Below are 113,424 nucleotides of genomic sequence, written 5' to 3' on the forward strand. Positions count from 1 at the left end.
TGACTGCCGAGTCGCTGGACGTGTTCTTCCGCTACTTCATGCAGATCGACGCCGACTGGCTGCTCGCTCGTCTCGCCGAGGGCGCCCGCCCGAACCGCGACGCGCTGACCGCGGAGTGGCAGCGCTCGAGGAGTTGACGGCGTCGGACGGCGCGGGCTGAGTCCCGAGCCCCGGCGAGAGGTCGAAAAGGCACCTCCCGGGCATCCGGCAGGTGCCTTTCTGACTTCTCGGCGCCCTGCAACCTCATCGGCCGGCTCAGACGGCTCCCGCGCCTGCCAGGGCGATCACGTCGGCCCACGACCAGCCGACATCGACGTCATCGACGGGGTCGCCCGCCAGCCGGCTGAGCACCCATCCGGCGGGCACGAGGTGTAGCCCGAGCGACCGGGTTCCCTCAGCTTCGCTGCCCGCCCACACCAGGGCCACACCCAGCGAATCCGAGTACGCCCAGCAGTCGGCGCGGGTGGCACCGGCATCGCGAAGCGCGGCTCGGTACGAGCCGATGCTGTCGTCGCTGTCGGCCGACAGGTCCATCTCGCTCCACGGCCCGGCACGGTGCAGAGCGGCGCCCTGGACGTGCGAGGCGAAAGAGGTGATCTGGGCCGGCTCGGCGTAGGGGTTGTAGCCGTGGTCTGCAGCACCCCACCACGCCAGAGGGATGATCCTGGCCTGCCCGCGAACCAGCACGGGAACGTTCGTCGCCAGCCACCCGTCGCCTGCTGCGTCTGTCGCACCGGGCGGAACGGCCTGGGAGCGTACGATCAGGTCGCGTGCATCCGCAGGCAGAAGGGCGCCCTGCTCAAGAGCGCTGGTGCCGAATGCCCTGGCATCGCGGGCGTTCACAGGTCGAGACTCCGCCAGCTACCGGGCCAACGCGATTGGTCGAGCACACCGTCGCCGTTGTTCCAGCCGGTCGCGTCATGCGGGATGTCGATCACGGCTTCGGGGATGCCGCTGGGCAGGTACCCGCCGGGAATCCACTTGTCGGCGTCGGTCCCGCCCTCATTGCCGCTGGGCATGCTCAGACCCGAGAGCTCATCGGGGCCGAAGTCGCGCAACTGCACGTCGCCGCCGTCGAAGAAGTTGCTCGGCAGGCCGAGCGCGTGGGCCAGATCCTGCGGGCTGTTCACCTGGTCCATCAGCTCATTGAGCTTGTCGGTGGGGAAGACGTAGGCGGTGTTGGTGGCGTTGCCCGGCACCTGGTTGTTGCCGGGGCCCCAGTCGAGCAGGCTGTCGGTCTTGTAGATGCGGGTCGCGCCGCCCGTGAACTGGTCGAGATGCGTGGCGATGTAGTCCTCGTCGAGGTACTCCGACGGATCGGGCCGGTTGCCCTTCCCGGCGCCGACGATCTCGTTGGGCGTCGGCCCGTCCTTCTTCCACCCGTTCTGCAGCCCGTCGGGCACGACGTCCTTGTCGTCGAGGTCGGTGATCTCGACGCCGTTGCGCTTGGAGTTCGCGCCGTGCTTGCGGAACATCTCGGCGAGCTGCTTGACATGGATGGGAGTGTCGTCGAGTGCCCTCAGCAGAGGCTCGACGGCGTTCTTCAGCGGGTGTCCCATGGTCAGCCTCCCGTGATGTTCAGGCTCGACAGGTCGGCCATGAGCTGTGCTGTCAGTGTCTCGACGTCGGACGCGTGCTGCTCCATCTCGCCCTCGGCCTGCTCGAGCGCCTGCAGGTCGGCGTAGAACTCGTCGGGGTCGCCGGCGACGGCTTCGACGATGGGCGACTCGAGGGCGGCGGCGATGACCTGAGGCAGCTGCTCGGCGAGCGGTTCGATCGCCATGGGCAGGAGCTGGTTCATCAGCTGCTCGACGGCGATGTCGACCGCCGCGTTGAGCAGCTTCTTCTTGATCAGCAGCATCGGACCCGCACCCAGAGCGGTGACGGGGTTGGTGAGCATTCCGACCAGGGTGATCATCGTGGTGGTCACGTCGGCGATCACCTTGATCTTGAGGCCGAAGACCACGTCGGCGGCGATGTCGATGCCGCCGGGCACCGGGTGCAGCAGGTCGAGCAGCTTCTCGAGGTTCTGCGAGCGGTTGGTGTTCCAGGCGCTCACGTAGGCGGGGCCGGCCTGCCCGCGCATGGCCGCGACCATGTCGCCGTTGACCTTGCGATCCATCTGCTGGATCTTGCTCTCGAGGTCACCGCGGAAGTTCGAGATCATCACCCCGGCACGACGAAGTTCGTCTTCATCGATGTCGGGCCAGTCGAAGCCCAGTTTCTCCATCACCCAGATCAGTTCATCCGGCAGCATCATCCCCACGGCACAACCTCCACGCTCCAGGCTATTGGGTCGGGCGACATCCTCTCGATGGGGAGAACAACCCATGCCGTCGAAATGGCCCGAGTGCCGCTTGCTGGGCCCGGGGCCCCGCAGGCTGAGCCCCGAGCGCCGGCGAGAGGTCAAAAAGGCACCTCCCGCGCATCCGGCAGGTGCCTTTCCGACCTCTCGGCGGGCTTACTGCACCGACCACCCGCCGTCGGAGGCGAGGACGGCGCCGTTGATGTTGACGGCGTCGTCGCTCAGCAGGAAGGTGATCGATGCGGCGAGGTGCTCTGCCGTTGCGACGGTGGGGATCGCCTGCTGGAAGGGCCCGAGGCGACCCGAGCCGTACTCCGACATGTTCGGCGGCATCGGGATGCCGGTGGCGACGCCGCCCGGGGCGACGGAGTTGACCCGGATGCCCTTGGGGCCGTAGATGAACGCGGCCGACTTCGTGACGCCGATGACGCCGTGCTTGCTGGCGGTGTAGGCGTTGCCGGATGCGTTGCCGCGCAGGCCCGCCTCGCTCGAGACGTTGAGGATGGCGCCGCGCCCTGCGGCCTCCATGATCGGCAGCACCGCTCGCATGAGCTTGAACGGCGCGGTGAGGTTGATGGCGATGACGCGATCCCAGACGGCGTCGGTGGTCTCGCCTGCGGGCGAGAAGTCGTCGTTGATGCCGGCGACGTTGGCGAGGGCGTCGATGCAGTCACCGGCGGCGGCGATGACGGCGTCGATGGATGCCTGCTGGGTCAGGTCTCCGGCGACGGTGACGACATCGTGGCCGGCGAGGTCGGTCGTGAGGGCGTCGAGCTTGTCGGCCGAGATGTCGGCGGCGACGACGCGGCCGCCCTCGCGGGCGATGCGGGATGCCGTGGCGCGACCGATTCCGGATGCTGCGCCCGTGACGATCACGGTCTTGCCTGCGAAGCGGCCGGGGGTGATGCTCTCTGTCCAGCCGGCGCTCTCGTCGTCAGCGGGAATCTCGCCGCCGTTCACTGCGCGGACGAGGTCGTCGACGACGGACTGCGGCATCGCGCCCTGGCTCATGACGATGAGCTGCTGCAGCGGCAGGCCGAGCACGGGGGTGAGCTGCGCGGCGTCGGCACCCGATTGCGCGAGCAGGCCCCGGATGAGGTCGCCGCCGATCGGATCGTTCAGCCACTCGCCAATGGTGGAGTGTGCGGTCAGGGCCATGGTCTCTCCTTGCTCGTGCGTGCTGTTCGAGTTTCGCAACGCTGCGTCTACTAATGGTATCCCTTCGGTACGCTTCTCGGGTGGCCAGACCCCGAAGTGAACATGCCCGCCAGGCGGTGCTGGCGTCTATGCGTGCTGCTCTGTCGGGTTCCGGGTACGCCGCGGTGACGATCGAGGGGCTCGCTCTCGAGGCGGGCGTCGCCAAGCAGACGATCTACCGGTGGTGGCCGTCGAAGGCGGCGATCCTCGGCGAGGCGCTGCTCGAAGGATCGCTGCCCGCCGTCGAACTTCCCGTGACCGACGACCTCCGTGCCGACCTGCGCTCGGTGCTCTCATCGCACGGAGACGAGGCCGTCGCACTGGCGCGCGCCCTCATCGCCGTCACGGCGACCGACCCCGAGCTGGGCCAGAAGCTGAACGCGCGCCTGGCGGCCCCGCTGCGGGAGTGGACTGCGGCGAGGTTGGCCGCGGCCGTGCAGGCGGGCGAGGTGCGAGCCGACGTCGATGCCGCCGTCGTGGCGGATCAGCTGATCGCCCTTGGGTCGTACGCGGCTCTCGTCGGTGGACCGATGGAGGCCCAGCGGGTGGATGCCGTGGTCGACGTCATCGTCCGGGGGATCGGACGCGGCGACTCGACGCTCTGAGCATTCAGCCCGACCGGCTGAGCACGACGTCGGCTGGCGTCTGCAGCATCCGCCACCCCTCATCGCGCGCGGCGGGAGTCGAGAGCACGTCTGCGTCGGACAGGACGTCGAGGTCGACGCCGGTCATCGCGGCGATGTCGGCGACCGGCACCTGGAACGTGCGGAACGCGCCGAGCGGCGGCGCGGCGAGCAGCCCGTCGCGGGTGTCGACGAGCTCACGCTGGTCGAGCACGAAACCGGCCGTGTCCAGGCCGCTCCGGCCGACCCAGGCGGCGATCTTCCAGAACCGCAGCGGGATCCGGATGCCGCGGTACGGCGGGTCATCGTCACCGAGCACCGGCGCCGTGAAGACCGAGATGCGCTGATCGGTCGTCTCGGCATAGCCGAGCACGTGGTCCTCAAGGCCCAGCCACAGCTCCTTCGACTGATTGAACCCGGCCGCCTGCGGGGCGGAGTTGGGGTAGAAGAAGGTGGCCGTCATCGCATCCGCCGCGTTCTCGCCCCAGCCGGGATCGCGGCGCCGCACGAGGTGCCCACGGTCGAGGTCGTTGCGGGCGTACACCTCAGGGCCGGTCTGGGCGCTCTCCGGTACGCGCGGATCCAGCCGCCAGTCACCCGATCGCGGCAGGTCGCGCAGCAGCGCGCCGTCGATGTTCACGGCGGTCACGGTGGCGAGCCGGCGCTCGGCAGCGAGCAGCACCGAGAAGTGCGGGTAGGTCAGCTCGTGCGCCTCGAGGGCGGATGCCGGAAGCGGCACCCTCACCGTGAGGAAGTCGGGATCGTATCCGTCGGCCATGGGGCCATGATGACGCATGCGTCGGACACCGTGCAGGTGCCGGCGGACGCATCCGTCGCCGGGTCTCGCGACGGGCGGGAAGACCTGGTTGTCGCACCACGCAACCGCTCTGAAGTGGCTCTGTTGCGGGCCCCCGAGCGGGAGTACGATCCGGCGGTGTGAGGAGTGTTCGTCTGGGGCTCCTCACATCATCTCGATCGTCAGCGTGCGCCCCGCGGGACGCGGATCGGAGACAGCCATGTCTGTCCACTTTGCAGACCTCGTCCGCGAGTCGAGCCGCGAACTCAGCCTTCGCGAGCTGCTCGAGCAGCCGGTCACCGAGCTGATAGGCGTGAGCTCCGCGGCAGCATCCGCCCTGTCATCTCTGACGATCGAGTCGATCTTCGATCTCGGCACCTCGTCGGTGTTCGCCCGCGCCTCGGCCGCGCTCGCGGCGGCCGACTCCGACGTGCAGCTCGTGCCGCAGGACATCCTCGGCACGTCGGGAGCCGGCGTGCCGCCCGAGGATGTGCCTGGCCTGCCTATCGGACGGATGCACGGGGTGTCGCAGGCCGTCGCGTCGGCCCTCACCGCCGCGCTGTCGGTCAGCAGCATCCGCGAACTCGCGCTGTGGCCGCCGCGCCGTGTCGCGCACGAAATGGTCGGGGTCGCGCTCGGCACCGACCTCGGCGACACCGAAGAGCGAGCCGCCGAAGACCTTCGGCCGGCCTTCGGGGAGTACCCGACCGAGCGCGTCTACTACGACACGCTCTTCATGCTCGGAACGGATGCCGGGCAGGCGCAGCAGCCGCTCTCCGCGCCGCTCTCGCTCGCGAAGCTCGCCGGCGGCGCGCTCGCCTTCGGGGCGCCGGCGATCGGGGCGATCGCGACGTACGCGCAGTCGTGGTTCGCGCAGGGGCTCACTCTCGGGCACATGGTGCACTCGCTCGCGCTCGCTCCAGGAGAGGCGACCAGGCTCGCGGTCATCGACTGGACGCGCAAGACCACGACGACGGCGAGCGAGTCGGTCGACGAGGGCGAGCGCCTCACGAACGCGACCAACCATGTGCGGGCGATCAGCGAAGTGCAGAACGCGGTGGCCGAAGAGATGCAGGAGGGCGGCTCGATCGCCACCGGATGGTCGACGTCATCGAGCAAATCGAAAGGCTTCGCGGCCAGCTACGGCGGAGGCATCGCGGGCATGGCCGGCTCGATCGGCGGCGCGCTCGGCTTCGGAGGCGGCGGCTCGTACACGAGCCAGTCATCCGAGACGCAGTCTGAGGCGACGAGCGCATCGTGGTCGGTGGGGTCGCGCTCGGTCCTCGCCGAGATGAACCAGCGGGTGAACGACCGCACCGAGCAATTCGCGACCTCGGTGCGCAACCGCAGGGCGACCGCCGTGCGAGAGGTCTCGCAGTCGGAGCACGAGCAGGTCAGCACCCGGATCGTCGCGAACTACAACCACATGCATGCGCTCACCGTGCAGTACTACGAGGTCGTGCAGATCTACCGCGTCACCGTGCAGCTGAACAGGTTCGACCGCGCGCTGTTCCTGCCGTTCGAGCTGCTCGACTTCAGCACGGCATCCGGTGCTGATCTCGTCGCGCGCTTCCGGGGAGAACTGCTCTCGGGCGCGCTCACACCGCGCGCGGCCGATCTGCTGATCGACGACCGCGGACGCATCGAGGTGCACAGCGCCGTGCGGGTGCCGAGGCCGATCACGGTGGCCGACGTCGCGGTGGCTCCGGTGTCTGTGGGAGCCAGGGTGGCGATGCGCAGACCGGGCGGCGAGACTCCGCTTCCCGAGGAACCACCGGAAGATCCGCCCGAGGTGCCGCCGGTCGGTGACCCGGTCCGGCCGCCGCGCACGGTGACCCGGTTCACGGTCGTGCGCCCAGGGCCGATCGCGGAGGTCGTCCCCGGTGACGCGCGCATCACCTCGATCGCGTTCGACGATGTCGTCGTCGATCGCGTTCGGCTCGACCAGCCGGGGGTGGCGGCCGAGGCGAGCACCTTCCTGGTGGCCGCGGGCACCGGGCAGGTGGACTTCCCGCAGGGCATCGCCGCGCGAGGCATCGACGCGATCCACGTGGCCCGCGATTCGGCCGCTGCGGCTGAGGGGTCGATGGTCATCCGGTACGAGTCCGAGGGCCAGCAGTCGTTCGCCGTCGTGCCGATCGCCGTGCTCGCGACCAGCGCCATGCAGAAGGTCTGCTTCCTGCACGGGGATGCTGTGGGGCGCCGCGCCGAGCTGCTCGCCCATCTGCAGGCGAACCGCAGCCACTACACCCGCGTTGTGCTGGGGCGTCTGGATGCAGCATCCCTCGCCCTGCTGCTCGCCGATGTGTCGTGGCAGGGGAAGCCGCTCGCCGATCAGGTCGAGCCGAATCCGATCGCGGTGTCGGGCAACTACCTGGTGCTGCGCGCACCGGCCGAAGACGGCGACGCCAGCGGACTCGCGCAGTTCGCGACGTGGGGTGAGCTGCTGCGCGACCGCAGGATCGACTTCGGCACCCAGTCGACCCGGCTCGTGCCCATCCCCACCGCGGGCGTCTTCGCCGAGGCGGTGCTGGGCCGTTCGAACTCTGCCGAGAAGCTGGACATCACCCGGTTCTGGAACTGGCAGGATTCGCCGATTCCGCTGCAGCCGCCCGAGATCTCCCCGGTCGCGACCGGGTCGCGCGGAACGACCGACGACCTGAAGCCCGGGCAGCTGGGCGCACCGGTGCTGGGCATCTCGGCACCGACGGTGCTGCCCGAGCCGGCCGGGCTCTCGGCGGCGCTGAGCGCACTGGCGAACGGAAGTATGTTCCGCGACATGGCCGGCCTCGTCGGCACGCAGGACGTCGCGAAGGATGCATCCGCCGGCACCCTCAACGCCGCCACCGAGGCGGGGCGCATCGCGAGCACGAACTTCCAGACCGCCACCACTCAGGCCACCGAGATGGGCAAGGCCGCCGCGAACATGTTCACGGCGATCAAGTCGGGTGAGGCCGCCAAGGGACGCGAGGCGGGCATCTCGGGCGACGGCGCCCGGATCAACCACGGCCGCGACATGGACGAGCGCGGGGTGACGGCGGGTGGCTCTGGTGTCTCGCCGGGCGCAGGTGGTTCGCTGCTCGACGCGGTCGGCGGGTCCTCCGCCGACCCCTCCGCTGAGACAGGGACGTTCGACACGGCATCCGGCGGCTCGGGCGGAACCGATTTCATGCCGGGGCCGACGGGCTTCCCCCGCGAGCTCGGATTCGCCGATGACGCCTCGTCGGTCTCGCCCGACCGGCTGGGCGCTGCCGCCCGCCAATTGGGTGTGCCGATGATACTGGCCGACTTCACGACTCGCGGATCGAGCACGTCGATCCGCTCGTCGAAGACCCTGCTGCTGAAGACCCTGCGGACAGACGCTCTGAACGCCGGGATCGCGCTGCGTGGCGTGACTCTGCGTGACCTGGCGACGCATCCGAACGGCAAGGCCTATGCGGCCGTGGAGTTCGGCGCGTGGACCGACGACGCGAAGAACATCTACGTGAATCTTTCGGCTCTGCAGAAGATGATCGCCGATGCGGTGGCGAACGGCGTGCTGCTCGCCGATGCCGAGGACTTCGTGCGAGGCGTGGGAGTGCTCACGCTGCGGCACGAGGTGCAGCACACCGTGCAGTTCACGACGCTCGCGTCGCGGGCGCCGACGTTCGCCGAGATGATCACGGCCGAGGCGTCCGCGTACAAGGGCGATGTCACCTGGCTGGGCACGCCGGCCAGCAAGAATCTGCTGACGAACACGTATGGCTGGGATGCCGCGACGCTCGCCGACGCGACCACCTCGAGCGCCACGCGTCAGGCCGTATTCGATGCGTTTGCGGCCGACGCCTCGTTGAACGACGAAGCGAAGCGTCGCGATGCGCTCAAGGCCGGTGCGAACGGAGAGGCCTTCCTGCCCGACGAGATCCTGGTGGGAGGCAAGAAGAAGAAGGACTACGTGGCGCGGCAGATGTACCGCTGAGCCGCGGGCTTCGTCCCTCGGGTGGCGCGGCCGGCGTCAGTAGACACGCGTAGATCCGTGTCGGTCGTCGTGCGCGTGGATGATTGACTGCCCTCATGCATTCCGACACCGAAGTCGATACCGCTGCGGCGCCGAGACCAGCCTGGATCTCTCTGGTCGTCGGCGTCGTGGCATCCGTCGTTCTGCTCTTCCCGTCGTGGGTGGGAGGCGGCCGGCTGCCGCTGCAGAACCTGTGGCACGAGCAGACGATGCCGGAGGACATGCCGTTCTCGCTGCTGCCGCTGAGTCAGTATTACGCGCTGAGCATCTTCGTGATGCTGCTGCTCGGCGGTGTGGTCGCCGGTCTTGTGGTGCGGACGCTGAGGGCGCGCGCCTGGCCGGCGGCGCTCGGCGTGCTGCTCGTGCACCTGATCGTGACCGTGCAGAGCTTCGCGGTGCTGGCGAACGGTCTGGGCATCGCCGACGGCTCGGCCGGTCCGCGCGAGATGCTCTATTTCGGAGGGATGCTCGGGGGCGTGCTGATCGGGACGCTGCTGGCGCAGGTCGGATGCTGGATGGCATCGCGCCCTGCCGTGCCGCTGCCCGCGCTCGCCGTCGCGCTCGCCGCGGTGCCGGTGCGCAGCTGGATCGGCTTTGTGATCGCGTCGTTCAACCCCATCACCGGTTACCCGCAGGAGGTCGGCATGGTGCTGCGGTGGGTGCCCGCGGTGATCGTCGCGGCTGCGTTGATCTGGTGCGGTGTGCGTCCGCTGTCGCGGCTGGTCGTGTGGGTAATGGGGCTGCTGACGCTGTGGGTGCTGCCCGCGGTGTTCACGGCTCTGAGCTACGCGCTCGGGATGCGGGTGCTCGACGGTGACGTGGGGGAGATGGCGCAGGCAGCGGCGCAGGTGTTCCCGATGGCGCTCGGGGTGGAGGTGCTGCCGGTGGTGGTCGCGGCGGTGGGTGCGGGGGTCGGGACCGTGGTCAGAGCCGCGAGTGCGCGCCGAGTAGCTGCGTTCTCAGCTGAAGACCGGGCAGACGCCGTTCGTTAGCACGCGCACCCCGTCGGCTGGGCTTGGGCGACTTCGTATTGCTGCGCACCGGAGCTCACCGTGAATGCCGATGATGTCGACGACCTCAGGGCCCTGGCGTCACCGGCGTGAGAGGAGAGACGTGACCTTCAGACGGCCGCTATGAATCCACACATCTGAGTATTCGATCGGTCGACCATCGACGAGATACGTGACCTGCTGCATGTACTGAACAGGTTGACCGGGAGAGATCCGGAGTGCAGCGGCGATCTCGTCATCTGCTGCTTCCGCGCTGAACGTCCGTCGAGCAGTCCCGATCTTGAGTCCGTATCGGCCTTCGAGGGTGCCGAATAAGCTCTCCTCCGCAAAATCCGTGTCGATGATGCCGGGCGTGAGATCCAACCGAACGTAGTTCGTGAGCATCGTGACCGGCTCGCCGGCAGTTGACCGCAACCGTGACAGTCGGAGCACCTCGCCCCCGACTGGCACATCTAGAAGCGCGGCGACCGGACGCGGCGGGCCGATCGCCTCTTTGGCTCGGACTTCGGTGTCAAAGACCACACCCTGATTCGCGAAGTCCTCCGACAGCGTGCTGAGTCGCTGCGCGATAGACGGTTCGAAGGTCATGGAGGTGACGAATGTCCCGCGTCCGCGGACCTGACGCAGAAGGCCTTCCTCGATCAGCGTGGTGAGTGCACGCCTGAGCGTGCCGCGGCTGACGCCCAGTTCGGCGGCGAGGTCCGGCTCGCTCTTGAGACGGTAATGGGCGGGCCAGTCTCCGGTCGCGATGCGGTTGCGGATGTGCTCGGAGATCTGAGCGTGTATAGCTATGGGCGCGTCGCGGTCGATCGCGTGCTGGTCACTCATATGTCTTGTCCCCCCTCCTATCGTCCCTCACCGACACGGGTTGATGTGCGACCTGACGCCACACACCAACTCGTGTCGACCGGTCAGTAGCTGACCGTGGAATCGTCTCCTGTGTCGTTGATGATCTCGATACCGGCGCTGGTTCCCAAGAGCACCGCTCCGGCTTTCAGCAGCGAGACCGCCTGAGGGTAGGTCTTGATCGAACCCGATGCTTTGACCTGAACGCCAGCGTGGGCGCGGTCGACGAGGTATCGGATGCTATCCGGGTTGGCGGTTTCGATGGCGCCGCTGGACGCGTTCTTCAGATACGCCGCGCCCGCCTCCTGCGCGAGGTCCACGGCCGCTTCCTTCTCTGCGTCGGTCAGCCGTGGCAGCTCGAGCATGACCTTCACAGGGAGGCCGCTCGCGCGGACCACTCCGGCGATGTCTTCCCGGAACTCGTCGTACATGCCGCTCTTCAGCCATCCGACCTGCACGCCGATGTCGAGTTGCGTGGCGCCCAGGCGCGCGATCTCCGCGGCCTCCGCTGCCTTGCCTGCACTGGTCATCACGCCCACGGTGGGGAAGTCCAGCGCGGATGCGATTCCGATGCCGGTGCCCTTCAGCTCGCCGGCGACCAGCGGCACCCACGATGCGGGCACCATGGCGGCGTTGAATCCGTATTCGACGGTTTCACGGATGTGGGCGAGCATCTCATCACGGGTGGTGCCGAGCTCGATCAGCGTGTGCTGGATGAAGGGGGCCAGCTCGGCCGGCTTCAGTGTGGTCGGATCAATGGTGATATCGGTCACTGGGGTTCTCTTTCTATGAGGTGGTCGGTGAGCGTCGCGCTCAGAGCTTGTCGGCGTAGTAGTCGGGAGCAACGACGCCGTCCCCGCCGAACCACTTGGGGACGTCGACGCCGCAGAACAAGCCGATGTTGCCCCAAGGCTCAAAAGCGCCGGTGCGGACGATGACTTTCGCCTGCTTCGCGAGGGCTCCGAGCACGTCGGCGTGAGTGCGAGTGCTGAACTCGGCGTCCGGGAACCGCTGGATCAGCCACTCGTCCAAGCGCGGGTTGTTGCTCGTGACGTCTTCCGCGCGCACCACTCCTTCAATAACGACCTCGTCTGCGATGAGCCCGATGACGGTGCGCAGATCGGGAAGGTTCTCGGCGACCGCGAGGTCCACGCGCTGAGCGTCTCGCGGGATCGGGAACCCCGCGTCCACGACGAGTATCAGGTCAGTGTGACCGAGGGTGGCAAGCGCTCCGCTGAGCTGAGCGTTCAGGATGCCGTGGCGCTTCATAGTCTTTTCTCCTTCGGGTGGCGGATCTGGTCAGGCTGCGGAGCCGGCGCCCGTCGCAGCGGTCATGATGGACTCCTCCGTGGCGTCGACGGACTGCACGACGTCGACGACGCGCCCTTCGGCCATCACGACGATGCGGTCGGTGACGGTGAGCAATTCGGGGAGATCGGAGGAGGAGCAGAGGATCGCGACACCGCGGTCAGCTAGCGCGAACAGCTGCTCGTAGATCTCGGCTTTCGCGCCCACGTCGACTCCGCGGGTCGGCTCGTCGAGAATCAGCACACCCGGATCGATGGCGATCCACCGAGCGAGCATCGCCTTCTGCTGGTTGCCGCCGGAGAGGTTCGTGATGGGCTGACTCATGGTCGCGGTCTTCACGCGAAGAGCATCCGCGAGCGAGCGGGCGTTCTTCTCGAACGCCCGCCGACGTACCAGGCCAATTCTCGTGAGTGCTTTGACTCCGAGCACGCCGATGTTCTCCGCGACGCTCATGGTGGTCAGCAGCCCTTGCGCGCGTCGCTCGCCGGGCACGAAGCCCAGTCGGCGGTCAACGCTGGCGATCGGATTTCGCTGCTCGTACGATTCGCCGAGCAGTTCGACGGCACCGCCGCCGCTCTTGTCGCCGCCGAAGATGTTGTGCAGCATCTCGACGCGGCCGCTGTCGGGAAGTCCTGCCACCCCGACGATCTCGCCTGGGTGGACTTCGAGGTCCACTCCCGAATGGCGCTTTCCAGAGAGGCCGCGGACCACGAGCGCAGGGCTTGTGGAGAGCGGCTCTGCACTCGCCGTTCCCCGCTGCTCGGCGCGAGAAGCGAACTGCCCGAGCTCACGACCGACCATCGCCGCGACTGCCTGGTCAGGCGTGACATCGTCGCGGCGCCAGGACGCTACGTGACGCCCATCGCGCAGAACTTCGATGCGGTCTGCGAGGTGGAATACTTCCGGCATCCGGTGCGAGACGTAGACCATCGTCGTCCCGCCCTCCCTGAGGGTGTTCATCAGCGTGAACAGCCGATCTGATTCCGCGGGTGTGAGCATGGCGGTGGGTTCGTCGAGGATGAGAACACGGCAGTCCCGCGCGATGGACCGTGCGACGACAACAAGCTGCTGGGTGGCGAGATCGAGCTCGCGCACCGCCATGTTCGGGTCGATGTGCAAGTCGAGCTCGGCCAGCAGATCCACCGCGCGTGACAGCATGTGACGCCGTGACGGGAACATCCTGTTGCCGGGCTCAATGCCCGCGAGGATGTTCTCGGCGACAGAGCGGTCGGGCAGAAGTGAGAGTTCCTGCGGCACGATTGCGATCCCGTGCTGGGAGAGCATGGCGGTGGGTTCGAAGGAGGTGACGGCCTCTCCGAAGACAGTGACGCTTCCTCCACTCGGCGGCTGCAGGCCGGCGAGAATCTTCAGGAGCGTGGATTTGCCCGCACCGTTCTCTCCGAGCAGCGCAGTCACCTCGCCCGCGGTGATGTCGAAGCTCACGTCCTGTAGAGCACTGACCGGACCGAAGTTGCGGCTGAGGTGCTCGATGCGGACGGCGAGCGGAGGAAGCGTGCTCATCAGCCTTCCACCGTTGCTTCGTCGAGGTTGTCCGAGGTGATGAACTGCGCGCCGGTGTCGACGCCGGCGATCTCAGTGCCCTCAGCGAGGAAGTCGTGGAGCACCTTCACAGCCTGGTAGCCCTGCTCCTCGGGGTTCTGACTGATGGTGAAGGAAACCACGCCGTTGCGAACGAAATCGGCGGTCTGCGGGAGTAGGTCGAATCCGACCATCGCGATCTTTCCGGTGTTGCCGGTCTGCTGAACCCACGTTGCGGCGGCCGTCGTGCTGCAGCAGTCGAGCCCGGCGATGGCGACTACGTCGGACTGGCCGGACATCGTCGACTCGACGGTGTTGTATGCGGCGTTCGGCTCGTTGCCGACGTTCACGGGGCCGACGATCTCGAGACCGGAGCCTTCGAGGCCCTTCTCGAAACCACCGAACCGGTCGTTCGACCATCCCGCGCCGGTGTCAAGGGAGAAGACGACCACCTTGCCCGTCGCGCCTTCCCCGAGCACGGAGCGCAGTTCTGTCGCCTCGGCCTCCCCTGAACCCGCGAGATCCTGCCCGACGAAGCCCATCTGCTTCGAATCCGGGTTGTCGGTGTTGAAGGAGATGATAGGAATACCCGCGTCATAGGCCTGGGCGATGACGGGCTTGAGCGCGTCACTGGACGAGCTCGACACGGCCAGTGCGTCGACGGATTGCTGTTGGATGAGCGTCTGCAGCTCAGAAACCTGCCGAGCCGCGTCGCCTCCGGTCGGGCCGATGAGCTGCACGTCGGCACCGAACTCCTCGCCGGCACGCTCCATACCTGCCGAGATGGGTGTCGCAAACGCCAGCGAGGGGTCGTGGTAGCTGAGCTTGATGCGCAGCGGCTCGCCCTCGTCGACGCGCTTCTGGATGTAGTCGGCGAGCTGGAACCCGCCGCCCTTGGCCGGTTCGGAGTCGCCGGTGGTGATGGCGCCGCAGCCGCTGAGAGCGAGCGCGGCGGAAGCAACGAGCGCGCCAGTGGCGATGAGTCGCTTCGCGATGAGTGAGATGGACATCGATACTCCTTCGTGTGTGTCCGTGAGTGCATGTGTCGAGTGGCGCTGAGGGGCGCCAAGGTCCGCGTGGTCCACGCGAAGATTCAGGCCTTGGTCTTGCGACGTCTCTGCCAGGTGTCGGCGGCGACGGCGGCGACGATGACAAGACCGGTGACGACGGTCTGCCAGAACGAAGAGATCCCGTTGATGTTGAGGATGTTCTGCAGCAGACCGATGAAGGTCACGCCGATGACGGTGCCCCACATCGTGCCTGAGCCGCCGAACAGTGCCGCACCGCCGATGATCACGGCGGAGATCACGGTCAGCTCCAGCCCGGTGCCGGTGACACCCTGCACATAGGACAGGAATGACAGTCCGAGGACACCGGAGATCCCTGCGGTCAGTCCCGACAGAACGAACGCCGTGAGTTTGACGCTCTTCACGTTGATGCCGACCAGTCGTGCCGCCTCCTGATTGCCGCCGACCGCATAGGTGTTGAAGCCGAGGCGCGAACGCGACAGCAGGATGATGCCGATGGCGGCGATGACCGCGAAGATGATCAGCTGCATCGGCACGACGCCGAAAAGCCGTCCCTGCCCGATGAGCGTGAACTCCGCTACGCCGGGCTGATTGCTGGAGAGCGAGATGGGGGCGCCATCTGAGATCAGCAGGGTGAGACCGCGGAAGACACTGAGGCTTCCGAGCGTGACGATGAAACTCGGAACTCCGAGAAGAACGACGGCGAGTCCGTTGAGCAGGCCAGCGACCACCGCCACGGCGAGCCCGATGAAGATGGCGAGGGGCCAGGCGATCCCGGCGGTGATAGCCATTCCCGTCGTGATCGCGGACAACGCATAGATGGACCCCACCGAGAGATCGATCTCGCCGTTGATGATCACGAAGGTGGCGCCGATGGCCATGATGCCGATCTGCGAGATCTGCTGACCGACTGACAGCAGGTTTCCACTCTGAGCGAAGTTCGGCTGCAGTACAGCGCCGAGGATGAAGAGCAGCACGAGTGCGGCGAAGACCCCAGCTTCGCGGGCGTGAAGAAGCTTGCGCGGATTGAACTGGGCGGACCTCGTTGCGACGACGGTGGCACTCATGAACGGGTTCCAATCGTGATGCTCGGGAGCTGGGCGCGGGTAGGAAGGGCCGGAATCACGCCGGCGATGGAGACGGCGTGCGCCCCGGCGTGCGCCGCGAAGCGGGCCGCCGAAGACAGGTCAGATCCTTCCGAGAGCGCAACGGCAAGCGCCGCTGTGAACGAATCGCCGGCTCCGGTGGTGTCCACGACGTGCTCGACGGGAAGGGGCTCGATCTCTTCGATGCCGTCCGCGCTGCACAGCAGCGCGCCTTGACCGCCGCGGGTGAGGATCACTGCGCCGCCGGTGCGATGGCGCAGCAGTGTGGCGAGCTCAGCATCACTCAGGGCGTGATCCGGGCTGAGGCCGAGCAAGATAGGTGCCTCACTCTGGTTGGGTGTGATGACGTCGATCTGCGACCAGACCTCATCAGGCAGCGCCCTGGCCGGTGCGGGGTTGAGGAGGGTGCGGGTTCCGTGGGTGCGGCCCAACCGGAGCGCTTCAACGACCGCCTCTTCCGGGATCTCCATCGACACCACCAGCACGTCTGCCGCTGCGATGTTCTCGGCGAACGCTTGTACGTCCTGGGCCCCGAGCTCGTCCGACGCACCCGGCGCGATGCTGATGCGATTCTCGCCATCGGGCTCGACGAGAATGAAGCCGACCATGGTTGGCCGCTCCCCGATGATCACGTGTGATGCGTCGACCCGTTCCTGCATCCACAGTCTGCGGGCAGCTGCCCCGAACGCGTCGTCGCCGACCGCTGTGAGCAGAGAAACGTCGGCGCCGAGCCGGGCGGCGCCGATCGCTTGGTTCGAGCCCTTGCCACCGGGGCCTTCGGCGTACTCCCCGCCAGTAAGTGTTTCGCCGGGGCCGGGGGCCTTCGGTACGCGCATTGTGAGGCCGGCGCCGTAGCTGCCGACGACTGCGATCTTCATCGCTGTCGACTCCCTTGTCTATGAACAACCCTGTACATGACGACACTACGACGATGGCTTGGGGTTTGTCAACGCTGCCGGGTCAGGGGCTGACGAGACAGGCCCGGGACTCTCGAGCGCTGGGTCGCTGGAAACATGCCTGCGCCCCGACCTCGCGGATAGGCCGGGGCGCAGCGTGTACGTGTGGATCAGAGAACGGGGCGCGCTCCTCGGAGCAAGCGGCACAGATCCTCGTCGCACACATACACGTACGTCCCGAGCATTCCCCGCGTGAGCAGCACGCCGTAGATGTTCCGGATGAACACGAGCAGGTCGTCATCGCCGAACGCATCCTTCAGATGCCCGGTGTTCTCCTTGCCCTTCTTGTCGCGGTACGCCTCGCGATCAGCGACGATCACCCCAGACGGAGAGAGACGCAGGTCGGGCCCGATGATCACGCCGGCGTAGTTCAGGTCGTACCCCTGCACGGTATGGATCGAGCCGACTTCGTCCAGCGACCCGGGTGCGTTGATCCAGTCCCTATCGGTGCTGTTCCAGCGCATCCGCTCGCCGTCGATCTCGATGTCGAACGCCGACGGATCGCGGCGCGACACCCAGTCCCATGCGTACCCGGCGACGAGGCGTGACAGCCCGACTTCGCGGTCGCGAGCTCGTATCTCGCGACGCATCTCACCGAGATCGTCGAAGAAGCGCAGGTCGTAGTCGCCAAGATCGGGGCGCTCGGGATGCTCGCCACGAAGAAGCGCACGGATGTATTCGACGTAGTCCGCACCGGCGCGCACCCGCATCTGAGTGGTCAGCCGGAAGTGGCGGTGCGAGTCCTTGGCATTGCGAAGCTCCTGCTCAAGAGTCGCCGGTGCGAGGTCGTGCGGACGAACGCTCTGCGCCCCATCGACGAGCAGCAACTGGTGGCGGCTGCGCTCCTTGATCCAGTCGAGCTGGGTGCGCGTCGGATCGTCCCAGCCGAACAGCTGCTTGTTGATCTCGCGGAACTTCTTGTTCTGCATACCCGACGCCTGATTCGCACGCTGATTCAGCCGGTGGGTTTCATCGACCAGGATCAGGTCGAACATGGCATCCGACTCTCCGATCTGAAACGGCGTGAGAACCATCGCCGAATCGAGCTTCGGCGTCTTCTTGAACACCTGCCGTACCGACTGGCGCAGCGACTGCTGCGGAATCACGAGCGCCATCTTCAGATCGCGCAGCAGCTCTCGATTCTCGGGAGTGAAGAACTCCGCGAACATCGAGTCGGGTTGGATGTCATCGTGGTCCTGGTAGTCGCGGATATCGGCGAGCAGCTTCATGAGGAAGATCGCGATGATCGTCTTGCCGGTGCCGGGGTCGCCTTGCACGACGAGTGTTGACCGGACACCCTGATGCTGCAGATCGGCCAGCAGGCCTTCGACGATGTCTTCGATCGCAATGGCCTGGTCGTCGGTGAGCGCCTTGAACGGCGAGAGCTTGAACAGGTCGCTGTTCTCGATTTGCGGAATGCTGCGGCTGAACAGCCCTTCGGCGCGCAGGGCCTCGAAGACGTCGCGGAACGACTCGCGGTAGATCTCGCGGTCGTAGTAGCGCGCATCGCTGAGTCCGTCGTTGCCGTTCAGGATGCTGTACTGACCGTCACCATGGAACCAGCGGATCAGATGCGATTCGAGGTCGAGGCAAACGGACTTGTTGAAGCGCTCGCCTATGACGACGCGGATCGAATCGAGGCCTTCGTCCTTCTTGGAGCTGGCGAGGTGCTGCCGCATCCGAGATGCCGCATTCACCGTTTCGCCGACGTACAGCTTCTTGCTTCGCCCGGAGCTGTCGAGCACGTACACCACAGGCCAGTCGGTGTGCTGCGTATCGCTGCGTCCCCACGCGTCGACGTGCTGCCGATCGAAGAGCAGACGCTCGATGCTGAACTCGGTCACGGATGCAGATCCGTGTACTTGGTGATGCGGCCCTTCGACAGTTCGACCGGGTACTTCGCGCGCGTCTTCTCCAGCTTGCTCATCACGATCTCATCGATGTCGACCCCGAGCCGCGCCGCCATCTGGAAGCAGTAGGTGAGCACGTCAGCGAGCTCTTCTTCTACGCGCGCCTGATCGGGCGTCTGGCCCCACTGGAATAGCTCGAGCAGCTCAGCCGCTTCGATCGAGATCGACTTCGCAAGATTCTCGGGGGAGTGGAACTGATCCCAATCGCGCTCGATGGCGAAGTCGCGGAGGGCCTGCAGCGTTGCGGGGGACGGCATGGGGAGAACGTAGCAGGCGAGTGCTCACGCAGAGGCGAACTGCTCGGACACGGCGGTGGTGTAGGTAGATTGAGCCGCATGACCCGTCCGGCAGTTGAGCAGCAGGCGATCCGAGAAGATGTTTTCCGATGGCTCGATGAGCGACGTGCAGCCGGCGCGTACGAATTCAGCCGCGCGGAGCTGATTGGCTACACGTACCAGGGAGAGCGCATCCCACTGCTTGATACGGGCCGTGGTATCCGAAATCCAGCGGACTTCGACTCAACCCTGACCATCATGACGAGCTCGAAAAGGACCGAGTACTCCGACGGGATCAGCGCCGAGGGGCTCGTGCGCTACTCGTATCAATCGCGCGACGGCGGCGACAATCGAAAGCTCCGCAACGCGTACGAGAACGCAGACCCGCTGGTCTACTTCCTCGGCGTCCGCGCCGGGTTCTTCGTTGCCTTCTACCCGGCTTACGTCGTGCACGATGATCCGGTTCGGCGCGAGGTTCATGTCGCGCTTGACGAGTCACTGAGGTTCTTCGATGACCCAATGCACTTGAACGAGATGGAGCGTCGATATGCGCAGCGTCTGGTGAAGGCGCGCCTACACCAGCCCATGTTTCGTGCGCGAGTGCTGCGCGCGTATGCAACCGCCTGCGCGATCTGCGAGTTGAGGCATGCTGAGCTACTCGACGCGGCACACATCGTCCCCGACGCGAGTAGCCACGGCGTCGCGGAAGTCACGAACGGTCTCGCCCTGTGCAAGCTTCACCACGCTTCGTACGATCGAAATCTCCTCGGCATCACACCGGAGTATGAGGTCCGAATCGATCGAGCATTGCTCGAAGAAATAGACGGCCCGATGCTCCGGCACGGCCTGCAAGACATGCATGGTAGAGCGCTGACGCTCCCGCAGAAGAAGGCGGACTGGCCTTCGCGTGACCGACTCGCTGAGAAATACGCCCAGTTCGCCGCATAGTCAGCGCGACGCTTGGGACTGTGAAATCACCTTGCGCACAGCAGGAACGTCTGCTGGCGCCCAGTTGAGCTCCATAAGCCTGCTAATCTCCACCCACTGCAGTGCGGCGTGTTCTGACGGCCTTGGGCGGCCCTGCTCGACGACCGCGTAGTAGGTTGAAAGGCGAACAGCCCCGAACGGGTAAGCATGAGTCGTCGTGACGATGTGATCACCGATCGTGATGCCGCAGCCGAGCTCTTCGAGAATCTCACGTTCGAGCGCCGAGCGGTGGGTTTCATTGGTTTCGACCTTGCCGCCGGGGAACTCCCACATTCCCTCGAGTGCCCTACCGTGCCCGCGCCGTGCGGCCAGCACAGTTGAGTCTCGCGCGATGACGGCGCCGACGACGTCGATGAGCCCGCTCGCGTGGTGCGGTGACCGTGCGTTCACGACACCTCCCTCAGGTTGCGCCTTAGGAAGACAGGCTATCCACCCGGCCACTCAGCTCTCTACGGTGCGAAGTCATCTACCCGGGTTGGCTCCGATAGGACCGCCTCCGCTATGGTCAAAATCAGACTCTCTGAGGGGAGGGTCGCCATCACTCAGTCAATGGAGATCGGAGCGACTGATGGAGTTCGCGGAGCGCCTGGAATTACTCGCCGTCAAAATTCGAAATCAGGCCACAGCAATCGGCACCGAGGAAGCGACGAAAAACGCGTTCGTGATGCCGTTCATCTCAACGATTCTGGGTTACGACGTCTTCGATCCGCTGGAGGTGGTGCCCGAGTTCACCGCTGACGTCGGAACAAAAAAGGGCGAAAAGATCGACTACGCCATCATGCGAGAAGGCGAGGTTCAGATTCTCATCGAATGCAAGCCGTCGATGGGCTCCTTGAAGATTGAACACGCTTCGCAACTGTTCCGATACTTCTCGGTCACTAACGCACGGATCGCTGTGCTCACGAACGGCGTCGTGTGGCACTTTTATACCGACCTCGACGCCCCCAACCGGATGGATGCTAAGCCCTTTCTTGTGTTGGACCTGCTTGACATCGACGAGACGTTGATCGCGGAGATTCAGAAGCTCAGCAAGGACAGCTTCGACCTCGACTCGATCATTAGCGCCGCCGAGGAGCTGAAGTACATCGGGGCGCTGAAGCGTGAGATCGCTGCGCAGTTCCGAGAGCCCACAGACGAGTGGATCAAGTTCTTCACTTCTCGCGTGTACGACGGTGCGTTTACCCAGCGTGTGCGCCAGCAGTTCACGGGGCTCGTGGGTAAGGCTGCGCAACAATTCCTCACTGAGCGTGTGAACGACCGGCTCAAGGCCGCACTTGGAGTAGGCGGGGGCAGCCAGGTGATAACTGCTCCGTCGCCGTCGAGTGCGGAGGTGGCCGAAGCGGACCTCGATCGTGACACCGAAATTGAGACCACGCTGGAGGAACTGGAGGGGTACCAGATTGTGAAGGCGATCGCATGCGGTGAGGTCAAGCCACAGCGGGTGACGCAGCGGGATGCCAAGAGTTACTTCGCCGTGCTGTTGGACGACAACAACCGCAAGCCGATCGCGCGCCTCCACTTCAACGGTAAGCAGAAATACCTCGGGTTGCTCGACGAAGACAAGACCGAGACGAGGCACCCGATTGGGGATCTCGATGAGATCTACGTCCATGCGGAGTCAATTCGACAAGCGGTGCGTCGCTACGCATGAGTGGCTGTCTGGGAGTCGCAAGCTGAGAGCTGCATCAGCGTCGGGCGAGCGCCGCATGGCTCAGTTAGCAGGCGCGACCGGCTCATCACATTCTGTCCGAGTGATGTGAATCCACCTGACTTGGTCCTGCCTGTGGGTAATCGCCCCTCGGCTCGAAGCCACTCGTCGAAAGTAGGCGCCCAGGTCCCGTAGGCGTTCCGATCTCGCGCTTCGCGCCAACGCCGGAGTGCCTTGATCGCTACGTCGAGGTAGTCTCTGGCGTTCTCGGACCAGATCGGGTCAAACTCGGCGGGCTCCATCTCTTCCCGGATACGCACAAGGACCGGGACGGCAACTCCACCGAGGGCTTCGCCGCAGGCCTCCTGAATGCTTCGCCTGAGGTGCAGCATCCGGGGAGGAAGGACGGGTGTCGCGGCGTTGAGTGAGTCGTACATGGCGTTGAGGACGTTATGCCACTCGCGGCCGGTCCATCTCGGATCGCTGGTGTGTAACGCACCGCGTAGTGATTGCGCGGCAATGATCGCCGCGTCCGCCAGCGCATGTCGCCTGGCGCGCCGAGCCTCGGCCTCGGCGTAACGGTGCCCGATACGACCGCTGACATAAGCGCCCGACGCGGCAGCGATCACGGTTGCGATTGCGGTAACCAGCACTGGCATATCGACCATCAGAGAACCCTGCCTCAGTCGCAGGCGATGCCGTTGCCGTCTCGATCAAGGTCGTAGATGTCAGACCCCACAACGCGTGCGCTGCCCGAGAGGTACTTGGGCCCGTCGCCGCTGCCGCCCGCACAGTCGACGTCACTGGCGACGGGAACGCAGGCGCCGGAGTAGTTCGGATCGCAGCCGTTTCCGCCTGTCTGCACGAGGGGCACCGGCTTGGCGACCGGCTGCGGCTTGAGGGTTCCGCGCGTGGTGACCTCGGTCACCGGTGCCACCGCCACAGATTCGCGGACCACTTCACGAGAGATTTCTGTGCCTCCGACGTAGGTGACGCTGTACGTCGTCCGCAAGGTGCCCTCAACACCCGGCGTCGTGACTGTGGTCGTGCCCTCGGCGATCGCCGGGTCGTCGGCGACAGCCCGCTCGAACGGGATCGGTGTGTCGACGTTGACCTCTTCGAAGGTCGTCGGGGTCGGTGTCGGAGACGGCGTGCGCTTCTCGGCCTGAGGCGCGGTGCTCGGTGCGGCGCTATCCGCCTGCAGCAGCGCGGAAGGGGCGTCGTTCGTGGTCGCGGGAGTAGCGCCTGCGGCACCGCCCACTAGAAGAAGCAGTGCGGCGCCGAGTGCACCGAGGCCCGACTTTCGTGAACGCATGCCCGCTATAGGCGTCGCTCCCTTGATCAGAGTGAAGATGCCGAGCGCGACCGCCACCAATACGGCGATGGCAAGCACAGGTGTCCCTGCGCGGCCGAGAAGGCCACCAACAATGAGAAATCCAACGATGATCGCAAGAACCAGCCACACGCGGTTCCGCTTTCTCGTTCTTGCTACAGCGTTTCGAGTGCGAGCCATGGGTCACCTCAGACCATGAGTTGCGGCACGTAGACCAGTAAAGGGCACCGCAAGAGTGAGCAGAAACCGGGGGAATGCTTACGCAGCCGAGCGGATCGGATGAACCAAGCCATAGCGGTGAACTCGCGATTCGCCCAGCGGAATACAAAATCCCGCTGTCGCCGCATCGACGTTCTTCCGCCGCCCCCACATCGGGCGGCTCACTGAGAGACCCTGAGTCTCGGCTCCCCAAATGGTGCCGCCGACAGGAGACCCCGATCCCTGACCGGAGTCCCCTGCCGCGAGCATCCGCCTGCCAGCGAATGCGTCAGCACTTACGGCTTGACGAACACCTCGTCGGCGAACATGCCGGGCGTCACGCGCAGCAGCACGGTCTCACCGTCGGGCACGAGGAAGGCCTCGGAGCCGGTGGCGGAGGCGCCCTTGTACATCTCGTCGAGGCCGAAGCCGTCGTCGAGGATGACGAGGTTGTCGTACGAGTTCATGACGTTCCCGGCGCTGGTGACGGCGGCGATCTGCGCCTCAGCTGCCATGCCCTTCTCAGCGCCGTTGTAGGTGACGGTGTAGTTCACGACCTCGTAGTGCGACCCGGCGGGGGCGGCGTCGTTGAAGCCGTTCTTCGCCACGATCGGGTTGCCGTCGACGGTGTACGAGTTGACAACGACGGTCCAGTCCTCGTTGCTGACGGCCGACTTCAGCGGGTACGGGTTCTCGCGGGTGCCCTCGGTGGCAGCATCCGCCGGCTCGTCGGCGTCAGCGGCCGGCTCGGCGTCTTCCTCGACAGGCTGCGAGACGGTGGTGTCGCCGCCGCCGACAGCCTCGTCGACCGCCCCAGCGATGAGGGCGAAGAACACGACGAAGCCGACGATGGTGCCGATGATCGACACGATGAGGCCGACGACGCCCATCCACTTGCGCTCACCCTTGAGGAAGAGCGACACGATGCTGAGCACGAAGGCGATCGGCAGGAGGATCCAGCCGACGATCAGTGCGCCGGGGATGCACGCGAAGATGAAGCCGACGATGGCGACGATCATCGCGATCAGGGCAACGACGTTCTTCTTGCCGGGTACGGCGGCGGGCTGACCGACAGCCTCCGTGTAGGCCGGAGGAGGAGTGGTCGCATACGGCGCAGGCGTGACAGGAGCTGCGCCATCGGGCGCGGTGGGCGGCATCGGAGGCTGGTCAGGTGCGGGGGGAGGAGGAATCGACATGGATGTCTCTTTTCGGGGAGGGTGCGCAGCACCGGATTGCCCAACGGCGACTTGCCGTCGGAGCGCTCTGCATGCACGCCGAGTAACGCCCAGAAAAGACGGGCGTGAGACTCGGAACCCGGGGGAGTTCCTGTCGTCCGTGCGGAGCAACTGATCCAGATACTAGCGCTCGGGTGCGACATCAGAAGTCGCGGAATGGCAACGATCTACCCGGGTGGGGCTGACTTACGCGAACCCCCCGCTCAACCGCCCATGGAACGCCCCGCTCGCCGCGTTCATCCCGACGATCTCGACCGACTTCCCGTACGCGGCGTACTTCGTCTCGATGGCATCCAGCGCAGCGACGGTCGACGCATCCCACACGTGCGACTTCGACAGGTCGATCACGACCCGAGCGGGGTCCGCCGAGTAGGAGAACAGCGTGGTCAGGTCGTTGCTCGACGCGAAGAACAGCTCGCCCTCCACGACGTACCGGGCGACACCGTCCGACTCCGACCGCGTGACGCGCACGACGTGTGCGACCCGCCGCACGAACAGCACCGACGCGACCAGAACGCCGCCGACCACGCCGACGGCGAGGTTGTGGGTGAGCAGCACGAGCACGACGGTCGAGACCATCACGAAGGTCTCGCTCTTCGGCATCCGCTTCAGGGTCGACGGACGAACGCTGTGCCAGTCGAAGGCTCCGATCGCGACCATGACCATCACCGCGACGAGCGCCGCCATCGGGATCGTCGCGACGAAGTCCCCGAACACGACGACGAGCAGAAAGAGGAAGATACCGGCGCAGAAGGTCGAGATGCGGGTGCGCGCGCCCGACTCCTTCACGTTGATCATGGTCTGCCCGATGACCGCGCATCCGCCCATGCCGCCGAACGCTCCTGACAGGATGTTCGCCACGCCCTGCGCCCACGCCTCGCGGGTCTTCCGCGAATGTGTGTCGGTGATCTCGTCGACGAGCTTGGCGGTCAGCAGCGATTCGAGCAGGCCCACCACGGCCACGGCGAGCGCGAACGGCGCGATGATCGTGAACGTCTCCCACGTGAGCGGCACGTCGGGCACGAACAGCGACGGCAGGCTGCGCGGCAGCTCACCCTGATCGCCCACGGTCGGCACGCCGATCGTGAACGCCAGCACGACACCGGTCACGATCACGACCGACACGAGCGGCGCCGGCACGACCTTCGTCAGCCTCGGCATCACGATCATGACGACGATTCCCAGCGCGACCAGCGGATACACCATCCACGGCACGCCGATCAGCTGCGGAAACTGCGAGCTGAACACGAAGATCGCCAGCGCGTTCACGAACCCGACCATCACGCTGCGGGGGATGAAGCGCATCAGCTTCGCCACCCCCAGCACTCCGAGGACCACCTGGAACACGCCGGCGAGGATCACCGTCGCGATGAAGTAGTCGATGCCGTACGTCGGCGCGACGGGCGCGATCACCAGCGCTACTGCACCGGTGGCCGCGGTGACCATCGCCGGCCGGCCGCCGAGGAAGGCGATCGACACCGCCATGATGAACGACGAGAACAGCCCCACCTTCGGGTCGACTCCGGCGATCACCGAGAACGCGATCGCCTCGGGGATCAGCGCGAGTCCGACCACGAGACCGGCGAGCACCTCGCGGGTCAGCATCCGGGGGCTCTTCAGCGCCGTCAGCACAGAGGGGTTGGCCCGATAGCGGGCACGGTCGTCGCCGGTCATGACAGACATGGATGCTCCAGGGGAAGGTTCCTCAGAAATGAGGCAGACGTTCCAGGGTAGAGCGGTGGAGCGGATGCCGCACCCCGCGGCGACGTTCAGGCCAGGCTCATTACAAATCCCGACGAACTAGGCTTGTCCCAAGGTCGAAGCTGACCCAGAACGACCGCCGAAGGGGACGATCAGTCATGGCGCACACCGTCGAATCCGCTGAACTCCGGGACATCATCGAGACACTCGACCCCGAGGTGAGGCCAGCCGTCGAGAGCCTCGTCTCCCGGCTTGATGCGGTCGATCTCGCCGAGCGCGAGCCGCGCGATGTCGTCGGCGCGGCCGTGGCGATGCGATCCCTGGCATCCCGGAAGCAGCGGGGCGAGACGCACGTCTCGGTCTTCACTCCCACGCTGAGCGAGCACGGCTGGACCTCCCGCCGCACGATCGTCGACATCTGCACCGACGACGCACCCTTCCTCGTCGACTCGATCACCGCCGCGATCGCAAGCCAGGGCCTCGCCGTGCACCTTCTTCTCCACCCGCTGGTCGCGGTGCGCCGCGGCGACGACGGAGAGCTTCTCGAGACGGATGCCCACGGCGGAGACCTCGAGTCCTGGATGCACCTCGAGGTCGACCGCGTCCCGACCGACGAGGGCCGCGACGCGCTCAGGCAGAGGCTCGAAGGGGTGCTCGGCGACGTGCACGCCGCGGTCAACGACTGGACGGCCATGCGCCGCGCCTGCCTCGACCTCGTCACCGACCTGCGCACCGAGCCGCCCGCCACGGCCGACCCTGCCCACATCGGCCCCGCGATCGACTTCTTCAGCTGGCTCGCCGACGACAACTTCACCTTCCTCGGCTACCGCGAATACCTGCTCGAGACCCAGAACGGTGAAGACGTGCTGGTGCCCGTGGCAGGGTCGGGTCTGGGCATCCTGCGCAAACCCACCACGGCTGTCGCCCACCTGCGCCCCGAGGCGCAGCGCACCGCCCGCGAACCGCGTCTGCTCACGATCACCAAGGCCAACTCGCGCGCCACCGTGCACCGCGACGTCTACCTCGACTACGTCGGCGCGCGCATGTTCGACGACGCCGGCAACGTGATCGGCGAGCGCCGCTTCCTCGGCCTGTTCACCTCCGGCGCCTACGCGGCCTCGGTCACGACCCTGCCGATCGCCGCCGACAAGGTGCGCGCCGTGCTCAAGGCATCCGGATTCTCGCCGATGTCGCATTCGGGCAAAGACCTGCTGCAGATCCTCGAGCAGTACCCCCGCGACGAGCTCTTCCAGGACTCGGTCGAGCACCTGCTGAAGATCGTCACCGAGGTCACCCGCCTGAACGAGCGCCGTCGCGCCCGCACCTTCCTGCGGCGCGACGAGTTCGGCCGCTTCGTCTCGGCCCTCGTCTACCTGCCGAAAGACCGGTACAACACTCCCGTTCGGCTGCGGATCGAGGCCGTGCTGCGCGAGGTCTTCGGCGCCGAGCACGTCGACCACGCCACGCGCGTCGTCGACTCGCCGCTCGCCCAGCTGCATTTCATCGTGCGCGTGCCCCGCGGCACATCGCTGCCCGACGTCGACGAAGACGAGGTGCAGGCCAAGCTCGCCGATGCCGTTCGGGGGTGGGACGAAGGGCTGGTGGATGCCCTGCACCACGCCCACGGCGATGACGAAGCCGCGCGCCTGCTGGCCGACTACGGCCAGTCGTTCCCCGCCGTCTACAAAGAGACGGTCACGCCCGAAGAGGCTGTCGACGACGTCGAGCTGCTCGAGAAGCTGCGCGACCAGGAGTTCGCGGTGCGGCTCAACGTGCCCGAGAAGGACATCCCCGGCAAGCGCGTGCTCACCCTCGTCTCGCACCGCGAGTACCCGCTGACCCGCGTGCTTCCGGTGCTCACCGACCTCGGCGTCGACGTCGTCGATGAGCGCCCGTACAGCGTCACGATGCCCGACGGCACCACCTGCCACGTCAGCGACTTCGGCCTCACCGCCGAGGGCATCGACCGCTGGACCGACCCCGCCTGGGGCGCCCTTTTCGAAGACGCCTTCACCGCCGCGTGGACCGGCGCCGCCGAGAGCGACCGGCTCAACACCCTCGTGCTGCAGGGTGACCTCGACTGGCGCCGCATCGTCATCCTTCGTGCCATCGCCATGTACCTGCGCCAGAGTGGGTCGGCGTTCTCGGTCGAGTACATCGAGAACGCGCTCGTCGCGAACCCCGCGATCGCCACCTCCCTCGTGCGCCTGTTCGAGCTGCGCTTCGACCCCGCTGTCGAGGGCGATCGCGACGCGCAGGCCGAGACGGTCGAGGCCGAGCTGCTCGAGGCGCTCGACCAGGTCGCGAGCCTCGACGACGACCGCATCCTGCGCTCGATCGCCGGCGTCATCACCGCGACGTGGCGCACGAACTTCTACCAGACGGCATCCGACGGCTCTCCCAAGCCGTGGGTGTCGATGAAGCTCGACTGCGCCCGCGTTCCCGGCCTTCCCAAGCCCCTGCCGATGGCCGAGATCTGGGTGTACTCGCCCGAGGTCGAGGGTGTGCACCTGCGCTTCGGCAAGGTCGCCCGAGGCGGCCTGCGCTGGAGCGACCGCCGCGAGGACTTCCGCACCGAGGTGCTGGGTCTGGTCAAGGCGCAGATGGTGAAGAACGCCGTGATCGTGCCGACCGGATCGAAGGGCGGGTTCTACGCCAAGCGCCTGCCGTCGCCGGCCGACCGCGGCGCGTGGCTCGAAGCGGGCAAGGCGGCGTACCGCACCTTCATCCGTGGCCTGCTCGACATCACCGACAACCGCGTCGGCGCCGACATCGTGCCTCCGGCCGACGTCGTCCGGCACGACGGCGACGACCCCTACCTCGTCGTCGCCGCCGACAAGGGCACCGCCTCGTTCTCAGACATCGCCAACGGCATCTCAGAGGAGTACGGATTCTGGCTGGCGGATGCCTTCGCCTCGGGCGGCTCGGCAGGTTACGACCACAAGGGCATGGGCATCACCGCCCGCGGCGCGTGGGAGTCGGTCAAGCGGCACTTCCGCGAGATGGGCGTCGACACCCAGAACGAGGACTTCACGGTCGTCGGCATCGGCGACATGTCCGGTGACGTGTTCGGCAACGGGATGCTGCGGTCGCGGCACATCCGTCTCGTCGCGGCGTTCGATCACCGTCACGTCTTCATCGACCCGAACCCGGATGCCGAGGCGACGTTCGTCGAGCGCGAGCGCCTCTTCGCCCTGCCCGGCTCGTCGTGGGACGACTTCGACCGCAGCATCATGTCGCCCGGCGGCGGCGTGTTCCCGCTGTCGATGAAGTCGATCCCGATCACGCCCGAGATCGCCCAGGCCTTCGGCCTTGACCCCTCGGTGCAGAAGCTCACCCCTCTCGAGCTGAAGAAGGCCATGCTGCTCGCGCCCGTCGACCTGCTCTGGAACGGCGCCATCGGCACCTACATCAAGGCGAGCGATGAGACGGATGCCGAGGTCGGCGACCGCGGCAACGACGCCGTCCGCGTCAACGGCCGCGACCTGCGCCTGAAGGTCGTCGGCGAGGGCGGCAACCTCGGCGTGACGCAACGAGGACGCATCGAGGCGGCGCAGTCGGGCATCCGGATCAACACCGACGCGATCGACAACTCCGCCGGCGTCGGCACCAGCGACCGCGAGGTCAACATCAAGATCCTGCTGGGCATCCTCGAGCGCGACGGGCGGCTCGACCGCGAGGCGCGCAATGAGCTGCTGCAGTCGATGACCGACGAGGTCGCGGTGCAGGTGCTGCGCGACAACTACGAGCAGAACGTGCTGCTCGGCAACTCGCGGGCGAACGCGGTGGTCATGCTGCCGGTGCACGAGCGGCTGATGGAGTGGCTCGAAGAGCGCGACGAGCTCGACCGCGAACTCGAGTTCCTGCCCAGCCGCGCCGAGGTGGCCGAGCGCATCGCCGACCAGCAGGGCCTCACCCGCCCCGAGTTCTCGGTGCTGGTCGCCTACGCGAAGCTGGCGCTGAAGACCGACCTCGCGGCGACAGGACTGGCCGCCGACCCGTGGTTCGAGCGCACTCTCGCCGAGTACTTCCCCGAGCCGATCCGTCGCGCCTACGCCGGTGATCTGGATGCTCACCCGCTGCGCACCGAGATCATCGTCAACTCGGTGGTGAACTCGATGGTCAACCGCGGCGGCATCACCTTCGCCTACCGGGCCGCCGACGAGACCGGAGCGTCGAGCGAAGACATCGCCCGCGCCTACGTCGCGGTGCGTGAGATCTTCGACCTTCGCGGGTTCGTCGTCGCCGTCGAGGCGACCGACAACGTCGTCTCGACCGAGGTGCAGACCAGCCTCTATCTGACGTTCCGCCGGCTGCTCGACCGCGCCACCCGCTGGTTCGTGCAGCACAGGCCCGACGGCGTCGACATCGGCGCCGAGATCGAGCTGTTCACCGAGCCCGTCACGCACCTGTCGGCCAACATCGACCGGTGGATGCAGGGCGTCGACCTCGAGCGCTTCGAATCGCGCACCCGCGAGCTGCAGGAGGCCGGCGTCTCGCTCGAGCTCGCCCGCCGCGGCGCCGGCCTGCTCGACGTGCTCTCGCTGCTCGACATCGCGGAGTGCGCCCGCACCCACGGCTGGACGCTCGAAGGAGTCGCCGGACTCTACTTCGCCCTCTCTGCCCGCCTGTCGTTCGAGCAGACGCTGACGAAGATCACCGCGCTGCCGCAGACCGACCGGTGGGGATCGATGGCGCGGGCGAGCATGCGCGACGACCTCTACGCCGTGATGATCGAGCTGACCGCGACGGTCGCAGCGGCGACCGATGACGGCACGGCCGATGAGAGGGTCGAAGCCTGGCTCGAGCAGGGCGGAGCATCGACCCGGCGCACGGTCGACGAGGCGATCGCCGCGGCGACCGCGCAAGACGGCGAGGGTCTCGCGACCCTCTCGGTCGCGGTGCGGAGGCTGCGCTCGCTCGTGCGGTGAGGGATGGTTCCGGATGCCCGGCCTCCGACTGCGTGAAATCAAGGTGCACTGATGCACGTGGCTTTCGTGAGCAATTCGCTATATCGGAGCGCTCTTGACGTGTGCTGATTGCTCCGAGATTTGTCTGCGGATGCCCGGCGGGCGGATACTCATGCCAGCATGAGCGCCCGTCCCGAACCCCCCACGACCATCGCCGTCATCGGCGCCGGCCGTCTCGGTGGCGTGCTCGCGCGGGCGCTGATCGAGGCCGGATTCACGGTGCACGGCCCCCTTCGGCGGGGTGACGCGATTCCGGCATCCGATGTCGCACTGCTGGCCGTGCCGGATGCCGCCATCGCCGCCGCAGCCGACGCCGCCCGATCCCACGCACGCCTCATCGGTCATCTCTCGGGTGCGACAGGGCTCGATGACGTCGACCTCAGCGTCCACCCCCTGCAGACCTTCACCGGGGCGGAGGCACCCGACGTGCTCCACAGCATCGGCGCCGCGGTCGCCGGACGGACTCCCGAGGCTCTCGCCGTCGCGCAGCAGATCGCCGGAGCCATCGGCGCCAGCCCGTTCGAAGTCGACGACGCGCACCGTGCGGGGTACCACGCCGCGGCATCCATCGCCTCGAACCTGCTGCTCGCGGTGCTCGACGCCGCCGAACGGGTCGCCACGGCCCAGGGTATCCCTGACCCGCGCCGCCTGCTCGAGCCACTCGTCGCCCGCTCGGTGCAGAACTGGGTCGAGCAGGGCGCGGCCGCCGCGCTCACCGGACCGATCGCCCGCGGCGACGAGCACACCGTCACCCGGCAGCGCGACGCGCTCGCCGCCTCGACTCCCGAGCTTCTTCCCCTGTTCGACCAGCTGTGCGACAGCGCCCGAGATCTCGCCCGAAAGTGACCCGATGAAGATCCTCCGCACCATCACCGAGATGCGCGCCGCCGTGCGCGAGGCGCGTGCCGCGGGCCGCACGGTCGGACTCGTGCCGACCATGGGCGCCTTCCACGAGGGGCACCTCTCGCTCATGCGCGCGGCCCGTGCCCAGAACGACCTCGTCGTCGTCTCGCTGTTCGTGAACCCCACCCAGTTCGGCCCGAATGAAGACCTCGCCGCCTACCCGCGCGACGAAGCCCGCGACGCGGCGCTCGCAGAGGCCGAAGGCGTCGACATCCTCTTCGCCCCCACAGCGAGCGAGATCTACCCCGACGGCTTCGCCACGAGCATCCACGTCTCGGGCATCACCGAGGTTCTCGACGGCGCCGCACGTGGAGCCTTCCACTTCGACGGCGTCGCGACCGTCGTCACGAAGCTGTTCGGCATCGTCCGCCCCGATGACGCCTACTTCGGCCAGAAGGATGCCCAGCAGATCATGGTCGTGCGTCGCGTCGTGCGCGACCTCGACCTCGACGTGCGCATCGTCGCCTGCCCCATCGTGCGCGAACCCGACGGGCTCGCGATGAGCTCGCGCAACGTGTATCTCGACGAGCGCGCGCGCCGACGCGCCGTGGCGCTGAGCAGGGGACTCGACCAGGCATCCGCCCTGGCCGCCGACGGCTTCCGCGACGCCCTCACCCTCACCGGCGCCGTGCGACGGATGCTCGCGCACGCCGACATCGAACCCGAGTACGTCGAGCTGCGCTCTCTCGACGACCTCAGCCCCGTCAGCGAACTCGACGGCGAGGCGCTGCTGGCGGTCGCCGCCCGCGTCGGCGGTGCCAGGCTGATCGACAACCACATCGTCCGATTCGAGGGCGAGCCGCCCGCAGGGGAGCAGTCATGACCGAACGTCCGCTGACCATCGGCGACCTCGCCGCGAAGAAGCAGGCCGGCGACGCGATCGTCATGATCACCGCCTACGACTACCCGAGTGCGCAGATCGTCGAAGAGGCGGGTGTCGACATGGTGCTCGTCGGCGACTCCGCCGCCATGACCGTGCTCGGCTACCCGTCGACCGTGCCCGTGAGCGTGGATGAGATGCTCATGCTCACCCGTGCCGTCCGGCGCGGACTCACCCGGCCGCTGCTCGTCGGCGATCTGCCGTTCGGCTCGTACGAGGCATCCGATGCGCTCGCCGTCGCGACCGCGCAGCGCTTCGTGAAAGAGGCCGGCTGCGACCTGGTGAAGATCGAACGCGGCGGCACCACGGTCGACAGGGCACGTGCGATCGTCGCCGCGGGCATCCCCGTCATCGGCCACATCGGCCTCACCCCGCAGACCGCCACCGCCCTCGGCGGCTATCGCGCGCAGGGGCGAAGCGCCGAAGCAGCTCTCGCGCTGATCGACGACGCCCTCGCACTGCAGGACGCCGGATGCTCGCTGCTCGTCATCGAGGCCGTGCCCGCAGAGGTGACGGCACACCTCATGCCACTGATGCGCATCCCCGTGATCGGGATCGGCGCCGGGCCGGATGCCGACGGTCAGGTGCTCGTGCTGCACGACCTGCTCGGCATCTACGACGGCCCCGCTGCGAAATTCGTCAAGCGCTACGCCGACCTGCGTTCGGCCGCTGTCGCCGGCGTGGGCGAGTACGCCCGCGAGGTGCGTTCGGGGGCGTACCCCGCCGCTGAGCACGGCTACCGGATGCCCGAGGGCGAAGCCGACCGGCTGCAGGACCTTCTCGCGAAGGGGCGCTGACGCTGCGGCTCAGCTTCTCCTTCTCGCGGTGCTCAGGCTCGCTGCGAGTCGCGACAGTGCTGTCTTGATCACCTCGGCCTCTTCGGCGTCGAGCTTCGAGTACCAGACGCTCTCTCGCGCGTTGTAGTCACGGTAGACCTCGGCCATCAGGGCGGCGCCCTGCGGGGTGGCTTCGATGAGAATGCTGCGCCCGTCGTTCTCGGCCCGGGTGCGGGTGACCGTGCCGTCGGCCTCGAGTCTCTTCAGCAGGGCCGACACTGCCGCGCGGCTCATCCCCGTCAGCTCCGCGACGCGCAGCAGGGTCATCTTGCCGGCTGATACGAGCACGATGAGTACTCGGAGCCCGGCAGGGGTGAGGCGCTGCTCGAGCTCGCCGCGGATGTCGTAGACGATCAGCTCGAACGCACGGTGCAGCGTCATGAAGAAGGTCGCCGCTTCAAGGTCGAGCCAGGGCAGTCGCTCGCGGGCCGTTCTGTCGAAATGCTCGACGAACGACCAGTACGACACGTCGTCGACCGTCGCGTGGTGCGCGCCCGACGGGCTGCCTTCCGGTTCTTCTTCAGCCAAAACGGATTCCTCCAACGCGCCGGTGAGTCAGATCGTGCATGAAGTCTAGCGAGATCCGATCACCAAATAGTTAATGTATTGACTATCTCATGAAACCGGGTTAGCGTGCTGGGCAACCCCTCCACCGAAAGGAGAAGCAATGAGGCTTCGCACCACCCGAGCAGTCGTGATCACCGCCGCCCTCGCCCTGGCGGCCTCCCTCGCCGCATGCTCTTCGTCCCCTGAGACCGAGTCGGCCCCCGCCCCCGGCGCGGAAGGCAAAGCCGACCTCAGCAGCGCCCTCGGCGCTGCCGGCGTGCTCGTCGCGGCCGACAGCGGCAGCGTCAAGCCGCTCAAATACACCGAGGCCGGCAGCCCCGAGATGCAAGGTCTCATCGTCGACCTCACCAAGGAGTACGCCAAGCGCCTCGGGCTCGACGTGAAGTTCGAGAAGGTCTCGTCAGATGCGGTCATCCCCGGCGTGCTGGCCAAGCGCTACGACGTGGCCCTCGCGGCGGGAGACTTCGCCGAACGCCGCAAGACGCTCGACTTCGTCGACCTGGTCGAGGGTGGAGTCGTGCTCATCGTCCAGAAGGGCAATCCGGCCGGCATCTCGGGTCGCGACGATCTCTGCGGGGCGCGCCTGGCGATCGTCAAGGGCAGCATCCAGCAGGGTTACGCCGACGAAGAGCAGAAGAAGTGCGCGGATGCGGGCAAGCCGCCCATCGATATCCAGGGCTACGCAGACGGCCCGACCGCGACCCTCGCCCTGCAGAGCGCACGAGTCGATGTCGAGTGGTCTGATCTCGCCGTCGCCAACCAGCTCGTGGCCGACGAGCCCGAGGAGTTCGAGCTCGCCGGCGAACCCGAGCATCTCGCGCCCTACGGCGTCGGCATCCCGAAGGACAACACCGCGCTTCGCGATGCCATCTTCGAGGCGCTCACCGAGATGAAGGAAGACGGCACCTACGACCGCATCCTCGAGGACTGGAACCAGTCCAGCCTCGGCCTGAAGAAGATTGAGATCAATGGCTCGAAGTTCTGAAGTCGCTCTGCGCGCGCCGCAGGACGCCGAGGAAGTGAGCGTGGCGAGGCCCGTCTATAAGTTCGCCAAGCCACGGCGAACCTCCTGGTGGGTCGCCGGGATCATCGCGGCGGTCGTCGTGGTCGCAATCGCCGACTTCTTCGTCCGAGGCAAGAACTGGCAGTGGGATGTCGTGTGGGAGTACCTCTTCCATCCCGACATCCTCGGAGGTCTGCGCAACACCATCGTCCTGACGGTGGTGTGCGCCATCAGCGGACTGCTGATGGGGGCGCTGGTCGCATATCTGCGGATGTCAGCCAACCCTGTCTTCCAGGCGATCGGGGCGGTGTACATCTGGTTCATCCGTGCCATCCCTGCACTGGTGCTGCTGCTGTTCATCTTCTTCCTCTCGGCCCTGCTTCCGCAGATCCCGATCGGTCTTCCGTTCCTCCCGCCGCTGGCGTCGGTTCCGACCAACCAGCTGATCTCGCAGTCGACGGCGGCGATCCTGGGGCTCACGCTCATCCAGGGCGCATACATCGGAGAGATCTACCGAGGCGGCATCCTGTCGGTTCCCCGCGGCCAGCTCGAGGCCGCTCGCTCCATGGGCATGACCAACTGGCAGGCCATGCGACGCGTCATCGCACCGCAGTCGATCCGCGTGATCATCCCGTCGCTCGGAAACGAGATGATCACGCTGTTCAAGAACACCTCGCTCGTGTTCGTCATCGGATACACCGAGCTGCTCACCACGGTTCAGCTGATCTACGGGGTGACCTACCAGACGATCCCCCTGCTCGTCGTGGCGTGCATCTGGTATCTCGTGCTGACGAGCCTCGCGATGCTCGGGCAGCGACAGCTCGAGCGCAAGTTCGGAAAGGGGTTCCGCGGTGTCACCGACTGAACCGACCCAGGCGCCGCTGATCAGCGCCCGTGACGTCGAGAAGCGATTCGGCGAGAACCATGTGCTCCGCGGCATCGACCTCGAGCTGCACGCCGGCGAGGTGATCTCGCTGCTCGGGCCCTCGGGCTCGGGCAAGAGCACGTTCCTGCGCTGTGTGAACATGCTCGAGACGCTCGACTCGGGGACTGTGCACTACCAGGACGAGCTGCTCGGATTCGATCTGAGGGGCGACGTCTACCATCCGCTCTCCGAGAAGAGACGAGCGCGACAGCGCGAGCACTTCGGCATGGTCTTCCAGCAGTTCAATCTGTTCCCGCACATGACAGCGCTCGAGAACGTCTGCGAGGGTCTGCGTGTCGTGCACAGGAAGTCCAAGGCCGAGGCGCTCGAGCGAGCGCGGTATCTGCTCGATCGCGTGGGGCTGTCGGAGAAGGCCGACCAGTATCCCGCGATGCTCTCGGGCGGTCAGCAGCAGCGCGTGGCGATCGCACGCGCCCTCGCTCCGCATCCGAGCGTCATGCTCTTCGACGAGCCGACCTCGGCGCTCGACCCCGAGCTCGTCGGCGAAGTCCTCGACGTGATCCGCGAGCTCGCGGCGGCCGGGATGACGATGCTCATCGTCACCCATGAGCTGAACTTCGCCCGCGAAGTCAGCAACCACGTGGCACTGCTCGATGAGGGGCGGATCGTCGAATTCGGCTCCCCTGCGGAAGTGCTTGTGAACCCCCAGTCGACGCGCGCACAAGCGTTCGTCAATGCAATGAAAAGGAAGTAGAAGATGCGCAACATCGGAAAGAGCGACATCGCAGTCAGCGAGCTTTCCCTCGGATCATGGCACACGTACTCGCGTCTGTCGTTCGAAGCCAACGTCAGCCTGATCAATCACGCGTACTCGCGGGGCATCCGGTTCTTCGACGTGGCGTACTACCGCGACAAGCCGCACACCGAGGTGCTGTTCGGGCGCATGCTGCAGGAGGCCGACTTCTCGCGTGACGACATCGTCATCGCTGAGAAGGTCTGGTACTTCGACTACCCCGAACGGTCGCTGACCGCTCAGCTCGACGCATCCATGCGCCGCCTCGCGGTCGACGACGTCGACGTCATCATCGTCGAGCATCCGCGCGCCGAGATGGACGTCGAGCAGCTGACTCGGGATGCTGCGGAGCTGGTGACCTCGGGTCGAGCTCGCGTCTGGGGTGGCCTGAACTGGCGCCCCGAGCTCATCCGCCGCGCCCACGACTACTGCGTCGCGGAGGGGCTGCCGACGCCGGAGATGGTGCAGCTGAAGTACTCGGTCGTGCGGCAGAACGTGGTCGACGGTGCCGACTACCAGTCGGTGCTCGCCGACACGGGGATCACGGTGCACGCCTCCGACTCCCTGGAAGGAGGCATCCTGACCGGCAACCTGTCGCCGTCGCGCCATATCGGTCTCGACATCGGCGGTATCCGTGAAGACATCAAGGCGCGTGTGCCGGCGATCGAAGAAGCCGCCGCATCGCTCGGCGTGACTGCGGCCGAATTCAGCATCGCATTCGCCGTCGGCAGCCCGAACGTCTGCTCGCTGCTGTTCGGGGCGACCCGGCCCGAGCAGATCGACTCCAACGTGCGCGGTCTCGAGCTCGCGCAGACGCGCGGCGACGAGGTGCGTGCGCTCGCGCGCGAACTGGGCGTCGACAAGCACGAGATCGACCCGCCCTACGGGCACGACGTGCCGCTCACGGCGGACTTCATCGCCTGAACGAAGCGCGAGCATCGAGGGGCGTCACCGGTTCGGTGGCGTCCCTCGTCTTCGACGCCCGTCTGCGCTCAGGGGATGCGCGGGAACTCCTCGTGCGGGTTCTGCTCGTCGGCGGCGAGCTGATCGTGCTGCTGCTCTTCGAAGGTCGGCTCGCGGTCGTCAGGAGCGTCTTCATCGGTGTCCGGGGTCTGCGCGTCGGTGCTCAGGTCGGGGTCCGTGCCTTCGGCCTTGGTCGGGTCGGTCGGGAAGGGCGTGGGGTCAGACATGGTGGCTCCGATCGTCGGTGGACGTTCAGAATCGCATCCGGATTCCGGCGAGGGATGCCCGTTGACAAACCTCGTCCCGGGCATCCGTCCCGACGCACGGAGACAGGAGAGAACAGGAGAACAGGACGGATGCCGGGAAATCGTCCTGTTCTCGGGTGTTCTCCTGTTCTCGAATGGTCAGGCAGTCGGCTCGTCCGGCTCCCACCGCAGCAGGTCGCCCGGCTGGCACTCGAGGGCCTCGCACAGGGCATCCAGAGTCGTGAATCGCACCGCCTTCGCCCGACCGTTCTTCAGCACCGCGAGGTTCGTCGGGGTTATGCCGATGCGCTCGGCCAGCTCGCCGACGCCCATCTTGCGCCGCGCGAGCATGACGTCGATGTCGACGATGACGGGCACTCAGATCACCTCGCCCAGCTCGTCGCGCAGCGTGCGGGCCTCGTCTTCGCGCTCGATCGCCTGCCGAAGCAGCGCCTTCATCACGACGACGAGCAGGGCGAAGCCGCCGAGCACGAGCCCGGCGCCTGCGATGAGGGCGACCACGCCCGGAGCCATCTCACCAGGAGCGAGCAGCCCCGCGAGCAGGAAAGCCAGCACTGCCGCCGCGACGATCGTGCCGATGATGACGTTCACGAACCGGAACGACGAGACCTGGAAGATCGATCCGTGGCGCACGCGGGTGAGCAGCATCCACACGCAGACGGCGAAGACCTGCATGCTCAGCACGCCAAGCGCAGCGATGCTCACGAGGGCGATGCGGCCCCACAGCGTCTCGCCTTCGAGATCACGCCAGACCGCAGGCAGGATCATGACCTGCACGACCAGCGAGCCCGCCAGTGCGAGTGCGATCACGACCTTCAGAACGACGATGGTTCCCGTTCTCATGCTGCACCTCTCATTGACCAACGATAAGAATCTATCGTTAATCGTTCGGTAGCGCGAGGGGGTGAGTGCGGCGGAGCGCAGCCACCGCACCCGAGAACAGGCTCGTTCGCGAATCCAGGACGGATGCCCGCGAACCGCCCTGTTCTCGCGAACGGGCCTGTTCTGGCGAAGTCGCTACCTGGGCGAGCCGGCTCCGCCAAGGGCGAAGTCGCTACCTGGGCGAGCCGGCTCCGCCCAGGGCGAAGTCGCTACCTGGGCGAGCCGGCTCCGCCCAGGACGGAGTCGCCCCGCGCTGCCTCGGCCTCGGCCGTGATGCGGGCCGCCATGCCCGCGAAGATGAACCCGTGGAAGGGCAGCACCGCCAGCCAGTACAGCCGGCCGGTCAGACCCCGAGGGAAGAAGACGGCGCGCTGCTCGTAGCGGGTTCCCGTGGCATCCGGAATCGCGCGCAGCTCGAGCCAGGCCGAGCCGGGAACGATCATCTCTGCCCGCAGCCGTAGCAGCCCGCCCCGCGAACCCTCACCCGACTCGAGCACAAGCGGCTCTTCGACCGCCTCGACGCGCCAGAAGTCCACGGCATCGCCGGGGCGCACCTTCGAGCGGCTGCGCCGGCCGCGACGCAGTCCGACCCCGCCGATCACGCGATCCATCACGCCGCGCACGGCCCACAGGAACCGCGATGAGTACCAGCCGTTCTCGCCGCCGATCCCCGTGATCACCCGCCACACGTCCCACACCGTCGCGTGGGTGTGCACCGAGCGCTCGTCGGTGAACGCGGTGCGGCCGGCCCAGTCGGGGTCGCTCGGCAGCGGTGCACTCGGAGCGCCCGACACCTCGGCATCCTGCCAGCTGGTCTCGACGCCGTCGGCATCCACTCGCCCGAGCGCGAGCGCGACCGCCCGCCGGTACGGCGTCAGGCCGCCCTCGGGCTGCGGGATCAGATCATCGATCGCATGATTCTTCATCACGCACTCGTTCTGCAGCGACTCGACCAGCGGCCGGGCGATCGCCCGCGGAACCGGCGTCACGAGGTTCACCCAGTGTGAGGCGAGCCGCGGGGTCAGCACCGGAAGCGCGGCGATCGCCCGCTGTGGCAGGCCCGCTTCGACCGCGTAGCCGTTCATCATCTGCCCGTAGCGCAGCACGTCTGGGCCGCCGACGTCGACCGCGGTGTTCACCGACTCGTCGACCCGTGCGGAGCCGAGCAGATAGTGCAGCACGTCGCGGATCGCGATCGGCTGGATGCGATTGCGCACCCACTTCGGTGCCGGCATGTACGGCAGCACGTCGGTCAGGTGCCGGATCATCTCGAACGACGCCGACCCCGACCCGATCACGACACCGGCCTGCAGCACGAGCGTCGGCACGCCCGATTCGAGGAAGATCTCGCCCACGCGCACCCGCGACCGCAGGTGCGGCGACAGGTCGGCATCATCCGGATGCAGCCCGCCGAGGTACACGATCCGGCTCACGCTGGCTGCAGCGGCAGCATCCGCCACGGCATGCGCTGCTGCCGTGTCCTGCTCTTCGAAGTCCTTGCCGCCGGTCATCGAGTGCACCAGGTAGTAGACGACGTCGATATCGCGCATGGCCTCGGCCACGGCATCCCGGTCCTGCGCCTCGCCTTCGACGATCTCGACCTCACGGCCCCAGCCGAATGACTCCGCGCGGGCGGCATCGCGCGCGAGCACCCGCACCCGGTATCCGGCGTTCAGCAGCCGAGGAGTGAGCCTGCCGCCGATGTATCCGGTCGCGCCGAACACCAGCGCGCGAGGCGCCGTGCCGTCGTCGTGGGGGATGGCGCGCAGCGCCGGTTCGCGCCCGGTCGGGGCGGTCAGCTCGCTCATGTGTCGAGAGTACGGGCGGATGCTCTGGCGGTCCGAACGGGTTGACGTGAGGGGCGCCGTCTGCCATCCGGCGCCGTTCAGGCATCCCGGGAACAGGACGGATGCCGGGAACAGGACGGATGCCGGGGAATCGGCCTGCCTGGCGAACCAGCCTGTTCTCGGACCGGGAGGAAGCACGCGGGAGACGGGGAAGGGGCGGATGCCGCAGCATCCGCCCCTCTGGAACCGCACTCAGGCCGAGGCCTGCTCGGCCTTCTTCTCGCGGCGCAGGCCGTGCAGCAGCGGCTCGGTGTAACCGCTCGGCTGGGCTGTGCCCTCGACGATCAGGCGGCGGGCCGCGGTGAACGCGATGCCCGGCTGCTCGCCCTCGGCGAAGGCGAGCTTCTCGTAGTTCGGGTCGCCGGCATTCTGCTGGTCGACCACCGGCGCGTAGCGGCGCAGGCTGTCGTCGATCTGCTCTTCGGTGATCACGCCGTGCTGCAGCCAGTTGGCGAGCAGCTGGCTCGAGATGCGCAGGGTGGCGCGGTCTTCCATCAGGCCCACGTCGTGGATGTCGGGCACCTTCGAGACGCCGATGCCCTGGTCGATCCAGCGCACGACGTAGCCGAGGATCGACTGCACGTTGTTGTCGATCTCCTGCGCGACGACCTCGGGCGTGAGGTCTCCTTCGCCCGCGAGCGGCGGAACCAGCAGCGCGTCGAGGGCCTCGTCGCCGGTCGGAGTGAGGGTCGCGCGCACCGCCATCGGGTCGACCTGGTGGTAGTGCAGGGCGTGCAGGGTTCCGGCGGTCGGCGAGGGCACCCACGCCGTCGACGCACCCGACTGCGGGTGCGCGATCTTCTTCTCGAGCATGTCGTGCATGAGGTCGGGCTCGGCCCACATGCCCTTGCCGATCTGCGCGTGACCGTCGAGGCCGCACTCCAGACCGATCGAGACGTTGCGGTCTTCATACGCCTTCATGAAGGGCTGCTGCTTGATGAGCGCCTTCGGCAGGAAGGGACCGGCGTGCATCGAGGTGTGGATCTCGTCGCCCGTGCGGTCGAGGAATCCGGTGTTGATGAAGACGACGCGGTCGGATGCCGCGGCGATGGCCGCCTTGAGGTTCGCCGAGGTGCGGCGCTCCTCGTCCATGATGCCGACCTTCATCGTTCGGGCGGGAAGGCCCAGGAGCTGCTCGGCGCGGCTGAACAGCTCGGCGGCGAACGCGACCTCTTCGGGGCCGTGCATCTTCGGCTTCACGATGTACATCGATCCGGTGCGCGAGTTGCCGCCCCGGTTCGGGCCCTCGAGCTCAGGCAGCGATCCGAGCGAGGTCATGATGGCGTCGAGGATGCCCTCGAACACCTCCTCGCCGTTGCGGTCGAGAACCGCGGGGGTGCGCATCAGGTGACCGACATTGCGGATGAACAGCACGGCCCGGCCAGGAAGGGTGATCTCGCCGCCGTCGGCCGTCTTGTACGTGCGGTCCTCAGCGAGCGTGCGGGTGAAGGTGCGCCCGTTCTTGGTCACCGACTCGCTGATCGAGCCGTCCATGAATCCGCGCCAGTTGCGGTAGCCGAGCGCCTTGTCGTCGCCGTCGACGGCGGCGACCGAGTCCTCGAGGTCGAGGATCGTGGTGATCGCCGACTCGAGGATGATGTCCTGCACGCCCGCGGCATCCGTCGCGCCGATGCGGCCGGAGCGGTCGATGACGATCTCGGCGTGCAGGCCGTGGTGCACGAGCAGCACAGCGGTGGGGCCATCCGCCTCGCCGGCGTAGCCGACGAACCCGGCGGCGTCTGCCAGGCGGCGGTCGCCGCTCTCGGTGCGCACGATGAGGCCGTCGGCGTCGACGGCGTAGCCGGTGGCGTCGCGGTGCGAGCCCTCAGTGAGGGGAGCGATCTGGTCGAGCAGCTCGCGTCCGCGCTCGACGACGGCGGCGGCCCGCGTGAAGTTGAACTCCTTGCCCGGCGCGAGCTCGCCGGTCTGATCGATCGCGTCGGTGCCGTACAGTGCGTCGTACAGCGAGCCCCAGCGGGCGTTGGCGGCGTTGATCGCGAAGCGGGCGTTGAGCAGAGGCACGACCAGCTGAGGGCCGGCCATCGTCGCGATCTCGGGGTCGACGTTCTCGGTGGTGACGGCGACGTTCTCGGGAGCCTCGACCAGGTAGCCGATCTCGGTCAGCAGCGCACGGTAGGCGTTCTTCTCGGGCACACCCGGGTTCTGGCGGTGGAACTCGTCGATCTTCTGCTGCAGCTCATCGCGCTTCGCAAGCAGTTCTGCATTGCGGGGCCCGAGTTCGTGGATGATCGCACTGGCGCCGGCCCAGAACTCGTCGACGTCACGCCCGCTCTCGGCGAGCGCCGCCTCGGCGAACTCGACGATGGGGGCGGCGACCGAGAGATCGGCGCGACTGAGGTGCGAGGTCATAGTTCCATTCCTTCTGTTCGAGCGCCGATCCGGCGCAGGGTCTCCATGGCGATCTCCGCGTCTTGAGCGGGTGTGCCGCCGGCGACACCGAGTCCGCCGGCATGCTGATCGCCGAAGTAGATGGGGAAGCCGCCGTCGATCGTCGTGAGCAGGCCGCCCGTGCCGAGCGGCAGCGCGACGGCGACCGCTTCGGGGATGAGTGCGGTGCGACGGCGGGTGGATGCTGCGGTCGCGGCCTTGCGACGACTCGTCTCGACACTGTGGGGCGTCGCGCCGTCGGCCATGCCGAACGCGATGACGGTCATCGAGGGGTCGGCCACCGACACCACGGGGCGCACGCCGTGCTCGGCGCCGATCTGCATGGCGAGGTCGACTGCCTGTGCCGCCGTGGCATAGGTGATGGCGACGATCTGACGTGTGCTCGACATGTCTCTCCCCTCTAAAAGTGCAGTACCAGATTAGGCAGGCGTGCACCTTTTGGAGCGGCGATTTCATATGATGGAACTCATGGAGGGAACAGCCGCAAACCCAGGTTCAGCCGCCGCAGCGACCGGTTCGACACCGGCAGGGACGGTGCAGTCCGTGACGCGTGCCTTCTCGCTGCTGGAGGCGCTCGCGGCATCCGGAGGAGAGGCGTCACTGGCATCCATCGCCGGCCGCACCGGCCTCGCCGTGCCGACCGCGCACCGCCTGCTCGGCACGCTCAACCATCTCGGCTACGTGCGACAGCTCGAAGACCGGCGCTACGCTCTCGGCGCGAGCCTGATCTCGCTGGGCCGGCACGCCGTGCCGCCGCTCGCCGACGCCGCGCTGCCGCTGCTGCGCCGGCTCGAAGACCAGTTCCACGAGACCGCGAACTTCGCCGTGCTCGACGGCGACCTCGTGCTGTACGCCGGTCAGGTCGCGTCGCGTCAGCGTATGCGCATGTTCACCGAGATCGGACGGCGTGTTCTGCCGCATTCGACCGGCGTGGGCAAGGCGATGCTGTCGACCATGCCCGAGCGGCAGGTGCGCGCGCTGATCACCCGCACCGGTCTGCCGCGGTTCACGCCGCAGACCATCACCGACGAAGAGGCGTTCATCGCCGACCTGCGCCGTGCGCGCGGGCGCGGCTTCGCCGCCGACGACAGCGAGCAGGAGGTCGGCGTGCGCTGCATCGCCGTCTCGGTGAAGGGCATCGGACAGCCGGCCGCCGTCTCGGTCTCCGGCCCTGCCGCTCGCATCACCGACGCGACGGTCGTCGAGGTCGTGCGGGCGCTGCGCGAGGCGGCCGAAGAACTCGCCGTGCTCGCTGCCGAGCGCGGCGTGGGAGATCCGGGGTTCTGAGAACCAGCCCTGAGCCGGGCGCGACCTCTTGTCTAACGACTGTCAGCGACATATCGTTAAGCATCGTTCAGCAACAGGAGGTCATCATGAACGGATCGTTCCCCTCCAGTGGGTTCACCTTCGGATCGAGCAACGGCGCGGGCAATCCGCTCGCCGGCGTGTGGGAGGCGGTCGAGCAGCTGCGCAACGGCTTCGAGCAGCGCACGGGCGGCTCGCGCATGGCCCGCGGCGATGTGCGCGCGGCGGTCATCTCGCTGCTCGCCGAGCGCCCGATGCACGGCTACCAGATCATCAGCGAGATCAGCGAGCGCTCGGGCGGCGCATGGAAGCCCAGCGCCGGCTCGGTCTATCCGACCCTGCAGCTGCTCGCCGACGAGGGCATGATCACCGCCACCGAGCAGGGCGGTCGCAAGACCTACTCGCTGACGGATGCAGGCATCGCCGAGTCCGAGGAGCTCGCGGCGAAGCCCGCGCCGTGGGAGGGTGCAGGTCAGCGCAGCAGCACCGGCTCGGGTCATCTCGGCGGCCTGCCGAAGGCCGGGATGGAGCTCGCCAGCGCTGCCGCGCAGCTCGGTCGCACCGGCACTCCCGAGCAGGTGAAGGAGGGCGTCGAGATCCTCGAAGACGCCCGGCGTAGGCTGTACGCGATCCTCGCCGAGGGGTGATCCCGCACTCAGGGGGTTCTGTGCACCAGGCTCGCTATCGCCGCATCCTGCGCTTCGCCGCGCGTGCGTTCGCGCAGATCTGGTGGTTCGAGCTGGTGCTGCCGCGCCTCGGCCTCGGCCGGGTCGCGGATCGCACCCGGGATGCCAGGATGCTGCGCCTCGCGCGCCGCTTCCGCGGCCTCGCCGTCGAGCTCGGCGGCCTCATGATCAAGGTCGGGCAGTTCATGTCCTCGCGTCTTGACGTGCTCCCACCGGAGATCACCGCCGAGCTCGCGGGGCTGCAGGATGAGGTGCCCGCCGAGCGGTTCGACGACATCAGGGCGGCCGCAGAGGCCGAACTGGGGATGCCGCTCTCGCACGCGTTCGCCTCGTTCGATCCGGCGCCTGTCGCTGCGGCATCCCTCGGTCAGGCGCACCGCGCCACCCTCTCGCCCACCGACGCCGCCGACACCGGACTCGACCGGGTGATCGTGAAGGTGCAGCGGCCGGGGATCGACGAGATCGTCGCCGTCGACCTCGCAGCCCTGCGGCGGGTGGCCAGGTGGGCGCAGCGCGTGCGCGCCGTCTCGTCGCGGGTCGACGCACCCGCCTTGGTCGAGGAGTTCGCCGAGACCTGTCACGAGGAGATCGACTACCTGCACGAAGCTGCGAGCGCCGAGCGCTTCGCCTCGGATTTCGCCGATGACGCCCGGGTCTCGGCGCCGGCGGTCGTCTGGGAGCGCTCCACGCGCCGCGTGCTCACGCTCGAAGACGTCACCGCGATCAAGATCAGCGACACGGTCGCGCTGCGCGCCGCAGGCATCGACCCCGCTGAGGTCGCGCAGGTCTTCGCGCAGGTCATGCTCGACCAGGTGTTCACGCACTCGTTCGTGCACGCCGACCCGCATCCGGGCAACATCTTCGTGACGCCCTCCGCGGATGGCGGATGGCGACTGACGTTCATCGACTTCGGGATGATGGCCGAGGTTCCTGACACGATCCGCGCCGGACTGCGCACTCTGGTGATCGCCGTCGCCTCGCGCGACAGTCACGGCCTGATCGTCGCTGCGCAGCAGATCGGCGTGCTGCTGCCGTCGGCGCAGACGGCAGAGCTCGAACGTGCGCTGACCATGCTGTTCGCGCGGTTCGGCGGCATGGGGTTCAACGAGCTGCGCGATGTCGATCCGCGGGAGTTCCAGGATTTCGCGCGGGAGTTCGGCGACACGGTGCGGGCGCTGCCCGTGCAGTTCCCCGAGAAGATGCTGCTGCTCATGCGCGCCGTGTCGCTGACCTCAGGCATGTGCAGCGCCCTCGATCCGACGTTCAACATCTGGGAGCCTGTCGAGCCGTACGCGACCAAGCTGCTGCGCGACGAGAGCGGCGGGATGCTGCGCGACCTCGGCGCGCAGAGCATGACGAACATGTCGACGCTCTGGCGCCTTCCGGCCCGCGTCGATGCGGCTCTCAACCGCCTCGACTCGGGGTCGCTCACCTTCGACATCTCGAGCCTCGAGCTGCGGCTCGACCGCATCATCCGCGTCGCCTACCGTGCGGTGTCGGCCGTGCTCTTCGGGGGGATGCTGATCGGCGGCGTTCTGCTGCTCGAACCTGCATCAGGGTGGGGCGTCGGTCTGATGTGCGCCTCGGTCGTGCCGCTGCTGCACGCCGTGTTCGGGCGGCGCTGAAGCGCCGGCGGGCAGGGGGTCGAAGCGAGGGCGGCGGACACGACCCGCCGCCCTCGCCGTCTTCTCGGCTAGCGCACCATTCGCTCGGCGTCTCAACCGGCAGAGCGCCCGCGGAAGAAGATCATCGTGAGCAGCGCGCCGATCAGAGCCAGCGCGCCCGCGGCGATGAAGGCAGCCGAATAGCCCTGCGTGAGCGCTACCGGGTCGCCCAGTCGGCTGGCGCCGAACGCGGCGGCGATCGCCGACACGACGGCGAGTCCGACGGCCGAGCCGACCTGATAGCTCGTGTTCACGATTCCCGAGGCCAGTCCACCCTCTTCCGGCGGGGCCGCGGCGATCGCGGTCTGCAGCGACGGGATGAATGCCAGTGCCTGACCGAAGGCGACGACCAGCGACGGCAGGAACGCGTCCACCCAGTAGCCCCCATCGGGGCTGACGAACGCCATCCACCCGAGACCAGCCGCGAGGACGAGCAGACCGACGACGATCGGCACCTTGGGGCCGAAGGCTGCGATCACCCGCGGCGCGAGCAGGATCATCCCGACCATGATGAGGGTCGTCATCGGCAGCAGAGCCGCGCCGGCGGGGAAGGCGGTGAAGCCCAGCACCTGCTGCAGATAGAGATTCAGGAAGAACCACATCGGAATCCACGCGGCTCCGAGCATGACCTGGGCGACGTTGGCGGCGCCGAGGTTCGGTGAACGGAAGATCGACAGGCGCACCAGCGGCTCGCGCTTCACGCGCTGGATGATCACGAAGAGCATCAGCAGCAGCACGCCCAGGCCCAGTGCGATCCACGGCTCGGCGGATGCCCAGCCGGCGGCCTCCGAGCGGATGATGCCGTACACGAGAGCCGCGAGACCCACCGTGACGGTGAGCGCGCCCATGGTGTCGACCGATCCGCGCGCCCCCACCTTGCCGCCGGGCAGCGCCTTCCACATGAAGATGAGGATGACGGCCGCGATCGGGATGTTGATGTAGAAGACCCACGGCCACGAGGCGAACTCGGTGATGACGCCGCCGAGGAACACGCCGGCGGTGCCTCCGGCGGGGGCGGCCGCACCGTAGAACGCCATGGCCCTGGTGAGCTCTCGGGGATCGGAGCCGAACAGCATCATCAGCATGGTGAGCGCCGCAGGGGCGATGAGCGCCGACCCTGCGCCCTGCAGCACGCGCCCGATCAGCTCGACGGGCACGTCGCCGGCGACCCCGGCCACGAGCGAGCCTATGCCGAGAATGACCCAGCCGAGGGCGAACATCCGTCGAGGGCCGAACAGGTCGGACAGGCGACCGCCGAGCAGCAGCAGGCCTGCCAGTGCGATCACATAGGCGTTGAACACCCATGAGAGCGTGTGGGGGGAGAAGCCGAGGGCGGCCTGCATCTCGGGCAGGGCGACACCGATGATCGACGCGTCCATGATGACCATGAACTGCGCCAGGGCGATGATGGCGAGGCCCCACCACCGCGCGTTGCCACGCGGTGCGGCGGTGCTCGCCGTGGGGATGTCTCTGGTTGAGGTTGACACGATGAATCCGTTCTGGGGGAGATGCGGGGGATGGGGGAGGTCACGCCACGTGGGCGGCGTACCTGGCGGGGTCGGCGTCGAATGCGGGCGCGCAGCCGGCGCAGCAGAAGTGGTACCGACGGCCGTCGTGGTCGCGGAACAGTCCAGCCGCCTCGGCGGCCTTCCTGTCGACGGGCGTGCCGACCATGACCGGACAGGTGGTCGGTTCGTCGGTCGCGTGCAGCAAGCTCGGTCGGCCCTCGGCGGATGCTGCGGGATGGGGGGCTCCGGTGCTGCAGCAGGTGCCGGTGGCGTTCGTGTCTTCGGTCATTGTTCGTCGCGTGCCTTTCGCCTCGGGGTCGGATGCCGATGGCATCCTTGATACCCCCGGGGGGTACTAAGAATATACCCCCCGGGGGTATTCCCGAAGGCTCGGGATACGGCGCCGACGCTCGCGTCCCCGAGCGGGCTCAGCGCACGGTCAGCGGCGTGAGCAGTCCTGCAAGAACCTCGGCGTGCGTCAGCTGCGGGTGGTGTCCGGCCCCGGGCAGCGTGAGAAGCTCGACGTTCCCGGCCGACGCAAGCATCTCGATCGCATCGGGAGCGAGGGGGTCTCGGCTGCCGGTGATGATGCGGACGGGCCCGTCGAAGCGCATCAGAGCGGCGGTGAGCTCTGCCCGCCACCGCGCTGATCGCGTGCGTGCGAGGTGATCGGCCGCAGCGCCGCCCGTGCGCCTGCGCAGGTCGTCGGCACTCGAGGCGAGTTCTGGAGCGCTGTGCGCGGACCCGGTCAGCCGCCGCGAGAGGCGCCTCGCGTCGGTGTGGCGCAGCGCGGTGCGCACGAGTGGTCGCAGAGCGGTCCAGCTGCCCGCGGGGCTCTGCAGGAAGAAGGGCGCGATCAGCGTGAGCGAGCCCACCCGGGCGGGGAACCGGTCGGCGGCGATCACCGCCGCCGCCGCGCCGAGCGAATGCCCGACGAGGTCGACGGGCTCGTCTCCCAGTACCGCCGGAAGCCACCGCCCCCAGTCCGAGATGCCCGCTCCGCCGCTGAGGCCGAGGCCCGGAAGGTCGACGATCCGCGCGCCCGTGGACGATGCGACCCCGCCCCAGGTGTCGGCGTTCACGGGCAGACCCGGGAGGATCAGGCTGCTCGCGCCCGGCGTGCCGAGCTCGAACGTCCTCACACCGGCGACGTCGACGAACCGGCGGGCATGACCCGCGGCTGCGCCGAAGCGGTGGGCGGCCATGTGGTCGGCCCATCTTTCGAGGGACGTCCCCACATCGGGCATCCCGATCCCGTGCCGAGCGGCGAGGTCAGCCGCCGGCCCGGTGGGATAGCGGTCGTCCGACATGAACGTGAGCGTCTCGGGGTCGGCCTTGGTGACCCACGCCGGCAGGCGGCGGATGACGCCGACCGGCATCCTCACGCGTGGCACGCGTGCGCCCAGGTGGCGACCGAGGTGAGCCAGCATCCGCGCCAGCGGTGGGGTGCTGTCGTCGAGGATCCAGTACGCCTGGCCGACGGCCGCTGGATCGACGGCTGCAGCGACCATGAAAGCCGCAAGGTGGTCGACCGTGACCACGGGAAGGAACGTCGAGTCGTCTCCCGGCAGCGCGGTCATCGCGCCGTTCCAGAGCTGCTCGATGGTGGCGGCCAGACCCACCTGCTGGTCGGACTCACCGGTCGCGCTGTCGCCGATCACGGTCGACGGGTTGACGATGGTCCACGCGAGCCCGCGTTCGGTGGCGACCGCCTGGAAGATCGCGTCTGACTCCATCTTCGAAGCCTCATAGGCGCCGAGCTCTGCATAGAGGACATCACGATGCGCATCCGACCACGGAACTGCCGCAGGATCCTGACCGCCCACCCGATATCCCGACACGTGGACTATTCGCTGCAGGTGGGGCAGCCCTGTCGCGAAGTCGATCAGCTTCTCGACGATGCCGACGTTCGCGCCGCGCGCCTCCTCTGCTGTCATCCCGAAGCGATACGAGCCGGCGCAGTTGTGGATCTCGGTGACCGAGCCGAATGAGGACGGGCCGCCGGGGACGATCTCGGGGGCATCGAAGTCCACGATCACGATGCTCAGGTCGTGTGTCAGGCCCTGTCTGCGGAGCCACCGCTGCACGCGGGCTCCGGATTCTGCTGTCCGGACCGCGGCCGTCACGCTCGCGCCCTGCTGCGCGAGTGCCAGGATCACATGCCGGCCGATCAGCCCCGATGCTCCGAAGACCAGCGCGTGGCGGGGCGCGTCGTTCCCGCTCATCGATTCTGCTCCGCCGACTGGCAGCGCTGATCGATAAGGGTGGCGACGACGTCACCCGCCGCGATCAGCGGCTGCGTGCTGCGCATCGCGCGAGACACGATGACCGCGCCTTCGATCGTCGACACGACCACGGTGGCGAGCGACCGGGCGTCCTCCGGCTCCAGGCCCTCCCTCATCAGGAGGGCAGCCGTCGGGGTGATCCACGACTCGAATGCCGACGCGCAGGCCGCGCGCAGACGCTCGCTCTCGGCGCCCATCTCGAGAGTGACGACCGAGACCGGGCATCCCAGCCGGTAGTCGCTGTCGGCGACGATCGCCGCGAGCGTCTCGATGACGGCGCGGGCGCCGCCCGCCGCGCCGCCCGCCGCGGCTGCGGACTCCGAGATCAGCGACTCGAAGCGATCCGCGGCGAGCTCGACCGCCGCGACGCCGAGCCCCTCCTTGCCGTCGCGGAAGTGGAAGTACAGCGAGCCCTTCGGTGCTCCGGCATGGTCGATCACTGCATTCAGGCCGGTGCCGCTGTAGCCGCTGGTCTGGATGAGCTCGAGCATCGACTCCGCGAGTCGGCTTCTGGTGAGGGCGCCTTTTGAGGTCATGGTCCAAGAATAGACCAGTCTATATATTCGACGTGAATCGGCGCCGTTGCGAGCCGTCAGTCTGCGGGGGTCGAGAAGCCCGGACGGGTGCCGTAACGGGCGAGAGTTTCGTGGTCGAGCGTCACGCCGAGGCCGGGGGTGGACGGGATGTCGAGGAAACCCTCGTCATCCAATGTCCATCCGCCGAGGATCAGGTCGTCGACGTACACCGAGCCCGTCTTGTACTCCACGAGGTCGGTCGATGACAGTGCTGACGCCAACTGCAGGTCTGCGGCGAGCCCGATGCCCGTGTTCCAGCCATGTGGAATGAGGCGGATGCCCCGGTCCTGAGCCATCCAGCCGATCCGGCGCGACTCGCTGAGGCCGCCGCCTTTCGTGGTGTCCGGCTGCACGATGTCGAAAGCGTGCCGGTCTAGGTACGGCTGAAAGCTCTGCCGCCGGGTGAGCACCTCGCCGCCGGAGATCCGCACGGGAGAGGTGGCCCGCAGTTCGGCGAAACCGTCAAGATCATCGGGGGCGAGGGCTTCCTCGAACCAGGCGACGTCGTAGTCGGCGAGCATTCGCGCGGTCCGCTTCGCCCAGGCGAGGTCGCCGGGGAAGAACGCCTCGGACCCGCCGGCATCGACCGCGAGCAGGCGATCGCCGACCGCTGCCCTCGCCGCAGCGACGGTTGCTTCGTCGGTCGCCGCGTCCACACGGCCGAACTTCCACCAGCCGATCTTGAAGGCAGTGAATCCCGTGGTGACGAGTTCTTGGAGGTTGGCCGTCATCGGGTCGGCCTCGTCCATCAGCACAGAGGCGTACGGGCGAACCCGGTCGCGGTGCCGGCCGCCGAGGAGGCGGCCGACCGGCTGGGACCCGACCTGTCCAGCGATGTCCCAGAGGGCGATGTCGATCGCGCTCGTCGCGTGAGTGAGCGAGCCCCCACGACCCATCCAGAAGGCCGTCTGGTGAAGGGTCTCGGTCAGGCGCTCCACCTCGCGGGGGTCTTCGCCGATGAGGTGAGGGGAGAGGAGATCGATTGCGCCGCGCACCAGATTCTCGGTGGTGAAGGCGCTGCCGACTCCCACTGTCCCCTCGTCCGTGTGGACCGCGACAAGTGTGTGAACGATGTCGTCCGGCTGGAGTTCGTGCGACCACCCGCCCTCGGGCGTGGCGCCTCGCAGGCCGCAGGTGTCGATTCGAGTGATGCGCATGAAGACCTTCCAGGGGTGATGGGGAAAGGCGGTCCATCCCCGGAAAGGACGATAGTCGATTGTCGACAAAGTGGCAAAGTGTGGGTAGTGTCTGTTCCGGCACCCAGCAGCGGTGCGACAAGCGATCCACGGCGTTGTGCTCGATAGCAGCGCCGGTGGCCCGAACCCGAAAGGCACGAACAATGAAGTTGACGCGCATCCTGGCCGGCGTGGCGATGGCCACGACAGCCGCCATCGCCCTGACCGCGTGCACCTCGAGCGGCACCTCGGCAGCAGGGACGCAGAAGAGCACGCTCACGACGGTCCTCGAGAAGAAGACGCTCGTGGTCGGTGTGTTCGCCGACGCCCCGCCCTACGGAGTCCTGAAGAGCTCGGGCGAGTATGAGGGCTTCGACATCGACGCTGCCCAAGCGCTCGCCGACTCCCTCGGCGCCAAGATCGAGTACGTCTCCACGACCAACGCCAACCGCATCCCGCTGCTCGAGACGGGCAAGGTCGATATCGTGATCGCCGCGCTCACCAACTTGAATGAGCGCGCCCAGAAGGTGGCGATGTCTCGTCCGTACGCGGCCGAGGGGCAGGTCGTGCTCGTGCCGTCGGACAGCACCATCGCTTCCTACGACGACCTCGCGGGACGCGCCGTCGCAGCGACTCGCGGCAGCGTGCCTGCGACCATCCTCGAGAACCGCTTCCCGGATGCGAAGGCCAGTCTGTTCGAAGCAGTCGCCGATTCGATTCAGGCGTTGCGCAGCGGCAAGGTCGACGCGCTCATGGAGAGCAACTCCGTCGCGCAGGGCATCCTCGCCGACTCCGGGGACGAGTTCGTGATCGTGGATGCCCCGCAGCTGAGCCCCTCTGTGGTCTCCATGGGGATGAGGCAGGGGGATCAGCTGTGGCTGAACTACGTCAACAACTTCATCCTCAACTACAACATCAGCGACGCCGCGAACGACTCATATAACGAGTGGCTCGGCACCGACGTCCCCGAGCTCATCAAGTAGCGACCTCCTCGGGTGCCCCGCCCGCGGGGCAGGGCACCCGGATCGGACAACTCATGCAACTCTTCTTCGGGGATCTGGTCCCCCACGCGCCCGCGTTGCTCGCCGGTCTCGGCGTCAGCGCGCTGATCACCCTCGCGGCCGTGCTCATCGGTTCGCCGCTCGGCGTCGTCGTCTACCTTCTGCGGGATTCGCACAACGCGATCCTCCGAGCCGTCGGCGCCACATACGTCGAGGCGATCCGGAACACCCCCCTGCTGCTGCAGCTCTACCTCATCTACTTCGCGCTCCCCTCGGTCGGGGTCAACCTCGATCCGGTGACGGCGGGTGTCATCGCCCTGAGCGTCAACAACTCGGCATATCTCGCAGAGATCTACCGCGCCGGTTTCGAGGCGATCCCCCGGGGGCAGATCGAGGCGGCGGACGCGCTCGGGTTGTCGCGTCGCACGACGTTCCTCCACGTGCGACTGGTGCCCGCGCTGCGCAACGTGCTTCCGTCGCTGACCAACCAGGTGATCCTGCTCTTCCTCGCCTCGTCGATCGCGTCCATCGTTGCCGTGCCTGAGCTCATGCACGTGATGATGGGCATCACGACGACCACCTTCCGCACCATCGAGACGTTCGTCGTGGGCGGTCTCCTCTACTTCGTCGTCGCGTTCCTGATCGCGGGAGCGTCCCGTCTCATCGAGACGCGCGGCATCCGTTGGAAGGTGGCCTGATGTTCACGTCCTTCGACCTCCCCGACCTCCTGCTGATCCTGCAGGGCGCCTCTGTGACGCTGCAGATCTGCGTCCTGTCCGTGCTGCTCGGCGGCGCCGTGGGCATCGTGTCCGGCATCCTCGCTGCGAGCCCTTACGCCCCGCTGCGCTGGATCAGCGCGATCTGGGTGGGCGCTATTCGCGGGGTTCCCGTGCTGCTCATCATCTTCTTCGTCTACTTTGCTCTGCCGCTGATGTCGGCCGGAAGCAACGTCCCCGACTACTGGGCCGCGGTGCTCGCCCTCACCATCTTCGCGTCGGCGTACATCAGCGAGATCGTCCGCGGAAGCATCCAGGCGATCCCGCGCGGGCAGTTCGAGGCGGCACAGGCGCTCGGACTCTCATGGCCGCAGCAGCTCAGCTACGTCGTGATGCCGCAAGCCGCGCGCATCATGGTGCCACCAGGGATCGGCTTCCTGGTCGTGCTGATCAAAGACAGCTCGCTCGTGGCCGTGATCGGCCTGATCGAGCTGACCAGGGCCGGCAACATCGTCGCCTCGCAGACCGGGCAGCCGATCCTCGCCTACCTGGTCGTGGGTGCGTTCTACTTCGTCATCTGCTTCGCCCTCTCCATCGCCGGTCGGCGATACGAACGTCGACTCACCGTCCATGCGCGAGCCCCCCGGGTGGAAGACGCGCTCACCCCTTCACGAGGAGACTCGAAATGATCACCGTCACCGATCTGCGGCTCAGCTTCGGGCCCACCGAAGTGCTTCACGGCATCACCTGCGACGTTGCGGAGGGCGAGGTCGTCTGCATCATCGGTGCCTCCGGATCAGGCAAGAGCACACTGCTGCGGTGCATGAACGGCCTCGAGACCCCCAGCTCGGGGAGCGTGGAGGTGAACGGTCACGTGCTCACCTCGAAGGAGCGGCGGTCAGACCTCGCGGCCGTCCGACGGGATGTGGGCATGGTGTTCCAGCAGTTCAACCTGTTCCCGCACCTGACGGCCAGGGAGAATGTCACGCTCGCCCCGCGCAAGGTGCTCGGGCTGAGCGCTCAAGAAGCCGGCGCCCGCGCGGACGCCCTCCTCGCGAAGGTGGGTCTTGCCGCGAGAGCGGATGCCTTCCCAGGGAACCTCTCCGGCGGACAGGCGCAGCGCGTGGCGATCGCGCGGGCTCTCGCGATGCAGCCAGACGTGATGCTCTTCGACGAGCCGACCTCGGCGCTCGATCCGGAGATCGTCGGCGAGGTTCTGTCGGTGATGAAGGGACTCGCCGCGGAGGGCATGACGATGGTCGTCGTCACTCACGAGATCGGGTTCGCGCGCGAGGTGGCCGACCGGGTGATCTACATGGATGACGGGCGGATCGTCGAGAGCGGGACTCCGAACGAGCTGCTGTCGAACGCGCAGACCGAGCGTGCCCGCGCGTTCCTCGGAAAGGTGCTCTGAGCTCGTGATCGACGTCGTCATCCGCGGTGCGCGCGTCATCGACGGCTCTGGCGCCCCGGCCTTCACGGCGGACATCGGCGTCGCCGGTTCCCGCGTCGCTTTCGTCGGGCGCGCTCCGGGCGCCGCGCCCGCAACGGAGATCGAAGGGGATGGCCTGCTGCTCACGCCCGGCCTGATCGACCCGCACAGTCACAGCGATTGGTCGATCCTCTCCAATCGGGATGCGCTGAGCACGGTGCACCAGGGGGTCACAACCGAGATCGTGGGGAACTGCGGCGTCACGTACGCGCCGATCGCGAAGGGCGACGAAGAGACCGCTCGCCGTGCGCTGGCCGCATTCGGGTACCAGGGCGACGTGCGGTGGCGGTCGTTCGCGGACTTCCTCAGCGTCGTCCACGACGGGGGGACGGCGCAGAACCTGGCGTGGTTCGTCGGCCACACGGCTCTGCGGCGGGCGGCCGAACGCGAACAAGGCGACCTCATCGCAGGGATGGAGAAGCACCTGCATGGGGCCTTGGAAGCCGGGGCGCTCGGCTTCACCTCCGGACTGGAGTACGGAGCGGGGCGCACCGCCACGACGGGGGAGCTGGAGGCGCTCGCCCGTGTGGCGGGACGCTACGGCGCGATGTACGCCAGTCACATCCGCAACCGCGACGCGGCGCTGGCAGAGGCCGTGGACGAGTTCTTCCGCGTGGTGCACGCGGGAGAGGTGCGCGCACAGCTCTCGCATCTCAACGTCCGCCACGGCACCGGTGCTGCCGAAGGCGCCTGGCTGGACGCGGTGGCGCGGCTGGAGAGCGAACTGCGCTCCGGGGTCGATGTGCTGGCCGACATGACGCCCTATCCGCACGGGATCGGTCTCGCTGCCGGGTTGTTGCCCGACTGGCTGCTCTCCGCAGGCGAGGGAGCCGCAGCGGAGGCCCTCAGAGATCCCGCCGTGCGCAGGCGGGTGCGCGAGGACTTCGACCGGTACTGGCGGTTCGTGCACCGCGGCCAATGGGATCGGGTGCGCCTGGCTGTCAGCCCCGCCACTCCCGAGTGGGAGGGGATGGTCTTCCCCGACATCGCCGCCGCCAACGGCACAGACGAGTGGGATGCCTACTTCGACGTCATGGCCGCGGCAGGAGGCGATCTGGGAACCGTCCAGCTCATGGGCTCGCTGTTCGAGCCCGAGCACGTGGCGGAGGCCGTGCACCATGACCGCTTCCTGCTCGGCGTGGACGGGTTCACATCGCGGCGTGACGGCGTTCTCGGCGCGCGCACACCGCACCCACTGTTCTTCCACGGCTCGCAGCACTTCCTGAGCCATCACGCGCTGCGTGTCGGAACGCTGACTCTGGAGGCCGCCGTGCACAAGATGACGGGAGCGGTCGCGGCGCACTTCGGCCTCCGTGACCGGGGGCTCGTCGTCGAGGGCGCCTTCGCCGATCTGGTCCTCTGGGATGAGGCGCTGCTGAGGGATACCGACACCTTCGTCATGCCCGAGAGTTACGCCACCGCAGCCCGTCACGTCTGGGTGAACGGCGTGCCGGTCGTCTCGCACGGAAGTCGCACCGTGCACCGCCCAGGAACCCGATTGGAAAGATCAGATGTCCACTGAATCGTCGATCGCCAAGGATGATGGCCCGTCTCGCAGGACGCGTCGCGGCGCTCTCTGCAGCACACCATCCGGCCCCGCTGAGCACGGCCGGCTGACCCCGGCGGTGACGTGGTTCGCCGTCGCTGCTGCCGTCGGCGGGTTCCTCTTCGGCTTCGACACAGCGGTGATCAACGGCGCGGTCACGGCGCTCGAAAGCAACCTCGGCCTCGACGCGGTCGGCCTCGGCGTGGTCGTCGCGGTGACGCTGCTCGGTGCAGCGCTCGGGGCGCTCGGCGCCGGGTGGCTCGCCGACCGGATCGGGCGACCCCGCACGATGCTGGCTGCAGGCGTGGTGTTCTTCGTGGCGGCGATCGGCTGCGGACTCGCGCAGGGCGTGATCGATCTGGCCGCCTGGCGTCTCGTGACAGGCATCGCGGTCGGTTTCGCCACCGTGCTCGGCCCGTTGTACATCTCGGAGATCACCCCCGCGCACGCCCGCGGACGGCTGGCGTCGATGCAGCAGATGGCGATCGTGCTCGGGATTTTCGCAGCGCTCCTCTCCGACAGCGGCATCGCCCTGTCGCTGGGCGGTGCGGATGCAGAGGTGTTCCTCGGGCTCCCGGCGTGGCGCTGGATGTTCATCGCCGGGGTCGTCCCCGCCCTGATCTACCTGATGCTGGCCCTCGTCGTCCCGGAGTCCCCGAGGTACCTGGTCGCTCGTGGGCAGGTGAGCGCGGCCCGGCGGGTGCTCATCCGCCTGCAGCGCGTCGACGAGACGGAGGCGCGCGTCCTCACGGATCGGATCGCGGAGACGCTGCAGCACAGGGAGTCCGGACGCTTCCGCGACCTGCTGCACAAGCGGCACGGGCTTCTCCCCGTGGTGTGGGTCGGCATCGGCGTCGCGGCCCTGCAGGCTCTCGTCGGCATCGATGTGATCTTCTACTACTCGACCTCGCTCTGGGAGTCGGTCGGATTCGAGGAGTCCGCCGCATTCGGGCTGTCGGTGTTCAGTTCCTTCATCAACGTGGCGGCGACGGTGGCTGCGATAGTGCTGATCGACCGGGTCGGTCGACGCGTGCTGCTGCTCACAGGGTCGGTCGGGATGTTCGTCAGCCTCGTGCTCGTCAGTATCGGGTTCTCGACCGCGCGCATCGTGGATGGTGCACCCCAGCTGGGAGGGGTGTGGGGGCCGATCACCCTGATCGGTGCGAACTTGTTCGTCGTCGCGTTCGCCGTGTCCTGGGGGCCGGTGGTGTGGGTGCTGCTGGGCGAGATGTTCCCGAACCGCATCCGCGCGGTCGCGCTCTCGGTGTGCGCCTCGGCGAACTGGCTCGCTGGCGTGGCGCTGAACTTCTCCTTCCCCAGCCTGCGGGATGTTTCCCTTCCCGGTAGCTACGCGCTGTACGCGGTGACGGCGGCGCTGTCGTTCGTGCTCGTCTACTTCGGCGTCGAGGAGACCAATGGGCGCTCCCTCGAGGAGATGCCCGCGAGCGCCGGCAGCGCCGAGGCGGAGGGGACGGCGTGACGCTGCCCCGGCATGTGCTCCGCGTCGGCGGTGCCCGGGCGACGGTGGCGCCTGCGCACGGTTGCCTGATCGCCGAGATCGATCCCGGGCCGGGGAGTCTGCTGTGGGCGGACGGCCGGCAGCCCCGCCTGCTGGAGGCGTCGAGGACTGTCGGCGAGGCATCGGCGCGCGAGTTCGACGATGAGGTGCTTGTGGGCGGCTGGTTTCCCATGTTCCCCAGCGCGGGGATCCCGACTGCGACCACGCAGCAGCACGGCTGGGCGCCCCGGGTGGCCTGGACGGTGCTCGATAGCTCGGAAGCGCACGTGGTGTGCACTGTCACCGGGCGCTTCTTGGATGGGGGTGTCGCGGAGCTGACGCGGATCGTGACGCTAGAGACGGACGCCCTCACAGTCGCCACCACCGTCCGGAACGCGGGGAGCGGTCTGCGGTCGTTCACGTGGGGTGAGCATCCGTGCTTCTCGCGTGACATGTTCGCGGACGGGCACGTTGTCTTCGCGGGAGAGCGGGTGGCCGCAGTGCCGCGTCGCGCGGACGAGAGCGAGGGGCATCTGTGCCGCCAGGGGCACGGGGCGTCGGCATCGGTGATCGGCGCGAAGCTGACCGTCTCGCTCATCGACGAGGCGGGGACCCTGCCGCACTGGCTGCTCTGGCACAACTACACCGCGGACGAGCTGCCGCGCGCCGACACGCTCGCGTGGGAGCCATCGACGGCGCCTGGCCTCGGCTTGGGAGACGCACTCGCCACCGACACACTGCAGCGTTTGGGCCCGGGAGAGACCTTCCACGCGACTCTCCGATGCGAATGGACTTTGTCGACAATCTCTCGATCGTCGGTACGATGACATGATGACCGGACTCTCCTCGCTCCCCTCCGTGCCTGCCGCTTCGCGCCGCGAGCGTGTCGCCGAGATACTCCGAGAGGCGATCACCACCGCCGATCTCGAGCCGGGGCAGAAGCTCACCGAGCTCGAGCTCGCCGCACAGCTGGGCACGAGCCGCGCGCCCGTGCGCGAAGCGCTTCGTCAGCTCGAGCAGGAGGGGCTGGTCGTGTCGTATCCCTACCGGGGAACCGAGGTCCTCGGCGTCTCGCAGGAGGAGATCGAGAATGTGCTGGTGCCCATCCGCATCGCGCTGGAGCGCTTCGCCTTCGACAAGGCGATGTCGGCGGTGGCCGACGAGGACGTCGCCGGGCTGAACGCGATCATCGAGAGCATGGACGAGGCGGCGTCGGCGGGAGACCTCGCCCGTCTCGCCGACGACGACATCCGCTTCCACGAGGCCATCGTCGTGCTGTCGGGCCAGCAGCACTGCCTGCAGATCTGGCGCACGATCCAGCCGCGCGTCCGGGCGTACTTCCGGCGGGATGCGAAGTACCACGGCGATTCCCACGCGGTGGCGGAACAGCATCGGGACCTCCTCCGCGCGCTGCAGAGCGGGGACAGCGAGCTCGGACGCCAGGCGATCACCGAGCACATCCGCACCCACTTCTCGTCGACCGCGGCCCGGGGGTCCGACCGGTGACCACGGTCGTCGTCACCGGAGCCGCCTCTGGGATCGGCCGTGGCATCGCGCTCGGCGCGGCGAAGCGCGGCCGGCACGTCGCCCTGCTCGACATCGATGAGCGGGCGCTCATGGAGACCGCGGCGGCCGTCGCCACCGCGGGCGCAGAGATGGCGCTTCCGCTGGTGTGCGATGTGAGCGATGAGCAAGCGATAGGCGCCGCGTTCGCATCGATCGCTGCGCAGCTTCCCCCGATATCGGGGGTCGCGGCGAACGCCGGGATCGAAGTGAGCGAACCTCTTGTGTCCGCGAGCGTCGAGTCGTGGGATCGCGTGATGGCCGTGAACCTCCGCGGAACCTTCCTGACATCGCGGGCGGCGGTGAACTACTGGCGCGCCCGAGGAGAGGGCGGGTCGCTCGTATGCGTCTCGTCGCCGTCGGCATTCGTCGGCTTCGCCGGTGGCGCCAATACCGCGTACGGAGCGTCGAAGGGCGGGGTCTCGGCGTTCGTGCGGGCGGCCGCGCTGGATGCCGCACCGGATGGCGTGCGCGTGAACGCCGTCGTTCCCGGAGCCACGGACACCGACATCCTCTACTTCGGTCTGGAGGGGGCGGCGTTGCTCGATCGGCGTGTGGAGCTCGAGGAAGCCGCGAAGGCGCAGATTCCTCTGGGGCGGATGGCGCGGCCGGAAGAGATAGCGGATGCGGTGCTGTGGCTGCTCTCCGCAGAGAGCGCCTACGTCACAGGCAGCCACCTGATCTGCGATGGCGGCCTGCTGGCGAAAAGCGCGAACACCTTCTAGGCGCGTTGGGGACCCGGGTCCTCGCCGCGTCCCGCCATCTGCCTGTCCTTCGTCCTCGCAGACGACGCGAATGGTCGCGGCTGCTGCGGCGCGTACCGCTATGCGTCGATCAGCGGGAGAGCGATCCCGCGGCTGGTCCGCAGCGGGGAATCCGCTTACGCCGAGAGAAGCGCGACCGTCTCGGATTCCTGCCGCCGACTCGGGGCGCCGGTCGCCGAGCCCTTTTCGGCGTACATCGCTCTGTCGGCACGGTCGAGCGCGCCCTCGATCGTGTCGCCGGGGTGCACCTGCGTGACGCCCCACGACCAGGAGTGGCTCGCGTACTCACGCAGCCGCGCCATCACGACGCGCGCCTCATCCTCATCGGTCTCGGGAAGCAGCATGGCGAACTCGTCACCACCGAGACGGCCGACGATGTCCGTCTGGCGCGACAGCGACATCCACTGCGCGGTGAGCGAGCGCAGCACGTAGTCGCCGGCGGCGTGACCTCCGCCGTCATTGATCGACTTGAACTTGTCGAGGTCGAGCACGGCGATGGCGAGCGGCCGCTGATGGCGGGTCGCGCGACGCATCTCGAGCTCGGCCTTGGCGATGAATCCTCGACGGTTCAGCGCACCGGTCAGAGGGTCGGAGTGCGATTCCAGCCGGATGCGGTGACGCACGAAGAGCCCCGCTTCGAGGCACAGCCAGGTGAAGAGTGCGGCGCCGATGATGTTCGCGGGGCCGAACACACCACCCGCCGCCGCGGCGAACGGGCCGACGGCCGTCGCGACGCCGAGGACGACGAGGAGGGCGAACTCACCGGCGCGGGCGATTCTGGCGCCGTAGAACCAGGAGAAGAACATGGCCATGAGCGGCAGCTCCTGCAGCGCTGCGATCGCGTTCTGCTGCTCGTCGGAGAAGCCGAGGTAGTACACCGAGACGAGGGCGTGCGCGACGACGAGCGCCATCCCGACCCAGTGCGGCAGTTCGATGCCGATGAGCGCGACGAGCGCGAAGACCCCCAGGCCGATCAGCGCCGTCCCGCCCGAGAGCACTTGCTCCCACAGCGTGATGTCGGTCTCGAAGAGCTCGATGATGCCGAGCACGCCGAACAGCAGGAAGAGGCTGGCGGTGACGACGGAGTATGTCGACGTGCGCTCGCGGACGTGCTTCAGCCAGCCGGCACGCAGCCAGCGCAGCTCTTCTGCGTCCTCGACATGGATCGCTTGAGTGACCATGGTTCCCTCCCGTTGGTCCCGCCTTCAGTCGCGGCGCGCTCGGCGCTTCGGATTCCGACGAAGGTGGCTGTGCTTGACGGCGCCGCCAGGGCGGCGCGCTTCGTTTCCGTTCACAACGACCGCCCCCGAGGACGCGGTTTCCCCATGCCGCATCCCCGAGGCGGTGACATCACTGGGGGGAGTGATGTCCTGTCCTCAGCTCGTGGCGGTCCCCCATGTCCCGTCGAGCCGAGTTCCCCAGGTACCCAAGCAATATATCAGGATTTCATCTCTCTTGTCCCCCTTTTGGGGGACAAGATTGTGGACAGGATTCCGGTGTCGCTCAGCGCGTGCGCCCGGCCGACAGGAACCTCTTGACACAGGCATCCGCCTCGCATAACGTACAACCAAATGGTTGTACAAACAGAACTCAGCGAAGCGGAGATCGATCGTGTGTTCCATGCACTCGCGATCTCGACCCGGCGCGACATCCTGCGCCGGACGATCGAGCGCGAGCAATCCGTCTCCACCCTCGCGAGCGACTACGAGATGTCGTTCGCGGCGGTGCAGAAGCATGTCGCCGTCCTCGAAGAGGCCGGCCTCATCGTCAAGCGCGCCGAGGGACGCGAGCGGCTCGTCCGCGCGAACCCCGAGATGATCGCCCGTGCGCGGGCGCTTCTCGCCCGATACGAAGAGCTCTGGCGAGCACGCATCGCCCGGCTCGACGACCTGCTGGCCGAATCAGCATCCGACACCTCCAACGAAGGAATGTGAAATGCCTGTCACCGACATCATCACCGACCACGAGAACCTGACGATGACCGTCGTCGCCGACCTCGCGGCCCCCATCGAGCGGGTCTGGGGCGTCTACAGCGACCCCGAGCAGCTCGGCCGGTTCTGGGGCCCTCCCGGCTGGCCCGCGACCTTCACCTCGTGGAACCACGAGGTCGGCGGCCGCGCCACCTACACGATGCACGGTCCGCGCGGCGAGATCTCCTCGGGCTACTGGGAGTTCCTCGCCATCGAGAAGCCGCACCGCTTCGAGGTGCTCGACGGATTCAGCGATGAGCAGGGCAACCCCAACGAGGACTTCCCTGCGATGCGCATGGAGTTCACCTTCGAGTCGACCGCGACCGGCACCCGGATGCTGAACACCAGCCACTTCGTCTCGCTCGAGGCGCTCGAGCAGATCGTCGCCATGGGCGCGGTCGAGGGCACCCGCATGGCGATGGCACAGCTCGATGCTGTGCTGCAGGACCTGCGCGACTACGCCCAGGGCAAGGGCACCGAGGTCGAGATGCTCGACGACACCCACGTGCGCATCACGCGCCTGGTCGAGGGATCGCGGGACCTGGTCTGGCGCGCCTACACCGAGCCCGAGCTGATCAAGCGGTGGATGCTCGGACCCGACGGCTGGGAGATGACGGAGTGCGAGGTCGGCCTGAACGCGGGCGACCGCTACCGCAACTCCTGGGCTACGGTCGGCGACACCGAGGGCGAGCCGTTCGGCTTCGAGGGCGAGATGCTGCTCGTCGACGCACCGCGTCGCGCCGTGCAGCTCGAGCGGATGCAGGGAACCGATGGACCCGACATCCTCAACGACGTCAGCTTCTACGAAGAGGACGGCGCGACGCTCATCACCGTGCTGATGGAGTTCCCCGACAAGGAGACCCGAGACATGGTCCTCGCCACCGGCATGGCCGACGGCATGGAGGCCTCGTACCAGCGGCTCGAGTCGGCGGTGCTCACGGTCTGACCGTCACAACTCCGGAGAAACCGGCCGATCCGTGTGCGGATCGGCCGGTTTCTGCCGTTCTATGGCCGGATCTTCGGAGTTGTGAACCGCTGGAGGGCCGGACTCAGCCGCGCCGGGTGCTCCAGAGCGCCAGCAGCACGAGCACCGGCTGGAAGAACAGCCGAGCGAAGCGCTTCATGTCGGTGTCGAGCCCGAACCCGTCGCGGCGGTGTGTCCACTGCGACACGTTGCCCGGGAAGATCGCGATGAAGAACAGCGCGGTCAGCACGCCGACGAGGCGCCGCTGCCGCCAGGCGAACAGCAGCGCCGTGCCGAGGCCGACCTCGGCCACCCCGGATGCCACGACCGTGGCGTCAGGGTCGAGCGGAACCCAGTCGGGAACCTGTGCCTGGAACTCACGGCGTGCGACCGTGAGGTGGCTGACTCCCGCGAAGGCGAGGAAGCCGCCGAGGGCGATGCGGGTGAGCGTGCGAGCGGTGCTGGCCATGCCCCGATGCTACGTGTGCTGCGGGCCGCAGGGGCCGCGAACCCCGGATCACGTACGAGAGCGGAGGGGTCAGCGCCGCGTCGACCACAGGGCGAGCAGCATCAGCACCGGCTGCAGGAACAGTCGCCCGAACCGCTTCATCTCGGTGTCGAGGCCCGGGGCGCTGCGGTGGTGCGTCCACTGCGAGACGTTGCCGGGGAACACGGCCGCGAGGAAGATCGCGACGAGCCGGCCGACCGCGCGCCGACGCCGACGGGCGAACAGCATCGCCCCGCCGAGGGCGATCTCGACCACTCCGGATGCCACCACGGTCGTGTCGGGGTCGCCAGGCACCCAGTCCGGCACGGCGACCTGGAATCCGCGCCGGGCGAAGGTGAGATGCGCGACACCGGTGAACACCAGAGCCCCGCCGAGGACGGCACGCGTGAGCGATCGAGAGGTGGATGCCATTCGGCGAGTGTACGCACGGCGGGCGCTCACAATTCAGGACCGAGCCGGCCGGCCTTGCGCAGCGGCGCCGATTCTCGCGCGTGCGCGGGACTTCTCCTGAGTTGCGCGGGACTTCTCCTGAGTTGTGAACGGGCGCCGGCGCAGCCCGTCAGGAATCGAGAAGCGCCCGCCGGGTGGCGCTGGATATCGTGACGGTGACCGAACGGACGAAGGGCATCACCATGTCAGACAGCAGCGGGTCGGGATTCTCGGCACGGGAGCGGGCGGCCATGAAAGCCCGCAACGCCGAGCTCAAGGCAGAGGCGAAGCGGGCGAAGACGGCCGAGAAGGCGGCGGCGGAGGCGGCTGATGTCGTCGCGAAGATCGAGACCATGCCCGACGGCGATCGCGAGATGGCCGAGCGCCTTCACGCGCTGGTCGCCGAGGTCGCTCCCGGTCTGTCGCCCAAGCTGTACTACGGCCAGCCCGGCTACGCCCGCGGCGGCAAGGTCGTCGTCTTCTTCCGCAGCGGGCAGCAGGACAAGCTGCGCTACTCGACGTTCGGGCTCAGCCCCGAGGCGGCGCTCGACGTCTCCGACGGCCTCTGGCCCACCTCGTACGCGCTGATCGACCCGACTGAGGCGGCCTGGACGCAGATCGAGGACATCGTGCGGCGCGCCGCCGCAGACTGAACCGGGATGGCCGACCCCGGGGCTACCAGGCCAGCTTGACCTGGTTCGCGTAGGCCACGTACCCGCTCGCGTTCGGGTGGAACCCGGCCGAGACGTTCAGCCAGCTCCAGTCGTTGATCCACGGGCTCGAGCTGCCGATGCTGTGCCCGGCGAAGGCCGTCTCGACGTCGACGAACCTCGCTCCTGCCGCTACCGCCCCGGCGCGGATCGCGGCGTTCAGCGCCGTCGTGCCTGCGTTGACGTCCTGCGCATGAGCCCGCGTCACGCTCGGTTCGAACAGCCGCGGATACCCGGTGACGATGACGACCGCCTGTGGAGCGCGCGCCCTGATCGCGGCGACGGTCGCCGTGATGCGCGGGGCGAGCTCGCCACTGGCGACCAGCGCGTTGCCGGCATCGATCGCCGCCTGGCAGTCGGTCTCGCTGACGAACACGAAGCAGTCCTCGACGACCGTGCCGAAGCCGACGTCGTTGCCGCCGGCGGTCAGGGTGACCCGCGTGGTGGTCGTCGCGATCTGCCCGACCTGCGACCCGATGACCTCGGAGGTCGACGCGCCCGAGCATGCCGGCCGGGCGGTCAGCGTGATCTTGCGATCGGCGTCGATGAGCGCGGGATAGCCCTTCGAACTCACGTAGCAGGTGGTGTTCAGGTAGCTGCCGGCACCCTGCCCCGCGGCGTAGGAGTCGCCGAGTGCGGCATACGAGGTAGAGGCGCTCGGCTTGCCGCCGCCCCCGCCGCCCTTGCCGTTTCCGGCGGCGGATGCGGGCGCCGCGACGCCCGCGGCCAGGAGGACCGCTGCGAGCATCGCGGACAGGAGCAGGAGCACCCGACGGGCGGGTGGGAGGGCGGGGTCGGTCGCGTGGCTCAGCGCGCGGTCGTTTCGGGTGGAGATGGCGCTCATGGCCAGACGCTAGACCCGTCGGTGCCGGCCCACAATACGGGAGAACACCGAGATTCCTCGAGGAGTCCGCCCTCGTCGATCAGATCAGACGGCGCAGCGCGTCTTCGAGCGAGATGCCCTGCGCGTCGGCGCGGTCGCGCAGTCGTGCATGCTCTGCTGCGCTGAGTGAGACGGTGAGCTCGATCGGGGTGGATGCCGTGGAGCCGTCGAGTCCGTCGAGGAGATCGGCGGGCTCGGCCCAGAGGAGGGCGGCGTCGTGCTGGCGCTCCGCCGACGTAGGCCCCGCAGCCGCCGCAGCCGGCGCATCCCCGGACGACGCCGCCGAGGACGCCGCGGACGCCGTGACGGCCATGGCTCCGGCGAGAGCCGCCCCTGCATGCGCCGCCGAGGCGAAGCCGGGCCCGCGACGCGGTTCCTGCTTCTGCTGGTACGCCTTCGCAGCCGCGTTCGCCCGCTCGTCGGCAGCTTCGTTGAGCGGATGCCCTGCATGCCCCTTCACCCATGAGAACTCGACGTCGCGCCCGCGGATCGCCTCGTCGATGGCCTCGAGCAGGTCGCGGTTGAGTACCGGGCCGCCGTCGGACTTGCGCCAGCCGCGGCGCTTCCAGCCGGGCATCCACTTGGTCACGGAGTCGATCACGTACCGCGAGTCGCACTCGATCACGAGCTTCTCGTCGACCCCCGCTGTGGCGCGCAGCAGCTCGAGCACCGCCTGCAGCTCGCCCTGGTTGTTCGTGCCGTGCGGTGAGCCGCCGGCGGCCCAGCGGTCGTCGTCGATGTACCAGGCCCAGCCGTTCGGACCCGGATTGCCGAGGGCGGAGCCGTCGGCTGCGGCGGTGATCGTCATGCTTCAACCGTAGGGCGTCGGTACGACACCGCCCGCAGTCGGTACGCTCGACGAGTGACCGGACTCGCCCTGAAGACCGTGATCATCGTGGTCGTCATCGCGGTGGTCGTGGTCGTCATCGCGCGCATGTTCCACCGACCGGCCCCCGGCAAGAGCCCGGCGCAGAGCGGCCCTGCTCAGCGCATCCCGCTGCTTGCCTGGCTGGGAGCCGCCGTGCTGCTCGCCGCCGGCTTCTTCCTCGCGCTGGTCTCGTTCACCTCGCGCTACACCGAAGACCTGCTGCCCATGCGCATCGCGGCCGTCGTGGCTCTGCTCGCCGGTGGGGCGGTGCTGTTCATCGCATCCCGCCGGGCCCGCAAGCGCTGACCGGCCGGCTACTCGCCCGAGTCCTCGACCTCGGCGGCTTCCGGGGCCGGCGCCTTCACCGGGAAGACGATCGTCGAGTACTGCGCGCTGAGCCCGACGTCCATCAGATCGAGCGACGGCGCCTCGTCGAGTCGCTCGGTCGGACTCGTCTCGTCGAGCGGCTCGCCCGGCAGCGCGGCCCATGCGCTGGGCTCCTGCGGCTTCTGCGTGAAAAGTCCCATGATCTCGTTCCTTCGATCTGAGGGGTCGGCGACTCAGAAGTCGGCGATGACCAGCTTCTTCATGCCCAGCATCCGCTGATACGCGCCGGGCTTCGCCAGCAGCTCGCCCATGTTCTCGGGCACGACCTGCCAGCTCACGCCGTAGCGGTCGACCAGCCAGCCGCACTGCTCGGCCTCGGGAACCGCCGACAGGGCATCCCAGAAGTGATCGACCTCGGCCTGGCCCTTGCAGCGGATCTCGAGCGAGACGCCGGGGGTGAAGCCGAACTCATGCGTGACGTTCGAGTCCATGAACGTGAACCACTGCTCGCCCACCCGGAACTCGCCGAACATGACGCTGCTGGCCGCCGCTGTTCCCGACGCCTCGGGATACCTCATCACCGTGCCGAAGGCGGCGTCGTCGAAGAGCGAGGTGTAGAACTCGGTCGCCTCGCTCGCCTTGTCCTGAGCGTCGCCCGAGAAGAGCAGTTGCGTGATCACGAACGGACGCGGGTCGCCGGCCGGATCCGTGAGCATCAGCTGCCAACTGACGCCGTACCTGTCCTGCACCCACCCGTAGTAAGGGCTGAACGGGTACTCGCCGAGCGGCATGAGCACCTCGCCGCCGTCGCCCAGCGCCGACCAGCTCGCATCGAGTGCGGCGCGGGCGGCCTCCGCGTCGCCGTCGAACAGCAGCGGATCGAAGTTGAGCATGAACGAGATCGCCGGCGTGGGTCTATAGGTGTCATCGGAGTTGATCATCGTGATGCGGAAGCCGGCGACATCGAGGTCGACGACGACGGGCTCGCCCTCGAGGCCCTTCTGGAAGTCGGGCAGCTCGTCGGGATACCTCATGGCCACGCGCGCGCTCGTGAACGGCAGCGCGGCACTGTAGAACTCGCCTGCCTCGCCGGCGTTGCGGGCGAACCAGAGGTTGGGAACGATCTTCTGCGTCATGCTCTCTCCTGTCCTTCAGGCGCCGGACTCGGCGTCGGATCCGGTGTCGGCCTCGCGCACGGCGTCGACGAGCTCCCGCCATGCGCCCTCGAGGCGCGTGTCGGGAACGACCTGCTCCAGCTGCTCATCGCGCACGCGGACGTGGATGCTCCACACGAAGCGGTCGGCGCCGCGAGCATCCGGATCGAGCTGCTCGTCCCAGGGGCACCGCTCGACCAGCTCGAGCCACGTGGGCGCCTGATCCGGGGCCGGTTCGGCCCGCCAGCGACGGCGGAGTCCGGCGATGCCGCCGGTGCGCACGACGGCGATGACGATGCGATCCTGCGCATCGCCCGACCCCGCGTCGTCAGCGGGGTTCTCGATCTCGTGCACCATCGATGACTCCGACCGCGATCCACGCGTCGCGGACCGCTGACTCAACGGTAGCCCCGATCCCGGCTGCAGCGGAGATCGTCTTCTGAGCGAACTCCATGAAGTCGGCCGTCGACGAGAGATCGCCCGTCAGAGCGCGATACCAGGCGAGCCCCGCTCCCTCCCACGCCGGGCCACCGATGCTCTTCGCCGCCAGCGCGAACGCGCGATTCGGGATGCCCGAATTGATGTGCACGCCGCCGTTGTCTTCCACCGTCTGCACGTAGTCGCGCATGTGGGCGGGCTGCGGATCCTTGCCCAGCTCGTCGTCGTCGTACGCGGTTCCCGGTTCGATCACCGAGCGCAGTGCGCGCCCCTGCACCGCATCGGTGAAGATGCCCTCGCCCACCAGCCACGACGCGTCTTCTGCCGACTGGCCGAGCAGATGCTGCTCGGTGAGCGCGCCGAGCACGTCGGCGATCGACTCGTTGAGAGCACCGGACTGGTCGCGGTAGACCAGACCCGCCGTGCTCTGGATCACCCCGTGGCCGAGTTCGTGCCCGATCACCGACACCGAGCGCGTGAAGCCCACGAACACCTCTCCGTCGCCGTCGCCGAACACCATGCGAGAGCCATCCCAGAAGGCGTTGTCGTAGTCTTCGCCGTAGTGCACGGTGGCGTTCAACGGCGCTCCCGCACCGTCGAGCGAATCGCGCTCGAACGCCTCGAGCAGCATGCGGAACGTGGCACCGAGCCCGTCGAAGGCCTCGTTGACGGTCGCGTCGGCGACCGGCTCATCGTCTTCGGCGCGCACGATCAGGCCGGGCAGAGTCTCGGTGTTCTGCGCGTCGAAGATCGTGCGGGTGGGGGCCGAGGTGACCTCGGCGACCAGCGCCCCGCTCTCATCGATCGACAACTCAAGCGCCGAATGGAACGCCGGGCGGCCGGCGATCAGCGTCTGCCGCGCCGCCTCAGCGGCCTTCGGATAGCGCTCGGATCTCGCCAGGCGCGCCAGCAGATAACCCGGCACGATGCCCTGGTGGATGGACGTGTACGCAGCTTCTCCGGTGCTCATGTGCCGACCCTACGCCGGGGCGCGGACAACGCCCAGGGGGTCACAGGTGGGCCGCGTAGAATCGGCCCAATGACCGATGCCCCTTCGCTGCCCGCCTCCGGCATCGACCCCGACGACCTCGCGACCACCCTGCGCGTGCTCGCCTCGCTCGATGAGGTCGACCAGCAGCATCCGGACTATCTCGCCGTCCGCCGCGCCACCGCGAACATGTTCAAGGCGGTCAAGCGCGCACGTCGCAAGGAGATCCGCGACGCCATCGCCGAGGCGGACAAGGCCGTCGTCGCACGAACGGCCACCGGCGCTCCCGACCGCATCGATGACGAGACCCGAGGGCTCGACCTCGCATCCAGCGTCGTCGACGCACCCATCGCCGGCGAGCTGCTCAAGCCGCGCAACTGCTACATCTGCAAGCAGCCCTACACGCTCGTCGACGCGTTCTACCACCAGCTGTGCCCCGAATGCGCGCGGTTCAGTCACGGCAAGCGCAACGCGCGCACCGACCTGACCGGCAAGCGCGCCCTGCTCACCGGCGGTCGCGCGAAGATCGGCATGCACATCGCGCTGCGCCTGCTGCGCGACGGTGCGCACCTGACCATCACGACCCGCTTTCCGCGCGACGCCGTCCGCCGGTTCTCGTCGCTGCCCGACGCCTCCGACTGGCTGCACAGGCTTCGCGTCGTCGGCATCGACCTGCGCGACCCCGCGCAGGTGATCGGACTCGCCGATTCGGTCGCGGCCCAGGGGCCGCTCGACATCCTCATCAACAACGCGGCCCAGACCGTGCGGCGCTCGCCCGGTGCGTATTCGCTGCTGGCGGATGCCGAGCTGCAGCCCCTTCCCGACGGCCCGCTGCCCGAGATGGAGACCTTCGGGCACACCGCCGACCCGCACCCTCAGGCGCTGCAGGCCTCGGTCGACGCGCACCCTCTGCTGTCGGTCGCGGCCCTCGGCGGAACGGTCGCCGAGCAGGGCGGTCAGGCGCTCACGGCAGAGGACCTCGCTCGTCTCGCCATGGCGCCAGGATCGTCGTCGCTGGTGAAGCACGCCGACGGCACGGCGATCGACGCCGGCGGACTGGTGCCGGACGTGAACCGCGTGAACAGCTGGGTGCAGTCGATCGATCAGGTCGACCCGCTCGAGATGCTCGAGGTGCAGCTGTGCAACACCACGGCCCCCTTCCTGCTGATCAGCCGGCTGCGGGCGTCGATGGCGGCGTCGACCGCGCGCCGCAAGTACATCGTCAACGTGTCGGCGATGGAGGGACAGTTCTCCCGCCGGTACAAGGGGCCTGGGCACCCGCACACCAACATGGCCAAGGCCGCACTGAACATGCTCACCCGCACGAGCGCCGGCGAGATGCTCGAGACCGACGGCATCCTCATGACCGCGGTCGACACCGGGTGGATCACCGACGAGCGCCCGCACTTCACCAAGGTGCGACTGGCCGAAGAGGGCTTCCACGCCCCGCTCGACCTCGTCGACGGCGCCGCCCGCGTGTACGACCCGATCGTGCAGGGCGAGGCGGGCGTCGACCTGCAGGGCGTGTTCCTGAAGGACTACCAGCCGAGCCCCTGGTGAGCTGGGCTGCGGCCGGGGCCGCGCTGCGCTCCGACGAGTCAGGCTGAAGGCCGCGGCAGCCACACGGTCACGTTGAGCCCGCCCGCGTCGCGAGGCGTGAGCACCAGTGTGCCGCCGTGCGCCTGCGCGATGCGCTGAGCGATCGCGAGACCCAGCCCCACGCCCACGTGATCCTGGTCGCGCTCGCGCTCGGCGCCGCGCTGGAACGGCTCGGCGAGCGTCGGTACGAGATCGGGGGCGAGCACCTCGCCGGTGTTCTCGACGACGAGCGCGACTCCCTGCGGCCGCACATGCGTGCGCACTCCGACGACCCCGCCGGATGCCAGATTGTGCACGATCGCGTTGTGCACGAGATTCATGATCAGCTGCTGCAGCAGCGCGGCCGATCCGAGGGCGTGCGCGGCCTGGCCCCCGACCTCCAGAGAGACCGCGCGGCGATCGGCGAGCGGCGCCAGCGTCTCGACCGCCTCCTCAGCCAGCAGCGACAGGTCGACCGGCTCGCTGGCGAACGCCCGCCGGTCGGCGCGGCTGAGGAGGAGGAGCGCCTCGGTGAGATCGATCGCCCTGGCGTTCACCTCGGTCAGACGGTCGATCAGGGCATCCGGATCCCGATGCGGATCGGCGCGGGCGACCTCGAGCAGCGCCTGCGAGATCGCGAGCGGGGTGCGCAGCTCGTGCGAGGCGTTCGCCGCGAACCGCTTCTGCTCGGCCATGTTGGCCTCGAGCCTCTCGAGCATGCCGTCGAACACGTCGGCCAGATCGCGGAACTCGTCACCGCGACCCTCCATCGCGATCCGGTGCGACAGCGACCCCTCGGCGGCGAGGCGCGCGGCTCTGCCGATGCGGTCGAGCGGCGCGAGCATTCGCCCCGCCAGCAGCCATCCGCCACCCACGCCGATCAGAAGCAGCACGACCAGCGCGACCACCACCGCGGGAGTGAACGCGCGCACCAGATCCGACCGGTTCGGCACGAACCGGTCGGCGATGATCGCGCCGTCTGGCACGTATCGCAGCAGCCAGGCCGCCACCACCGTCAGCAGCACCGCGCCGGACACCACGACGATCGCGGCGTAGCTCAGCGTCAGCTTCCACCGGGCACTGAGGCCCCTCGGCCTAGGCATCCGCGTCGATCCGGTAGCCGACGCCGGGCACGGTCAGGATCAGCCACGGCTCGCCCAGGCGCTTGCGCAGCGACGAGACCGTGATGCGCACCGCGTTCGTGAACGGGTCGGCGTTCTCGTCCCACGCCCGTTCGAGCAGCTCCTCGGCGCTGACCACGCCGCCGCCCGCGTCGACGAGCACCTCGAGAACCGCGAACTGCTTGCGGGTGAGTGCGACGTAGCGGTCGTCGCGGAACACCTCGCGCCGGAACGGATCGAGCCGCAGCCCCGCCAGCTCGCGCACCGGCGGCCGTGCATGCTGCCGCCTCCGGTCGAGCGCGCGCAGCCGCAGCACCAGCTCACGCAGCTCGAACGGCTTGGTGAGGTAGTCGTCGGCACCGATCTCGAAACCCGACGCCTTATCGTCGAGTCGGTCGGCAGCGGTGAGCATGATGATCGGGATGCCGCTTCCCCCCGCCACGATCGAGCGGGCGACGTCATCGCCCGAGGGACCGGGGATGTCGCGGTCGAGCACGGCGATGTCGTAGGCGTTGATGCTGAGCAGCTCGAGCGCCGTGTCGCCGTCGCCGGCGATGTCGGAGGCGATCGCCTCTAGCCGCAGAGCGTCTCGGACGGCTTCGGCGAGGTAGGGCTCGTCCTCGACGATCAGCACGCGCATGAGAAGGATCCTACGCAGGCGGGCATATCGGGAACATATCGAGAACCGCATACGGCGTGGCAACGCGCGCACGAGTCGACTGGATGCCATGACCACAGCTCAGGCATCCGGATCCGGCCGCAGTGCGGCACTCATCGCGACGCTCGTCGTCGCCGCTGCGGCGCTGGTGTTCGTTCTGCTGCAGGCGCCGAACGCCATCTCGGCGAGCACGTTCACGACTCCGATCGGGCCCGTGTCGACCGTGCAGGAGCGGGGCGAGGCCGCGGCGGACGGCCGGATCACCGCCGCCGACGGCCAGATCGAAGCGGGTTCGGCGCTGAGTCTCTACGACGGATCGCCGGCGGTGGCCGGCCTCGATGGCGCACTGCTCGACGCCGTGCGCACCGCGGCCGCCGCAGCCGCGGAAGACGGGGTCGACCTGCGCGTGAACAGCGGCTGGCGCTCGCCCGAGCTGCAGCAGCTTCTGCTCGATGAGGCGGTGGGCACGTACGGCTCGGCGCAGGAGGCGGCCCGGTGGGTGGCGACACCGGAGACCTCGGAGCACGTGTCGGGGGATGCCATCGACATCGGTCCGTGGCAGAGCGCCGAGTGGCTGGGGCGCAACGGTGCGGCATTCGGGCTGTGCCAGGTGTACGAGAACGAGCCGTGGCACTTCGAGCTGCGACCGGACGCTGCGGTCGACGGGTGCCCGCGGATGTACCGGGACCCGACGGAGCGGGTGAGGTGAGCCGCGGCGGGCATCAGGCCGGCAGACCGGTCACAGGCGCGCGACGCCGGTCACCGTGACGACCGCCTCGCCCGCCTCGTCGGATGCCGCGAGGTCGACGACGGCGGAGATGCCCCAGTCGTGGTCACCCGCGGGGTCTGCGATGATCTGGCGGACCTTCCACTCGCTCGCGCCCTGATCGATGAGCAGCAGCTGGGGGCTGCGGGCGTCGGCGCCGGTGAGGATCTCGTCGTGCTCGGCGAAGTACGCGTCGAGGGCTGCGTCCCAGCCCGAGACGCCGAAGTCGGGGTCGAGGGATGCCAGCGACTCGACGTCTTCACGCGCGGCGAGCTGCACGCGGCGGAACATCTCGTTGCGAACCAGCACACGGAACGCGCGTGTGTTGGAGCTGAGGCGCTGGGGGGCAGGCGGGACGACCGGCTCATCCGGACGGTCGAACCGGCCGTTGTCGACACCGGCGATGAGCTCGGACCACTCATCGAGCAGGCTCGAGTCGACCTGGCGCACGAGCTCGCCGAGCCACTCGATCAGGTCGTGCAGGTCTTCGGTCTTGAGGTGCTCGGGGATGGTCTGCGACGCCGCGCGATAGGCATCCGACAGATAGCGGAGCACCACCCCCTCAGAGCGCGCGACCTTGTAATAGGCGACGTATTCCCCGAACGACATGGCCCGCTCGTACATGTCGCGAACGACCGACTTCGGACGCAGCTCGAAGTCACGGATCCACGGCTGCGACGAGCTGAACGTCTCGAAGGCGGCGCCGAGCAGCTCGTCGAGCGGCTTCGGGTAGGTGATCTGCTCGAGCAGCTCCATGCGCTCGTCGTACTCGATGCCCTCGGCCTTCATCGCGCCGACCGCCTCGCCGCGCGCCTGGAACTCCTGCTGGCTGAGGATCGCGCGCGGGTCGTCGAGCGTCGACTCCACGATCGAGATCATGTCGAGCGCGAAGACCGGCGACTCGGGATCGAGAAGCTCGAAGGCCGCGAGAGCGAAGGGGGAGAGGGGCTGGTTGAGAGCGAAGTTGGGCTGCAGGTCGACAGTCAGTCGCACGGTCCCATCGACGCGCTCCACGACGCCCGACTGCAGCAGCGTGCGGTAGATGCCGAGCGCGCGCAGCGCCAGCAGACGCTGGTTCGCCCTCGACTCGTGATTGTCATATATCAGCGAGCGCATATTGCCGAACACGTCGCCGCCCCTGGCGATCACGTTCAGCACCATGGCGCTCGTGATCTGCATGTGCGAGGTGAGGGTCTCGGGCTGCGAGGTGATCAGCTTCTGGAACGACGGTTCTCCCCACGACACGAAACCGTCGGGAGCCTTCTTGCGGATGATCTTGCGCTTCTTCTTCGGATCGTCGCCGGCCTTCTTCACCGCCGCGAGGTTCTCGCTCTCGTGCTCGGGCGCCTGCGCGACCACGGTTCCGGCGGTGTCGTACCCGGCGCGACCCGCGCGACCAGCGACCTGATGGAACTCGCGAGCGTTCAGCTGCCGCATCCGCTTGCCGTCGAACTTCGTCAGCGCCGTCAGCAGCACCGTGCGGATCGGCACGTTGATGCCCACGCCGAGGGTGTCGGTGCCGCAGATCACCCGCAGCATGCCGCGCTGGGCCAGCTGCTCGACCAGGCGACGGTACTTCGGCAGCATGCCGGCATGGTGCACGCCGATGCCGAGCCGCAGCAGCCGCGAGAGGGTCTTGCCGAACGCCGTCGTGAACCGGAAGTCGCCGATCAGCTCGGCGATCTCGTCACGCTGCTCGCGGGTGGCGACCTTGGCGCTCGCCAGCGCCTGCGCCCGCTCCATCGCGGCGGCCTGCGAGAAGTGCACGATGTAGACAGGCGCCTGGCCGGTCGACAGAAGCTCGTCGATCGTCTCGTGGATGGGCGTCGTCTCGTAATAGAAGTGCAGCGGCACCGGGCGCTCGACACCCGTGACGTCGGCGGTCTCGCGGCCCGTGCGGCGGGTGAGGTCTTCGGCGAGACCCGTGACGTCGCCGAGGGTCGCCGACATGAGCACGAACTGCGTCTGCGGCAGCTCGAGCAGCGGCACCTGCCAGGCCCAGCCGCGGTCGGGGTCGCCGTAGAAGTGGAACTCGTCCATCACGACCTGCCCCACATCGGCGTCGGGCCCCTCGCGCAGGGCGAGATTCGCGAGGATCTCGGCCGTGCAGCACACGATCGGGGCATCGGCGTTCACCGACGAGTCGCCGGTGACCATGCCGACGCTCTCGGCGCCGAACACATCGACCAGTGCGAAGAACTTCTCGCTGACCAGGGCCTTGATGGGGGCGGTGTAGTACGTGCGGCGCCCGTCGGCGAGGGCCGCGAAGTGCGCCGCCGTCGCGACCAGAGACTTCCCGGTGCCGGTGGGTGTCGAGAGGATGAGGTTCTTCCCCGAGACGATCTCGATCACCGCCTCGTCCTGAGCGGGGTAGAGGCTGATGCCGGTCGACTCCGCCCATTCCACGAAGGCCAGGTAGACGGCATCCGGATCGGCGCCGCGGATGAGGGAGGGATCGAGAGGCATGATGCTTCGATCCTTTCACGCGGCTCGACGTCCACAATTCAGGATCAGCGGGTGCTTCCGGGCCCTGTGCGGGCCGGTGCCAACGAACGGCGGCAGCTCTCCTGAGTTGTGAACGCCACGAGGCGCAGTCTGGTTCGGTCAGGCCTTCTTCACGAGGCTCGACTTGAGCCGGATGGCACCGATGCCGTCGATCCGGCAGTCGATGTCGTGACCGTTGACCGGAGCGATCAGCCGGATGCCACGCACCTTCGTGCCGGCCTTGATGCCCTGCGGCGATCCCTTGACCTTGATGGTCGTGGTCACGACGACGGAGTCTCCGTCGGTGAGGACATTGCCCACCGCATCCGTCACGACGTCAGCTGGCGACTCGGATGCCGCGGATGCGTCGGACGGCGACCACTCGTGGCCGCACATCGGGCACACGAGCAGGTCTCCCATCTCATACGCGTGCTCGCTCGAGCACTCGGGGCACAGGGGAAGAGAATCGTCCATCTCCCGATGGTATCGCGATATGATGAATTCGTCATTCCAAGGTGCTGAAGGGAGCACTGCCGTGCTCAGCGACCCGAACCGCCCCCTGTACGAGGTGAAGGCCGGCCTGTTCAAGGGTCTCGCGCACCCCATCCGCATTCGCATCCTCGAGGTGCTGTCGTCCTCGCAGGAGGTCTCGGTCTCCGAGCTGCTGGCCGTCTTCGATCTCGAGGCATCCCATGTGTCGCAGCACCTCGCTGTGCTGCGACGCAACAGACTCGTCGTCTCAGACCGCCGCGGCAGCCTGGTGTTCTATCGGCTGGCGTACCCCGAGGTCGCCGACCTGTTGCGCGTTGCTCGCGTGCTGCTGGGGGAGATCCTGCACACCACCCAGCAGCATCTCGTCGAACACGACGGCCTCCCCGACATACCGGTCAGGTCATGAGCGTGACCGCCCTGCGGGCGCTGCTGCCGTCGCGTGCCGACTACCGCGCGGTGCCGCGCACCTGGCGGGGCGATCTGCTGGCCGGGATCACCGTGGGCATCCTCGCGCTGCCGCTCGCCCTGGCGTTCGGGGTCAGTTCTGGGGCGGGAGCCGAGAGCGGCCTCATCACCGCCATCATCGCGGGGATCGTCGCGGCCGTGTTCGGCGGTTCGAACGTGCAGGTCTCGGGGCCGACCGGCGCGATGGTGGTGGTGCTCGCCCCGATCATGGCAGCCCAGGGCACCGGCGCACTCGCGGTGATCTGCCTGCTGGCGGGAGTCATGGTGCTGCTTGCGGGCATCCTTCGCCTCGGGCGCACGATCAGCTACATCCCCTGGCCTGTCATCGAGGGCTTCACGTTCGGCATCGCCGTCATCATCTTCTTGCAGCAGGTGCCGACGGCCACCGCTACCCGACCGGGCGAGAGCAACAACGCAGCGATCTCGGCCGCACAGGCGCTCGTGACCGCGAGCTGGCCAACACTCGGATGGTCGCTGCTGCTCGTCTCCGTTGTGGTCGTGATCATGCTGGTCACCCCGCGGGTGGCCCCGCGCCTGCCCGGTTCGCTTCTAGCTATCGCGGTCACGGGCGTGCTCGCCTGGTCAACTGGCATGCCGGTCGGCGTCATCGGCGAACTGCCGAGCGGACTGCCCGCACCGGCCCTTCCCCGCCTCGACCTGCCGAGCGGCGCCTCTCTCCTCGCGCCCGCGCTCGCAGTCGCCGCGCTCGCGGCCATCGAGTCACTTCTCGCCGCGCGCGTGGCCGCGAGCATCTCCGACACCGGCCCTTACGACGCCGATCGCGAGCTGGTCGGGCAGGGCCTGGCGTCGCTCGCCTCCGGTCTCTTCGGTGGCCTGCCCGCCACAGGCGCCATCGCGCGAACCGCGGTCAGCATCCGCGCCGGCGCACGCACCCGCGTCGCCGCGATCGTGCACGGCCTGCTTTTGCTGGCGATCGTGCTGGTGGGAGCCACCGTCGTCTCGCACATCCCGCTCGCCGCGCTCGCCGGGGTGCTGATGGTCACCTCGTGCCGCATGATCGACCCGTCGACGGTGCGAGCCGTGCTCGGCTCGACCAGGTCGGATGCCGTCGTGTTCGTGATCACCGCACTCGTCACGGTCAGCGTCGACCTCATCTACGCCGTGCTGATCGGGCTGCTCGCGGCCGGCTTCTTCGCCCTGCGCCAGCTCGCCGCGGCCAGTGGGGTGCACCGCGAGGAGCTCCCCGGCCCCGCCCAAGCCGGCGACGAGCGTATCGCCGTCTTCCGCCTCGAGGGTGCGCTCTTCTTCGGCGCGGCGGAGCGGATGCTCGAGCGAGTGTCCGCTCTGCGAGACATCGAGGTCGTCGTGATTCGCATGTCGCAGCTGCAGATCCTCGATGCGACAGGGGCCCAGGTGATCAGCGAGCTCATCATCTCGCTCGAGCGCCGGGGCATCACGGTGCTCGTCAAGGGCATCCAGCCTCAGCACTTCGGGGTCGCCGAGCGCGTCGGCGTGATGGCATCCCTCCGCCACCAGAACCACCTCTTCGACGACCTGGTTGCGGCCGCCGCTCACGCACGCAGTCATGTGGCGCGGGCTGCGGCGTGACATCTGGGGCGATTCTGCTTGCGCGCCTCGCTGATGTGGGACTACTCTCACCCTAACTAATGATCGTTAGGAAGATATGACCAAGGCACGCATCCTCGCCGAAGCCCGCAGGGTCTTCGCGCGCCGGGGCTACGCCGAGGCCAGTCTTCGCGAGATCGCCGAGGCCGTCGGAATCAAGACGCCTTCCCTGTACGCGCACTTCCCCAGCAAGGAAGCGCTGTACCAGGCGGTCTACGCCGAGGTCATCGTGGATCACACCGCATTCTTCGATGAGCTCGTGCGCACCAGCACCGAACTGGAGCCGCTGCCCCGGCTGCGACATCTTCTCGGCGGCATCGAGGCGTACTACCGCGACCGCTCCGAGTTCGCGGAGTTCAGCCTTAGGGCAGCCGTCGCCGAGTACGGGCCGAACGGCGAGACCCTTCGCGAGATCTTCCTGACCTCCGAGACGAACCTCGCCGCCGCCGTGCGCCGCGCCTACGACGACGGCGTCTCGGCCGGGGCTTTCGCACCCGGCGACCCCGAGGGCTTCACCGCGCTGGTGTTCGTGATCATGGAGGGCCTCTTCCTCCAGCTCACGCACTACTCACCCGACGTCTACCGCGCGCGTTTCGAAGACGCGTGGCGGCACCTGTCGGCCATCCTCTCCGCCTGACCCCGCCGTTCTGCGGCCCGGCAGGCGCCACGAAGGTATGCGCCATGCCCCACCCCGACCACTCCGCACCCGTGCGCGTCACGATCATCGCGCCGGTCGTGCTCGGCGAGCAGCAGCTCGCCCCTGCTCCCGCCGTGCCTGGCCTGATCGCCGAGTTCCGAAGCCTCGCCTCCGGCACCGCCTCGATCGAGAGCCGGTGGGACGACGCCTTCGCCGTACCGGGCATCCTCGACGCCGCCATCCGCGCCGAAGAGGCAGGCGCACAGGCCGTGGTCATCGACTGCATGGACGACCCGGGTCTCGACGCCGCGCGCGAGGTCGTGCGAATTCCCGTCATCGGTCCGGCGCAGGCGAGCATGCACCTCGCGCTCACTCTCGCCGACCGCTTCTCGATCATCACCACGCTCACCGCCGACATCCCCGTGGTGCGAGAACTCGTCGAGCACAACCGTCTCGCGCACCGCTGCGCATCGGTGCGCGGCCTCGGCCTCAGCCCGCTCGATCTGCACGACGACGCGGCAGCCACCCTCGACGCATTCGTCGACGCCGCGCGGGCGGCCGTCGAAATCGACGGCGCCGCCGCGATCATCGCCGGGTGCACGCAGCTCTCCGGCCGCACCGAAGAGGTCGCCGCACGTCTCGCAGACGAGGGAATCGAGGTTCCCGTGATCGATCCGCTCGCCGCCGCCCTGCACCACGCGCTGACACTCGTGCGTCTCGGCATCTCCCACAGCGGGGTCGGCTACCCGGCGCCGGCGGCGAAGCAGATCACGTGGCCGACGGCAGGCATGCGGTTCGAGAGGAGCGCCGGCTGATGCACCTGCGCGTGATCAACCCCACCACCACGACGTCGTGGGTGCCAGACACTCTCGCGATGTTCGAGGCCGCCGCCTCACCGGGCACGCAGGTCAGCGTCGCGACGATCCCCGCCGGCACGGGCTCGATCGAGAGCCGACGAGACGAGGCGCTCGTCACCCCGTGGGTGCTGCTGGCCGCCCGCGAGGCCGAGGCCGAGGGATGCGATGCGATCGCCGTGGACTGCATGCTCGACCCCGGCGTGCACGCCGCACGCGAGGTCGTGGGCATCCCCGTGCTCGGCCCGTGCGAGGCCTCCATCCACCTGGCCGCCACCCTCGGCAACGCCTTCTCGGTGATCTCCGTCGCCGAGCACCACCGCACGCTGAAGATCGAGCAGGCCCGCCGCTACGGCGTCGCCCCGCGTCTGGCATCCGTCCGGTCGCTCGACATTCCCGTGCTGGATCTCGACGACGACCCCGCCCGCACCTTCGCCGCGATGGCGCTGCGCGCCCGTGAAGCGGTCGAGATCGATCGCGCCGAGGCGATCGTGCTCGGCTGCACCGGCCTCGCAGGCCAGGCAGCCGAGGTGCAGCGCGCGCTCGCCGACGAGGGGATCGACGTGCCCGTCATCGATCCGTCGGCAGCCACCACCCGGCTGCTCGAGACCACCGTCTCGATGGCGTTGCGCAGCAGTCGCGTCACCTACTCGCGTCGCACCGGTGCCACGAGCGCCTGGCCGGCGGCATCCGCCCGCATCTGACCACCACCCGCCCCTCACCCCCTCACCCCCTCACCCGCAAGGAACACTCATGGAAACCACTGACTACGAGCACGGCATCGTGCCGATCGACCAGCGCAAGAGCTGGCTCTCGATCGCCGCCGTCTGGATCGCCATCGGCATCGACCTCTCTGGTGCCTTCCTCGGCGTGGCCCTCGCCTCGGGCATGGCCTTCTGGCCGGCCATCGGCGCGACGATGCTCGGCTCGCTGCTGCTCGGGCTGCTCGCGATGGGCTGCGCGTACGTCGGCGCGTCGACCGGACTGTCGACGGCGATGATCTCGCGCGCCGTGTTCGGCAAGATCGGCGGCGCCGTGCTGGCCCTCGCCATCTCGATCAGCCTCGTCGGCTGGTTCGCCGTGCAGGCGGGCTTCTTCGGCACGAACGCGCAGATCGCGTTCACCGAGTTCACCGGTCTCGACGTTCCGGTGCAGGTCTTCAGCGGCATCGGCGGCGTGCTCATGGCGATCACGGCCTTCTGGGGCTACCGCTCGATCAACCGCCTGAGCTCGCTGGCCGTGCCCTTGCTGCTTCTGCTGCTGGTCATCGGAGTCGTGGTGGCGTTCGTCACCAAGGGCGCCGGCGGACTGGATGCCGCGGTCGAGGCCACGTTCACCTTCGGCGGCGCGGTGTCGCTCGTGATGGGCATCTTCATCCTGGGCGTCGTGCTCGCCCCCGACATGGCGCGCTGGGCGAAGACGCCGAAGCAGGCCATGGCCGCCGGGTTCGTGGGCTTCTTCTTCGGCAACTCGATCATCCTCGTGGTGGCGATCCTGCTCGCGCGCATCATGAACGAGGCCGAGCTCATGACGATCTACTTCGCTCTCAGCCTCGGCGGCGTCGCGGTGGTCGTGCTGATCCTGGCGCAGTGGACCACCAACACCACCAACCTCTACTCGGCAGGCCTCGCCTTCTCGTCGATCCATCCGAAGCTCACCCGCCGCACGGTCACGCTGGTGCTCGGCGTCGTCGGCATCATCGTCGGGATCGTCGGCGCCGCCGACTTCTTCATCCAGTTCATCCTCGTCATCGGCACGATCATCGCGCCGTACGGAGGCGTGTACCTGGCGGCGTTCTTCACCGGTCGCCGCACTGCGCGCTGGGCGCACGGCGCCAGCACCCCGACCGTCGACGTGTGGTCTATCGTCGCCTGGGTCGCCGGCGTGCTCGTCGCCTTCGCGACCACCGATCCGGCCGCAGGTCCCGGCTTCGGCTGGTTCACGTTCACGACAATCTCGTCTCTCGACGGACTGATCGTCGGCTTCGCGGTGTACCTCGTGCTGTGGATCGCACGCACGGGACTGCGGCCGGGCGGCGTCGCAGCCGAGACGCACGCGCCGAACGACGAGGTGCGCGCGTGAAGGTCATCACCGAGGCGGACATCGACGAGATCGCCCTGGGCGCGGCCGTGCTCGGCACCGGCGGCGGGGGAGACCCGCACGTCGGGTCGCTCATCGCGAAGCGGCTGATCCGGCTGCACGGACCGGTGCGGATGCTCGGCGTCGACGAGCTCACCGATGACGACTTCGTCGTGCCCGTCGGCGGCATCGGCGCCCCCTCGGTCAGCGTCGAGCGCATCATGGCCGAATCCGAGCTGCTGGCCGTGCTCGACGGGATCGAGCGCGGAACGGGCCGCAAGCCCACCGCCGTCATGCCGATCGAGGTCGGCGGAGGCAACTCGATGATCCCCATCGCGGCCGCCGCGATCGCAGGACTCCCCGTGGTCGACGGCGACGCGATGGGCCGTGCCTTTCCCGAAGCGCAGATGGTCACCTACCACCTCGCGGGGTACGGACCAGGCACGACCGTGCTCGTCGACCACCACGGCAACGAGGTGATCAGCCGGCCGGTCGACGGCGCCTGGTCGGAGCGGCTCGCTCGCGCCGTCACCATCGAGATGGGCGGAGGCGCGACCATGGTCGACTACGCCTACCCCGGCGATGTGGCGCGAGAATGCGCGATCCCTGAGACGCTGACTCTCGCGAAGCGCATCGGCGGCATCCTGCGGGGTCGGGATGCCCAGGGCCGCGAGCTGCGCGACGACGAGCGCATCGACGCCCTGTGCGCCGACCTCGGCGCCATCCGGCTGTTCGACGGCAAGGTGCGCGACCTGCAGCGCGCGGTCGACGGCGGCTTCACGCGCGGGGCTGCCGAGCTCGACGGCGTCGGGGCCGACCGGGGCAGCGCGTTCCGTCTCGACTTCCAGAACGAGATGCTGCTCGCCCGCCGCGACGGAGAGCTCGCGGCGGTCACGCCCGACCTGATCGCCGTGCTCGATCTCGCGACGGGCATGCCGATCACGACCGATGCCGTGCGCTACGGCGCGCGGGTCGCCGTCATCGCCATCCCGTGCCACGAGAAGTGGCGCACACCAGAGGGGCTGCACACGGCCGGCCCTCAGCACTTCGGCTACGACGTCGAGTGGACACCGGTCGAAGAGCTCGCCGCGCACAAGAAGGAGGTCCTGTGATGGCCGCGTACCGTATCGGCATCGACGTCGGCGGAACCAACACCGACGCCGTCGTGCTCGACGAGAACCTCGCCGTCGTGGCATCCGTGAAGCGTCCCACCACCGCCGACACCGGCGACGGCGTCGCCGATGCGATCGACGCGGTGATCGGCGCCTCGGGAATCGACCCGGCCCTCGTGTCGCACGCCATGCTCGGCACGACGCACTGCACCAACGCGATCGTCGAGCGCCGCGGGCTCGGACGGGTCGGCGTGCTGCGCCTTGGCGCGCCGGCCACCACCGCGGTGCCGCCGCTGGAGGGCTGGCCCGACGACCTGCGCCGTGCGATCGGAGAGCGCGTGCACGTGCTCTCCGGCGGGTTCGAGGTCGACGGCAGGCGGCTGGCGGAGATCGACGACGACGCGGTGCGGGCGGCCTGCGACAGCATGCGCGACCGCGTCGACGCGGTGGCCGTCGTCGGCGTGTTCTCGCCGGTCGACGAGAGCCAGGAGCAGCGCGTGGCGGCGATCGTCGAGCACGAGCTCGGCGTGCCCGTCTCGCGCTCGTCGCGCATCGGATCTCTCGGCCTGCTCGAGCGCGAGAACGCCACCGTGCTGAACGCCGCCCTCATGCAGACGCTGAAGCAGATGGCGACGGGTTTCGTGGCGGCGCTGCGCGCCCGGGGCATCCCCGCGACGCCGTACTTCGGGCAGAACGACGGCACCCTCATGCAGCTCGAGTACGCGCTCGAGTTCCCCGTGCTGACGATCGGCTGCGGTCCCACCAACTCGATCCGCGGCGCCGCGCACCTCTCCGGCGCCTCCGACGCGCTGGTCGTCGACATCGGAGGCACCACCACCGACGTGGGCGTGCTCGTAGGGGGGTTCCCGCGCCAGTCGGCGCATGCTGTCGAGATCGGCGGCATCCGCACGAACTTCCGCATGCCAGACGTGCTGTCGGTCGGACTCGGCGGCGGCACGATCGTGCGCGACGGCGGCTCTGCCCTGGGCCCCGACAGCGTGGGCTACCGCCTGCCGCAGGAGGGCCTCGCCTTCGGCGGCGGCACGCTCACCGCCACCGACATCGCGCTCAGCGTGGGCGCCGCCCGCATCGACGGGCTCGCCTCGCCCGCCGTCGACGGTGAGGTCGCGCAGACGGCGTGGCAGGGCATCCGGTCGCTGCTGGAAGACACGATCGACCGCATGAAGCCGAGCGCCGCCGCCGTGCCGGTGATCCTGGTGGGTGGTGGTGGCATCATCGCGCCCGACGAGCTCGACGGGGTCAGCGATCTCATCCGGCCCGACCACTTCGGCGCGGCGAACGCGGTCGGTGCGGCGCTCGGCGACGTCGCGGGACAGGTCGAGAAGATCTACCGTGTCGAGGCGACCGAGTCAGGTCGCCGTGCTGCGCGAGACGACGCCGCCCGGGATGCCGTCGAGCGCGCGCGTCTCGCGGGAGCCGCGCCGTCGACCATCGAGGTCGTCGCGATAGAAGAGCTGCCTGCGGCGTACTCCGACGGTCAGCAGGTGCTCATCAGGGCGCGGGCGGTCGGCCGGTTGAGCTGACGCGCAGGGCTGCGAGCGCCGGCGGCGGTCCGGCGCCGTGTTCACAACTCAGGAGATCCGGGCGGATCTGAGCTGATCCGGGGCGGTTCGCCCCGGACCGTCCCCGGATCTCCTGAGTTACGCGCGACTCCCGGAGCGGCATCGCCACCCCGTACGCGGCGCCGCGCCCGTCAGGTCTCGTCGCGGAGCTCGCCGTGGATCCGCCGCAGGTCTTCCATCAGCGACCCCACGAGGATCCAGTGGTCGGATTCGGGTGGCCGCACCACCAGGGGAGTCGTGAGCGCCGGGACGGCAGAGGTCAGGGCATCCGGTTCTGCGGCGTCGGACGACTGCACAGCCAGCCGCACGTCGTGACCGGCGCGGTGCAGCTGCTCGGCGATCGCCCGCACGGTCGGGTCGGTCGCCAGCGCGTCGTCGTAGTGGTCGATGTACGCCCGCGTCATGCCGATCACCTGCGTCACCACCGGCGACAGCCGGTCGAAGACCGCGCGCAGCTCGTCGACGTCGTCGCGGTGACGGCCCCGGCGCGGATTGAGCGAGAGCGACTCCTCGGCGGTGGTGAGGGATGCCTCGGCCGCGTCCTTCATGGGCCGGAGCAGACGCGCCTCGAGCATCAGCTCCTGCAGCTGTGCGGCGGTGCGGGTCGTGGGGAGTGCCGAGGCGAGGCGGTCGAGCGATGCGGCGAGCTCGCGACCCAGCATTCCGATGTCGCGCCTGGCCGGGGCAGACAGCACCGGCGGGACGACGGCGACGTTCACGACGAATCCGATGGCCGCGCCGATAAGCGTCTCGAGGATGCGGTCGAGCGCGTAGTCGGGGTTCGACGAACCGAGGGCGAGCACCAGCACGGCCGAGATCGCCACCTGGTTGCCGGTGCCGGTCGAGGCCCGCAGCGACCAGGCGATGAGCATCGCCACCACGACGGCCGCCAGCACCACCCAGCTCTGCGCGCCCAGCAGCAGGCTGAGCAGCACGGCGATCACGACGCCGAGGATCACGCCGGCGCTGCGTTCGAGCGCCTTCGACAGCGACTGGTTGACGCTCGGCTGAACGACCAGCAGCGCGGCGATCGCGGCGAACACCGGCAGCGGCCCCGGGATCAGCCACCCGGCGATCAGCCAGGCCGCGATCGTCGCCGCGGCCGACTTGAGCACCTGCAGCAGAGGTGCCCGGCGGGCTGAGCGGATCGCGGCGGGGAAGCGCATGGGTCAGGCGGTCGCCGCGCGCAGGGCGATCTCGATCATGTCGCCGAAGCTCTGCTCGCGCTCGGTCGCGGTGGTCGCCTCGTGGGTGATCAGGTGGTCGGAGACCGTGCAGATGCTCAGCGCGCGACGCTGGTGGTATGCCGCGAGCGTGTACAGCCCGGCGGTCTCCATCTCGACGGCCAGTGCGCCGTGCGCGACGAACGGCTCGGTCAGCTCGCGCCGGGTCGAGTAGAACTGGTCGCTCGAGAAGAGCAGCCCCACGTGCACGGCGGCCTCCATGGTCATGCCCTCCGCGGCCTCGACCGCCGCCCGCAGCAGCGAGAAGTCGGCGACTGGTGCGTAGTCGAGCCCGTGGAAGCGCAGCCGGTTGATGCCGGAGTCGGTGCACGCTCCGTTCGCGATGATGACGTCGCGCATGCCGACCCGCTCTGTGAGCCCCCCGCACGAGCCGACGCGCACGATGGTCTGCACGTCGTACTCGGCGAACAGCTCGGTGGCGTAGATCGCCATCGACGGCTGGCCCATGCCCGAGCCCTGCACCGACACGCGCTCGCCGTTCCAGGAGCCGGTGAATCCGAGCATCCCGCGCACGTCGCTGTAGAGCCGGGCTCCGTCGAGGAAGTTCTCGGCGATCCACTTCGCTCGCAGCGGGTCGCCGGGGAACAGGACGATCGGTGCGATGTCGCCGGACGCGGCGGCGATGTGGGTGCTCATGTCGTCCAGCGTATGTCGGCCGCGGATGGTTCGATGAGTGCATGGAAGCAGGAGGGGCGCTGCGCGAGCAGGAGCGGATGCTGTCGGCCACCGCCCTGTGCTTCGCGGCCGGCGCTCTGGTGGGCACCGTGGTGCTGTGGGGTGCCGCGCGTCCGTTCAGCGGCGACGGGTCGGTGGTCATCCCGATCGCACTCGTGGCGGCGGCGATCGCCGCTGCCGCGTTCACCGTCAGCACCCGGATGCACAGGGCGGGCGAGACCGCGCCCATGCCGCCGTGGCAGGCGTGGGTATCGCACATCAGCGCGGCGGCGGTGACGGTCGCGATCGCGGGAGTCGCGGCGCTCGGTGTGCTGCTGGCCGGTGAGGTGCTCGCCACCGGGCTCGAGGGTCTGACCCTTCCCGCGCCGGCCGGCGGAGTGTTCACCGGCGTCGCCTCGGCGCTCGGCGGGCGGCTCGCGTTCCGCATGGGCGTGCGGCTGAGAACGCAGGACCTCGCGGGGCTCCTGTCGTCGTTCCTCGTGATCGGCACGCTGTTCGCGATGCTCACCGCGGCCGACCCCGCGTGGTGGGAGCGCAGCTTCTCGGAACTCGGGATCGGAGCCGGCGGCTGGGCGTTCAACGGCACGGTGGTCATCGCGGGGCTGCTGGTCGCGACGACCGGCTCGTACCTCGGGCGAGACCTGCACCGGATGCTCGGCGACGGCGCCCTCGCGCGGATCGCCCCGATCGTGCTGACCTGGTCCGGCGCGGGCCTCGCGCTCGCCGCGGTCGGCCTGCTGCCCCTCGACCGGGTGCGCGTCGCGCATGCGATCGCCGCGTTCTCGACGCTGGGGCTGCTGCTCGCCGCGGCCGTGCTCACGACCTTGCTGCTGCGGCAGGTCGAGATGCTGCGGGTGCTGACGATCGTGCTGGTCGGCCTGGTCGTGCTGGCCACGGTGATCGCGTTCGGCTTCCGGATGCTGTCGGTCGCGGCTCTCGAAGGCATCGTCGTCGCACTCGTGCTGCTGTGGCTGACGACGCTCGTGCAGCTGCTGTGCGTGCTCGCGCCTGACTCGTCGCGTCCCTCGGCGCGCCGGTCGCCGCTGCGCGGCTGACAGGCCGGTTCGGCTCACGCGAGAATGGATGCGTGCAGTCGGATCTCGTGGCGATCCTCCGTGACATCGGAGACGGCTCCGATGTCGACCCCGAGCGCATCCGCTCCGCGACGGGGAACGACGCCGCCACCGCCGATGCGCTCGTCGAGCTCGCCCGGCGCATGGACGGTCTCAGGCAGCGCAGCGCCGAGCTGCGGGTGATGATGTCGTCGACCCGTGAGCTGCTCGAGCAGCCCGATGCCGACCTCATGCTGCAGCGCATCGTCGATCGCGCACACGAGCTGATCGACGGCGACGTGGCCTACCTCTCGGTGTACGACCCCGAGCACGACCAGCTGCGCGTGCGCGCGGCCAGCGGCACGATCTCGTCGCGGTTCCTCGACATGGTCGTGCCCGCGGGGATCGGCCTGGCGAGCAGGGCCGTGCGCACCCGGCATCCGCAGTGGGTGGAGGACTACGCGTCGTTCACCTCGGTGCCCCACGATCCGATCATCGACGCGATCGTGCGTGAGGAGCAGCTGCGCTCGATGCTCGGCGCTCCCCTGGTCGTGAAGGGCGAGGTGCTCGGCGTGCTGTTCACTGCCAGCCGCGACGCCCGGGGGTTCCGCCCAGACGAGATCTCGCTGCTGTCGGCGTTCGCGGGGCACGCCGCGCTGGTGCTGCATCTCGCGCGCCTTCTGGCGCAGGCGTCGGACGCGACCGCGGAGGCCGCGTTCCGGCAGCAGCAGGCGGAGTGGGCGGCGGGGCTGCACGCCGAGCTGACCCAGCTCGCGGTGACCGGACACGACGCCGACGCCATCGCCGCCGTGCTCTCGGATGCGCTCGGCAGGCGGGTGAGGTTCGTCGAGGGGCAGGACGCGGCGGACGCCACAGGGGCCGCGTTCCCCGACACCCGCACTCCGGATGCCGAGCGTGGCCGCAGCATCGTGATCGGCAGCGGGCGTGTCGAGCTCGTCGCGCCGGTGATCGACGCGACCGAGATGCCAGGCGCGCTGCTCGTCGAGCGGGGCGCGACGGCCCTCACCGAGGTCGAGAGGCGCACGGTCGAGCGCTCGGCTCTCACTGCGGCTCTCGTGCTGCTGCGCCGGGACGCGCTGAGAGACGCGGAAGAGCAGGTGCGCGGTGAGCTGGCCCTCGAGCTGCTGGCGGACGCGGCCAGGCGAGAGCCCGCACTGCTGCGCGCGGCTGCGCGGGGGCTTCCGACCGAGAGCTCATGGACCACCCTCGCGGTGGGCTGTGCGCCCGAGCTGCGTCCTCGGCTGCTGTCACGACTGCGGATGCAGCGGGACTGGCTCGTCGCGGCCGACGGCGACGGACTCGCCGTGCTCGCGCCGGACTCCGCGCAGGAGACGCTGCAGAGGCTGCGCGACGCGGCGTCGGGAGAGCTCGGTCTCATCGTCGTCTCGGGCGGGTCGACGCTGGCCGCGGCGGCTGATGCCGCCTCGGGCGCGTGGCAGGCATCTCGGCTCGCGCGCGGTCTCGGGATGGTCGGCGGCGAGATGGATGCTGCGGTGCTGGCACCCTATGCGCTGCTGTTCGGCGACGACGGCGCGAGGCTCGCGCGGTTCGCCGAGAGCATGCTCGAACCTGTCTTCCGCTGGGATGCAGGCAAGGGCACCGCACTGTTCGACACCCTCGTGGCGCTGTGCGATGCGCACTGGTCGTCGGCCTCGGCGGCACGTGCGCTGCACGTGCACGTGAACACGCTCAAGCAGCGCACGGCTCGGCTGAACGCGCTTCTCGGACCGGCCCTCGCTCCCGGCGAGGCGAGGTTCCGGCTCGAGATGGCGGTTCGCATCGAGAAGGCCCGTCGAGAACTCGATCAGACATAGTCGATGCGGCAACAGTGTGCAGATCGGACCTGTGCCGTTCGCTCCGCACCTGGTTGGCTGTCGATCTGGCGGAGGCTGACCCGATGGCCGCCGCCAGACCCGGCAGCGGCGCCCACCGGCGGCTGCGCCGGCCACAACGGAAGGACGACGACGTGGCCACGACATCCCGCCTCAGCGGACTGCGCAATCTCAGCATCGCCGAACGGCGCTCGGCTGTCGCCGACGCTCTCGGAGCACACGCGGACGCGCTGGCCGCGCTCGACCCGGCCTCCGGCACTGGCCTGACGATGGATCAGGCCGACCGCATGGTCGAGAACGTGATCGGTCAGATCGGCATCCCGGTCGGGGTCGCCACCAACCTCATCGTCAACGGACGCGAGGTGCTCGTGCCGATGGCCACCGAGGAGCCGTCCGTCGTCGCCGCGGCGTCGAACATCGCCCGCATGGCGCGCGAGCTCGGCGGCATCCGCACCACGTCTTCCGACCCGATCATGCAGGCCCAGGTGCAGCTCCTCGAGGTCGCCGACCCGCACGGCGCCCGCGCACGCATCCTCGAGCGCAAGGCAGAGGTGCTGGCGCTCGCCGACGCCCAGGACCCGAAGCTCGTCGAGATCGGCGGAGGGGCGCGCGACCTCATCGTGCGCACCGTGCACGGCCTGCTCGACGACCACCTCATCGTGCACCTTGTGGTCGATGTGGGCGACGCGATGGGCGCGAACGCCGTCAACACCATGGCAGAGGCCGTGGCGCCTCTGCTCGCCGAGATCGCCGGCGGCCGCCCGCTGCTGCGCATCCTCACCAACCTCGCCGATCTGCGACTCACTCGCGCGCGCCTGGTCATCCGCCCCGAAGAGCTCGGGGGCGCCGAGATCGTCGCCAACATGATCGCCGGAGCCGCACTGGCGTACGACGACCCGTACCGCGCTGCCACGCACAACAAGGGCATCATGAACGGCATCTCCGCTGTCGTGCTCGCCACTGGCAACGACACCCGTGCCGTCGAGGCGGGCGCGCACTCCTACGCGGCGCGCGACGGACAGTACCGGGCACTCTCGCGCTTCGAGCAGGACGCCGACGGCAACCTCGTCGCCACGCTCGAGCTCCCCATGGCCGTCGGCCTCGTCGGCGGGGCGACGAAGTCGCACCCCACCGCGCGTGCTGCAGTCGCCATGACCGAGGTCGGCACCGCCGCCGAGCTCGGCGAGATCGTGTGCGCCGTCGGCCTCGCGCAGAACGTCGCGGCCGTGCGTGCGCTCGCCGCCGAGGGCATCCAGCGGGGCCACATGGGTCTGCACGCCCGCAACGTCGCGGTCGCGGCGGGAGCGAGCGCCGACGAGATCGATGCGGTCGCGGCCGCGCTCGTGCAGCGGGGTGCCGTCCGGGCCGATGTGGCCGAGACGGTGCTCGCCGAGCTGCGGGCATCACGATGACCAGCACGCGCGAGCTCGGGCTGCCCACCGCAGTGCCGGCGGCCTCGATCGCCGCCGACAGCGTGGAGATCTGGGAGGTCGGCCCCCGTGACGGCCTGCAGGCCGAGCAGACGCTGCTGGACGTCGACACCAAGGTCGAGCTGATCCAGCGCCTCGCGAAGGCAGGAGCCCGCGTCATCGAGACCGGCAGCTTCGTGCGCGCCGACCGGGTGCCGCAGATGGCGGACTCGGCCGAGGTGCTCGCGCGGGTCGGCGACCTCGCGGCATCCGGCATCCGCACCCCCGTGCTCGTGCCCAACGTGCGCGGGTACGAACTCGCCCGCGCGGCCGGCGCCGACGACATCGCGGTGTTCCTCAGCGTGACCGAGTCGTTCTCGCAGCAGAACCTGGGCGCGTCGCGTGAGCGCATGGAGCAGGCGGTCGCCGAGGTCGTCGCTCGCGCGCAGGCCGACGGCGTGCGCGTGCGCGGGTACCTGTCGATGGTCTTCGGCGACCCGTGGGAGGGCGCGGTCGAGACCGCCGACGTCGTGCGACTGGCGACCGCGATGCGCGAATGGGGCATCGAGCAGCTCTCGCTGGGCGACACGATCGGCGTCGCCACCCCCGGTCAGGTCCGAGGCGTCGTGCGCGCGCTGACCGCAGAGGGCATCGCCCTCGAGTCGATCGCCCTGCACATGCACGACACGTACGGCATGGCCGTCGCCAACGTCTACGCGGGGCTGGAAGAAGGCGTGCGCGTCTTCGACGCCGCAGCGGGCGGCGTCGGCGGATGCCCGTTCGCCCGCTCGGCGACCGGCAACCTGGCCACCGACGATCTCGTCTGGATGCTCGAGGGCCTCGGCATCCGCACCGGCATCGACCTCGATGCACTCACCGACACGAGCATCTGGCTCACCAGCGCGCTGGGAAAGACCCCGGCATCCCGAGTCGCAACGGCGCTGACCCGATAGAGAGGAACCTTCCGTGCAAGAGCAGAAGCTGCTGGAGGTGTGGGGCGATACGGTCGACGGCCGTCATCTGCTCGGCGCCATCGGCCTGGGCGTCGGCATCGCCGTGCCCGTGTACCTGATCGCCGAATGGGGCTTCGGCCAGCTGACCGGAGGCGACGCGCTCGGTCGCTCGTACGCCCTGGTCACGGGCCTCGCCGCGTGCGTGATCGCCGCTGTCGTGGCGGCCAACATCTTCAAGCCGAAGCGCATCGTCACGATCGGCGAGGCGCCCAGCGGTTCGCGCGAAGAGGCGATGGATGCCATCGAGGCCGAACTCGGCCCGCTCGGCGACCCCGACGAGCTGCCCGCCGCGGCGCTCGCCGAGGTCAAGGAGCTGGGGCTCTACGACGACCTCGTGGCTCAGCACCGCAAGAACGAGCGCATCGCGGCGGAAGGCGGTGAGCGCTGATGGAGGCATTCCTCGAACCCACGATGTGGGCGCTCGGCATGGCGCTGATCGGCACCGTCGTGTTCGCCCTCATCGGTCTGGTCTCGGGCACAGACGAGACGGCGACGATCGCACCGCTGACGCTGCTGGTCATCCTGCTCGGCGTTCCGCCCGCAGGCGTGTTCGCGTTCTTCATGGCTGCCATTGCGGCCAAGCACATCACGCACGCGATCCCGACGACGCTGCTCGGCATACCCGGCGACACCATGGCGGCGCCGCTGCTGCGCGACGCGCAGATGCTGAGAGAACTGGGCGTTCCGCACATCGCGCTGCGCAAGGCGATCTCGGGTGGCGCCGTCGCCGCCCTGATCGCCGTGCCGATGGCGGTGTTCTTCGCCTGGCTGCTCACGCCGTTCTCCGCCGCGATCAGCGCCGTCGCCCCCTGGCTGTTCCTCGCGGCCGCGCTGCTCATCGCCGTGCTGTCGAAGGGTCGCTGGGCCGCGCTGTTGGCGCTGGTGCCGTTCGTGCTCATCGTCGTCGGACTGCAGAACTTCGCTGTGGGTGCGCTGGGCAAGGGCCTGTCGATCAGCTTCTTCCTCGGCATCGCGATCGGCCCGCTCATCGCCGATCTGTTCCTCGCCGCCAGCCCGGCCGGGCGGGCGACTCTCGTGCGCGATGCGCCGCGCTCGTTCGAACTCGCCGCCGATGTGCGCACCTGGAAGGGTCGCATGCCCAATCCGGTCGGCGTTCTGGATCGCACGCAGCTGGCCGGCACCGCCGGTGCGGCAGTGGTCTCGAGCGCGACGTTCGTGTTCTCGCCGGTGGCGATGACCGTGCTGATGGGCGAGCTGTTCGGCGGTCGCATCAAGAACGGCTACCGCCGGCTCACGACGATGATGGCGGTCAAGAACGGCACCACCGAGTCGACCTACATCGCCGAGACGCTGATCCCGCTCATCGCGATCGGCCTCCCGCTGTCGCCGATGGCCGCGGGTCCCGCGAACCCGCTGTTCAATGCGCCGCCGGTCTACACGATCGATGCCGAGGCGGGCACGAGCAACAACCTGCACGATCTGCTCGACCCGTGGCAGTTCCTCGTGTTCGGCCTGGCGGCGGTGATCATCGCGCTGCTCATCACGTACCCGTTCGCGATGACGCAGGCGCACCGCGCGGCGTCGTGGATCATGAAGAAGGTCTCGCACGAGGCCATCATCGGCGCCTTCGCCGGCCTGATCGCCGTCATCTGCCTGTACGAGGGCGGCGTCGTCGCACTGCTGGTCGCGATCACGATCGGCCTCGTCGGCGGCCTGCTGAACAAGCTGTTCCACATGCACACGGGCGTGCAGTTCATGGGCTACTACGTGGCAGCCCTGACCGTGCCCGCGGTCACCGCGCTCTTCGCCTGAGCGAAGCCACCGAGCCCCGCGTCGTCTCACACGGCGCGGGGCTCGGTGCATGCACTGAGCCGCGTCGTCGGGTTCCGGGTCAGCCCTGGCGACGCACCATCTCGGCGATCCACGCCGGGGCGAACGGCGAGGTGCAGTTCGGCGGCACCGGGTAGTCGGCGAGCACCTGCAGGCGCTCGCCGATCTCGACCGCGCGGTCGCGCAGCGCCGGATGGTGGATGCCGATGTGCGCGAGCGTCTCGTTCATCGCCCACTGCTCGCGTGACGGTGCATCGCGCAGCTCGCGCTCGATGCGGTCGAGCAGGGCATCCAGATCCAGCCCCTCGGGCTTCTTCTGCACCCGCACCGAGGTCATTGACCATCCGGCGGCGCGGGCATCGGCATCCCGATCCTCCATCCAGCGCAGCCGCAGCTCTTCTGCCAGAGGCGACTTCTTCGCGATGTAGTTCACCAGCCAGTCGTGCGCCTTCGCGCTTCTCGTCGAGCGCAGCATCGCGTCGATCTCGTCGGCCGGCAGCTCGCGGGGCTTCGCGACGAGCAGCGCGACCAGCTGAGCGGTCACCTCGCCGGTCGCCCAGAGCGAGCGCGCCAGTTCTGTCGACATCCCCGCGCTCTTGGCGACCGCACGCAGCTTCGACAGGTTCACGCCATGCGCGTCGCCGTGCCGTTCGTTCACGGCCCTCGCCTTCGGGTCCTCCAGCGCTCTCAGCGCGGAGCGGATCTCGTCGACGGTCGAGTTCGGCATCCCCAGATCGTACTTGGCCCCCGCGAGTCCGTCTGGAGTCTGGGAAAACCCTGTGACATCCTCGGAAGGCACCGATGCGGCGAGATCCGCCGCGGAAAGGACGAGTGATGACCGATCAGATCTTCACCTACGTCGCACTCGGGCTGTACTTCGCGGGCATGCTGCTCATCGGCTACCTCGCGTTCCGCCGCACCGACGACCACGAGGACTACATGCTCGGCGGGCGGAACCTGCCGCCGTGGGTCGCAGCCATCAGCGCGGGAGCGGCAGACATGTCGGGCTGGCTCGTGATGGGTCTGCCCGGCGCCATCTACCTGACCGGGCTCATCGAGGCCTGGATCGCGATCGGTCTGACCATCGGCGCCTACCTCAACTGGCTGCTCGTCGCGCCGCGCCTACGTGCGTACACCGAGGTCTCGCGCAACTCGATCACCATCCCCAGCTTCTTCGAGAACCGCCTGCGCGACACCAGCCGCATGCTGCGGATCGTCTCGGGCCTGATCATCCTGATCTTCTTCACCCTCTACATCTCGTCGGGAATGGTCGCCGCCGGCGTGTTCTTCGAGAGTGCGTTCAAGGGCGACTATCTGTTCGGGATGCTTCTCGTCGGCGGGATCACGCTGCTGTACACCCTCTTCGGCGGGTTCCTCGGTGCCTCGCTGACCGACGTCGTGCAGGGGCTGATGATGGTCATCGCGCTGATCGTCGTGCCCGTCTCCGCGGTGATCGCCATCGGCGGCTTCGGCGAGACCGGCACCCTGATCGCCGAGAACGCGGGCGAGGGGCACCTGTCGCTGCTGGGCGGCGGCGCGGTCACCGGCGGCACGTTCCTCGCGATCGTCTCGGCCCTCGCGTGGGGTCTCGGCTACTTCGGCCAGCCGCACATCATCGTGCGCTTCATGGCGCTGCGCTCGCCGCAGCAGGCGAAGAGCGCCCGCCGCATCGGCATCTCGTGGATGGTGCTGTCGATGTTCGGAGCGGTGATCTCGGGCCTCGTCGGCATCGCCTATATGGCCAAGCAGGGCATCGAGCTCGACAACCCCGAGACCGTGGTGCTGCTGATGTCGCAGACGCTGATGCACCCGTTCGTCGCCGGCCTGATCCTCGCGGCCGTGCTCGCCGCGATCATGAGCACGGTCTCGAGCCAGCTCGTCGTGTGCTCGTCTGCGCTCGTCGAAGACCTCTACAAGGTCGCTCAGCGCACCCCGCCGTCGCAGAAGCGGCTCGTGCTGATGGGCCGCATGGCGGTGCTCGTGGTGGCGATCATCGCGATCGTGCTGGCGATCACGCCCAACGACTCGATCCTCGGGCTCGTCTCGTTCGCGTGGGCCGGCTTCGGCGCGGCGTTCGGGCCGATCATCATCCTCAGCCTGTTCTGGCGCAAACTCACCAACTGGGGTGCGCTGGCCGGCATGTTCGTGGGCGCCGCCACCGTGTTCATCTGGAAGGCCATGGACACCGGGCTCTACGAGCTGCTGCCCGCGTTCGTGCTCGCGGGCGTCGCGGCGATCGTCGTGAGCCTGCTCACCTACCGTCACAACGAGGAGATCCAGCAGGAGTTCACCGAGACCGGGACGATGCTGACGCTGCCGCGTCCGCACGCCGTCGGCGACACTCCCTGACGCACGGCGTCAGTATTGCGAAGAGGGCTCCGGTCGATGACCGGGGCCCTCTTCGGCTGTCCGGGTGGCGTAGCCGCCTGCTGTTTGCGTTCTCACTCGGAACACAGGCAGACCGCAACATCTTCCGAAATGCAGTTGTTTTCGCAAACATTATCTGGAATCATCGTGACCGTCGCCAGCCGATTCGAAGGAGAACGAGCGAATGAGAAACCAACGACGGTGGACGGGGGTGGGCCTCACCTGCGCAGTCGTGGCGGCCGGCCTCTCGGCTTTCACCGCAGCCCCAGCCATGGGCGCCGATTCCGACATCGTGCTGCGCACCGGCGCGCTCGAGGTGCGGGCGTCGAGCGCCTTCCCCCAGGTCGTGCAGTACGTCGATCGCGCCAGCGGCGCCGTCATGCGCGGTAACGACACCGCCCTCACGAGCATCGAGATCAACGGTGCCGCGCAGCCCGTGACCGTCGCGCACACGCAGGTCGACAAGAGCACCGTCGAGTACGTGATCACTCCCACCGCGCTCGAGGGCGTGACTCTCACCGCCCGGCTCAGCGTCGCCAAGAACGTCGTCACGCTGAAGTTCACCGAGATCGACGATCCGGACGAGAAGATCACGACCCTCCGCATCCCGGGTCAGAACCTCGTCACCGTCTCATCGGCAGATGCAGGATCAGCGGTCGCCGCCGCCAACCTGTCGGTCGACCGCGCCGTGTCGGGCGACACCTTCATTCCCGTCACCGCCGCGACCCCGCTCGACGCCAAGCCGGTCTCGTCGAACACCATCATCGCGAACACCGGTCAGCTCGCCGCCGCATTCACCACCAATGCGCTCTACGACTCGTCGAGCGGCGCCGCGAACAAGGACGGCGGCAACTTCTGGCGTCAGGCCGTGAAAGACGGCGAGAACGTGGAGGTCGGCATCTCGAGCGGACAGTGGCTGTACCGCCCGGCCGCCTCGCCGAAGACCGACCGCACGCAGACCGAGGACCTGCCCTGGGTGAAGGTCGCGATCACCCCGGATGCCAACTCCGACGGCTCCGTCGACTGGCAGGACGGCGCGATCGCCCTGCGCGACCTGCGGGTGGGTCCGTACAAGGGCGAGCAGACGCCAGACAACGTCATCACGCACATTCCGTTCAACTTCGCCTCGCAGGCCACCCACCCCTTCCTCCGCACGCTCGACGACGTCAAGCGCATCTCGCTCAACACCGACGGCCTCGGTCAGGTCGCCATGCTCAAGGGCTACACGAGTGAGGGTCACGACTCGGCGAACACCGACTACGGCGACAACTTCAACGACCGCGCCGGCGGGCTCGACGAGCTCAACACCGCCCTCGAGGCGGGCGAGAAGTGGAACGCCTCGTTCGGCGTGCACATCAACGCCACCGAGATCTACCCCGAGGCGAACTCCTTCAGCGACAAGATCATGGACCCGAAGGCGCCTGGCTGGAACTGGCTCGATCAGTCGTACTACATCGACCAGCGCTACGACATCCTCTCCGGCCAGCTCGATGAGCGCATCGGAGAGCTCGCCGACGCGACGCACGACAACCTCGACTTCGTCTACGTCGACGTCTACTACCAGTACGGCTGGCTGGCGAAGTCGATCCAGGACTCGCTCGTCGACCACGGCTTCCGGGTCGGCTCGGAGTGGGCAGACAAGCTCTCGGCCAACAACACCTGGTCGCACTGGGCGAACGACGAGAAGTACGGTGGCTCGACCAACAAGGGCATCAACTCCCAGATCCTGCGGTTCGTGAACAACACCGAGGCAGACGTCTGGAACCCCGACCCGCGCCTCGGAACCAGCCACATCATCGAGTTCGAGGGCTGGACTGGCCAGAACGACTTCAACGGCTTCCTGAAGAACGTGTGGACGGCCAACGTGCCGGCCAAGTTCCTGCAGCACCACGAGATCACCCGCTGGACAGATGAGGCGATCGACCTCGAAGGCGGCGTGCGTGTCACCGGCACCACCGCCGCCGACCGCTCGATCACCGTCGGCGGCGACGAGGTGCTGCGCGGCGGCAGCTACCTGCTGCCGTGGTCGTCGAAGGACGGCGGCAAGATCGACAAGCTGTACCACTACAACCCGGCCGGCGGTGCGACCACCTGGAACCTCACCGACGAGTTCGCGGGCAGCGCGTCGCTGCAGCTGTTCTCGCTGGGAGACGGCGGCCGCACGAAGGTCGCCGACGTCCCCGTCGTGAACGGCGCCGTGACCATCGACGCGAAGGCCGGACAGCCGTACGTGCTGGTCGCGGGCAAGAAGGCAGACGCCGGCAGTCGCCTGCCAGGCAAGACCCGATTCGGTCAGGGAACCCCGGTCGTCGACCCCGGCTTCAACGAGACCACGCTCGGTGCCTGGAACCCGAAGGGCGCCGTGACGATCGAGCGGGACTCGCTCGGACGCCGGTCGGCCCTGTTCGGCGCCGGCCGGGCATCCGTCCAGCAGCGCCTCGGCGAGCTCGCCGCGGGCGAGTACACCGCGAGCGCGTGGGTCGGCATCGACAAGGGCAAGACGCGGCCGACCACGCTGAGCGTCGCGGTGCCCGGTGGCAAGAGCGCGAGCGTCGCCATCGACTCGTCGAACGCGGTGAACTACATGGCGTCCGACGAGTGGAACGGCAGCACCCTGCAGCGCCTCAAGGTGCACTTCTCGGTGCCGGCCGACGACACCCGCCCGACCCTCTCGATCGCGACCGGTGACGGCGACGCCGCCGTGCGCATCGACGACGTGCGCATCATCGAGTCGGCGGCTCCGAAGCTCGGCGGCGACGTGATCGCCCTGGAGGACTTCGAAGACGTGGATGCCGGATGGGGGCCCTTCTACAAGGGCAACGCCGGTGGCACCACCGACCCGCGCACGCACATCGCCAAGCGCAACGACTTCACCCAGAAGGGCTGGAACGGTCGGAAGATCGACAACATCCTGAACGGCGACTGGTCGCTGATGGCGCACGACGAGAACTCCGGTCTCGTCTACCGCACCACCGAGTACTCGGTGCCGTTCGAAGCCGGACACCGCTACCGCGTGTCGTTCGACCACCAGTCCACCCAGGCCGGTGAGTACGCCTGGGTGACGGGCTACGACTCCACGACCGGGCCGCGCGTCACACAGCGCACGAGCCTCGGCGAGGTGCACGAGACGACGCGCTTCGAGCAGATCATCGACGCGAGCCCGTGCGGCGACACGTTCGTCGGACTGGAGCGCACCGGCGACGGGGCGTCCGACCTCATCCTCGACGACTTCCTCGTCGAGGACCTGGGGGCGTCCGAGGCGATCCCCGCCTGCGCCCAGATCGCCGGTGAACTCGACGTCGACGTGATCGAGCAGGGCAAGGCCGTGCCGTTCACCACGACGTTCACGTCAGACGAGAGCGCGCCGATCTCCGGCGTGGCCGTCTCGCTCGATCTGCCCGACGGCTGGACCGCCGAGGCGGTGACGCCGGCGACCGCCGAGAGCATCGCCGCCAAGGGCAGGCTCGTCACCGAGTGGAGCATCACGGCACCCGCTGACGCCGACGGCTCGTACGACATCGGCGTGACGGCGACCTACACCACGACGGTCGACCCGATCGGCCCGCGCACCGTCAGCAGCACGACCACGGTCAAGACGCTGCCGGCGCCGCCGACCACCACGGTGTTCGCGAGCGACCACGACTGGGTCAGCGCCACCAACGGCTGGGGCCCCGTCGAACGCGACATGTCGAACGGCGAACAGGGGCTGGGCGACGGCAAGCCGCTGACCCTGAACGGAGTGACGTACGCGAAGGGCCTCGGTGCCCACGCACCGAGCAGCATCAGGTACTTCCTCGGCGGCTACTGCACGGCGTTCACCGCGAAGGTCGGCATCGACGACGCGCAGCCCACCCGCGGTTCGGTCGTGTTCTCGGTGAAGGTCGACGGCCGTACGGTGGTCACCTCGCCCGTCATGAAGGCGACCACCGCGACGTTCGACCTGTCGGCCGACATCACCGGCGGGCAGTACGTCGAGCTGGTGGCCGGCGATGCGGGCGACGGCAACGGCAATGACCACGCCGACTGGGCAGACGCCACCTTCGAGTGCGGCGACGTCACGAACCCGGGCGGCGGGACAGGCGGCGGCACGGGCACGGCCCCCAAGGGAACCGTGTACGTCAGCGACCTGCCCTTCGTCAGCGAGGCGAACGGCTGGGGCCCGGTCGAGCGCGACATGTCGAACGGCGAGGACGCCTCGGGCGACGGCTCGCCGCTCACCATCGGCGGGGTGACGTTCGCGAAGGGCCTCGGCACGCATGCCGACTCGTCGGTGAAGGTCTACCTCGGCGGTCAGTGCAGCACCTTCACCGCCAGCGTCGGGCTCGACGACTCGAAGGACGAGAAGGGCGAGGGAGACGTGATCTTCCGCGTGCTGGGTGACGGCGACGTGCTGAAGGACACCGGCTCGATCACCTGGGCCGACCCCGCGAAGGCGATCTCGGTCGACGTCACCGGCGTCGAGGTGCTCGAGCTGGCGGTCGACACCAACGGCCCGAACTACCGCGACCACGCGGACTGGGCTGACGCGAAGCTGGTCTGCGCGTCATAGGCGCCTGAAAGGACACGAGGGGGCGGATGCCTGGCATCCGCCCCCTCGTTATGCATCGTCACCCGCGCGGCGGGGCGGTGGATGCCCGGATCACCAGCTCGGGGTGCAGGTCGGAGACCTCGTCGGCGTCGGTGCCCTCGATGTGCGCGATGAGCCGCAGGGCCGCTGCCCGCCCCATCTCCTCGAAGGGCTGCCGCACGGTGGTGAGAGCGGGGGAGGCGTAGGCGGCGAGGGCGATGTCGTCGACGCTGACGACCGACACGTCCTCGGGAACGCGGCGACCGGCCTCATGCAGGGCGCGGATCAGCCCGAAGGCCATCTCATCGCTCGAGACGAACACCGCCGTGGCGTCGGGGATCGCGGCGATCGTGCGGCCAGCGCGATAGCCCGACTCGGGCGTCCACTCCCCGGGGATCACCGGCGGAGGCACGATGTCGCGCTCGCGCAGAGCCTGCTCCCACGCCTCGCGGCGGTGCCGCCCCTCGATCCAGTACTCGTCGCCGCCGACGTGCCATACCGTGCGGTGGCCGAGGTCGAGCAGGTGCTCGACCGCGAGGCGCCCGATCGCGTGCTGGTCGACGAGCAGCGGAGCATCGGGCTGCAGTGAGGCGACCTCGCTGCGCGTCGACGGGGTGCGCTCGGTGCGAGCGCGCATCGCGGGGCTGTCGAGCTCGATCGGCACGCCGAGCACGATGCCCTCGGCGCCCTGCCGTTCGAGGCGGTCGAACGCGTCGAGGAACGCGGAGCTCGACGAGTGGTCGGCCACCGAGGCGGTGGTCACCGTGTAGCCGTTCGCCGCCGCCGCCTTCTCGACGCCGGCTCCGAGCGCTGCAGACGAGTAGCGATCGGTCGACACGACGATCATGCCGAGGATGCGGGTGCGTCCTGATGCCAGCGAGGCGGCCGCCGCGTGGATGCGATACCCGAGGGTCTCGATCGCGGCGTGCACCCGCTGGGCCGTGTCCGGCCGCACGTTCGGGTGGCCGGAGAGCACCCGTGAGACGGTCTGAGCGCTGACCCCGGCGACCCGCGCGACATCGATCTGATTCGGGGCGCGATCGGCGCCCTGGCGACGGGGTGACATGCGGCAATGGTAACGGTATCCCCGCGGAATCACGGCAATCTGAGCCTGGTGCTGTGCGGTAATGTGATCGCAAACATCCCTGGTCGTCGGCAGTGATCGGAACACCCATGTCCTCAGCATCCCCCTCTCTCACCTGGCGCGAGGGTGAGATCCTCCGCGACGGCGAGCCGCACCGCATCCTGTCCGGAGCGGTGCACTACTTCCGTATCCACCCCGACCAGTGGGAAGACCGGCTGCGGCGCCTCGCGGCGATGGGCGCGAACACCGTCGACACGTACATCCCGTGGAACTTCCACGAGCGGGTCGAGGGCGACATCGACTTCACCGGCTGGCGCGACGTCGCGCGTTTCATCCGCCTCGCCGGCGAGGTGGGGCTCGACGTGTACGTACGGCCCAGCCCGTACATCTGCGCCGAGTGGTCGAACGGCGGCATCCCGTTCTGGCTCTCCGCCCGCACGTCGGCCCTGCGCACCAGCGATCCCGTCTTCACTGAAGCCGTCGATCGCTGGTTCGACGCGCTGATCCCGCAGCTCGCGCCGCTGCAGGCGGCGCACGGCGGGCCCATCCGTCTCATCCAGGTCGAGAACGAGTACGGCTCGTTCGGGTCGGACGCCGCCTATCTCGCGCATCAGCGGGACGCCCTCGTCTCGCGTGGCATGGTCGAGCTGCTCACGACCGCCGACGGCACCATGGCCGACATGGTGCGCAACGGCAGCATCCCCGGCGTGATGGGCACGTTCACCTTCGGCACCGGCGTGCAGGAGGCCGTCGCCCTGCGCCGCGACGACCACCACCTGATGTGCAGCGAGCTGTGGGGCGGCTGGTTCGACCACTGGGGCGAGAGGCACCATGTGCGATCGGCTGACAGCATGATCTCGACAGTGCGCGAGCTGCTCGACGCCGGCGGATCGGTGAGCATCTACATGGCGCACGGCGGCACGAATTTCGGGCTCTGGGCCGGCGCCAACCATGACGGAAGGCATATCCAGCCGACGATCACCTCGTACGACTCCGACGCCCCCATCGGCGAGGACGGCTCCCTGAACGACAAGTTCGCCGCCCTCCGCGAGGCGTTCGCTCCGTTCCATGCGGCAGAGCTGCCGCCGGTTCCGGATGCCCCTGAGCACCAGTCCGCGGCATCCGCCCCTCTCGTGCCGGTCTCCTCGCTGCTCGATGTCGTGCGTGCGCAGCGGGTCGCCGCGACCTCGGCGCAGCCGCTCACCTTCGAGCGCCTCGGCGCCGAGGACGGCCTCGTCGCCTACGAGGCGGAGCTGTCGTTCCCGCCGGCATCGACGCTGTCGATCCTGGGGCTGCGCGACCGCGCAGTGCTGTACATCGGCGACGAGCGCGTGGGGGTCATGGAGCATGACGGCGAGCACACGGTCTCGCTGCCCGCCCAGGGCGGCGTCGGCCGGCTGACGATCGTGGTCGAGAGCCTCGGTCGCATCAATTACGGCCCGCTGACCGGGGAGCACAAGGGCATCCTGCGGGGCGTCGTGCTCAACGGCCGCCGCTATGTGCACGGCTGGCAGCACCGCGTGCTGCCGCTCGACGCCCCTCTCGACGGCGCAGGCGGCGCGGGCGCCGCGGCGGGCCAGGAGGGCCTCGCGGTGGCATCCCTCACCGTCTCGCGCCCCGCCGACGCCTGGCTCGCGCTGCCGGGTTCTGCCAAGAGCCTGGTCTGGCTCAACGGCTTCCTGCTCGGACGCCTGTGGGAGAGAGGCCCGCAGGTCACGCTCTACGCGCCCGGTCCGCTGTGGCGCGAGGGCGAGAACGAGATCGTCGTGCTCGACACCGACCGCCTCGGCGCCACGATCGAGATCCGCGAGGCAGCCGAGTACGGCCAGGTCGAGGAGTTCATCGGGTCGTGATCTGAGGTGCCGGCCCGCCGCATATAGGGATTTGTCCCGATGCAGCTCCACCCCCTCAGCGAGGAGTGTAGGGCTGCACGGAAAGAGGAGATCCCATGTACGAGCACCCCTATCTCACATACCAGGCCAGCATTGTCGAGACCGAGCGTCTCGCGCAGGCGGCGGAGCGCCGTCGGATCATCGCCGACAACCCCTCGCGCGTCGTCGCCCGCGACGGCTTCGTGACGCGGATGCTGCGCCGGGCACTGTCTGCACGGATGAGCCGCGCCGAGGCGTCGTGCCCCGCGGGCGCCCGCTGCGTCGCCGCTGAGGCGTGACGCTCAACGCAGCAGCCCCTCCTGTCGGCGGCCGGTGGCACGATGAGAGCATGTCCCTCATCGTGCCGACCGCCGACATGGTGGGCCGTGACGCCGAACTGGCCGCGCTCGGCGCTGCCCTTCAGCGGGCCGTGGGCGGCGAGGCGGCAGCCGTGCTCGTCGCGGGCGAGGCCGGCATCGGCAAATCGCGCCTGCTGCGCGAGTTCCGCGAGCAGACGGCCGATGCCGCGCTCGTCCTGACCGGGTGGTGCCTCGACTACGGATCGACCCCGGCGCCCTACGCCCCGCTGCCCGCCATCCTCCGCGGGGCGCTCGCCGCGCTCGGCGATTCCGCGGCCGAAGCCGCCGGTCCCGCGCGCGCAGCGCTCCGCATCCTCCTGCCCGAGCTGGGCGATGTCGCGCTCGACCGCGCCGCCGGGCCGGAGGTGCTGCGCGAAGCGCTGGCCAACGTGCTCGAGGCGGCTGCGGCCAGGCATCCGCTCGTCATCGTCGTCGAAGACCTGCACTGGGCCGATGACGCGACGCTGTCGACCATGTCGTTCCTGCTGCGCGCCCTCGCCGGCAGCCGCATCCTGTTCGTGCTCACCTGCCGAGTCGACGAGGTCCGGCGCGGCGGTGCAGTGCGCACCTTCCTCGTCGAGGCCGATCGCGCCCGGCTGCTCGAGCGCATCACCCTCGCACGGCTCGATGCGGTGCAGGTGCGGGCCATGCTCGAAGGGCTGAAGGGCCCCGCCGACGACGCCGCGTTCGCCAGGCTGATGGAGAGATCCGAGGGCGTGCCGTTCTTCGTCGAAGAGCTCTCATGCAGCGCTGCGGGTCCGCTGCCGGAATCGCTGCGCGACGTGCTGCTCGTGCGCTTCGACGCGCTCGGCGATGACGCGCGCCGCGTCGTGCGCACCGTCTCGGCCGCCGACGACACCGTCGACCACGACCTTCTCAGCACTCTCGTCGGGCTCGGTGACGAGAGCCTCGACGCGGCCATCCGCGAGGCCGTCAGCGGCGCGGTGCTGTCGGTGGGCGACGAGGGCTACGGCTTCCGGCACGCGCTGCTCCGCGAGGCCGTGCACGACGACCTTCTGCCGGGTGAGCGCGCTCGCCTGCATCGCGCCTACGCCGAGGCTCTCGATGCGCGGGGTGAACGCTGCAACGAGGCGGCGCTGGCGTTCCACTGGCATCAGGCGCACGACGCGCGACGCGCGCTGATCGCCGCCATCGCCGCTATGGATCGCGCCAAGCGCAGCTACGCCTTCTCGACCGCCGCGCAGTACGGCGAGCTGGCGTCCGAGCTGTGGGAGCAGGTGCCAGACGCCGCCGATGCGACCGGGATGACCCGGCTCGCGCTGCTGTCGCGCCTTGCATCGATCCTGCGCAACGCGGGGTTCGACGAGCGGGCGCTCACCGTCATCGACCTCGCTATGGCCGAGATCGGCGACGGCACCCCGACCGAGGTGCGCGTGCGGCTGCTGCGCGACCGCGCGCTCTACCTGCAGAACCTCGCCCGGCCGGGTGCGGTCGCCCTGCTGCGTGAGGCGCTGGCGCTGATGGAGGGCGTCGACGACGCCCCGCTGCGCGCGACGCTGCTGACTGTGCTGGCCGGGCGGCTGATGGTCGAAGGGGCGCTGAGCGAGGCGATCGACGCGGCCGATCAGGCGCTGCGCCTGGGGAGAGAGACTGGGCTCGATGCAGTGATCTCGGTCGCCGCCAACGTTCTCGGCGCGTCTCACCTGCACCTCAGCGGCGAGGAGGAGTCGATGCGGTTCTACGCGATCTCCCGCGAGCACGCGCGCGAGCACAACGCTGTGCTGCGCTACTCGGTGAACTACTCCGATTCGCTGGCGACGCTCGGCCGGTTCCACGACGCCGTCGAGGCGGCCGAGGCCGGTATCGAGCAGGCGCGGCAGGTGGGAGTGCAGCGCACGACCGGGTCGATCCTCACTCAGAACCTCGTCGAGCCTCTGCTCGAGCTCGGCCGCATCGGGCGCGTCGAAGAGCTGCTCGCGAAGGATTCCGTGGTGCGCACGTATCGCATCTTCCGCGTGTACACGACGGCGTCGCGCCTACGGGCGCTGGTCTGGCGCGGCCGCATCGATGAGGCGGCGTCGCTCTTCGAGGAGTGGCGGCCGGTCATGCAGACCGCCGCGATCACCGAGCGCCAGGTCTGGTACGCGCTGGTCGACATCGAGATGACTCTTGCGATCGGGTCAGGGCGGATGCCGGACGCCGCCACCACGCTGCTGCGAATGATCGACGACGACGGGCCGCATCTCGCGCACGAGGCCCGTCGGCTGCTCGACGGCGGGCTGATCGTCGCCGGGCTGCGCATCGCCGGTGCGCGAGAGCGGGCGGCCGAGGTCTCCGCGCGCGTGCGGGAGGCGTGGCAGTCGCATCGTGCGCGCTGCCCCGAGTGGTCGGTGATGCTCGACGCGCTGCTCGACGGCTCGTCGAATGCGCTGCGCTCGGCCCTCGCGAGCGCAGACCGTCCCGATGGCCCGGCGGTGTTCGCGGCCGCGCTGCGGTTGGAGCGCGCGAGGGCGCTGGTCGCCGAGCGCGGCGATCGTGCGGAGGCGGCTTCGTCTCTCGCCGATGCTGCGGCGATCGCCGACCGCATCGGCCACGCGCGCCTGCAGGCCGAGACCGCCGCGTTCGCCGAGGCGAGCAGGCTGGGCGCGGCACCGGCGCGCGGCGACGGCACCGAGCTGACCGAACGCGAGCGCCAGGTGCTCGAGCTGCTCGCCGAGGGGCTGAGCAACCGCCAGATAGCCGACCGGCTGTTCATCAGCATCAAGACGGTCAGCGTTCATGTGTCGGCGGTGCTGCGCAAGCTCGGCGTCTCATCGCGCACCGAGGCCGCTGCACAGCATCGCGTCGACCCTGCCGATATATTGCATAGGTAGAGTAGGGGCACGCTGGGGAGCGAAAGGGATGCTGTGAACCGCTTTTTTCAGCGGACGGTCGGACTCGTCGTCATCGTCGTCGTGCTCGCTGCGGCTGCGCTGCTCTGGTGGGGCATCGCGGTCACCGATCCGCCTCAGCTCTGGCATCCGGTAGAGGTCTCGCTCGCCGGAGTCTGGCAGCTGTTCTACAGCGCCGACCTGCCCAACGTGGGCGTGATGGCTGTCGCCCTGGCGCTCGCCCTGCTGTTCGTCGCGTTCGTCGTGATCAGCGAGCGCGTCGTCGCGTCGCGGTACCGGCGGGCGGGCGCCGAGGTCACCGAGCTGCCGCTCGCCCCGCGAGTCGTCATGGCTCGCACCCGGGGCGTCTTCGCGGGCGAGGTGACCGTCACCGTGCTCATCCCCGCACACAACGAAGAGGCGTCGCTGCCGCACACGCTCACCTCGCTGCAGCAGCAGACCAGACCGCCGCAGCGTGTGATCGTCGTCGCCGACAACTGCACCGACGGCACGGTCGAGGTCGCCAGACAGCACGGTGCCGACGTGTTCGAGACCGTGGGCAACACGCACAAGAAGGGCGGTGCGCTCAACCAGGCGCTCGCCGACCTGCTGCCCACCCTGGGTGACAACGACACCGTCATGGTGATGGACGCCGACAGCCAGATCGGCGATGGCTTCCTCGCCGCGGCCGCTCATCGCTTCGCCGCCGACCGCGCGCTCATGGCCGTCGGCGGGCTCTTCGAGGGCGAAGAGGGCCACGGGCTGATCGGGCAGTTCCAGCGCAACGAGTACATCCGCTATCAGCGCGAGATCCGCCGTCGGCGCGGTCGGGTGTTCGTGCTCACCGGCACGGCGTCGGTGTTCCGCGCGGTGGCGCTGCGCGAGGTCGCGGCCGCTCGCGGAGAGCATCTTCCCGGCATCCCCGGCGAGGTGTACGACACTCTCGCCCTCACCGAGGACAACGAGCTGACGATCGCGATCAAGTCGCTGGGCGGCCTCACGATCTCCCCGTCCGAGTGCAGCGTGATCACCGAGCTGATGCCCTCCTGGCGGATGCTGTGGGCGCAGCGTCTGCGCTGGCAGCGCGGTGCTCTTGAGAATCTCGGCGCCTACGGCGTCACCCCGCAGACCATGCGCTACTGGGCACAGCAGATCGGCATCGGCTACGGCGTGCTCGCCCTGTTCGCCTACTTCAGCCTTCTGCTGATCATGATCCTCGCGATGGACACCTGGGTGTGGTTCCCGTTCTGGGTCATCATCGGACTGCTGTTCGCCGTCGAACGGGTGGTGACCGCGTGGAAGGGCGGCTGGCGGGCCCGGCTCGTCGCGGTGCTCGTCTTCCCCGAGCTCGTGTACGACTGCTTCCTCAACCTCGCCTTCCTGCGCGGGGTGTTCGAGATCGCCTTCGGGCGCAGCGCGACGTGGAAGCACGTCGACCACACGACCAAGACGGGGGCACGTTCGTGATCCGCACCGGCATCCTGCTGCCTGAATCGATCCTCTACGGCGACTGGTTCGGCGTGCTCGCCACCTTCGTGGCGATCAACACGCTCATCTACGTGGTGCTCGGCCTCATCAAGGTGCTGCCGCAGTGGCAGCGCCGCGGTCACACGGGTGCGAGCCGGCGGTCAGAGACCCGAAGCATCTACCCCGACGCGCCGCTGTAGATCGGCGAGCATCTCGGCGACGCGGTCCACCGCCGTCGGTCTGCCCAGGTGGTACCCCTGGGCCAGGTCGGCGCCGAGCTCGCGCACGGCATCGAGCTGAGTGGCATCCTCCACACCCTCGACGAGGGTTCGGGCCTCGACATCCCGGGCTGCCTCGAGGATGCGATCGAGCTGGTGCCTTCCGTCGGCCTCGGTCAGGGACCGCCAGAAGAGCGCGCGGTCGATCTTCACGATGTCGGGGCGAAGATCGCGGATGCGCTTCTCATCGGCGAAGCCGGCTCCGGCGTCATCGATGAGAAGGAAGCCCCCGAGCTGGTCGACCTGGTCGCGCACAGCCAGGCATTCGCCTGGTTCAGCGCCCTCGAACAGCTCCAGGCCCCACGAGCGGTCGACGCGGCGCAGCACGTCGGCGAGTTCGGGGAACGACATGGTGCGTCCGGAGGCGTTGAGGGTCACGAAACCCTCGGCCGGGAGAGAGGCGGCGGCATCGACCGCCGCCTCGATCAGCTGCAGCTCGAGGTGCTCGCGGCGCCCCTTCTCCTCAGCCACGCGCAGGTGCTCGAGCGGCGAGACGCCGTCGTCGAATCGCGCGAGCGCCTCGAAGCCGACCACGTGCATCCGCCGCACATCGATGATCGGCTGGAAGTGGGCTTGCGCATTGGCAGTGAAAGACATCAGACTCCGGTCTAAGCGGTATACCAGTGTATTGGTCAGGGTAGCCTGACAGCGGGGGGACTTCGTGCTGTCGGTGAAAGGGGATAGACAGTCGTGGTCGATCAGGGAATTCGTAGAGAAGCAGAAGAGCTCCGCTGGCTCGACGCGTCGTGGCTTCGGCGCGCAAGGTCGCGCACCTCTGTCTACTCCATCGTCACGGCGATCCTCTGTGTGTTCTTCGGGGTGCTGCTGCTGGTCGAGCTCTTCGAGGACGATATCTCGCTCTTCGAGATTCTGCTGAACGCAGGCCTCCTGCTGATCGCGCTGCTCGGGGCGGCCGCGGTGCTGCTGCTCGGTATGCGCGTGCCGCGCTGGGCCGGATTCGTGCTCGTGCTCGCGCATGCCGCCGTGTCGGTCTACTACATCGGCCTATCGGATGAGCGGCAGAACGCGGTGGCGAACATCCAGGAGCTGCCGGTGATGGCGATCTACCTGGCCTGGTTCTACGGGGGTCGCGTCGGTCGGATCACCGAGCTCGGCATCCTGGTCGCGGTGGGAACGGCGATGGTGCTGGGCCCTTTCGGCGGCGAGGCGGTGCCCGGAGATCCTCGAGCCGGCCTGTTCGGCCCGGCGAACGTCTTCGGGCTTCTCGTGATGAGCTGGATCTGTCTCGAGATGGGGTTCTTCGTGCGCGATCGCATGCGCCGGGAGTCGCGCACCGATCCGCTCACGGGCGCGCTCAACCGGCGCGGTCTCACCTACCACCTGAGGGAGGAGATGCGTCGCTCCGCACGCTCGGGGCGTCCGCTGTCGATCGCGGTGCTCGACCTCGACGACTTCAAGGCGGTCAACGACATCGAAGGCCATCAGGCGGGCGACGCCGTGCTGATGACACTGGTCGCACAGTGGACGACCATGTCGCGAGCAGGCGATCTGGTGGCGCGCCTCGGCGGTGACGAGTTCGTGATGCTGCTGCCGGACACTCCTCAGGCAGGCGCCGCCGACATGATGCGACGCATGCGCGGACTGGCCGCCCATCCGTGGTCGTGGGGTGTCGTCGAGGTGCAGCGGGACGAGACGCTCGAGTCCGCTCTGCGGCGCGCGGATGCGGAGATGTACCGCGACAAGCGAGGGCGCTGAACACTTCGGGGAAGATTCTTCTGACGACGGGAATACCCCCTGGGGGTATCTGGTAGTACTCTGGTGAGAGTACCCCAAGGGGATACCCAAAACCAGAGGAGAGAGCATGAGCACCACCGAGTTCCAGGTGACAGGGATGACCTGCGGCCACTGCGAGATGTCCGTTCGCGAAGAGGTCGAGAAGGTCGCCGGAGTCGAGGGCATCGACGTGAGCGCGCAGACCGGCCGCCTCGTCGTCACCTCGGCCGCCCCGATCGACGCCGACGCCGTCATCGCGGCCGTCGACGAGGCCGGATATCGGGCGGTGTCGGCCTGATCGGCTGACCCCCGCGGCATCCCTTTCTCTCCCGACCTCAGAAGGAGCACTCCGTGAGCACCGACACGGCGCCGACCGGCGCCGAGCAGAACCGCATAGATCTCGAGATCGGCGGAATGACGTGCGCGTCCTGTGCGATGCGCATCGAGAAGAAGCTCAACAGGCTCGACGGCGTGAGGGCCACGGTCAACTACGCGACCGAGAAGGCGCAGGTCGTCGTCGACGGCCCTGTCGACACCGCGGCGCTCATCGCCGAGGTCGAGAACGCGGGGTATTCGGCCGCCCTTCCCGCACCTCCCGCCGAGGCTGGTGCCGAGCGGCCGGATGCCGAGACCGCGGCCGACCATGAGCTCCGCACGCTGCGGCAGCGGCTCATCGGCTCGGTCGTGCTCTCGGTTCCGGTGATCCTGCTGGCCATGATCCCGGCGCTGCAGTTCACCTACTGGCAGTGGGCGTCGCTGGCGCTCGCCGCCCCCGTGATCGTCTGGGCGGCCTGGCCGTTCCACCGTGCCGCCTGGGTCAACCTGCGCCACGGCGCCGCCACCATGGACACGCTGATCAGCCTCGGCACGTCGGCCGCGTTCCTGTGGTCGCTGTACGCGCTGTTCCTCGGCACAGCTGGTCACCCCGGGATGTCGCACGGATTCTCGTTCGCCATCACGCGCAGCGACGGTGCGGGCAACATCTACCTCGAGGTCGCCGCCGGAGTGACCATGTTCGTGCTCGCCGGGCGCTACTTCGAGAAGCGCGCGAAGCGGCAGGCGGGCGCGGCGCTGCGCGCCCTGATGCAGCTCGGCGCGAAGGATGTCGCTGTGCTGCGTGAGGGCGCCGAGGCGCGCATCCCGATCGGCGAGCTGCGGGTGGGCGACGAGTTCGTGCTGCGCCCTGGCGAGAAGATCGCCACCGACGGCGTGGTCGTCTCGGGAACCTCGGCCGTCGACCAGTCGATGATCACCGGAGAATCGGTGCCCGTCGAGGTCGGGCCGGGGGATGCCGTGACCGGAGCCACGGTGAACGCCGGCGGCCGGCTGATCGTCCGCGCCACGCGCGTCGGCGCCGACACGCAGCTCGCGCAGATGGCGCGCATGGTCGAAGACGCGCAGACGGGGAAGGCCGAGGTGCAGCGGCTCGCCGACCGCATCTCGGGCGTCTTCGTCCCGATCGTCATCGGCATCGCCCTCGTCACGCTCGCGGTCTGGCTGGTGCTCGGCTTCCCGGCATCCGTCGCATTCACGGCGGCCGTCGCCGTGCTGATCATCGCCTGCCCGTGCGCGCTCGGACTGGCGACGCCAACGGCCCTGCTCGTGGGCACGGGGCGCGGTGCGCAGCTGGGCATCCTGATCAAGGGGCCCGAGGTGCTCGAATCGACCCGTCGCGTCGACACCGTCGTGCTCGACAAGACGGGAACCGTGACCGAAGGGCGGATGTCGGTCGCCGCGGTCGTGCCCGAGTCGGGCGTCGACGCGCACGAGCTGCTGCTGCTCGCCGGAGCCATCGAGCACGCCAGCGAGCACCCGATCGCCAGGGCCATCGCATCCGCCGCGTCGGAAACCGCAGACGGTTCGTCCGCCGGGCGGGGTGTCGCGGCGCGACGCGCCGACGGCGGTGCGGATGAGCCGACGGTGCAGGCAGGGCGCACCGAGCTGCGGCTGGCAGGGCGCCCGGATGCCCTGTCGCGCCCGCCACAGCAGAGCGCGCTGCCCGTGGTCGAGGGGTTCCAGAACCACGACGGACGCGGGGTCACGGGCGTCGTCGAGGGGCACGCGATGGTGGTCGGGCGGCTCACGCTGCTCGAGGACTGGGCCATCCACCCCTCGGCAGAGCTGCTGGCCGCGAAGACGGATGCCGAGAACGCCGGGCAGACGGCGATCCTCGTCGCCTGGGACGGCGCCGCC

The 113,424-nt window shown here is 68.5% G+C and carries 105 protein-coding genes (2 of these 105 only partly in view); 56 read left to right on the forward strand and 49 right to left on the reverse strand.

Annotated features, from left to right (window positions below; genetic code table 11):
• Window positions 1-137: the 3' portion of a hypothetical protein gene (locus tag JOE67_RS09245; protein WP_204975303.1), read on the forward strand. The gene continues 259 nt to the left of window position 1, outside the view; the window shows 137 of its 396 coding nt (coding positions 260-396); its start codon lies off the left edge, out of view; the stop codon is at window positions 135-137.
• Between the two features lie 118 nt (window positions 138-255).
• Here the strand turns inward: JOE67_RS09245 and JOE67_RS09250 are convergent, their stop codons facing one another.
• The 4 genes from JOE67_RS09250 to JOE67_RS09265 all read right to left on the reverse strand — a co-directional run bounded on the left by JOE67_RS09250 (window position 256) and on the right by JOE67_RS09265 (window position 3,463).
• A complete protein-coding gene (locus tag JOE67_RS09250) occupies window positions 256-843 on the reverse strand; it encodes a hypothetical protein (RefSeq protein ID WP_204975304.1) in 588 nt (195 codons plus the stop codon).
• A complete protein-coding gene (locus tag JOE67_RS09255) occupies window positions 840-1,559 on the reverse strand; it encodes a hypothetical protein (RefSeq protein WP_204975305.1) in 720 nt (239 codons plus the stop codon). The genes JOE67_RS09250 and JOE67_RS09255 overlap by 4 nt, the downstream gene beginning before the upstream one ends.
• 2 nt (window positions 1,560-1,561) lie before the next feature.
• Complete coding sequence (locus JOE67_RS09260) at window positions 1,562-2,260, reverse strand: hypothetical protein (protein ID WP_204975306.1); 699 nt, start codon at window positions 2,258-2,260, stop codon at window positions 1,562-1,564.
• Window positions 2,261-2,461: 201 nt separating this feature from the next.
• Complete coding sequence (locus JOE67_RS09265; RefSeq protein ID WP_204975307.1) at window positions 2,462-3,463, reverse strand: SDR family NAD(P)-dependent oxidoreductase; 1,002 nt, start codon at window positions 3,461-3,463, stop codon at window positions 2,462-2,464.
• 80 nt (window positions 3,464-3,543) lie between these two features.
• On the opposite strand from JOE67_RS09265, the gene JOE67_RS09270 reads away from it, so the two are divergent.
• Window positions 3,544-4,107, forward strand: a complete 564-nt coding sequence (locus tag JOE67_RS09270) for a TetR/AcrR family transcriptional regulator (RefSeq protein WP_338041551.1) — start codon at window positions 3,544-3,546, stop codon at window positions 4,105-4,107.
• Window positions 4,108-4,111: 4 nt separating this feature from the next.
• On the opposite strand, the gene JOE67_RS09275 is transcribed toward JOE67_RS09270, so the two are convergent.
• Entirely contained in the window at window positions 4,112-4,903 is a 792-nt protein-coding gene (locus JOE67_RS09275; protein ID WP_204975308.1) for a DNA/RNA non-specific endonuclease, read from the reverse strand.
• 238 nt (window positions 4,904-5,141) lie between these two features.
• Between JOE67_RS09275 and JOE67_RS09280 the strand changes: the two genes are divergently transcribed.
• Window positions 5,142-8,879, forward strand: coding sequence for a hypothetical protein (locus JOE67_RS09280; RefSeq protein WP_204975309.1), 3,738 nt, complete (start codon window positions 5,142-5,144; stop codon window positions 8,877-8,879).
• 95 nt (window positions 8,880-8,974) lie between these two features.
• The gene (locus tag JOE67_RS09285; protein WP_204975310.1) at window positions 8,975-9,910 is read left to right on the forward strand and encodes a hypothetical protein; all 936 of its coding nucleotides are present in this window, start codon (window positions 8,975-8,977) and stop codon (window positions 9,908-9,910) included.
• Between the two features lie 99 nt (window positions 9,911-10,009).
• Here JOE67_RS09285 and JOE67_RS09290 read toward each other — a convergent pair whose 3' ends face one another.
• From JOE67_RS09290 to JOE67_RS09330, 9 genes are all read right to left on the reverse strand, one after another.
• Window positions 10,010-10,756 (reverse strand): GntR family transcriptional regulator, encoded by a 747-nt coding sequence (locus JOE67_RS09290; protein ID WP_239528062.1) that lies wholly within the window; start codon window positions 10,754-10,756, stop codon window positions 10,010-10,012.
• Window positions 10,757-10,839: 83 nt separating this feature from the next.
• Window positions 10,840-11,547 carry a deoxyribose-phosphate aldolase gene (gene deoC / locus JOE67_RS09295; protein WP_338041552.1) on the reverse strand — a complete coding sequence of 236 codons (708 nt, stop codon included), beginning with the start codon at window positions 11,545-11,547 and terminating at the stop codon, window positions 10,840-10,842.
• Between the two features lie 40 nt (window positions 11,548-11,587).
• The gene (rbsD, locus tag JOE67_RS09300; RefSeq protein WP_204975311.1) at window positions 11,588-12,043 is read right to left on the reverse strand and encodes a D-ribose pyranase; all 456 of its coding nucleotides are present in this window, start codon (window positions 12,041-12,043) and stop codon (window positions 11,588-11,590) included.
• A 30-nt stretch (window positions 12,044-12,073) separates the two neighbouring features.
• Entirely contained in the window at window positions 12,074-13,603 is a 1,530-nt protein-coding gene (locus JOE67_RS09305; RefSeq protein ID WP_204975312.1) for a sugar ABC transporter ATP-binding protein, read from the reverse strand.
• Window positions 13,603-14,631, reverse strand: a complete 1,029-nt coding sequence (locus JOE67_RS09310) for a sugar ABC transporter substrate-binding protein (RefSeq protein ID WP_204975313.1) — start codon at window positions 14,629-14,631, stop codon at window positions 13,603-13,605. The genes JOE67_RS09305 and JOE67_RS09310 overlap by 1 nt, the downstream gene beginning before the upstream one ends.
• Before the next feature lie 83 nt (window positions 14,632-14,714).
• A complete protein-coding gene (locus JOE67_RS09315) occupies window positions 14,715-15,716 on the reverse strand; it encodes an ABC transporter permease (RefSeq protein WP_204975314.1) in 1,002 nt (333 codons plus the stop codon).
• Entirely contained in the window at window positions 15,713-16,633 is a 921-nt protein-coding gene (locus JOE67_RS09320) for a ribokinase (RefSeq protein ID WP_204975315.1), read from the reverse strand. The genes JOE67_RS09315 and JOE67_RS09320 overlap by 4 nt, the downstream gene beginning before the upstream one ends.
• Window positions 16,634-16,821: 188 nt before the next feature.
• Window positions 16,822-18,555 (reverse strand): DNA/RNA helicase domain-containing protein, encoded by a 1,734-nt coding sequence (locus JOE67_RS09325; RefSeq protein ID WP_204975316.1) that lies wholly within the window; start codon window positions 18,553-18,555, stop codon window positions 16,822-16,824.
• Complete coding sequence (locus JOE67_RS09330; protein WP_204975317.1) at window positions 18,552-18,878, reverse strand: nucleotide pyrophosphohydrolase; 327 nt, start codon at window positions 18,876-18,878, stop codon at window positions 18,552-18,554. Before JOE67_RS09330 ends, JOE67_RS09325 begins: the two co-directional genes overlap by 4 nt.
• A gap of 78 nt (window positions 18,879-18,956) precedes the next feature.
• Here JOE67_RS09330 and JOE67_RS09335 point away from each other — a divergent pair, with 78 nt between their 5' ends.
• Window positions 18,957-19,844 carry an HNH endonuclease gene (locus tag JOE67_RS09335; RefSeq protein WP_204975318.1) on the forward strand — a complete coding sequence of 296 codons (888 nt, stop codon included), beginning with the start codon at window positions 18,957-18,959 and terminating at the stop codon, window positions 19,842-19,844.
• Here the strand turns inward: JOE67_RS09335 and JOE67_RS09340 are convergent, their stop codons facing one another.
• Complete coding sequence (locus tag JOE67_RS09340; RefSeq protein WP_338041553.1) at window positions 19,845-20,273, reverse strand: (deoxy)nucleoside triphosphate pyrophosphohydrolase; 429 nt, start codon at window positions 20,271-20,273, stop codon at window positions 19,845-19,847.
• Window positions 20,274-20,451: 178 nt separating this feature from the next.
• Here JOE67_RS09340 and JOE67_RS09345 point away from each other — a divergent pair, with 178 nt between their 5' ends.
• Window positions 20,452-21,534: a type I restriction endonuclease gene (locus tag JOE67_RS09345; RefSeq protein WP_204975319.1), complete on the forward strand. Its 1,083-nt coding sequence runs from the start codon at window positions 20,452-20,454 to the stop codon at window positions 21,532-21,534.
• Here the strand turns inward: JOE67_RS09345 and JOE67_RS09350 are convergent.
• The 4 genes from JOE67_RS09350 to JOE67_RS09365 all read right to left on the reverse strand — a co-directional run bounded on the left by JOE67_RS09350 (window position 21,525) and on the right by JOE67_RS09365 (window position 25,980).
• Window positions 21,525-22,199 (reverse strand): hypothetical protein, encoded by a 675-nt coding sequence (locus JOE67_RS09350; protein ID WP_204975320.1) that lies wholly within the window; start codon window positions 22,197-22,199, stop codon window positions 21,525-21,527. The genes JOE67_RS09345 and JOE67_RS09350 overlap by 10 nt on opposite strands.
• A gap of 14 nt (window positions 22,200-22,213) precedes the next feature.
• Window positions 22,214-22,924, reverse strand: coding sequence for a G5 domain-containing protein (locus JOE67_RS09355; RefSeq protein ID WP_338041554.1), 711 nt, complete (start codon window positions 22,922-22,924; stop codon window positions 22,214-22,216).
• Between the two features lie 434 nt (window positions 22,925-23,358).
• Window positions 23,359-24,219, reverse strand: a complete 861-nt coding sequence (locus JOE67_RS09360) for a hypothetical protein (RefSeq protein WP_239528064.1) — start codon at window positions 24,217-24,219, stop codon at window positions 23,359-23,361.
• 264 nt (window positions 24,220-24,483) lie between these two features.
• The gene (locus JOE67_RS09365; RefSeq protein ID WP_204975321.1) at window positions 24,484-25,980 is read right to left on the reverse strand and encodes a SulP family inorganic anion transporter; all 1,497 of its coding nucleotides are present in this window, start codon (window positions 25,978-25,980) and stop codon (window positions 24,484-24,486) included.
• A 176-nt stretch (window positions 25,981-26,156) separates the two neighbouring features.
• On the opposite strand from JOE67_RS09365, the gene JOE67_RS09370 reads away from it, so the two are divergent.
• From JOE67_RS09370 to panB, 4 genes are all read left to right on the forward strand, one after another.
• Window positions 26,157-30,929 (forward strand): NAD-glutamate dehydrogenase, encoded by a 4,773-nt coding sequence (locus tag JOE67_RS09370; protein ID WP_204975322.1) that lies wholly within the window; start codon window positions 26,157-26,159, stop codon window positions 30,927-30,929.
• Window positions 30,930-31,088: 159 nt separating this feature from the next.
• Window positions 31,089-31,814, forward strand: coding sequence for a Rossmann-like and DUF2520 domain-containing protein (locus JOE67_RS09375; protein WP_204975323.1), 726 nt, complete (start codon window positions 31,089-31,091; stop codon window positions 31,812-31,814).
• A gap of 4 nt (window positions 31,815-31,818) precedes the next feature.
• Window positions 31,819-32,694: a pantoate--beta-alanine ligase gene (gene panC / locus JOE67_RS09380; RefSeq protein WP_204975324.1), complete on the forward strand. Its 876-nt coding sequence runs from the start codon at window positions 31,819-31,821 to the stop codon at window positions 32,692-32,694.
• Window positions 32,691-33,548: a 3-methyl-2-oxobutanoate hydroxymethyltransferase gene (gene panB / locus JOE67_RS09385; protein WP_204975325.1), complete on the forward strand. Its 858-nt coding sequence runs from the start codon at window positions 32,691-32,693 to the stop codon at window positions 33,546-33,548. Before panC ends, panB begins: the two co-directional genes overlap by 4 nt.
• Before the next feature lie 9 nt (window positions 33,549-33,557).
• On the opposite strand, the gene JOE67_RS09390 is transcribed toward panB, so the two are convergent.
• Window positions 33,558-34,115, reverse strand: a complete 558-nt coding sequence (locus tag JOE67_RS09390; RefSeq protein WP_204975326.1) for a MarR family winged helix-turn-helix transcriptional regulator — start codon at window positions 34,113-34,115, stop codon at window positions 33,558-33,560.
• Window positions 34,116-34,254: 139 nt separating this feature from the next.
• Between JOE67_RS09390 and JOE67_RS09395 the strand changes: the two genes are divergently transcribed.
• From JOE67_RS09395 to JOE67_RS09410, 4 genes are read left to right on the forward strand one after another with little or no spacing between them, the layout of a single operon-like run.
• Window positions 34,255-35,139, forward strand: a complete 885-nt coding sequence (locus tag JOE67_RS09395; protein ID WP_204975327.1) for an ABC transporter substrate-binding protein — start codon at window positions 34,255-34,257, stop codon at window positions 35,137-35,139.
• 40 nt (window positions 35,140-35,179) lie between these two features.
• Complete coding sequence (locus JOE67_RS09400) at window positions 35,180-36,022, forward strand: ABC transporter permease subunit (protein WP_204975328.1); 843 nt, start codon at window positions 35,180-35,182, stop codon at window positions 36,020-36,022.
• Window positions 36,009-36,797, forward strand: a complete 789-nt coding sequence (locus tag JOE67_RS09405) for an amino acid ABC transporter ATP-binding protein (RefSeq protein ID WP_338041555.1) — start codon at window positions 36,009-36,011, stop codon at window positions 36,795-36,797. The genes JOE67_RS09400 and JOE67_RS09405 overlap by 14 nt, the downstream gene beginning before the upstream one ends.
• Window positions 36,798-36,800: 3 nt before the next feature.
• Entirely contained in the window at window positions 36,801-37,760 is a 960-nt protein-coding gene (locus tag JOE67_RS09410; RefSeq protein ID WP_204975329.1) for an aldo/keto reductase, read from the forward strand.
• 68 nt (window positions 37,761-37,828) lie between these two features.
• On the opposite strand, the gene JOE67_RS09415 is transcribed toward JOE67_RS09410, so the two are convergent.
• The 6 genes from JOE67_RS09415 to JOE67_RS09440 all read right to left on the reverse strand — a co-directional run bounded on the left by JOE67_RS09415 (window position 37,829) and on the right by JOE67_RS09440 (window position 43,592).
• Entirely contained in the window at window positions 37,829-38,026 is a 198-nt protein-coding gene (locus JOE67_RS09415) for a hypothetical protein (RefSeq protein ID WP_204975330.1), read from the reverse strand.
• 177 nt (window positions 38,027-38,203) lie between these two features.
• Window positions 38,204-38,422 (reverse strand): helix-turn-helix domain-containing protein, encoded by a 219-nt coding sequence (locus JOE67_RS09420; protein ID WP_204975331.1) that lies wholly within the window; start codon window positions 38,420-38,422, stop codon window positions 38,204-38,206.
• A complete protein-coding gene (locus tag JOE67_RS09425) occupies window positions 38,423-38,908 on the reverse strand; it encodes a DUF2975 domain-containing protein (RefSeq protein WP_204975332.1) in 486 nt (161 codons plus the stop codon).
• Window positions 38,909-39,156: 248 nt separating this feature from the next.
• Window positions 39,157-40,755, reverse strand: coding sequence for an SDR family oxidoreductase (locus JOE67_RS09430; protein WP_204975333.1), 1,599 nt, complete (start codon window positions 40,753-40,755; stop codon window positions 39,157-39,159).
• A gap of 231 nt (window positions 40,756-40,986) precedes the next feature.
• A complete protein-coding gene (locus JOE67_RS09435) occupies window positions 40,987-43,164 on the reverse strand; it encodes a malate synthase G (protein WP_204975334.1) in 2,178 nt (725 codons plus the stop codon).
• The gene (locus JOE67_RS09440) at window positions 43,161-43,592 is read right to left on the reverse strand and encodes a GlcG/HbpS family heme-binding protein (RefSeq protein ID WP_204975335.1); all 432 of its coding nucleotides are present in this window, start codon (window positions 43,590-43,592) and stop codon (window positions 43,161-43,163) included. Before JOE67_RS09440 ends, JOE67_RS09435 begins: the two co-directional genes overlap by 4 nt.
• Window positions 43,593-43,746: 154 nt before the next feature.
• On the opposite strand from JOE67_RS09440, the gene JOE67_RS09445 reads away from it, so the two are divergent.
• The 3 genes from JOE67_RS09445 (at window position 43,747) to JOE67_RS09455 (ending at window position 46,819) form a co-directional block, all read left to right on the forward strand.
• Complete coding sequence (locus tag JOE67_RS09445; RefSeq protein ID WP_338041556.1) at window positions 43,747-44,490, forward strand: IclR family transcriptional regulator; 744 nt, start codon at window positions 43,747-43,749, stop codon at window positions 44,488-44,490.
• A gap of 86 nt (window positions 44,491-44,576) precedes the next feature.
• Window positions 44,577-45,155, forward strand: coding sequence for a PadR family transcriptional regulator (locus JOE67_RS09450; RefSeq protein ID WP_204975337.1), 579 nt, complete (start codon window positions 44,577-44,579; stop codon window positions 45,153-45,155).
• Between the two features lie 20 nt (window positions 45,156-45,175).
• Window positions 45,176-46,819, forward strand: a complete 1,644-nt coding sequence (locus JOE67_RS09455) for an ABC1 kinase family protein (RefSeq protein WP_338041557.1) — start codon at window positions 45,176-45,178, stop codon at window positions 46,817-46,819.
• Between the two features lie 92 nt (window positions 46,820-46,911).
• Here JOE67_RS09455 and JOE67_RS09460 read toward each other — a convergent pair whose 3' ends face one another.
• The 5 genes from JOE67_RS09460 to JOE67_RS09480 form a co-directional block, all read right to left on the reverse strand.
• On the reverse strand, window positions 46,912-48,345 hold the full coding sequence (locus tag JOE67_RS09460; protein WP_338041558.1) for an MFS transporter: 1,434 nt from the start codon (window positions 48,343-48,345) through the stop codon (window positions 46,912-46,914).
• A 40-nt stretch (window positions 48,346-48,385) separates the two neighbouring features.
• A complete protein-coding gene (locus JOE67_RS09465) occupies window positions 48,386-48,655 on the reverse strand; it encodes a YHS domain-containing protein (protein WP_204975338.1) in 270 nt (89 codons plus the stop codon).
• A gap of 139 nt (window positions 48,656-48,794) precedes the next feature.
• Window positions 48,795-50,591: an alpha/beta fold hydrolase gene (locus tag JOE67_RS09470; protein WP_204975339.1), complete on the reverse strand. Its 1,797-nt coding sequence runs from the start codon at window positions 50,589-50,591 to the stop codon at window positions 48,795-48,797.
• On the reverse strand, window positions 50,588-51,187 hold the full coding sequence (locus JOE67_RS09475) for a TetR/AcrR family transcriptional regulator (protein WP_204975340.1): 600 nt from the start codon (window positions 51,185-51,187) through the stop codon (window positions 50,588-50,590). The genes JOE67_RS09470 and JOE67_RS09475 overlap by 4 nt, the downstream gene beginning before the upstream one ends.
• A gap of 56 nt (window positions 51,188-51,243) precedes the next feature.
• Entirely contained in the window at window positions 51,244-52,383 is a 1,140-nt protein-coding gene (locus JOE67_RS09480) for a mandelate racemase/muconate lactonizing enzyme family protein (RefSeq protein ID WP_204975341.1), read from the reverse strand.
• A gap of 182 nt (window positions 52,384-52,565) precedes the next feature.
• On the opposite strand from JOE67_RS09480, the gene JOE67_RS09485 reads away from it, so the two are divergent.
• The 9 genes from JOE67_RS09485 to JOE67_RS09525 are packed head-to-tail and all read left to right on the forward strand — an operon-like array spanning window position 52,566 to window position 60,942.
• The gene (locus tag JOE67_RS09485; protein ID WP_204975342.1) at window positions 52,566-53,384 is read left to right on the forward strand and encodes a transporter substrate-binding domain-containing protein; all 819 of its coding nucleotides are present in this window, start codon (window positions 52,566-52,568) and stop codon (window positions 53,382-53,384) included.
• A gap of 53 nt (window positions 53,385-53,437) precedes the next feature.
• Window positions 53,438-54,100, forward strand: coding sequence for an amino acid ABC transporter permease (locus JOE67_RS09490; protein WP_204975343.1), 663 nt, complete (start codon window positions 53,438-53,440; stop codon window positions 54,098-54,100).
• Window positions 54,100-54,807 (forward strand): amino acid ABC transporter permease, encoded by a 708-nt coding sequence (locus JOE67_RS09495; protein ID WP_204975344.1) that lies wholly within the window; start codon window positions 54,100-54,102, stop codon window positions 54,805-54,807. Before JOE67_RS09490 ends, JOE67_RS09495 begins: the two co-directional genes overlap by 1 nt.
• Complete coding sequence (locus JOE67_RS09500; RefSeq protein WP_204975345.1) at window positions 54,804-55,532, forward strand: amino acid ABC transporter ATP-binding protein; 729 nt, start codon at window positions 54,804-54,806, stop codon at window positions 55,530-55,532. The genes JOE67_RS09495 and JOE67_RS09500 overlap by 4 nt, the downstream gene beginning before the upstream one ends.
• 4 nt (window positions 55,533-55,536) lie before the next feature.
• A complete protein-coding gene (locus tag JOE67_RS09505; protein ID WP_338041559.1) occupies window positions 55,537-57,132 on the forward strand; it encodes an N-acyl-D-amino-acid deacylase family protein in 1,596 nt (531 codons plus the stop codon).
• Window positions 57,122-58,636 (forward strand): sugar porter family MFS transporter, encoded by a 1,515-nt coding sequence (locus tag JOE67_RS09510; protein WP_204975347.1) that lies wholly within the window; start codon window positions 57,122-57,124, stop codon window positions 58,634-58,636. The genes JOE67_RS09505 and JOE67_RS09510 overlap by 11 nt, the downstream gene beginning before the upstream one ends.
• Entirely contained in the window at window positions 58,633-59,481 is an 849-nt protein-coding gene (locus tag JOE67_RS09515; RefSeq protein ID WP_204975348.1) for an aldose epimerase family protein, read from the forward strand. The genes JOE67_RS09510 and JOE67_RS09515 overlap by 4 nt, the downstream gene beginning before the upstream one ends.
• A 4-nt stretch (window positions 59,482-59,485) precedes the next feature.
• On the forward strand, window positions 59,486-60,160 hold the full coding sequence (locus JOE67_RS09520) for a GntR family transcriptional regulator (protein WP_204975349.1): 675 nt from the start codon (window positions 59,486-59,488) through the stop codon (window positions 60,158-60,160).
• The gene (locus JOE67_RS09525) at window positions 60,157-60,942 is read left to right on the forward strand and encodes an SDR family oxidoreductase (RefSeq protein WP_204975350.1); all 786 of its coding nucleotides are present in this window, start codon (window positions 60,157-60,159) and stop codon (window positions 60,940-60,942) included. Before JOE67_RS09520 ends, JOE67_RS09525 begins: the two co-directional genes overlap by 4 nt.
• 155 nt (window positions 60,943-61,097) lie before the next feature.
• Here JOE67_RS09525 and JOE67_RS09530 read toward each other — a convergent pair whose 3' ends face one another.
• Window positions 61,098-62,162 (reverse strand): GGDEF domain-containing protein, encoded by a 1,065-nt coding sequence (locus JOE67_RS09530; RefSeq protein ID WP_204975351.1) that lies wholly within the window; start codon window positions 62,160-62,162, stop codon window positions 61,098-61,100.
• 390 nt (window positions 62,163-62,552) lie between these two features.
• Between JOE67_RS09530 and JOE67_RS09535 the strand changes: the two genes are divergently transcribed.
• Complete coding sequence (locus JOE67_RS09535; protein ID WP_204975352.1) at window positions 62,553-62,915, forward strand: ArsR/SmtB family transcription factor; 363 nt, start codon at window positions 62,553-62,555, stop codon at window positions 62,913-62,915.
• A 1-nt stretch (window position 62,916) separates the two neighbouring features.
• Window positions 62,917-63,897, forward strand: coding sequence for an SRPBCC family protein (locus tag JOE67_RS09540; RefSeq protein ID WP_204975353.1), 981 nt, complete (start codon window positions 62,917-62,919; stop codon window positions 63,895-63,897).
• Between the two features lie 103 nt (window positions 63,898-64,000).
• On the opposite strand, the gene JOE67_RS09545 is transcribed toward JOE67_RS09540, so the two are convergent.
• The gene (locus JOE67_RS09545) at window positions 64,001-64,384 is read right to left on the reverse strand and encodes a DoxX family protein (protein ID WP_204975354.1); all 384 of its coding nucleotides are present in this window, start codon (window positions 64,382-64,384) and stop codon (window positions 64,001-64,003) included.
• A 69-nt stretch (window positions 64,385-64,453) separates the two neighbouring features.
• Window positions 64,454-64,834 (reverse strand): DoxX family protein, encoded by a 381-nt coding sequence (locus JOE67_RS09550; protein WP_204975355.1) that lies wholly within the window; start codon window positions 64,832-64,834, stop codon window positions 64,454-64,456.
• Between the two features lie 221 nt (window positions 64,835-65,055).
• On the opposite strand from JOE67_RS09550, the gene JOE67_RS09555 reads away from it, so the two are divergent.
• Window positions 65,056-65,505 (forward strand): DUF1801 domain-containing protein, encoded by a 450-nt coding sequence (locus JOE67_RS09555; RefSeq protein WP_204975356.1) that lies wholly within the window; start codon window positions 65,056-65,058, stop codon window positions 65,503-65,505.
• 22 nt (window positions 65,506-65,527) lie between these two features.
• Here JOE67_RS09555 and JOE67_RS09560 read toward each other — a convergent pair whose 3' ends face one another.
• Window positions 65,528-66,406: an SGNH/GDSL hydrolase family protein gene (locus tag JOE67_RS09560; protein ID WP_204975357.1), complete on the reverse strand. Its 879-nt coding sequence runs from the start codon at window positions 66,404-66,406 to the stop codon at window positions 65,528-65,530.
• 79 nt (window positions 66,407-66,485) lie between these two features.
• Entirely contained in the window at window positions 66,486-67,253 is a 768-nt protein-coding gene (locus JOE67_RS09565) for a ribonuclease H family protein (protein ID WP_204975358.1), read from the reverse strand.
• A 54-nt stretch (window positions 67,254-67,307) separates the two neighbouring features.
• On the opposite strand from JOE67_RS09565, the gene JOE67_RS09570 reads away from it, so the two are divergent.
• Window positions 67,308-67,619, forward strand: coding sequence for a hypothetical protein (locus tag JOE67_RS09570; RefSeq protein ID WP_204975359.1), 312 nt, complete (start codon window positions 67,308-67,310; stop codon window positions 67,617-67,619).
• 8 nt (window positions 67,620-67,627) lie between these two features.
• Here JOE67_RS09570 and JOE67_RS09575 read toward each other — a convergent pair whose 3' ends face one another.
• The 4 genes from JOE67_RS09575 to JOE67_RS09590 are packed head-to-tail and all read right to left on the reverse strand — an operon-like array spanning window position 67,628 to window position 70,202.
• Window positions 67,628-67,840: a hypothetical protein gene (locus tag JOE67_RS09575; protein ID WP_204975360.1), complete on the reverse strand. Its 213-nt coding sequence runs from the start codon at window positions 67,838-67,840 to the stop codon at window positions 67,628-67,630.
• Between the two features lie 33 nt (window positions 67,841-67,873).
• Window positions 67,874-68,776, reverse strand: a complete 903-nt coding sequence (locus tag JOE67_RS09580; RefSeq protein WP_204975361.1) for a VOC family protein — start codon at window positions 68,774-68,776, stop codon at window positions 67,874-67,876.
• 15 nt (window positions 68,777-68,791) lie between these two features.
• Window positions 68,792-69,151: a protealysin inhibitor emfourin gene (locus JOE67_RS09585; RefSeq protein ID WP_204975362.1), complete on the reverse strand. Its 360-nt coding sequence runs from the start codon at window positions 69,149-69,151 to the stop codon at window positions 68,792-68,794.
• Entirely contained in the window at window positions 69,123-70,202 is a 1,080-nt protein-coding gene (locus tag JOE67_RS09590) for a M4 family metallopeptidase (RefSeq protein ID WP_204975363.1), read from the reverse strand. Before JOE67_RS09590 ends, JOE67_RS09585 begins: the two co-directional genes overlap by 29 nt.
• Before the next feature lie 69 nt (window positions 70,203-70,271).
• Between JOE67_RS09590 and JOE67_RS09595 the strand changes: the two genes are divergently transcribed.
• Window positions 70,272-71,780: an SDR family NAD(P)-dependent oxidoreductase gene (locus JOE67_RS09595; RefSeq protein ID WP_204975364.1), complete on the forward strand. Its 1,509-nt coding sequence runs from the start codon at window positions 70,272-70,274 to the stop codon at window positions 71,778-71,780.
• Between the two features lie 38 nt (window positions 71,781-71,818).
• Here the strand turns inward: JOE67_RS09595 and JOE67_RS09600 are convergent, their stop codons facing one another.
• Both JOE67_RS09600 and JOE67_RS09605 read right to left on the reverse strand, forming a co-directional pair.
• Window positions 71,819-72,901, reverse strand: coding sequence for a sensor histidine kinase (locus tag JOE67_RS09600; RefSeq protein WP_204975365.1), 1,083 nt, complete (start codon window positions 72,899-72,901; stop codon window positions 71,819-71,821).
• Window positions 72,894-73,559, reverse strand: a complete 666-nt coding sequence (locus tag JOE67_RS09605; RefSeq protein WP_204975366.1) for a response regulator transcription factor — start codon at window positions 73,557-73,559, stop codon at window positions 72,894-72,896. The genes JOE67_RS09600 and JOE67_RS09605 overlap by 8 nt, the downstream gene beginning before the upstream one ends.
• Before the next feature lie 88 nt (window positions 73,560-73,647).
• Between JOE67_RS09605 and JOE67_RS09610 the strand changes: the two genes are divergently transcribed.
• Window positions 73,648-74,286, forward strand: a complete 639-nt coding sequence (locus tag JOE67_RS09610; protein ID WP_204975367.1) for a M15 family metallopeptidase — start codon at window positions 73,648-73,650, stop codon at window positions 74,284-74,286.
• Window positions 74,287-74,316: 30 nt separating this feature from the next.
• Here JOE67_RS09610 and JOE67_RS09615 read toward each other — a convergent pair whose 3' ends face one another.
• Both JOE67_RS09615 and JOE67_RS09620 read right to left on the reverse strand, forming a co-directional pair.
• Complete coding sequence (locus JOE67_RS09615) at window positions 74,317-76,809, reverse strand: DEAD/DEAH box helicase (protein ID WP_204975368.1); 2,493 nt, start codon at window positions 76,807-76,809, stop codon at window positions 74,317-74,319.
• A gap of 138 nt (window positions 76,810-76,947) precedes the next feature.
• Window positions 76,948-77,301: a zinc ribbon domain-containing protein YjdM gene (locus JOE67_RS09620; protein WP_204975369.1), complete on the reverse strand. Its 354-nt coding sequence runs from the start codon at window positions 77,299-77,301 to the stop codon at window positions 76,948-76,950.
• Between the two features lie 61 nt (window positions 77,302-77,362).
• Here JOE67_RS09620 and JOE67_RS09625 point away from each other — a divergent pair, with 61 nt between their 5' ends.
• From JOE67_RS09625 to JOE67_RS09660, 8 genes are all read left to right on the forward strand, one after another.
• Entirely contained in the window at window positions 77,363-77,725 is a 363-nt protein-coding gene (locus JOE67_RS09625) for an ArsR/SmtB family transcription factor (protein ID WP_396654813.1), read from the forward strand.
• The gene (locus JOE67_RS09630) at window positions 77,722-79,353 is read left to right on the forward strand and encodes a SulP family inorganic anion transporter (RefSeq protein ID WP_204975370.1); all 1,632 of its coding nucleotides are present in this window, start codon (window positions 77,722-77,724) and stop codon (window positions 79,351-79,353) included. The genes JOE67_RS09625 and JOE67_RS09630 overlap by 4 nt, the downstream gene beginning before the upstream one ends.
• A 76-nt stretch (window positions 79,354-79,429) precedes the next feature.
• Complete coding sequence (locus JOE67_RS09635; RefSeq protein WP_204975371.1) at window positions 79,430-80,008, forward strand: TetR/AcrR family transcriptional regulator; 579 nt, start codon at window positions 79,430-79,432, stop codon at window positions 80,006-80,008.
• A 44-nt stretch (window positions 80,009-80,052) separates the two neighbouring features.
• Window positions 80,053-80,823 carry an aspartate/glutamate racemase family protein gene (locus tag JOE67_RS09640; protein ID WP_204975372.1) on the forward strand — a complete coding sequence of 257 codons (771 nt, stop codon included), beginning with the start codon at window positions 80,053-80,055 and terminating at the stop codon, window positions 80,821-80,823.
• Window positions 80,823-81,566, forward strand: a complete 744-nt coding sequence (locus JOE67_RS09645; protein WP_204975373.1) for an aspartate/glutamate racemase family protein — start codon at window positions 80,823-80,825, stop codon at window positions 81,564-81,566. Before JOE67_RS09640 ends, JOE67_RS09645 begins: the two co-directional genes overlap by 1 nt.
• A gap of 49 nt (window positions 81,567-81,615) precedes the next feature.
• Window positions 81,616-82,944, forward strand: a complete 1,329-nt coding sequence (locus tag JOE67_RS09650) for a cytosine permease (RefSeq protein ID WP_204975374.1) — start codon at window positions 81,616-81,618, stop codon at window positions 82,942-82,944.
• Window positions 82,941-84,053, forward strand: coding sequence for an S-methyl thiohydantoin desulfurase domain-containing protein (locus tag JOE67_RS09655; RefSeq protein ID WP_204975375.1), 1,113 nt, complete (start codon window positions 82,941-82,943; stop codon window positions 84,051-84,053). The genes JOE67_RS09650 and JOE67_RS09655 overlap by 4 nt, the downstream gene beginning before the upstream one ends.
• A complete protein-coding gene (locus JOE67_RS09660) occupies window positions 84,053-85,597 on the forward strand; it encodes a hydantoinase/oxoprolinase N-terminal domain-containing protein (RefSeq protein WP_204975376.1) in 1,545 nt (514 codons plus the stop codon). The genes JOE67_RS09655 and JOE67_RS09660 overlap by 1 nt, the downstream gene beginning before the upstream one ends.
• 170 nt (window positions 85,598-85,767) lie before the next feature.
• Here the strand turns inward: JOE67_RS09660 and JOE67_RS09665 are convergent, their stop codons facing one another.
• Complete coding sequence (locus JOE67_RS09665; protein WP_204975377.1) at window positions 85,768-86,802, reverse strand: FUSC family protein; 1,035 nt, start codon at window positions 86,800-86,802, stop codon at window positions 85,768-85,770.
• A gap of 3 nt (window positions 86,803-86,805) precedes the next feature.
• Window positions 86,806-87,516: a purine-nucleoside phosphorylase gene (gene deoD / locus JOE67_RS09670; protein ID WP_204975378.1), complete on the reverse strand. Its 711-nt coding sequence runs from the start codon at window positions 87,514-87,516 to the stop codon at window positions 86,806-86,808.
• Between the two features lie 41 nt (window positions 87,517-87,557).
• On the opposite strand from deoD, the gene JOE67_RS09675 reads away from it, so the two are divergent.
• From JOE67_RS09675 to JOE67_RS09700, 6 genes are all read left to right on the forward strand, one after another.
• Window positions 87,558-88,610 carry a DUF998 domain-containing protein gene (locus JOE67_RS09675; protein ID WP_239528068.1) on the forward strand — a complete coding sequence of 351 codons (1,053 nt, stop codon included), beginning with the start codon at window positions 87,558-87,560 and terminating at the stop codon, window positions 88,608-88,610.
• Window positions 88,611-88,642: 32 nt separating this feature from the next.
• Window positions 88,643-90,442 (forward strand): GAF domain-containing protein, encoded by a 1,800-nt coding sequence (locus JOE67_RS09680; RefSeq protein ID WP_204975379.1) that lies wholly within the window; start codon window positions 88,643-88,645, stop codon window positions 90,440-90,442.
• A 152-nt stretch (window positions 90,443-90,594) separates the two neighbouring features.
• A complete protein-coding gene (locus JOE67_RS09685; RefSeq protein ID WP_338041561.1) occupies window positions 90,595-91,872 on the forward strand; it encodes a hydroxymethylglutaryl-CoA reductase, degradative in 1,278 nt (425 codons plus the stop codon).
• Entirely contained in the window at window positions 91,869-92,822 is a 954-nt protein-coding gene (locus JOE67_RS09690; protein WP_204975381.1) for a hydroxymethylglutaryl-CoA lyase, read from the forward strand. The genes JOE67_RS09685 and JOE67_RS09690 overlap by 4 nt, the downstream gene beginning before the upstream one ends.
• Window positions 92,823-92,835: 13 nt before the next feature.
• Window positions 92,836-93,270 (forward strand): hypothetical protein, encoded by a 435-nt coding sequence (locus tag JOE67_RS09695; RefSeq protein WP_204975382.1) that lies wholly within the window; start codon window positions 92,836-92,838, stop codon window positions 93,268-93,270.
• Complete coding sequence (locus JOE67_RS09700) at window positions 93,270-94,655, forward strand: tripartite tricarboxylate transporter permease (protein ID WP_204975383.1); 1,386 nt, start codon at window positions 93,270-93,272, stop codon at window positions 94,653-94,655. The genes JOE67_RS09695 and JOE67_RS09700 overlap by 1 nt, the downstream gene beginning before the upstream one ends.
• Before the next feature lie 79 nt (window positions 94,656-94,734).
• Here the strand turns inward: JOE67_RS09700 and JOE67_RS09705 are convergent, their stop codons facing one another.
• The gene (locus JOE67_RS09705) at window positions 94,735-95,400 is read right to left on the reverse strand and encodes a DNA alkylation repair protein (protein ID WP_204975384.1); all 666 of its coding nucleotides are present in this window, start codon (window positions 95,398-95,400) and stop codon (window positions 94,735-94,737) included.
• Window positions 95,401-95,507: 107 nt separating this feature from the next.
• On the opposite strand from JOE67_RS09705, the gene putP reads away from it, so the two are divergent.
• Window positions 95,508-97,022, forward strand: a complete 1,515-nt coding sequence (putP, locus tag JOE67_RS09710) for a sodium/proline symporter PutP (RefSeq protein WP_204975385.1) — start codon at window positions 95,508-95,510, stop codon at window positions 97,020-97,022.
• A gap of 202 nt (window positions 97,023-97,224) precedes the next feature.
• Window positions 97,225-101,589, forward strand: a complete 4,365-nt coding sequence (locus tag JOE67_RS09715; RefSeq protein ID WP_204975386.1) for an endo-alpha-N-acetylgalactosaminidase family protein — start codon at window positions 97,225-97,227, stop codon at window positions 101,587-101,589.
• Between the two features lie 58 nt (window positions 101,590-101,647).
• On the opposite strand, the gene JOE67_RS09720 is transcribed toward JOE67_RS09715, so the two are convergent.
• On the reverse strand, window positions 101,648-102,673 hold the full coding sequence (locus JOE67_RS09720) for a LacI family DNA-binding transcriptional regulator (protein WP_204975387.1): 1,026 nt from the start codon (window positions 102,671-102,673) through the stop codon (window positions 101,648-101,650).
• A gap of 107 nt (window positions 102,674-102,780) precedes the next feature.
• Here JOE67_RS09720 and JOE67_RS09725 point away from each other — a divergent pair, with 107 nt between their 5' ends.
• From JOE67_RS09725 to JOE67_RS09745, 5 genes are all read left to right on the forward strand, one after another.
• Window positions 102,781-104,544: a glycoside hydrolase family 35 protein gene (locus JOE67_RS09725; RefSeq protein WP_204975388.1), complete on the forward strand. Its 1,764-nt coding sequence runs from the start codon at window positions 102,781-102,783 to the stop codon at window positions 104,542-104,544.
• A 95-nt stretch (window positions 104,545-104,639) separates the two neighbouring features.
• On the forward strand, window positions 104,640-104,861 hold the full coding sequence (locus tag JOE67_RS09730) for a hypothetical protein (RefSeq protein WP_204975389.1): 222 nt from the start codon (window positions 104,640-104,642) through the stop codon (window positions 104,859-104,861).
• A gap of 50 nt (window positions 104,862-104,911) precedes the next feature.
• The gene (locus JOE67_RS15670) at window positions 104,912-107,755 is read left to right on the forward strand and encodes a helix-turn-helix transcriptional regulator (RefSeq protein WP_204975390.1); all 2,844 of its coding nucleotides are present in this window, start codon (window positions 104,912-104,914) and stop codon (window positions 107,753-107,755) included.
• A 33-nt stretch (window positions 107,756-107,788) separates the two neighbouring features.
• A complete protein-coding gene (locus tag JOE67_RS09740) occupies window positions 107,789-109,219 on the forward strand; it encodes a glycosyltransferase (protein WP_204975391.1) in 1,431 nt (476 codons plus the stop codon).
• Window positions 109,216-109,419, forward strand: a complete 204-nt coding sequence (locus JOE67_RS09745) for a hypothetical protein (protein ID WP_338041562.1) — start codon at window positions 109,216-109,218, stop codon at window positions 109,417-109,419. The genes JOE67_RS09740 and JOE67_RS09745 overlap by 4 nt, the downstream gene beginning before the upstream one ends.
• On the opposite strand, the gene JOE67_RS09750 is transcribed toward JOE67_RS09745, so the two are convergent.
• Window positions 109,381-110,094: an EAL domain-containing protein gene (locus JOE67_RS09750; RefSeq protein ID WP_204975392.1), complete on the reverse strand. Its 714-nt coding sequence runs from the start codon at window positions 110,092-110,094 to the stop codon at window positions 109,381-109,383. The two genes, JOE67_RS09745 and JOE67_RS09750, sit on opposite strands and share 39 nt — an antisense overlap.
• Before the next feature lie 93 nt (window positions 110,095-110,187).
• On the opposite strand from JOE67_RS09750, the gene JOE67_RS15770 reads away from it, so the two are divergent.
• From JOE67_RS15770 to JOE67_RS09765, 3 genes are all read left to right on the forward strand, one after another.
• A complete protein-coding gene (locus tag JOE67_RS15770) occupies window positions 110,188-111,213 on the forward strand; it encodes a diguanylate cyclase domain-containing protein (protein ID WP_204975393.1) in 1,026 nt (341 codons plus the stop codon).
• A 106-nt stretch (window positions 111,214-111,319) separates the two neighbouring features.
• Complete coding sequence (locus tag JOE67_RS09760; protein WP_204975394.1) at window positions 111,320-111,529, forward strand: heavy-metal-associated domain-containing protein; 210 nt, start codon at window positions 111,320-111,322, stop codon at window positions 111,527-111,529.
• Between the two features lie 116 nt (window positions 111,530-111,645).
• Window positions 111,646-113,424 carry the 5' portion of a heavy metal translocating P-type ATPase gene (locus tag JOE67_RS09765; RefSeq protein ID WP_204976869.1) on the forward strand. It continues 552 nt past the right edge of the window, so the window shows 1,779 of its 2,331 coding nt (coding positions 1-1,779); the start codon lies at window positions 111,646-111,648; its stop codon lies beyond the right edge, outside the window.

It is taken from the genome of Microbacterium esteraromaticum (assembly GCF_016907315.1).
GTDB lineage: Bacteria > Actinomycetota > Actinomycetes > Actinomycetales > Microbacteriaceae > Microbacterium > Microbacterium esteraromaticum.

What these genes read in the sequence shown, in the direction of transcription:
- JOE67_RS09305 (WP_204975312.1), bottom strand. Translation starts at nt 13,603, where the DNA reads ATGAGCACGCTTCCTCCGCTCGCCGTCCGCATCGAGCACCTCAGCCGC.
- JOE67_RS09600 (WP_204975365.1), bottom strand. Translation starts at nt 72,901, where the DNA reads ATGCCTAGGCCGAGGGGCCTCAGTGCCCGGTGGAAGCTGACGCTGAGC.
- JOE67_RS09555 (WP_204975356.1), top strand. Translation starts at nt 65,056, where the DNA reads ATGTCAGACAGCAGCGGGTCGGGATTCTCGGCACGGGAGCGGGCGGCC.
- JOE67_RS09280 (WP_204975309.1), top strand. Translation starts at nt 5,142, where the DNA reads ATGTCTGTCCACTTTGCAGACCTCGTCCGCGAGTCGAGCCGCGAACTC.
- JOE67_RS09265 (WP_204975307.1), bottom strand. Translation starts at nt 3,463, where the DNA reads ATGGCCCTGACCGCACACTCCACCATTGGCGAGTGGCTGAACGATCCG.
- JOE67_RS09535 (WP_204975352.1), top strand. Translation starts at nt 62,553, where the DNA reads ATGGTTGTACAAACAGAACTCAGCGAAGCGGAGATCGATCGTGTGTTC.
- JOE67_RS09620 (WP_204975369.1), bottom strand. Translation starts at nt 77,301, where the DNA reads ATGGACGATTCTCTTCCCCTGTGCCCCGAGTGCTCGAGCGAGCACGCG.
- JOE67_RS09720 (WP_204975387.1), bottom strand. Translation starts at nt 102,673, where the DNA reads ATGTCACCCCGTCGCCAGGGCGCCGATCGCGCCCCGAATCAGATCGAT.
- JOE67_RS09485 (WP_204975342.1), top strand. Translation starts at nt 52,566, where the DNA reads ATGAAGTTGACGCGCATCCTGGCCGGCGTGGCGATGGCCACGACAGCC.
- JOE67_RS09350 (WP_204975320.1), bottom strand. Translation starts at nt 22,199, where the DNA reads ATGGTCGATATGCCAGTGCTGGTTACCGCAATCGCAACCGTGATCGCT.
- deoD (WP_204975378.1), bottom strand. Translation starts at nt 87,516, where the DNA reads ATGAGCACCCACATCGCCGCCGCGTCCGGCGACATCGCACCGATCGTC.
- panC (WP_204975324.1), top strand. Translation starts at nt 31,819, where the DNA reads ATGAAGATCCTCCGCACCATCACCGAGATGCGCGCCGCCGTGCGCGAG.
- JOE67_RS09645 (WP_204975373.1), top strand. Translation starts at nt 80,823, where the DNA reads ATGCACCTGCGCGTGATCAACCCCACCACCACGACGTCGTGGGTGCCA.
- JOE67_RS09255 (WP_204975305.1), bottom strand. Translation starts at nt 1,559, where the DNA reads ATGGGACACCCGCTGAAGAACGCCGTCGAGCCTCTGCTGAGGGCACTC.
- JOE67_RS09375 (WP_204975323.1), top strand. Translation starts at nt 31,089, where the DNA reads ATGAGCGCCCGTCCCGAACCCCCCACGACCATCGCCGTCATCGGCGCC.
- JOE67_RS09560 (WP_204975357.1), bottom strand. Translation starts at nt 66,406, where the DNA reads ATGAGCGCCATCTCCACCCGAAACGACCGCGCGCTGAGCCACGCGACC.
- JOE67_RS09330 (WP_204975317.1), bottom strand. Translation starts at nt 18,878, where the DNA reads ATGCCGTCCCCCGCAACGCTGCAGGCCCTCCGCGACTTCGCCATCGAG.
- JOE67_RS09440 (WP_204975335.1), bottom strand. Translation starts at nt 43,592, where the DNA reads ATGTCGAGCACACGTCAGATCGTCGCCATCACCTATGCCACGGCGGCA.
- JOE67_RS09610 (WP_204975367.1), top strand. Translation starts at nt 73,648, where the DNA reads ATGACCACAGCTCAGGCATCCGGATCCGGCCGCAGTGCGGCACTCATC.
- JOE67_RS09715 (WP_204975386.1), top strand. Translation starts at nt 97,225, where the DNA reads ATGAGAAACCAACGACGGTGGACGGGGGTGGGCCTCACCTGCGCAGTC.
- JOE67_RS09495 (WP_204975344.1), top strand. Translation starts at nt 54,100, where the DNA reads ATGTTCACGTCCTTCGACCTCCCCGACCTCCTGCTGATCCTGCAGGGC.
- JOE67_RS09730 (WP_204975389.1), top strand. Translation starts at nt 104,640, where the DNA reads ATGTACGAGCACCCCTATCTCACATACCAGGCCAGCATTGTCGAGACC.
- JOE67_RS09500 (WP_204975345.1), top strand. Translation starts at nt 54,804, where the DNA reads ATGATCACCGTCACCGATCTGCGGCTCAGCTTCGGGCCCACCGAAGTG.
- JOE67_RS09425 (WP_204975332.1), bottom strand. Translation starts at nt 38,908, where the DNA reads ATGAGAACGGGAACCATCGTCGTTCTGAAGGTCGTGATCGCACTCGCA.
- JOE67_RS09395 (WP_204975327.1), top strand. Translation starts at nt 34,255, where the DNA reads ATGAGGCTTCGCACCACCCGAGCAGTCGTGATCACCGCCGCCCTCGCC.
- JOE67_RS09605 (WP_204975366.1), bottom strand. Translation starts at nt 73,559, where the DNA reads ATGCGCGTGCTGATCGTCGAGGACGAGCCCTACCTCGCCGAAGCCGTC.
- JOE67_RS09635 (WP_204975371.1), top strand. Translation starts at nt 79,430, where the DNA reads ATGACCAAGGCACGCATCCTCGCCGAAGCCCGCAGGGTCTTCGCGCGC.
- JOE67_RS09435 (WP_204975334.1), bottom strand. Translation starts at nt 43,164, where the DNA reads ATGACCTCGCACCTCAGTCGCGCCGATCTCTCGGTCGCCGCCCCCATC.
- JOE67_RS09370 (WP_204975322.1), top strand. Translation starts at nt 26,157, where the DNA reads ATGGCGCACACCGTCGAATCCGCTGAACTCCGGGACATCATCGAGACA.
- JOE67_RS09415 (WP_204975330.1), bottom strand. Translation starts at nt 38,026, where the DNA reads ATGTCTGACCCCACGCCCTTCCCGACCGACCCGACCAAGGCCGAAGGC.
- JOE67_RS09365 (WP_204975321.1), bottom strand. Translation starts at nt 25,980, where the DNA reads ATGTCTGTCATGACCGGCGACGACCGTGCCCGCTATCGGGCCAACCCC.
- JOE67_RS09615 (WP_204975368.1), bottom strand. Translation starts at nt 76,809, where the DNA reads ATGCCTCTCGATCCCTCCCTCATCCGCGGCGCCGATCCGGATGCCGTC.
- JOE67_RS09690 (WP_204975381.1), top strand. Translation starts at nt 91,869, where the DNA reads ATGACCAGCACGCGCGAGCTCGGGCTGCCCACCGCAGTGCCGGCGGCC.
- JOE67_RS09450 (WP_204975337.1), top strand. Translation starts at nt 44,577, where the DNA reads ATGAACGGATCGTTCCCCTCCAGTGGGTTCACCTTCGGATCGAGCAAC.
- JOE67_RS09595 (WP_204975364.1), top strand. Translation starts at nt 70,272, where the DNA reads ATGACCGATGCCCCTTCGCTGCCCGCCTCCGGCATCGACCCCGACGAC.
- JOE67_RS09590 (WP_204975363.1), bottom strand. Translation starts at nt 70,202, where the DNA reads ATGAGCACCGGAGAAGCTGCGTACACGTCCATCCACCAGGGCATCGTG.
- JOE67_RS09310 (WP_204975313.1), bottom strand. Translation starts at nt 14,631, where the DNA reads ATGTCCATCTCACTCATCGCGAAGCGACTCATCGCCACTGGCGCGCTC.
- JOE67_RS09630 (WP_204975370.1), top strand. Translation starts at nt 77,722, where the DNA reads ATGAGCGTGACCGCCCTGCGGGCGCTGCTGCCGTCGCGTGCCGACTAC.
- JOE67_RS09660 (WP_204975376.1), top strand. Translation starts at nt 84,053, where the DNA reads ATGGCCGCGTACCGTATCGGCATCGACGTCGGCGGAACCAACACCGAC.
- JOE67_RS09675 (WP_239528068.1), top strand. Translation starts at nt 87,558, where the DNA reads ATGGAAGCAGGAGGGGCGCTGCGCGAGCAGGAGCGGATGCTGTCGGCC.
- JOE67_RS09760 (WP_204975394.1), top strand. Translation starts at nt 111,320, where the DNA reads ATGAGCACCACCGAGTTCCAGGTGACAGGGATGACCTGCGGCCACTGC.
- JOE67_RS09510 (WP_204975347.1), top strand. Translation starts at nt 57,122, where the DNA reads ATGTCCACTGAATCGTCGATCGCCAAGGATGATGGCCCGTCTCGCAGG.
- JOE67_RS09550 (WP_204975355.1), bottom strand. Translation starts at nt 64,834, where the DNA reads ATGGCATCCACCTCTCGATCGCTCACGCGTGCCGTCCTCGGCGGGGCT.
- JOE67_RS09480 (WP_204975341.1), bottom strand. Translation starts at nt 52,383, where the DNA reads ATGCGCATCACTCGAATCGACACCTGCGGCCTGCGAGGCGCCACGCCC.
- JOE67_RS09260 (WP_204975306.1), bottom strand. Translation starts at nt 2,260, where the DNA reads ATGATGCTGCCGGATGAACTGATCTGGGTGATGGAGAAACTGGGCTTC.
- JOE67_RS09335 (WP_204975318.1), top strand. Translation starts at nt 18,957, where the DNA reads ATGACCCGTCCGGCAGTTGAGCAGCAGGCGATCCGAGAAGATGTTTTC.
- JOE67_RS09410 (WP_204975329.1), top strand. Translation starts at nt 36,801, where the DNA reads ATGCGCAACATCGGAAAGAGCGACATCGCAGTCAGCGAGCTTTCCCTC.
- JOE67_RS15670 (WP_204975390.1), top strand. Translation starts at nt 104,912, where the DNA reads ATGTCCCTCATCGTGCCGACCGCCGACATGGTGGGCCGTGACGCCGAA.
- JOE67_RS09530 (WP_204975351.1), bottom strand. Translation starts at nt 62,162, where the DNA reads ATGGTCACTCAAGCGATCCATGTCGAGGACGCAGAAGAGCTGCGCTGG.
- putP (WP_204975385.1), top strand. Translation starts at nt 95,508, where the DNA reads ATGACCGATCAGATCTTCACCTACGTCGCACTCGGGCTGTACTTCGCG.
- JOE67_RS09490 (WP_204975343.1), top strand. Translation starts at nt 53,438, where the DNA reads ATGCAACTCTTCTTCGGGGATCTGGTCCCCCACGCGCCCGCGTTGCTC.
- JOE67_RS09285 (WP_204975310.1), top strand. Translation starts at nt 8,975, where the DNA reads ATGCATTCCGACACCGAAGTCGATACCGCTGCGGCGCCGAGACCAGCC.
- JOE67_RS09665 (WP_204975377.1), bottom strand. Translation starts at nt 86,802, where the DNA reads ATGCGCTTCCCCGCCGCGATCCGCTCAGCCCGCCGGGCACCTCTGCTG.
- JOE67_RS09290 (WP_239528062.1), bottom strand. Translation starts at nt 10,756, where the DNA reads ATGAGTGACCAGCACGCGATCGACCGCGACGCGCCCATAGCTATACAC.
- JOE67_RS09640 (WP_204975372.1), top strand. Translation starts at nt 80,053, where the DNA reads ATGCCCCACCCCGACCACTCCGCACCCGTGCGCGTCACGATCATCGCG.
- JOE67_RS09580 (WP_204975361.1), bottom strand. Translation starts at nt 68,776, where the DNA reads ATGACGCAGAAGATCGTTCCCAACCTCTGGTTCGCCCGCAACGCCGGC.
- JOE67_RS09700 (WP_204975383.1), top strand. Translation starts at nt 93,270, where the DNA reads ATGGAGGCATTCCTCGAACCCACGATGTGGGCGCTCGGCATGGCGCTG.
- panB (WP_204975325.1), top strand. Translation starts at nt 32,691, where the DNA reads ATGACCGAACGTCCGCTGACCATCGGCGACCTCGCCGCGAAGAAGCAG.
- JOE67_RS09345 (WP_204975319.1), top strand. Translation starts at nt 20,452, where the DNA reads ATGGAGTTCGCGGAGCGCCTGGAATTACTCGCCGTCAAAATTCGAAAT.
- JOE67_RS09465 (WP_204975338.1), bottom strand. Translation starts at nt 48,655, where the DNA reads ATGACCGAAGACACGAACGCCACCGGCACCTGCTGCAGCACCGGAGCC.
- JOE67_RS09705 (WP_204975384.1), bottom strand. Translation starts at nt 95,400, where the DNA reads ATGCCGAACTCGACCGTCGACGAGATCCGCTCCGCGCTGAGAGCGCTG.
- JOE67_RS09750 (WP_204975392.1), bottom strand. Translation starts at nt 110,094, where the DNA reads ATGTCTTTCACTGCCAATGCGCAAGCCCACTTCCAGCCGATCATCGAT.
- JOE67_RS09275 (WP_204975308.1), bottom strand. Translation starts at nt 4,903, where the DNA reads ATGGCCGACGGATACGATCCCGACTTCCTCACGGTGAGGGTGCCGCTT.
- JOE67_RS09585 (WP_204975362.1), bottom strand. Translation starts at nt 69,151, where the DNA reads ATGGTGCACGAGATCGAGAACCCCGCTGACGACGCGGGGTCGGGCGAT.
- JOE67_RS09320 (WP_204975315.1), bottom strand. Translation starts at nt 16,633, where the DNA reads ATGAAGATCGCAGTCGTCGGCAGCTACGGCGCCGGCCTCACAATGCGC.
- JOE67_RS09565 (WP_204975358.1), bottom strand. Translation starts at nt 67,253, where the DNA reads ATGACGATCACCGCCGCAGCCGACGGCTCCGCCCTCGGCAATCCGGGT.
- JOE67_RS09725 (WP_204975388.1), top strand. Translation starts at nt 102,781, where the DNA reads ATGTCCTCAGCATCCCCCTCTCTCACCTGGCGCGAGGGTGAGATCCTC.
- JOE67_RS09475 (WP_204975340.1), bottom strand. Translation starts at nt 51,187, where the DNA reads ATGACCTCAAAAGGCGCCCTCACCAGAAGCCGACTCGCGGAGTCGATG.
- JOE67_RS09315 (WP_204975314.1), bottom strand. Translation starts at nt 15,716, where the DNA reads ATGAGTGCCACCGTCGTCGCAACGAGGTCCGCCCAGTTCAATCCGCGC.
- JOE67_RS09470 (WP_204975339.1), bottom strand. Translation starts at nt 50,591, where the DNA reads ATGAGCGGGAACGACGCGCCCCGCCACGCGCTGGTCTTCGGAGCATCG.
- JOE67_RS09575 (WP_204975360.1), bottom strand. Translation starts at nt 67,840, where the DNA reads ATGGGACTTTTCACGCAGAAGCCGCAGGAGCCCAGCGCATGGGCCGCG.
- JOE67_RS09650 (WP_204975374.1), top strand. Translation starts at nt 81,616, where the DNA reads ATGGAAACCACTGACTACGAGCACGGCATCGTGCCGATCGACCAGCGC.
- JOE67_RS09430 (WP_204975333.1), bottom strand. Translation starts at nt 40,755, where the DNA reads ATGAGCGAGCTGACCGCCCCGACCGGGCGCGAACCGGCGCTGCGCGCC.
- JOE67_RS09360 (WP_239528064.1), bottom strand. Translation starts at nt 24,219, where the DNA reads ATGCCGCCCACCGCGCCCGATGGCGCAGCTCCTGTCACGCCTGCGCCG.
- JOE67_RS09520 (WP_204975349.1), top strand. Translation starts at nt 59,486, where the DNA reads ATGACCGGACTCTCCTCGCTCCCCTCCGTGCCTGCCGCTTCGCGCCGC.
- rbsD (WP_204975311.1), bottom strand. Translation starts at nt 12,043, where the DNA reads ATGAAGCGCCACGGCATCCTGAACGCTCAGCTCAGCGGAGCGCTTGCC.
- JOE67_RS09540 (WP_204975353.1), top strand. Translation starts at nt 62,917, where the DNA reads ATGCCTGTCACCGACATCATCACCGACCACGAGAACCTGACGATGACC.
- JOE67_RS09545 (WP_204975354.1), bottom strand. Translation starts at nt 64,384, where the DNA reads ATGGCCAGCACCGCTCGCACGCTCACCCGCATCGCCCTCGGCGGCTTC.